At 68.0% G+C, this 109,798-nt stretch carries 120 protein-coding genes and 1 pseudogene (2 of these 121 running past the window's edge); 46 read left to right on the forward strand and 75 right to left on the reverse strand.

Annotated elements, in window-relative coordinates:
* Positions 1 to 445, reverse strand: the start of a protein-coding gene (locus tag ACXYX3_RS19460; protein WP_458608663.1) for a WS/DGAT domain-containing protein. The gene continues 797 nt to the left of window position 1, outside the view; the window shows 445 of its 1,242 coding nt (coding positions 1-445); the start codon lies at positions 443 to 445; its stop codon lies beyond the left edge, outside the window.
* A gap of 23 nt (positions 446 to 468) precedes the next feature.
* On the opposite strand from ACXYX3_RS19460, the gene ACXYX3_RS19465 reads away from it, so the two are divergent.
* A complete protein-coding gene (locus ACXYX3_RS19465) occupies positions 469 to 1,275 on the forward strand; it encodes an SDR family NAD(P)-dependent oxidoreductase (protein WP_458608664.1) in 807 nt (268 codons plus the stop codon).
* Here ACXYX3_RS19465 and ACXYX3_RS19470 read toward each other — a convergent pair whose 3' ends face one another.
* The 11 genes from ACXYX3_RS19470 to ACXYX3_RS19520 all read right to left on the reverse strand — a co-directional run bounded on the left by ACXYX3_RS19470 (position 1,276) and on the right by ACXYX3_RS19520 (position 12,780).
* Entirely contained in the window at positions 1,276 to 1,920 is a 645-nt protein-coding gene (locus tag ACXYX3_RS19470; RefSeq protein WP_458608665.1) for a hypothetical protein, read from the reverse strand. It abuts the gene before it with no gap.
* The gene (locus ACXYX3_RS19475; RefSeq protein ID WP_458608666.1) at positions 1,917 to 2,543 is read right to left on the reverse strand and encodes a tetratricopeptide repeat protein; all 627 of its coding nucleotides are present in this window, start codon (positions 2,541 to 2,543) and stop codon (positions 1,917 to 1,919) included. The genes ACXYX3_RS19470 and ACXYX3_RS19475 overlap by 4 nt, the downstream gene beginning before the upstream one ends.
* A complete protein-coding gene (locus tag ACXYX3_RS19480; protein ID WP_458608667.1) occupies positions 2,507 to 4,006 on the reverse strand; it encodes an MCE family protein in 1,500 nt (499 codons plus the stop codon). The genes ACXYX3_RS19475 and ACXYX3_RS19480 overlap by 37 nt, the downstream gene beginning before the upstream one ends.
* A gap of 1 nt (position 4,007) precedes the next feature.
* The gene (locus tag ACXYX3_RS19485; protein WP_458608668.1) at positions 4,008 to 5,156 is read right to left on the reverse strand and encodes a virulence factor Mce family protein; all 1,149 of its coding nucleotides are present in this window, start codon (positions 5,154 to 5,156) and stop codon (positions 4,008 to 4,010) included.
* Positions 5,153 to 6,499: a virulence factor Mce family protein gene (locus ACXYX3_RS19490; RefSeq protein ID WP_458612150.1), complete on the reverse strand. Its 1,347-nt coding sequence runs from the start codon at positions 6,497 to 6,499 to the stop codon at positions 5,153 to 5,155. The genes ACXYX3_RS19485 and ACXYX3_RS19490 overlap by 4 nt, the downstream gene beginning before the upstream one ends.
* Positions 6,500 to 6,504: 5 nt before the next feature.
* Positions 6,505 to 7,863, reverse strand: coding sequence for an MCE family protein (locus ACXYX3_RS19495; RefSeq protein ID WP_458608669.1), 1,359 nt, complete (start codon positions 7,861 to 7,863; stop codon positions 6,505 to 6,507).
* Positions 7,860 to 8,900 (reverse strand): virulence factor Mce family protein, encoded by a 1,041-nt coding sequence (locus ACXYX3_RS19500; protein WP_458608670.1) that lies wholly within the window; start codon positions 8,898 to 8,900, stop codon positions 7,860 to 7,862. The genes ACXYX3_RS19495 and ACXYX3_RS19500 overlap by 4 nt, the downstream gene beginning before the upstream one ends.
* A 52-nt stretch (positions 8,901 to 8,952) precedes the next feature.
* On the reverse strand, positions 8,953 to 10,401 hold the full coding sequence (locus tag ACXYX3_RS19505; protein WP_241207048.1) for an MCE family protein: 1,449 nt from the start codon (positions 10,399 to 10,401) through the stop codon (positions 8,953 to 8,955).
* Between the two features lies 1 nt (position 10,402).
* On the reverse strand, positions 10,403 to 11,257 hold the full coding sequence (locus ACXYX3_RS19510; RefSeq protein WP_241207047.1) for an ABC transporter permease: 855 nt from the start codon (positions 11,255 to 11,257) through the stop codon (positions 10,403 to 10,405).
* On the reverse strand, positions 11,254 to 12,021 hold the full coding sequence (locus ACXYX3_RS19515; RefSeq protein WP_221356585.1) for an MlaE family ABC transporter permease: 768 nt from the start codon (positions 12,019 to 12,021) through the stop codon (positions 11,254 to 11,256). Before ACXYX3_RS19515 ends, ACXYX3_RS19510 begins: the two co-directional genes overlap by 4 nt.
* A gap of 153 nt (positions 12,022 to 12,174) precedes the next feature.
* Entirely contained in the window at positions 12,175 to 12,780 is a 606-nt protein-coding gene (locus ACXYX3_RS19520; protein ID WP_458608671.1) for a TetR/AcrR family transcriptional regulator, read from the reverse strand.
* A gap of 105 nt (positions 12,781 to 12,885) precedes the next feature.
* Between ACXYX3_RS19520 and ACXYX3_RS19525 the strand changes: the two genes are divergently transcribed.
* Positions 12,886 to 13,752, forward strand: a complete 867-nt coding sequence (locus ACXYX3_RS19525; RefSeq protein ID WP_241207045.1) for an alpha/beta fold hydrolase — start codon at positions 12,886 to 12,888, stop codon at positions 13,750 to 13,752.
* 3 nt (positions 13,753 to 13,755) lie between these two features.
* Here the strand turns inward: ACXYX3_RS19525 and ACXYX3_RS19530 are convergent, their stop codons facing one another.
* Positions 13,756 to 14,694 carry a hypothetical protein gene (locus tag ACXYX3_RS19530; protein ID WP_458608672.1) on the reverse strand — a complete coding sequence of 313 codons (939 nt, stop codon included), beginning with the start codon at positions 14,692 to 14,694 and terminating at the stop codon, positions 13,756 to 13,758.
* Positions 14,695 to 14,728: 34 nt separating this feature from the next.
* Here ACXYX3_RS19530 and ACXYX3_RS19535 point away from each other — a divergent pair, with 34 nt between their 5' ends.
* Positions 14,729 to 15,505, forward strand: a complete 777-nt coding sequence (locus ACXYX3_RS19535; protein ID WP_458612151.1) for an adenylate/guanylate cyclase domain-containing protein — start codon at positions 14,729 to 14,731, stop codon at positions 15,503 to 15,505.
* Here ACXYX3_RS19535 and ACXYX3_RS19540 read toward each other — a convergent pair.
* Entirely contained in the window at positions 15,495 to 15,665 is a 171-nt protein-coding gene (locus ACXYX3_RS19540; RefSeq protein ID WP_221356581.1) for a hypothetical protein, read from the reverse strand. The two genes, ACXYX3_RS19535 and ACXYX3_RS19540, sit on opposite strands and share 11 nt — an antisense overlap.
* 42 nt (positions 15,666 to 15,707) lie before the next feature.
* On the opposite strand from ACXYX3_RS19540, the gene ACXYX3_RS19545 reads away from it, so the two are divergent.
* The 6 genes from ACXYX3_RS19545 (at position 15,708) to arr (ending at position 19,822) form a co-directional block, all read left to right on the forward strand.
* On the forward strand, positions 15,708 to 16,385 hold the full coding sequence (locus tag ACXYX3_RS19545; protein WP_458612152.1) for a guanylate cyclase: 678 nt from the start codon (positions 15,708 to 15,710) through the stop codon (positions 16,383 to 16,385).
* Positions 16,386 to 16,478: 93 nt separating this feature from the next.
* The gene (locus tag ACXYX3_RS19550; protein WP_458608673.1) at positions 16,479 to 17,075 is read left to right on the forward strand and encodes a hypothetical protein; all 597 of its coding nucleotides are present in this window, start codon (positions 16,479 to 16,481) and stop codon (positions 17,073 to 17,075) included.
* A gap of 10 nt (positions 17,076 to 17,085) precedes the next feature.
* Positions 17,086 to 18,006 (forward strand): Vgb family protein, encoded by a 921-nt coding sequence (locus ACXYX3_RS19555; protein WP_458608674.1) that lies wholly within the window; start codon positions 17,086 to 17,088, stop codon positions 18,004 to 18,006.
* 116 nt (positions 18,007 to 18,122) lie between these two features.
* A complete protein-coding gene (locus ACXYX3_RS19560) occupies positions 18,123 to 18,488 on the forward strand; it encodes a hypothetical protein (RefSeq protein ID WP_458608675.1) in 366 nt (121 codons plus the stop codon).
* A 303-nt stretch (positions 18,489 to 18,791) separates the two neighbouring features.
* A complete protein-coding gene (locus tag ACXYX3_RS19565) occupies positions 18,792 to 19,286 on the forward strand; it encodes a nitroreductase/quinone reductase family protein (RefSeq protein ID WP_241207039.1) in 495 nt (164 codons plus the stop codon).
* A gap of 107 nt (positions 19,287 to 19,393) precedes the next feature.
* Complete coding sequence (gene arr / locus ACXYX3_RS19570; RefSeq protein WP_458608676.1) at positions 19,394 to 19,822, forward strand: NAD(+)--rifampin ADP-ribosyltransferase; 429 nt, start codon at positions 19,394 to 19,396, stop codon at positions 19,820 to 19,822.
* Position 19,823: 1 nt separating this feature from the next.
* On the opposite strand, the gene ACXYX3_RS19575 is transcribed toward arr, so the two are convergent.
* The 4 genes from ACXYX3_RS19575 to ychF form a co-directional block, all read right to left on the reverse strand.
* Complete coding sequence (locus ACXYX3_RS19575; RefSeq protein ID WP_241207037.1) at positions 19,824 to 20,222, reverse strand: VOC family protein; 399 nt, start codon at positions 20,220 to 20,222, stop codon at positions 19,824 to 19,826.
* A 241-nt stretch (positions 20,223 to 20,463) separates the two neighbouring features.
* The gene (locus tag ACXYX3_RS19580; protein ID WP_458608677.1) at positions 20,464 to 21,381 is read right to left on the reverse strand and encodes an alpha/beta hydrolase; all 918 of its coding nucleotides are present in this window, start codon (positions 21,379 to 21,381) and stop codon (positions 20,464 to 20,466) included.
* Between the two features lie 64 nt (positions 21,382 to 21,445).
* The gene (locus ACXYX3_RS19585; RefSeq protein ID WP_458608678.1) at positions 21,446 to 21,844 is read right to left on the reverse strand and encodes an ester cyclase; all 399 of its coding nucleotides are present in this window, start codon (positions 21,842 to 21,844) and stop codon (positions 21,446 to 21,448) included.
* 11 nt (positions 21,845 to 21,855) lie between these two features.
* Positions 21,856 to 22,929, reverse strand: coding sequence for a redox-regulated ATPase YchF (gene ychF / locus ACXYX3_RS19590; protein WP_458608679.1), 1,074 nt, complete (start codon positions 22,927 to 22,929; stop codon positions 21,856 to 21,858).
* 82 nt (positions 22,930 to 23,011) lie between these two features.
* Between ychF and ACXYX3_RS19595 the strand changes: the two genes are divergently transcribed.
* The gene (locus ACXYX3_RS19595; protein ID WP_241207033.1) at positions 23,012 to 24,016 is read left to right on the forward strand and encodes a DUF6542 domain-containing protein; all 1,005 of its coding nucleotides are present in this window, start codon (positions 23,012 to 23,014) and stop codon (positions 24,014 to 24,016) included.
* On the opposite strand, the gene ACXYX3_RS19600 is transcribed toward ACXYX3_RS19595, so the two are convergent.
* Entirely contained in the window at positions 24,013 to 25,785 is a 1,773-nt protein-coding gene (locus ACXYX3_RS19600) for a penicillin-binding transpeptidase domain-containing protein (RefSeq protein WP_458608680.1), read from the reverse strand. The genes ACXYX3_RS19595 and ACXYX3_RS19600 overlap by 4 nt on opposite strands.
* 18 nt (positions 25,786 to 25,803) lie before the next feature.
* Positions 25,804 to 26,817, reverse strand: a complete 1,014-nt coding sequence (locus ACXYX3_RS19605; RefSeq protein WP_241207032.1) for a 4-hydroxy-3-methylbut-2-enyl diphosphate reductase — start codon at positions 26,815 to 26,817, stop codon at positions 25,804 to 25,806.
* Between the two features lie 52 nt (positions 26,818 to 26,869).
* Here ACXYX3_RS19605 and ACXYX3_RS19610 point away from each other — a divergent pair, with 52 nt between their 5' ends.
* The 4 genes from ACXYX3_RS19610 to ACXYX3_RS19625 all read left to right on the forward strand — a co-directional run bounded on the left by ACXYX3_RS19610 (position 26,870) and on the right by ACXYX3_RS19625 (position 30,073).
* Positions 26,870 to 27,445, forward strand: a complete 576-nt coding sequence (locus tag ACXYX3_RS19610) for a lipid droplet-associated protein (protein ID WP_241207031.1) — start codon at positions 26,870 to 26,872, stop codon at positions 27,443 to 27,445.
* Entirely contained in the window at positions 27,442 to 28,689 is a 1,248-nt protein-coding gene (gene xseA, locus ACXYX3_RS19615; protein WP_458608681.1) for an exodeoxyribonuclease VII large subunit, read from the forward strand. The genes ACXYX3_RS19610 and xseA overlap by 4 nt, the downstream gene beginning before the upstream one ends.
* On the forward strand, positions 28,686 to 28,898 hold the full coding sequence (locus tag ACXYX3_RS19620) for an exodeoxyribonuclease VII small subunit (RefSeq protein WP_241207029.1): 213 nt from the start codon (positions 28,686 to 28,688) through the stop codon (positions 28,896 to 28,898). Before xseA ends, ACXYX3_RS19620 begins: the two co-directional genes overlap by 4 nt.
* A gap of 62 nt (positions 28,899 to 28,960) precedes the next feature.
* On the forward strand, positions 28,961 to 30,073 hold the full coding sequence (locus ACXYX3_RS19625; protein ID WP_458608682.1) for a 3-beta-hydroxysteroid dehydrogenase: 1,113 nt from the start codon (positions 28,961 to 28,963) through the stop codon (positions 30,071 to 30,073).
* Positions 30,074 to 30,227: 154 nt separating this feature from the next.
* Here the strand turns inward: ACXYX3_RS19625 and ACXYX3_RS19630 are convergent, their stop codons facing one another.
* From ACXYX3_RS19630 to ACXYX3_RS19640, 3 genes are all read right to left on the reverse strand, one after another.
* Complete coding sequence (locus tag ACXYX3_RS19630; RefSeq protein ID WP_458608683.1) at positions 30,228 to 30,806, reverse strand: TetR/AcrR family transcriptional regulator; 579 nt, start codon at positions 30,804 to 30,806, stop codon at positions 30,228 to 30,230.
* A 115-nt stretch (positions 30,807 to 30,921) separates the two neighbouring features.
* Complete coding sequence (locus ACXYX3_RS19635) at positions 30,922 to 31,368, reverse strand: ester cyclase (protein ID WP_458608684.1); 447 nt, start codon at positions 31,366 to 31,368, stop codon at positions 30,922 to 30,924.
* Between the two features lie 125 nt (positions 31,369 to 31,493).
* The gene (locus ACXYX3_RS19640) at positions 31,494 to 32,045 is read right to left on the reverse strand and encodes a TetR/AcrR family transcriptional regulator (RefSeq protein ID WP_241207025.1); all 552 of its coding nucleotides are present in this window, start codon (positions 32,043 to 32,045) and stop codon (positions 31,494 to 31,496) included.
* Between the two features lie 447 nt (positions 32,046 to 32,492).
* Between ACXYX3_RS19640 and ACXYX3_RS19645 the strand changes: the two genes are divergently transcribed.
* From ACXYX3_RS19645 to ACXYX3_RS19655, 3 genes are read left to right on the forward strand one after another with little or no spacing between them, the layout of a single operon-like run.
* Complete coding sequence (locus ACXYX3_RS19645) at positions 32,493 to 34,037, forward strand: arylsulfatase (RefSeq protein ID WP_458608685.1); 1,545 nt, start codon at positions 32,493 to 32,495, stop codon at positions 34,035 to 34,037.
* A 1-nt stretch (position 34,038) separates the two neighbouring features.
* Positions 34,039 to 34,941 (forward strand): HAD family hydrolase, encoded by a 903-nt coding sequence (locus ACXYX3_RS19650; protein ID WP_458608686.1) that lies wholly within the window; start codon positions 34,039 to 34,041, stop codon positions 34,939 to 34,941.
* Positions 34,934 to 35,824 (forward strand): formylglycine-generating enzyme family protein, encoded by an 891-nt coding sequence (locus tag ACXYX3_RS19655; protein WP_458608687.1) that lies wholly within the window; start codon positions 34,934 to 34,936, stop codon positions 35,822 to 35,824. Before ACXYX3_RS19650 ends, ACXYX3_RS19655 begins: the two co-directional genes overlap by 8 nt.
* 10 nt (positions 35,825 to 35,834) lie before the next feature.
* Here ACXYX3_RS19655 and ACXYX3_RS19660 read toward each other — a convergent pair whose 3' ends face one another.
* Complete coding sequence (locus tag ACXYX3_RS19660) at positions 35,835 to 36,299, reverse strand: SRPBCC family protein (RefSeq protein ID WP_458608688.1); 465 nt, start codon at positions 36,297 to 36,299, stop codon at positions 35,835 to 35,837.
* 77 nt (positions 36,300 to 36,376) lie between these two features.
* Between ACXYX3_RS19660 and ACXYX3_RS19665 the strand changes: the two genes are divergently transcribed.
* The gene (locus ACXYX3_RS19665) at positions 36,377 to 37,555 is read left to right on the forward strand and encodes an AI-2E family transporter (RefSeq protein WP_241207020.1); all 1,179 of its coding nucleotides are present in this window, start codon (positions 36,377 to 36,379) and stop codon (positions 37,553 to 37,555) included.
* Here the strand turns inward: ACXYX3_RS19665 and ACXYX3_RS19670 are convergent.
* Positions 37,536 to 38,333 carry a dienelactone hydrolase family protein gene (locus ACXYX3_RS19670; RefSeq protein WP_458608689.1) on the reverse strand — a complete coding sequence of 266 codons (798 nt, stop codon included), beginning with the start codon at positions 38,331 to 38,333 and terminating at the stop codon, positions 37,536 to 37,538. The two genes, ACXYX3_RS19665 and ACXYX3_RS19670, sit on opposite strands and share 20 nt — an antisense overlap.
* A 26-nt stretch (positions 38,334 to 38,359) precedes the next feature.
* Positions 38,360 to 39,064: a DUF4245 domain-containing protein gene (locus ACXYX3_RS19675; protein ID WP_458608690.1), complete on the reverse strand. Its 705-nt coding sequence runs from the start codon at positions 39,062 to 39,064 to the stop codon at positions 38,360 to 38,362.
* 55 nt (positions 39,065 to 39,119) lie between these two features.
* Here ACXYX3_RS19675 and glpX point away from each other — a divergent pair, with 55 nt between their 5' ends.
* Both glpX and ACXYX3_RS19685 read left to right on the forward strand, forming a co-directional pair.
* Complete coding sequence (gene glpX, locus ACXYX3_RS19680) at positions 39,120 to 40,148, forward strand: class II fructose-bisphosphatase (protein ID WP_241207017.1); 1,029 nt, start codon at positions 39,120 to 39,122, stop codon at positions 40,146 to 40,148.
* Positions 40,149 to 40,194: 46 nt separating this feature from the next.
* Complete coding sequence (locus ACXYX3_RS19685) at positions 40,195 to 41,601, forward strand: class II fumarate hydratase (RefSeq protein WP_458608691.1); 1,407 nt, start codon at positions 40,195 to 40,197, stop codon at positions 41,599 to 41,601.
* Between the two features lie 111 nt (positions 41,602 to 41,712).
* On the opposite strand, the gene ACXYX3_RS19690 is transcribed toward ACXYX3_RS19685, so the two are convergent.
* The 5 genes from ACXYX3_RS19690 to ACXYX3_RS19710 all read right to left on the reverse strand — a co-directional run bounded on the left by ACXYX3_RS19690 (position 41,713) and on the right by ACXYX3_RS19710 (position 47,855).
* A complete protein-coding gene (locus ACXYX3_RS19690) occupies positions 41,713 to 42,594 on the reverse strand; it encodes a polysaccharide deacetylase family protein (protein ID WP_458608692.1) in 882 nt (293 codons plus the stop codon).
* A 62-nt stretch (positions 42,595 to 42,656) separates the two neighbouring features.
* Entirely contained in the window at positions 42,657 to 43,970 is a 1,314-nt protein-coding gene (locus ACXYX3_RS19695; RefSeq protein WP_458608693.1) for a PhoH family protein, read from the reverse strand.
* 212 nt (positions 43,971 to 44,182) lie between these two features.
* Positions 44,183 to 45,010 carry an acyl-ACP desaturase gene (locus ACXYX3_RS19700; protein ID WP_458608694.1) on the reverse strand — a complete coding sequence of 276 codons (828 nt, stop codon included), beginning with the start codon at positions 45,008 to 45,010 and terminating at the stop codon, positions 44,183 to 44,185.
* 64 nt (positions 45,011 to 45,074) lie between these two features.
* Complete coding sequence (locus ACXYX3_RS19705) at positions 45,075 to 46,538, reverse strand: glycine hydroxymethyltransferase (protein WP_458608695.1); 1,464 nt, start codon at positions 46,536 to 46,538, stop codon at positions 45,075 to 45,077.
* A 108-nt stretch (positions 46,539 to 46,646) separates the two neighbouring features.
* Complete coding sequence (locus tag ACXYX3_RS19710; RefSeq protein ID WP_458608697.1) at positions 46,647 to 47,855, reverse strand: DUF885 domain-containing protein; 1,209 nt, start codon at positions 47,853 to 47,855, stop codon at positions 46,647 to 46,649.
* A 30-nt stretch (positions 47,856 to 47,885) separates the two neighbouring features.
* On the opposite strand from ACXYX3_RS19710, the gene coaA reads away from it, so the two are divergent.
* Positions 47,886 to 48,824: a type I pantothenate kinase gene (gene coaA / locus ACXYX3_RS19715; RefSeq protein WP_241205780.1), complete on the forward strand. Its 939-nt coding sequence runs from the start codon at positions 47,886 to 47,888 to the stop codon at positions 48,822 to 48,824.
* On the opposite strand, the gene ACXYX3_RS19720 is transcribed toward coaA, so the two are convergent.
* The 4 genes from ACXYX3_RS19720 to ACXYX3_RS19735 form a co-directional block, all read right to left on the reverse strand.
* Positions 48,821 to 49,237 carry a hypothetical protein gene (locus ACXYX3_RS19720; RefSeq protein ID WP_458608698.1) on the reverse strand — a complete coding sequence of 139 codons (417 nt, stop codon included), beginning with the start codon at positions 49,235 to 49,237 and terminating at the stop codon, positions 48,821 to 48,823. The genes coaA and ACXYX3_RS19720 overlap by 4 nt on opposite strands.
* 92 nt (positions 49,238 to 49,329) lie before the next feature.
* Positions 49,330 to 49,743, reverse strand: a complete 414-nt coding sequence (locus ACXYX3_RS19725) for a hypothetical protein (RefSeq protein WP_458608699.1) — start codon at positions 49,741 to 49,743, stop codon at positions 49,330 to 49,332.
* Positions 49,744 to 49,812: 69 nt separating this feature from the next.
* Entirely contained in the window at positions 49,813 to 51,162 is a 1,350-nt protein-coding gene (locus ACXYX3_RS19730) for a hypothetical protein (RefSeq protein ID WP_458608700.1), read from the reverse strand.
* A 9-nt stretch (positions 51,163 to 51,171) separates the two neighbouring features.
* Entirely contained in the window at positions 51,172 to 51,963 is a 792-nt protein-coding gene (locus tag ACXYX3_RS19735) for a (2Z,6E)-farnesyl diphosphate synthase (protein WP_241205776.1), read from the reverse strand.
* Between the two features lie 55 nt (positions 51,964 to 52,018).
* Between ACXYX3_RS19735 and trhA the strand changes: the two genes are divergently transcribed.
* Entirely contained in the window at positions 52,019 to 52,756 is a 738-nt protein-coding gene (gene trhA / locus ACXYX3_RS19740) for a PAQR family membrane homeostasis protein TrhA (RefSeq protein ID WP_458608701.1), read from the forward strand.
* A 7-nt stretch (positions 52,757 to 52,763) separates the two neighbouring features.
* On the opposite strand, the gene ACXYX3_RS19745 is transcribed toward trhA, so the two are convergent.
* The 4 genes and pseudogenes from ACXYX3_RS19745 to mca all read right to left on the reverse strand — a co-directional run bounded on the left by ACXYX3_RS19745 (position 52,764) and on the right by mca (position 56,315).
* Positions 52,764 to 53,135 (reverse strand): nuclear transport factor 2 family protein, encoded by a 372-nt coding sequence (locus ACXYX3_RS19745; RefSeq protein ID WP_458608702.1) that lies wholly within the window; start codon positions 53,133 to 53,135, stop codon positions 52,764 to 52,766.
* An 11-nt stretch (positions 53,136 to 53,146) separates the two neighbouring features.
* Positions 53,147 to 55,163, reverse strand: a pseudogene (locus tag ACXYX3_RS19750) (thioredoxin domain-containing protein).
* Entirely contained in the window at positions 55,141 to 55,437 is a 297-nt protein-coding gene (locus ACXYX3_RS19755; protein ID WP_458608703.1) for a hypothetical protein, read from the reverse strand. Before ACXYX3_RS19755 ends, ACXYX3_RS19750 begins: the two are co-directional and overlap by 23 nt.
* 5 nt (positions 55,438 to 55,442) lie before the next feature.
* Positions 55,443 to 56,315 carry a mycothiol conjugate amidase Mca gene (gene mca, locus ACXYX3_RS19760; protein ID WP_458608704.1) on the reverse strand — a complete coding sequence of 291 codons (873 nt, stop codon included), beginning with the start codon at positions 56,313 to 56,315 and terminating at the stop codon, positions 55,443 to 55,445.
* A 116-nt stretch (positions 56,316 to 56,431) separates the two neighbouring features.
* Here mca and ACXYX3_RS19765 point away from each other — a divergent pair, with 116 nt between their 5' ends.
* From ACXYX3_RS19765 to ACXYX3_RS19775, 3 genes are all read left to right on the forward strand, one after another.
* A complete protein-coding gene (locus ACXYX3_RS19765; protein ID WP_458608705.1) occupies positions 56,432 to 56,854 on the forward strand; it encodes a DUF4307 domain-containing protein in 423 nt (140 codons plus the stop codon).
* Between the two features lie 271 nt (positions 56,855 to 57,125).
* Positions 57,126 to 57,620, forward strand: a complete 495-nt coding sequence (gene greA / locus ACXYX3_RS19770; RefSeq protein ID WP_241205769.1) for a transcription elongation factor GreA — start codon at positions 57,126 to 57,128, stop codon at positions 57,618 to 57,620.
* 5 nt (positions 57,621 to 57,625) lie between these two features.
* A complete protein-coding gene (locus tag ACXYX3_RS19775; RefSeq protein WP_458608706.1) occupies positions 57,626 to 58,297 on the forward strand; it encodes a GOLPH3/VPS74 family protein in 672 nt (223 codons plus the stop codon).
* Here ACXYX3_RS19775 and ACXYX3_RS19780 read toward each other — a convergent pair.
* The 4 genes from ACXYX3_RS19780 to ACXYX3_RS19795 all read right to left on the reverse strand — a co-directional run bounded on the left by ACXYX3_RS19780 (position 58,273) and on the right by ACXYX3_RS19795 (position 63,176).
* A complete protein-coding gene (locus ACXYX3_RS19780; RefSeq protein ID WP_241205767.1) occupies positions 58,273 to 59,466 on the reverse strand; it encodes a cystathionine gamma-synthase in 1,194 nt (397 codons plus the stop codon). The two genes, ACXYX3_RS19775 and ACXYX3_RS19780, sit on opposite strands and share 25 nt — an antisense overlap.
* A 109-nt stretch (positions 59,467 to 59,575) precedes the next feature.
* On the reverse strand, positions 59,576 to 60,271 hold the full coding sequence (locus tag ACXYX3_RS19785) for an RDD family protein (RefSeq protein WP_241205766.1): 696 nt from the start codon (positions 60,269 to 60,271) through the stop codon (positions 59,576 to 59,578).
* Positions 60,272 to 60,681: 410 nt separating this feature from the next.
* The gene (locus ACXYX3_RS19790; RefSeq protein ID WP_241205765.1) at positions 60,682 to 62,076 is read right to left on the reverse strand and encodes a cystathionine beta-synthase; all 1,395 of its coding nucleotides are present in this window, start codon (positions 62,074 to 62,076) and stop codon (positions 60,682 to 60,684) included.
* 29 nt (positions 62,077 to 62,105) lie between these two features.
* Positions 62,106 to 63,176, reverse strand: coding sequence for an alpha/beta hydrolase fold domain-containing protein (locus tag ACXYX3_RS19795; protein WP_458608707.1), 1,071 nt, complete (start codon positions 63,174 to 63,176; stop codon positions 62,106 to 62,108).
* A gap of 194 nt (positions 63,177 to 63,370) precedes the next feature.
* Here ACXYX3_RS19795 and ACXYX3_RS19800 point away from each other — a divergent pair, with 194 nt between their 5' ends.
* Together ACXYX3_RS19800 and ACXYX3_RS19805 are read left to right on the forward strand one after the other, a co-directional pair.
* Entirely contained in the window at positions 63,371 to 64,345 is a 975-nt protein-coding gene (locus ACXYX3_RS19800; protein WP_458608709.1) for an SGNH/GDSL hydrolase family protein, read from the forward strand.
* 38 nt (positions 64,346 to 64,383) lie between these two features.
* A complete protein-coding gene (locus ACXYX3_RS19805; RefSeq protein WP_458608710.1) occupies positions 64,384 to 65,601 on the forward strand; it encodes an acetyl-CoA C-acetyltransferase in 1,218 nt (405 codons plus the stop codon).
* 35 nt (positions 65,602 to 65,636) lie between these two features.
* Here ACXYX3_RS19805 and ACXYX3_RS19810 read toward each other — a convergent pair whose 3' ends face one another.
* Together ACXYX3_RS19810 and ACXYX3_RS19815 are read right to left on the reverse strand one after the other, a co-directional pair.
* Positions 65,637 to 66,506, reverse strand: coding sequence for a hypothetical protein (locus tag ACXYX3_RS19810; protein ID WP_458608712.1), 870 nt, complete (start codon positions 66,504 to 66,506; stop codon positions 65,637 to 65,639).
* A 171-nt stretch (positions 66,507 to 66,677) separates the two neighbouring features.
* Positions 66,678 to 67,532, reverse strand: coding sequence for a Bax inhibitor-1/YccA family protein (locus ACXYX3_RS19815; RefSeq protein ID WP_241205760.1), 855 nt, complete (start codon positions 67,530 to 67,532; stop codon positions 66,678 to 66,680).
* Between the two features lie 160 nt (positions 67,533 to 67,692).
* Between ACXYX3_RS19815 and ACXYX3_RS19820 the strand changes: the two genes are divergently transcribed.
* From ACXYX3_RS19820 to ACXYX3_RS19830, 3 genes are read left to right on the forward strand one after another with little or no spacing between them, the layout of a single operon-like run.
* Positions 67,693 to 68,739: an enoyl-CoA hydratase/isomerase family protein gene (locus tag ACXYX3_RS19820; RefSeq protein WP_458608713.1), complete on the forward strand. Its 1,047-nt coding sequence runs from the start codon at positions 67,693 to 67,695 to the stop codon at positions 68,737 to 68,739.
* Positions 68,736 to 69,512: an enoyl-CoA hydratase gene (locus ACXYX3_RS19825; protein ID WP_458608715.1), complete on the forward strand. Its 777-nt coding sequence runs from the start codon at positions 68,736 to 68,738 to the stop codon at positions 69,510 to 69,512. The genes ACXYX3_RS19820 and ACXYX3_RS19825 overlap by 4 nt, the downstream gene beginning before the upstream one ends.
* 22 nt (positions 69,513 to 69,534) lie before the next feature.
* A complete protein-coding gene (locus tag ACXYX3_RS19830; RefSeq protein WP_458608716.1) occupies positions 69,535 to 71,226 on the forward strand; it encodes an alpha/beta hydrolase in 1,692 nt (563 codons plus the stop codon).
* Here ACXYX3_RS19830 and ACXYX3_RS19835 read toward each other — a convergent pair whose 3' ends face one another.
* Positions 71,227 to 71,598 carry a rhodanese-like domain-containing protein gene (locus ACXYX3_RS19835; RefSeq protein ID WP_241205756.1) on the reverse strand — a complete coding sequence of 124 codons (372 nt, stop codon included), beginning with the start codon at positions 71,596 to 71,598 and terminating at the stop codon, positions 71,227 to 71,229.
* Positions 71,599 to 71,600: 2 nt separating this feature from the next.
* Complete coding sequence (locus tag ACXYX3_RS19840) at positions 71,601 to 72,119, reverse strand: cysteine dioxygenase (protein WP_458608717.1); 519 nt, start codon at positions 72,117 to 72,119, stop codon at positions 71,601 to 71,603.
* A gap of 176 nt (positions 72,120 to 72,295) precedes the next feature.
* Here ACXYX3_RS19840 and ACXYX3_RS19845 point away from each other — a divergent pair, with 176 nt between their 5' ends.
* Positions 72,296 to 72,739, forward strand: a complete 444-nt coding sequence (locus ACXYX3_RS19845) for a lipoprotein LpqV (protein WP_458608718.1) — start codon at positions 72,296 to 72,298, stop codon at positions 72,737 to 72,739.
* Between the two features lie 4 nt (positions 72,740 to 72,743).
* On the opposite strand, the gene ACXYX3_RS19850 is transcribed toward ACXYX3_RS19845, so the two are convergent.
* Positions 72,744 to 73,109, reverse strand: a complete 366-nt coding sequence (locus ACXYX3_RS19850; RefSeq protein ID WP_458608719.1) for a VOC family protein — start codon at positions 73,107 to 73,109, stop codon at positions 72,744 to 72,746.
* 51 nt (positions 73,110 to 73,160) lie between these two features.
* On the opposite strand from ACXYX3_RS19850, the gene ACXYX3_RS19855 reads away from it, so the two are divergent.
* Positions 73,161 to 74,132 carry a patatin-like phospholipase family protein gene (locus ACXYX3_RS19855; RefSeq protein WP_458608720.1) on the forward strand — a complete coding sequence of 324 codons (972 nt, stop codon included), beginning with the start codon at positions 73,161 to 73,163 and terminating at the stop codon, positions 74,130 to 74,132.
* On the opposite strand, the gene ACXYX3_RS19860 is transcribed toward ACXYX3_RS19855, so the two are convergent.
* The 3 genes from ACXYX3_RS19860 to ACXYX3_RS19870 are packed head-to-tail and all read right to left on the reverse strand — an operon-like array spanning position 74,121 to position 76,886.
* Positions 74,121 to 74,978, reverse strand: a complete 858-nt coding sequence (locus ACXYX3_RS19860; RefSeq protein WP_458608721.1) for a patatin-like phospholipase family protein — start codon at positions 74,976 to 74,978, stop codon at positions 74,121 to 74,123. The genes ACXYX3_RS19855 and ACXYX3_RS19860 overlap by 12 nt on opposite strands.
* Positions 74,979 to 74,987: 9 nt before the next feature.
* A complete protein-coding gene (locus ACXYX3_RS19865) occupies positions 74,988 to 75,839 on the reverse strand; it encodes a class II glutamine amidotransferase (RefSeq protein WP_458608722.1) in 852 nt (283 codons plus the stop codon).
* Positions 75,840 to 76,886, reverse strand: coding sequence for an NAD(P)H-dependent amine dehydrogenase family protein (locus tag ACXYX3_RS19870; protein WP_458608723.1), 1,047 nt, complete (start codon positions 76,884 to 76,886; stop codon positions 75,840 to 75,842).
* Positions 76,887 to 76,987: 101 nt separating this feature from the next.
* On the opposite strand from ACXYX3_RS19870, the gene ACXYX3_RS19875 reads away from it, so the two are divergent.
* Positions 76,988 to 78,175, forward strand: a complete 1,188-nt coding sequence (locus ACXYX3_RS19875) for a lipid-transfer protein (RefSeq protein WP_458608724.1) — start codon at positions 76,988 to 76,990, stop codon at positions 78,173 to 78,175.
* A gap of 133 nt (positions 78,176 to 78,308) precedes the next feature.
* Here ACXYX3_RS19875 and ACXYX3_RS19880 read toward each other — a convergent pair whose 3' ends face one another.
* Positions 78,309 to 79,691: a cation:dicarboxylate symporter family transporter gene (locus ACXYX3_RS19880; protein ID WP_241205747.1), complete on the reverse strand. Its 1,383-nt coding sequence runs from the start codon at positions 79,689 to 79,691 to the stop codon at positions 78,309 to 78,311.
* 106 nt (positions 79,692 to 79,797) lie between these two features.
* Here ACXYX3_RS19880 and ACXYX3_RS19885 point away from each other — a divergent pair, with 106 nt between their 5' ends.
* Both ACXYX3_RS19885 and ACXYX3_RS19890 read left to right on the forward strand, forming a co-directional pair.
* The gene (locus ACXYX3_RS19885) at positions 79,798 to 81,360 is read left to right on the forward strand and encodes a sensor histidine kinase (RefSeq protein ID WP_458608725.1); all 1,563 of its coding nucleotides are present in this window, start codon (positions 79,798 to 79,800) and stop codon (positions 81,358 to 81,360) included.
* Complete coding sequence (locus ACXYX3_RS19890) at positions 81,357 to 82,049, forward strand: response regulator (protein WP_241205733.1); 693 nt, start codon at positions 81,357 to 81,359, stop codon at positions 82,047 to 82,049. Before ACXYX3_RS19885 ends, ACXYX3_RS19890 begins: the two co-directional genes overlap by 4 nt.
* Positions 82,050 to 82,055: 6 nt before the next feature.
* Here ACXYX3_RS19890 and ACXYX3_RS19895 read toward each other — a convergent pair whose 3' ends face one another.
* The 4 genes from ACXYX3_RS19895 to ACXYX3_RS19910 all read right to left on the reverse strand — a co-directional run bounded on the left by ACXYX3_RS19895 (position 82,056) and on the right by ACXYX3_RS19910 (position 84,586).
* Positions 82,056 to 83,048 (reverse strand): YVTN family beta-propeller repeat protein, encoded by a 993-nt coding sequence (locus tag ACXYX3_RS19895; protein WP_458608726.1) that lies wholly within the window; start codon positions 83,046 to 83,048, stop codon positions 82,056 to 82,058.
* Positions 83,049 to 83,463: 415 nt separating this feature from the next.
* Complete coding sequence (locus tag ACXYX3_RS19900; protein ID WP_241205731.1) at positions 83,464 to 83,820, reverse strand: STAS domain-containing protein; 357 nt, start codon at positions 83,818 to 83,820, stop codon at positions 83,464 to 83,466.
* A gap of 75 nt (positions 83,821 to 83,895) precedes the next feature.
* Positions 83,896 to 84,138, reverse strand: a complete 243-nt coding sequence (mbp1, locus tag ACXYX3_RS19905) for a microaggregate-binding protein 1 (protein ID WP_241205730.1) — start codon at positions 84,136 to 84,138, stop codon at positions 83,896 to 83,898.
* A gap of 109 nt (positions 84,139 to 84,247) precedes the next feature.
* Positions 84,248 to 84,586, reverse strand: a complete 339-nt coding sequence (locus ACXYX3_RS19910; protein WP_458608727.1) for an STAS domain-containing protein — start codon at positions 84,584 to 84,586, stop codon at positions 84,248 to 84,250.
* A 311-nt stretch (positions 84,587 to 84,897) separates the two neighbouring features.
* Here ACXYX3_RS19910 and ACXYX3_RS19915 point away from each other — a divergent pair, with 311 nt between their 5' ends.
* The 5 genes from ACXYX3_RS19915 (at position 84,898) to ACXYX3_RS19935 (ending at position 88,279) form a co-directional block, all read left to right on the forward strand.
* Positions 84,898 to 86,049, forward strand: a complete 1,152-nt coding sequence (locus tag ACXYX3_RS19915) for a PP2C family protein-serine/threonine phosphatase (protein WP_458608728.1) — start codon at positions 84,898 to 84,900, stop codon at positions 86,047 to 86,049.
* The gene (locus ACXYX3_RS19920; RefSeq protein ID WP_458608729.1) at positions 86,037 to 87,047 is read left to right on the forward strand and encodes a cobalamin B12-binding domain-containing protein; all 1,011 of its coding nucleotides are present in this window, start codon (positions 86,037 to 86,039) and stop codon (positions 87,045 to 87,047) included. The genes ACXYX3_RS19915 and ACXYX3_RS19920 overlap by 13 nt, the downstream gene beginning before the upstream one ends.
* 73 nt (positions 87,048 to 87,120) lie before the next feature.
* On the forward strand, positions 87,121 to 87,477 hold the full coding sequence (locus tag ACXYX3_RS19925) for a hypothetical protein (RefSeq protein ID WP_458608730.1): 357 nt from the start codon (positions 87,121 to 87,123) through the stop codon (positions 87,475 to 87,477).
* A 157-nt stretch (positions 87,478 to 87,634) separates the two neighbouring features.
* Positions 87,635 to 87,934 carry a hypothetical protein gene (locus ACXYX3_RS19930; protein WP_458608731.1) on the forward strand — a complete coding sequence of 100 codons (300 nt, stop codon included), beginning with the start codon at positions 87,635 to 87,637 and terminating at the stop codon, positions 87,932 to 87,934.
* Between the two features lie 96 nt (positions 87,935 to 88,030).
* Positions 88,031 to 88,279 carry a hypothetical protein gene (locus tag ACXYX3_RS19935; RefSeq protein WP_241205725.1) on the forward strand — a complete coding sequence of 83 codons (249 nt, stop codon included), beginning with the start codon at positions 88,031 to 88,033 and terminating at the stop codon, positions 88,277 to 88,279.
* A gap of 2 nt (positions 88,280 to 88,281) precedes the next feature.
* On the opposite strand, the gene ACXYX3_RS19940 is transcribed toward ACXYX3_RS19935, so the two are convergent.
* Positions 88,282 to 89,010 carry a TMEM165/GDT1 family protein gene (locus tag ACXYX3_RS19940; protein ID WP_458608732.1) on the reverse strand — a complete coding sequence of 243 codons (729 nt, stop codon included), beginning with the start codon at positions 89,008 to 89,010 and terminating at the stop codon, positions 88,282 to 88,284.
* 305 nt (positions 89,011 to 89,315) lie between these two features.
* Positions 89,316 to 90,137 (reverse strand): GNAT family N-acetyltransferase, encoded by an 822-nt coding sequence (locus ACXYX3_RS19945; protein ID WP_458608733.1) that lies wholly within the window; start codon positions 90,135 to 90,137, stop codon positions 89,316 to 89,318.
* 68 nt (positions 90,138 to 90,205) lie between these two features.
* On the opposite strand from ACXYX3_RS19945, the gene ACXYX3_RS19950 reads away from it, so the two are divergent.
* Entirely contained in the window at positions 90,206 to 90,349 is a 144-nt protein-coding gene (locus tag ACXYX3_RS19950; RefSeq protein ID WP_241205722.1) for a hypothetical protein, read from the forward strand.
* Between the two features lie 9 nt (positions 90,350 to 90,358).
* On the opposite strand, the gene ACXYX3_RS19955 is transcribed toward ACXYX3_RS19950, so the two are convergent.
* The 11 genes from ACXYX3_RS19955 to ACXYX3_RS20005 form a co-directional block, all read right to left on the reverse strand.
* Positions 90,359 to 91,687, reverse strand: a complete 1,329-nt coding sequence (locus ACXYX3_RS19955) for a ClC family H(+)/Cl(-) exchange transporter (protein ID WP_458608734.1) — start codon at positions 91,685 to 91,687, stop codon at positions 90,359 to 90,361.
* A gap of 29 nt (positions 91,688 to 91,716) precedes the next feature.
* A complete protein-coding gene (locus ACXYX3_RS19960; protein WP_458608735.1) occupies positions 91,717 to 92,139 on the reverse strand; it encodes a nitroreductase family deazaflavin-dependent oxidoreductase in 423 nt (140 codons plus the stop codon).
* Positions 92,140 to 92,190: 51 nt separating this feature from the next.
* On the reverse strand, positions 92,191 to 92,961 hold the full coding sequence (locus tag ACXYX3_RS19965) for an amino acid ABC transporter ATP-binding protein (RefSeq protein WP_241205719.1): 771 nt from the start codon (positions 92,959 to 92,961) through the stop codon (positions 92,191 to 92,193).
* Between the two features lie 12 nt (positions 92,962 to 92,973).
* Positions 92,974 to 94,470 carry an amino acid ABC transporter substrate-binding protein/permease gene (locus tag ACXYX3_RS19970; RefSeq protein ID WP_458608736.1) on the reverse strand — a complete coding sequence of 499 codons (1,497 nt, stop codon included), beginning with the start codon at positions 94,468 to 94,470 and terminating at the stop codon, positions 92,974 to 92,976.
* Between the two features lie 197 nt (positions 94,471 to 94,667).
* On the reverse strand, positions 94,668 to 95,087 hold the full coding sequence (locus ACXYX3_RS19975) for a ChaB family protein (protein WP_241205717.1): 420 nt from the start codon (positions 95,085 to 95,087) through the stop codon (positions 94,668 to 94,670).
* A 49-nt stretch (positions 95,088 to 95,136) separates the two neighbouring features.
* A complete protein-coding gene (locus ACXYX3_RS19980) occupies positions 95,137 to 96,237 on the reverse strand; it encodes a M42 family metallopeptidase (protein ID WP_458608737.1) in 1,101 nt (366 codons plus the stop codon).
* Positions 96,230 to 96,946, reverse strand: coding sequence for a phosphatidylserine decarboxylase (locus ACXYX3_RS19985; protein WP_458608738.1), 717 nt, complete (start codon positions 96,944 to 96,946; stop codon positions 96,230 to 96,232). The genes ACXYX3_RS19980 and ACXYX3_RS19985 overlap by 8 nt, the downstream gene beginning before the upstream one ends.
* Positions 96,864 to 97,466 (reverse strand): hypothetical protein, encoded by a 603-nt coding sequence (locus ACXYX3_RS19990; RefSeq protein ID WP_458608739.1) that lies wholly within the window; start codon positions 97,464 to 97,466, stop codon positions 96,864 to 96,866. The genes ACXYX3_RS19985 and ACXYX3_RS19990 overlap by 83 nt, the downstream gene beginning before the upstream one ends.
* Positions 97,467 to 97,576: 110 nt before the next feature.
* Positions 97,577 to 98,038, reverse strand: a complete 462-nt coding sequence (locus ACXYX3_RS19995) for a nuclear transport factor 2 family protein (RefSeq protein ID WP_241205714.1) — start codon at positions 98,036 to 98,038, stop codon at positions 97,577 to 97,579.
* Positions 98,035 to 98,700 (reverse strand): cysteine hydrolase family protein, encoded by a 666-nt coding sequence (locus tag ACXYX3_RS20000; RefSeq protein ID WP_458608740.1) that lies wholly within the window; start codon positions 98,698 to 98,700, stop codon positions 98,035 to 98,037. The genes ACXYX3_RS19995 and ACXYX3_RS20000 overlap by 4 nt, the downstream gene beginning before the upstream one ends.
* Positions 98,697 to 99,572: an alpha/beta fold hydrolase gene (locus ACXYX3_RS20005; RefSeq protein ID WP_458608741.1), complete on the reverse strand. Its 876-nt coding sequence runs from the start codon at positions 99,570 to 99,572 to the stop codon at positions 98,697 to 98,699. Before ACXYX3_RS20005 ends, ACXYX3_RS20000 begins: the two co-directional genes overlap by 4 nt.
* Before the next feature lie 103 nt (positions 99,573 to 99,675).
* On the opposite strand from ACXYX3_RS20005, the gene ACXYX3_RS20010 reads away from it, so the two are divergent.
* A complete protein-coding gene (locus ACXYX3_RS20010) occupies positions 99,676 to 100,608 on the forward strand; it encodes a LysR family transcriptional regulator (protein WP_458608742.1) in 933 nt (310 codons plus the stop codon).
* A 4-nt stretch (positions 100,609 to 100,612) separates the two neighbouring features.
* Here the strand turns inward: ACXYX3_RS20010 and ACXYX3_RS20015 are convergent, their stop codons facing one another.
* Both ACXYX3_RS20015 and ACXYX3_RS20020 read right to left on the reverse strand, forming a co-directional pair.
* The gene (locus ACXYX3_RS20015) at positions 100,613 to 101,593 is read right to left on the reverse strand and encodes an MOSC domain-containing protein (RefSeq protein WP_458608743.1); all 981 of its coding nucleotides are present in this window, start codon (positions 101,591 to 101,593) and stop codon (positions 100,613 to 100,615) included.
* A complete protein-coding gene (locus ACXYX3_RS20020) occupies positions 101,590 to 102,537 on the reverse strand; it encodes an NAD(P)/FAD-dependent oxidoreductase (protein WP_458608744.1) in 948 nt (315 codons plus the stop codon). The genes ACXYX3_RS20015 and ACXYX3_RS20020 overlap by 4 nt, the downstream gene beginning before the upstream one ends.
* Positions 102,538 to 102,659: 122 nt before the next feature.
* On the opposite strand from ACXYX3_RS20020, the gene ACXYX3_RS20025 reads away from it, so the two are divergent.
* Together ACXYX3_RS20025 and ACXYX3_RS20030 are read left to right on the forward strand one after the other, a co-directional pair.
* Positions 102,660 to 103,220, forward strand: a complete 561-nt coding sequence (locus ACXYX3_RS20025) for a hypothetical protein (protein WP_458608745.1) — start codon at positions 102,660 to 102,662, stop codon at positions 103,218 to 103,220.
* 39 nt (positions 103,221 to 103,259) lie between these two features.
* Positions 103,260 to 103,457 carry a hypothetical protein gene (locus ACXYX3_RS20030; protein WP_458608746.1) on the forward strand — a complete coding sequence of 66 codons (198 nt, stop codon included), beginning with the start codon at positions 103,260 to 103,262 and terminating at the stop codon, positions 103,455 to 103,457.
* Here ACXYX3_RS20030 and ACXYX3_RS20035 read toward each other — a convergent pair.
* The 3 genes from ACXYX3_RS20035 to ACXYX3_RS20045 form a co-directional block, all read right to left on the reverse strand.
* Entirely contained in the window at positions 103,454 to 103,657 is a 204-nt protein-coding gene (locus tag ACXYX3_RS20035) for a hypothetical protein (protein WP_458612153.1), read from the reverse strand. The two genes, ACXYX3_RS20030 and ACXYX3_RS20035, sit on opposite strands and share 4 nt — an antisense overlap.
* Positions 103,658 to 103,736: 79 nt before the next feature.
* A complete protein-coding gene (locus ACXYX3_RS20040) occupies positions 103,737 to 106,583 on the reverse strand; it encodes an MMPL/RND family transporter (RefSeq protein ID WP_458608747.1) in 2,847 nt (948 codons plus the stop codon).
* Positions 106,580 to 107,014, reverse strand: a complete 435-nt coding sequence (locus ACXYX3_RS20045; protein WP_241205705.1) for an MmpS family transport accessory protein — start codon at positions 107,012 to 107,014, stop codon at positions 106,580 to 106,582. The genes ACXYX3_RS20040 and ACXYX3_RS20045 overlap by 4 nt, the downstream gene beginning before the upstream one ends.
* 179 nt (positions 107,015 to 107,193) lie before the next feature.
* Here ACXYX3_RS20045 and ACXYX3_RS20050 point away from each other — a divergent pair, with 179 nt between their 5' ends.
* On the forward strand, positions 107,194 to 107,775 hold the full coding sequence (locus tag ACXYX3_RS20050) for a TetR/AcrR family transcriptional regulator (protein WP_458608748.1): 582 nt from the start codon (positions 107,194 to 107,196) through the stop codon (positions 107,773 to 107,775).
* 269 nt (positions 107,776 to 108,044) lie between these two features.
* On the opposite strand, the gene ACXYX3_RS20055 is transcribed toward ACXYX3_RS20050, so the two are convergent.
* Positions 108,045 to 109,301 (reverse strand): HNH endonuclease signature motif containing protein, encoded by a 1,257-nt coding sequence (locus tag ACXYX3_RS20055; RefSeq protein ID WP_458608749.1) that lies wholly within the window; start codon positions 109,299 to 109,301, stop codon positions 108,045 to 108,047.
* 116 nt (positions 109,302 to 109,417) lie between these two features.
* On the opposite strand from ACXYX3_RS20055, the gene ACXYX3_RS20060 reads away from it, so the two are divergent.
* Positions 109,418 to 109,798, forward strand: the 5' end (the start) of a protein-coding gene (locus ACXYX3_RS20060; RefSeq protein WP_458608750.1) for an alpha/beta hydrolase. 1,503 nt of this gene lie beyond the right edge of the window; the window shows 381 of its 1,884 coding nt (coding positions 1-381); it begins with the start codon at positions 109,418 to 109,420; the stop codon falls past the right edge of the window.

Genomic DNA, 109,798 nt, shown 5'->3' on the forward strand with positions numbered 1-109,798 from the left:
ACCGGGCCGCCAGCCCCGAGGCCCGCGCCCCGTCCGCCAGCGCGTGCGAGATCTGCAGCACCGCAACCGATCCGACGTCGACTCGCGGAATTCCATCGACGCTGGGGAACACGTGCAGGCGCCACGGATGGACATGAGCGTCGACCTGATCGTGCCCCAGCGCGGCCACCGCCGCCAACACCTGCGGCCACGTCGTCGCGTCGCGCACCACGAACTGGTCGGTGGCCACGTCGCATGGCTCCCACACCGGATAGCGCCAGGGGCCTCGGTCACGGACCCGGACCGTCAGCGCAGCACAGCGGGCAGCGTTGTCGCGCACGGCAGCCACCGCGGCTACGGAGTCGACCGGCGCGCCGAAAGCGTAGAGCAGGAACTGGTCGTTCGGGGTCGCCGCCGACAGCCACAACATCTGTGCGTCGACCGCGGTGAGTCGACGCGCCGTCATGGTGCCAAGGCTAGGCTTGCGCCATGTCGCTGCTGCCACCCGTCTCGGAAACCGGAGCGGTACTGGTGACAGGCGCATCGTCGGGAATCGGCGAGCAGATCGCCCGCGAGTTCGCCGGGCGCGGCTACCCGGTGGTGCTGGTGGCCCGGCGCGCCGACAAACTGACCGCGCTGGCGCAGTCCCTCGACACCCGCGCCTACGTGCTTCCCGTCGACCTGGCCGATCCGGCTCAACGTGCCACGCTGCCCGATCAGGTGGCCGCACTCGGGGTGACGGTCGAGGTCCTCGTCAACAACGCAGGCATGTCGAACCTGGGACCGGTGGCACGGGTGAGCGTGTCCGACGAACTGCGACTGATCGAGCTCGACGTCGCGGCGGTGGTGGATCTGAGCGCCCGGTTCGTGCCCGCGATGGTGGCGCGCGGGCGTGGCGCGGTGCTCAACGTGGCCTCGGTCGGCGCGTTCGGACCGGTGCCGTTCCAGGCCTCCTACGGGGCGGCCAAGGCCTTCGTGCTGTCCTACACCGAAGCTCTGCGTGAGGAGTTGCGCGACAGCGGCGTGACCGCGGCCGTGGTGTGCCCCGGCCCCGTGCGCACCGAATTCGGTGCCACCGCAGGCATTCCGGATGAGGAAGCAGAGAAGATGTTGCCGCCGTTTCTGTGGGAGCAGGCCGATGCGGTGGCGCGCACCGCGATCGACGGCCTCGACCGGGGCCGCGGGGTGATCGTTCCCGGTGCGCCCAACCGAGCGGCCGCGCTGCTGTATCGCCATGCACCGCACCGGCTGCTGCTACCGCTGCTGGGCCGCAGCCACCCCGGCCGCAGGACGTGATCAGACCGGGTCGAACTCCGAGATCAGCCAGCGGGTCCCGACCTTCTCCAGGGTGACGCGCACGCTCGAGTTCGTGTCGGTCGGCGCGTCGTTGCCGACGGTCACCGTCTGATTGACGAAGACCAGCACGACGGCCTTCTCTGGCGTGGCCGACACCGACGCCGCGGCGGGGACGGTCGCGACGGCGGCGATCTGCTTCTGCTTGGCGCCCGGGATCACGACGTCGTTGGTCAGCGAGGTGTAGGAGTCGCGGAACTGGCCGGTGAGCAGATCGCGGGCGGCGCCGAGCTGCTGTTCGACCTTGTCCGGCGTGTAGGACAGCAACGCGACCGTGCCGTCCCGAGCCGCCTGCATCGACGTCGCCGCGGCGATCTCACCGTTGCGGACGCCGTTGTCCTGCCACTTCAGGTAGCCCGCGCCCAGGGCGAGGATCAGCGCCAGTGCAGGCAGCAGCGCGAAGGCGACCATCCGCGACCAGGGCGGCTGCCGCCGCGTCGTCGGGGCCGCAGCGCCGCCCTCGTCCTCGAGCGGCGGGGCCTCCTGCGCCGTCGACGTCTCGTCGACGGTCGCCTCGGTGGTCTCGGTGGTCTCGGCGGTCTCCTCGGTCGCTTCGGTGGTCACCTCGGCGTTCTTCTCCTCTGTCACGGCACGAACTCCACGTTGGACACCTTGGCCTCGTCGCCGATCTTCTCCACCGAGATACGCATCCGCCACGCGCGCGGCTGCTGTTCCGGCGCACCGGCATTCGACGTCTTGACGTTCACCGCGACCAGGACCCGTGCCTCGTCGTCGGTCGAGGACTCCAGACCCGCTTCGGCGATGGTGCCCTCGGATGTCGACTTGGCCTGCTTCACGACATCGGCGAACGCCTGCGCCCGCTGCTGGAAGTCGTCGTAGAAGGTCCCCGTCGCGGAGTCCAGGATGCGCTGCACGTCGGCGTCGGCCTCCTGCCAGTCGATCGTGGTCAGGTTCAACGCACCCTGACGGCCCACCTGCAAGAACACCTCGCGCGCCTGCTCGGCGCGCTGCGACTCCCAGGCGCGGTAACCCAGCCAGCCGGTCAGAATCGCCAGCGCCACGACGACGGCCGACCCCGCCACGACGGCGATCTTGACCGAAGACCATGGTTCACGCGCCGGCTGCGCGTCGAATGACTCCTCGTCGGTGCCATCGGGCCCATCGAGGTCGTCGGTGTCGGTCGGTTCGACGCTGGTGTCCGGCGCTGTCTCCGTCACTTCCCCCTCGGGGGGAGGAGCATCGTCTGCCATGTCTTCTCCTCTGCGGCACCGTTGGCCAGATTGGACTGTGTGTAGACACGTCCGTCCGGTCCGACGTACGTGCCGCTTGCCGGATCGTATTCGGCGGCCGCGATCGGCGGCGGCGCGGGTTGCGCCGGAGAAGCACCGGTAGGTGGGATGTCCGGCGGGATGTCGGGAACGGCCTGCCCGGACGCCGTCGCGTTGGGATCGCCCTTCCAGTTGTACCCGTCGTTGAGCGGCACGTAGACCTCGTCGCTCTCGCATTCTTGCCACGTCGGCGCGCGCTTGCCCGGCCTTTCGATGCAGGGCAGGTTGCGGGCACCGCGCACGTTGAACGGCGCGTCCTGCGGCACCCGGCAGTAGACGTTGCCCGGCGGCCGGTCGGGATAGTCCTCGAAGGTCGGCACGCGCCGCTGCTGCGCCGGCAGGAAGCCCGTGGTGCAGGGTGGCGGCAGCGCCTGCGGGGGCAGCGGGATCGGCGCCGGGAAGGCGGGGATCGCCAGGTTCAGGTTGAAGTTCAGCGCATCACCCATGTAGTCCTGCTTGGTGTTGCGCTTGTGCACGCCGACGGCCTGGGTGACCGCAGTGCCCTGCGGCAGCAGCACCAGCAGCTGTTCGAGACTGGGCTGATAGGTGACCAGCACCTCGCCCACGCTGGCGAGGTTGGCCAGCACGATCGGCAGCGTCGGCCGCAGCCGGTCGAACAGCGCCCGCACGTCTTCGGCGGCACCCGGGCCCTTGTCGAGGATGCCGTTGACCGCTTGGTCCTGCCGTTGCAGTTGACCGGTGACGGTCGCGAGGTTCGACGCCCAGGCCCGGATCGAGTCTGCGCTGTCGATCTGGCTGTCCAGCACCGGTTTCGACTGATCCACCACGGTGATCAGCGAGTCGAGGTTCTTGCGGGCGTCGATGGCCAGCGTCGAACTGCCGCTGACCAGACGCCGCAACTCCGGACCGAGACCGCCGACGGCGGTGTACGCCTCGTCGACCACGGTCTGCAGGTTCTCCTGCGGAATCGCCTCCAACCCTCGGTTGGTGGCGTCGAGGACGGTGTTGATGTCGGTCGGCACCGTGGTGCGGTCCTCGGGAATGACGTCGCCGTTGCGCAGCATCGGGCCGCCCGCGCTGCGCGGCAGCAGCTGGACGAACTGCTCGCCGACCGCGGAAACGCTGTGCACCTCGGCCTCGACGTCGGCGGGGATCGGGACGTCGGAGTTCAGCGACAACACCGCGGACACGCCGGTGTCGGTCAGCGCGATGCTCTTGACCTCGCCGACTTCGACGCCGCGGTAGGTGACGTTGCCGCGCGGGTACAGACCGCCGCTTTCGGCCAGCTTCATCGTGACCTGGTACTGCCCGATCCCGAAGAACGCAGGCAGCCGCATGTATCCGAAGACCATGATCGTCAAGGCGACCGTCGCGATGAGCGCGAAGATCGCCATCTGGATGAGAATCCGACGAGTCAGCCGCATGTCAACGCCCCTGGTCGAATCGGTACGGGGCGACGAGCGGATTGCCGGCGGTGCCGGGGCCCCCCGCGTTGCACGGGCTGGGGAACTGACCGATGGTGCGGCCCCATTGCAGCTCCAGCCATGTCAGGTCGCACTCCCACCGCGAACCGGTGAAGATGCCCTGATCGATGCGGCTCAGCGTCAGGTCGAGGACCAGGGTCAGGTTGGCGTAATCACCGCGAATCCAGTTGGTCAGCGTCTCTTTCGGGAACGGGAACGTGGGCAGGAAGCTGAGCGCGCGGGTCAGCGCCGGCCCGGCGTTGGCCAGCTGCTCCACCGTCGGGCCGAGGTCGCGCAGCTCGGCGACGAGCGCCTCCTTGGTCTGATTGACCGAATCGGCGGCCAGCGCGCTGAACCTGCCCAGCTGCGTCAGCGCCTCGGCGAGGTTCTTGCGCTGGTCCTTGAGCACCGCGAGAGCGTCCGGGATGGTCCTGAGTGCCTTATCCACGACCGGCTTCTGGTCGGCGAACTGCCCGACCAGGTTGTTCAGGCTGTCGGAGGCGTCGATGATGTCCTGCTTCTGGTCGTCCAGGTAACCGATCGCGAGGTCCAGTTGCTCGATCAGGCTGCGCAGGTCACCTTCACGCCCGGCGAACGCGACGCTCAACGCCTCGGTGATGTCCTGGATGTCGCCGATGCCGCCGCCGTTGAGCAGCATCGCCACCGCGGCCAGCGCCTGCTCGGTGGTCGGGAACGCCTTCGACGACGACAGGGGGATCAGCGAGCCCTGATGGAGCCGGCCGGCGGGCGCGACGTCGGTGGGCGGGGCGAGCTCGATGTGCTGGGAGCCCAGCAGGCTGGTCTGGCCGAGCGTGGCGGTGGCGTTGGCGGGGAGCACGACATTGCCGTTGAGTTCCATCGTGACCAGGGCATGCCAGCCCTGGCGCTCGATCTTGCGGACGTGACCGACGTTGACATCGGCGACGCGGACGCGGGAGTTCGGCTCGATGGCGTTGACGTCGGGCATCTGCGCCTCGATGGTGAACGCCCCCGGCCCGGTGCCTTCGACGCCGGGCAGCGGAAGTGAGTTCAGGCCACGCCAATCCGAGCAGCCCGACAGCAGTCCGACCCCGACGGCCGCCACCGCCACGGCACGCACGGCGGGCCTCACGGCGTCGCTCCCGGGGGCACCATCATGCCCTGCAGGCCGGCGGCCGGGTCGGGCGTGGTGGGGATCGCTTCGGCGGGCAGCAGCGGACCCATCGACGGCGGCAGCGGCGCGCCCTCGCCGGGTCCGGGTCCCGGGCCCGGCGACGGCGCCGAAGCAGGTGCCGGTGCCGAGGGGCCTTGCGGCGGAATGTAATCGGGCCGCAGCCAGTCCTCGCTGTAGGTCAGTTCGTTGGGCCGGGTGCTGGCGCCGACGAAGACGTTCTGCGCGACCGGTAGGAAGTTGTACTGGCGGTTCTTGACGATGGGCGCCAGGTACTGGACGCACAGCTTGGCCGATTCCTCGGCGCCGAGGCGGGAGGCCGCCTGGATGGCGCCGCACAGGAACGAGATCGGATCGGAGAAGTTGTTGATCATCGGGACGCTGCTGACCGCGCCCTGGGCCGGCTGCCAGATGTTCACGTAGTTCTGCAGCGTGTTGGGGCCCACGTGCAGGAACTGTTTGAGATCACCGAGGCTGTCGGTGAGCGCCTGGGTGACCCCGGCGAGTTTGTCGGAGGTGGTGCCCAGCGATTCGCGGTTCTCGGCCACGAAAGTCTGGACCTCGCCGACGACGGTGTCGAGGTCGCGGACCGCGTTGGCCACCTCGTCGGGGTCGTCGGCCAGCAGTCCGGTCACGCTCGCGAGGTTCTGGTTGAGCTGGCGCATGACATCGGTGCTGTCCTGCAGCGCCGACACCAGGATGGCGAGGTTCTTGACGGTGGAGAACACGTTGGTGCTCTTGTCTCCCAGCGCCGAGATGGCTTGCGACAGTTTGATGACGGCGTCGCGGATGTCGGCGCCCTGGCCCCGCAGGTTGTCCGCGGTGGTGTTGATCGCCGAGCCCAGCGGGCTCACACCGCCGGGCTCGGTCGGCTGCAGGCTCTCGGCCAGCTTCGCCAGTTGTTCGCGGACCTGGTCCCACTCCACCGGCACCGCGGTGCGTTCCCGCGGGATCACCGCGTCATCGCGCAGGACAGGCCCGTCGGTGTAGGGCGGTGTGAGCTGGATGCTGCGGGCCGTCACCAGCGTCGGCGACAGTATCGCCGCCTTGACGTCGGCCGGCACCTTGTACTTGCTGTCGTACCAGAAGCTGACCTTGACCGACTCGGGCTGCGGCTCGATCGATTCGATCCTGCCGACGGGCACCCCGACGATGCTGACGTAGTCGCCGGCGTAGATGCCGTTGGTGTTCTCGAAGTAGGCCACCGCGTGGGTGCGGTCGACCCGGTCGGTGGTGCGCAGCAGCACGACGACACCGCCGGCGAGGATCACCACCAGCGCGGCGATGAGGAAGGACCGCGGCATGCGCGTCACTGGCCTCCTCCGTCCGTGGGTGCGGCGGGCGGGACCTCGCCCGGCGCGGGCACGTACTGCGGCAGCGGCGTGGGTCCGGGGACCGACTGCAGGTTCGGCGGCGCCTCGGCCGGCGGGCCGGGCGGCGGACCGCCGGGCGGCGGCGCCGGCAGCGGCTCCCGGTAGGGGTAGCAGCCGGTGGGTCCGGGCAGGGGCAGGCCGGGCGGTCCGCAGCCTTGGTCGCCGGGGTTGCCGGTGATGGCGTCCGGGATGGTCAGGCGCGGTTCACCACCCTGGCCGGTCCGCGGGTAGGGCACCGGGAGCGCGGGCGTGCCCGGCTGACCGACCTGCGGATCGGTGCGCTCCGACGGCAGCAGCACGTTCGGGTCCAAGCCCAGGTCGGAGAACGCGGCGTCGACGAACGGTTGCACGAACTGACCCGGCAGCAGGTTGGCCACATAGGTTTTGAAGAACGGGCCCGACGACACCGACTCACCCAGCGACATCGAGTACTGCTGGAGCAGGTGTAGCGACTTCTGCAGTCGCTCCTTGCGGTTGTCGATCATCGTCAGCACGCCGTTGAGCTTGTCCAGCGACGGTTTGAGGATCGCGCGGTTGTCGTTGATGAAGCCGAGCAGCTGCTCACTCAGCGTCGAGATGCTGCCGGAGATCTGATCCAGCGCCGCGCTCTGGGTGCGTAGTTCGGCCAGCAGCGCGTTGCTGTTGTTGACCAGGCCGACGATCTGATCGCTGCGCTGCGCCAGCACCGTCGTCGCTTTGTCCGCGTTCCCGAGGAGGTTGCGCAACTGGGCGTCGCGTTCGTCGAGGGTCTGGGAGAACCGGGCGACGCCGTCGATGGCCACACGCAGCTGCGGTGGGGTGTCGGCGAACGTGGCGGACAGTACCCGCAGGGACTCGGACAGTTGGTCGGTGTTCAGGCCGCTGATCGTCGACGCCAGGTCGCCGAGCGCGTCGGGCAGCTGGTACGGGGAGGTGGTGCGCTCCAAGGGAATCGGGCTGTCGAGCCGGCCGTCGCCGCGGGAGGTGACCTCGAGCAGTTTGGTGCCGAGGAGTCCCTTGGTCTTGATCGCCGCCTCGGTGCGGTCCCCGAGCCGGATGTTCTTGTCGACGGTGAACGCGATGCGTGCGCGCGACTGGTCCAGATCGATCGCGGTGACGGTGCCGACCTTGAAGCCCGACACCAACACGTCCTGGCCGGTGGTCAGCCCGCCGGCGTCGGCGAAGAAGGCCGAGTACTCGTTGCCGTGGAAGAACGGCAATTTGGTGTAGTTCAGCGAGCCCAGAACCACGCCGATGGTCACCAGGAGCCCGACCGAGCCGATGATCAACTGATTGCGTTCACTGAACGATTTCACCTCGGCGCGCACCTCCCCGTGGACTGGCCGGCCACCTTGACGTACACGGGTTGGCCGCCCTTGCCGTTGAGCTTGAGCACGATGTCGCAGAGGTAGAAGCTGAAGAAGTCACCGTAGATGCCCTGCCGTGCCAGCGCCTGATAGGCGTCGGGCAGCGTGTTGAGCAGATTGTCGAAGTACTCGTTGTCGGCCACGACGATGCCTGCGGCACGGTCGGTTTCGCGCACGGTCTTGCTGAACGGCTCCCGGGACTGCGCCAGGAGGTCGGCGATGCTCGACGCCGCCGCGTTCGTGTAGGCCAACCCGGTGGTGATGTCCTGTCGGCGATCTTTGAGTGTTTCCACCAGTCCGGACAACCCGTCGACCGCCTTGGCGAACTGGTCGCTCTGATCCCCCAGCGACCCGAGCACCACGTCGAGGTTCGTGATCACCTGCCCGATCAGCTGATCCCGGTCGGCCAGGGTGGACGTCAGTGCGGCAGTCTGACCCAGGAACGAGTTGATGGTGCCGCCCTGGCCCTGCAGCGCCGAGATCAGTTGCCCGGACAGCGCATTCACCTGTTCGGGATCGAGCGCCCGGAACAGCGGCCGGAAACCGCCGATCAAGGCGTCGAGGTCGAGCGCCGGAGCCGTGCGGGCCATCGGGATCGTGTCACCCGGTTTGAGCGTCGCGGTGCTCCCGGCGCCTTCCTGCAGGGACAGGAAGCGTCCGCCGATCAGGTCGTCGTACCGGATCACCGCGCGGCTGCCCTCGGTGAGCACGACCGAATCGTCGGCCGTGAATTCCACGATCGCGGTCGTGTCAGGTTCGATGGCGACCTTGTCGACGCGTCCGACCTCCACTCCGGCGATGCGGACGAAGTCACCCTCCTCGAGCCCGCTGACGTTGATGAACTCCGCACGGTAGGTGTGCGTCTTCTCACCGAAGCGCATCTGGCCGAAGACCGCGAACAACCCGAACACACCCAGCAGGCATACGGCCAGGAACACGGCAAGACGCCATGCGTCATGCCGGATCCTCGTCGTCAGGCCTGCCATGGCGGTACACCTCTTCGTGTCGGTTCGTTGGTGGTCGGCGTCTCGATGGTGATCATGGTGACGGGGCGGCCTCACGCGGCAGCGGCACCGGCGGCAGCGGGGTGGGTTGCATCTGCGCAGGATTCGCGACGATGAACGGTTCGGACCCGGGCGTGGGTCCCGGTTCCCGCGGCGCACCCGGCGGTGGGGCCGGCGGCAGTCCCGGCCACAGCGGGCTGCCGTCAGGGGCGTACAGATCCGCACCGTAGGCGGGTGCGCCGGGATACGGGACGGGTCCGATGGCCGGTCCACCGAACAGGTTGCGGATGCTCGGCGGTTCGGGCACGGCGCGGGTGGTCGGCAGATAGTTGGCATAGCCCGGGAACCCGATCCCGGGGTTGGGCCGCCAGTCGATCCCGGTACCGAAGCCGGTGTTGGTCACCAGGTTTCGCACCGGCCAGTTCTTGGCGACGTCGGGCAGCGAGCCGCAGGAGGGTTTGCCGCCCGGGCCGCCCTTGGCGCCGATGATCGGAAGATTGTCCGGGTAGTGGTACGGATCGTCGCCCAGGGACAGGCCTACGTCGAGAATCAGGCTGCGGCCGTTACCGCCCGGTGCCTCGTACCCGCCGGTGTCGAGCAGCGTCTTGGCGCCCGTGAGCAGGCAGGTGTATTCCGGGCTGTATTTGAAGAGCAGGTCGGTGGTGGGCCGCAGCACGTTGATGGCCTTGACCAGGTTGGCCTGGTTGGGCGCCAGGAGACTGATGCCGCTGTTGGACAGCCCGATCGTGGACATCAGCAGCGTGTCGAGCTGCGTGGCACGGTTGGCGATCGTCGTGCTGGTGGTGCTGAGCGCGTCGAGCGTGGTCACGATGTCACCCGCCGCGGCGCCGTAGGTGTCGTTGAACCGGCGCAACGTGCGCCAGTCCTCGGCGATCGTCTCGTTACGCGGATTCAGTTGCAGCAGAACCTCGTTGGCGGCGGTGGTGGCTTCGCCGATCTGCGGGCCCAGCCCGCGCACCCCGTCGGCGAGGGCGGACAACGTGCTGTTGAGCTTCGCCACGTCGACCCGGTCGATGATCGCGACGACGTTCTGGAAGACGGTGTTGGCCTCGACGGTGACGTTGCGTGACCGGATCACCTGGCCGGCCTCCAGCTTTCCCTGCGGGTCACTGGGGTAGATCAGGTCGACGTACTTGGCGCCGAACACCGTGGTGGCCCGGATCTGCGCCTCGACGTTGCCGGGGATGAACCCGATCTTGTCCTTGTCGATCTCGAGCTGCAGCGCCACCGGCTCACTGCCGCCCTCGATCGCCGAGACGCGGCCGACCTGCACCCCGCGCAGCTTGACCTTCGAGTTGGTCTCCATCACCAGCCCGGCGCGGTCCGATGTGACCGTGACCGTCTCGTGGGAGGTGAAGGTGCCGAAGAACAACGAATACGTCAGCCAGAGAACGACGGCCACCACCACGAGCAGGATCAGCGTGTACCACGCCGGATGCAGGCCCTCGTCGTGTGAATCCATGTCAGCCCGCCAGATTGAAGTTGCCGGACTGGCCGTAGACGGCGAGCGAGAGGAGGACCAACACCGATGCCGACACGATCAGCGACGTCCGCACCGCCCGCCCGACGGCCTCCCCCACCCCGGCCGGTCCGCCCCGCGCGGTGTAGCCGTAGTAGGTGTGCACGAGCATGATGATCACCGACAACACGATGCACTGGCCGAATGACCACATCAGGTCGGTGGGGTTGAGGAAAGTCTTGAAGTAGTGGTCGTAGACGCCGGTGGACTGGCCGTAGATCACGGTGGTGCCGAATCGTGCCGCCCAGAACGCCATCAGCACGCCCACGCAGTACAGCGGGATCACGACGAGCAATCCTGCGATCACCCTGCTCGAGGCGAGGAAGGCGATGCTGCGGATGCCCATCACCTCCAGCGCGTCGATCTCCTCGTTGATGCGCATCGCGCCCAGCTGGGCGGTGGCGCCGGCGCCGATGGTGGCCGACAGCGCGATCGCGGTGGTGGCGGGCGCGATGAGGCGGACGTTGAAGTATGCCGAGACGAAACCTGTCAGCGCCTCGACCCCGATGGTGGAGAAGTCGCTGTAGCCCTGCACCGCCACCAGCGCGCCGGTGGTCACCGTCAGGAAGCCGACGATCGCCACGGTGCCGCCGATGACGATGAGAGCTCCTGCGCCCAGGCCCATCGCGGCGATGATGCGGATGAGTTCGACGCTGTAGTGAGTGAAGACGTACCCGACCGAGCGCAGGGTGCGACCGTAGAACTTGGTCTGCGTACCGATGTCGTTCCACGGTCCGGCCACGCTGCGGAACCGGGCCTTGAGCCACGGGAACTGGGAATGGGGCCGCGAGACGGTCATGCGGTGATCTTGATCGCTACAGCCGTCGCGACGATGTTGATCGCGAACAGCGCCATGAAAGTGAACACGACGGTCTCGTTGACGGCGTTGCCGACCCCGGCGGGGCCCCCACGCACGGAAATGCCTTTGTAGCAGGCGATCAGACCGGCGGAGAGTCCGAACAGCGCCGCCTTGGTCAGCGCGATGATCACGTCGGTGGTGCCGATGAGCAGTGTCAGGCCCGCGGCGAATGCGCCGGGCGAGACATGCTGGATGTAGACGACGAAGAAGTATGCGCCCGAGAGGCCGACGAGGATCACCGTCGCCGACAGCGCCAGCGAGACGACCATCGCGGCCAGCACGCGGGGAACCACAAGGGCCTGAATGGGATTGATACCCATCACCCGTAGCGCGTCGAGTTCCTCACGAATGGTGCGTGCCCCCAGGTCGGCGCACATCGCGGTGGCGCCTGCGCCGGCGACCACCAGAACCGTGACGATCGGCCCGATCTGGCGCACCGTGCCCAATGCGGCACCGGTTCCGGAGAAGTCCGCCGCACCGATCTCGGTCAGCAGGATCGTCGTGATGAACGTCAGCAGCACGGTGTAGGGGATGGTGAGCAGCAGCGTCGGCAGGATCGACACCCGCGCGACAAACCATGACTGGGCGATGAACTCGCGCCAGGCGAACGGTGGCTGGAACAGCGCGACGAACGTGTCGAGGGCCATCGAGAAGAACCCGCCGAACGCGCGTACGGGCTTGCCGATGACGTCGGAAGCGACCATTCAACCGGTCCTTCCTCGCAAACAGTTCACCGCCACAGCCTCCGACTGACCAACCCCCGGTGTGTGGGTGACGGTACATCTGTGAGGACGCTGGGAGACCGTATATCACCAAAATGTGGTGCGCCAACACGAGTCCGCCACCGGCGGCCGTGCTCACTCACGGGGCACCGCGCCGACGGCGCGCAGCGCGAAGTCGAGGAGCCGGGACTCGGCCAGCTTGACCGCCTGCACGTCCTGCGGCGCGACGCTTGACAGCACCCGGCTCACCAACGCGCTGATCGCGACCGCGTCGTGGTCGGGGTCGGTCAGCGGGAAGGCTCCGGTGGCACGCCCGCGACGCAGGATCTGGGCCAGAGAGCCCTCTCTGATGGCGTGCGACCGCTCCCGCAGCTCCCGGTACCCGACCGCGGACCGGACCTCCTCGGAGTCGATGACCGCCATCTGCCTTCGCCGGCGTGGGTCCACCAGGAGATCGAAGATCTCTCCGATCCACGCTGCCAACTGGTCGGCGGGGCTGCCGGTTCCTGCGGCGGCCACCCGGTCCACCCGGGCCGCGATCTCGTCGGCGCCCTGCTGCAACAGGGCGAGGAAGAGATCGTCCTTCGACCGGAAATGGCGGTAGAAGGCCCGGCTGGAGAGGCCGGCGGAATGCAGGATCGCCGACATCGTGACCGGCTCTCGGTGCGGATCGGACAGGCAGTGGTGGGCGGCCTCGATGATGCACCGCCGTTCGTCGTCGGAGCCCGCCTCAATTTGCACAAGCGAAAATATTAGGGAACGTGGTCTGTCGGGACCCGAGATCGGCGCAATCGGTGTGCTGGGTAACCTCAGCTGGCGGGGACCGGCGAGAGGACGCGGTGGACGATGACCAGCAGCGATGCGACGATCGCGACCTTCATCGGCGCTGACGGCCTGAGATTGGTCGCCGACGAGTGGAACCGGCCGCCGGTCACCGGCGACGCTGACAGCGAGCGTCCGTCGGTGCTGATGCTGCACGGCGGTGGGCAGAACCGCTGGTCCTGGAAGAACACCGGACAGATCCTGGCCTCCCGCGGGCTGCACGTGGTGGCGCTGGACAGCCGCGGCCACGGCGACAGCGACCGCTCCCCGGATGCCCGCTACAGCGTCGACGCGCTGTCCGCCGACACCGTGGCCGTGCTGGACCAGATCGGGCGGCCGACGGTACTGATCGGCGCGAGCATGGGCGGCCTGACCGGAATCCAGGCCGCACGGGACGCCGGACCGCAGCGGGTCACCGGTCTGGTGCTCGTCGACGTGGTGCCGCGCTACGAGAAGGACGGTAGCGCCCGCATCCGCGACTTCATGTTCAGCCATGTGCACGGGTTCGACTCCCTCTCCGACGCGGCCGACGCGGTCGCCGCCTATCTGCCGCACCGGACCCGTCCGCAGAACCCCGAGGGGCTGAAGAAGAACCTCCGGCACCGCAACGGACGCTGGTACTGGCACTGGGATCCGGCGTTTCTCACTGCGCCGCATGACGATCCGTTCCTGCGGGTCGAGCAGCTCGAGCAGGCCGCCGTCGAGCTGACGATCCCCATCCTGTTGATCCGCGGCAAGCTGTCCGACGTGGTCAGCGAGGAGGCCGTCGCCGATTTCCTGCAGAAGGTGCCCGGCGCCGAGTTCGTCGAACTCTCCGGCGCGGGGCACACCGCTGCCGGCGACGACAACGACGCCTTCACCGACGCCGTGGTCTCGTTCGTGCTGCGCTGACTCTCACACCAGCAGCGGCACACCCGCCACCCGGTCGGCGCCAAGCATCTCGAACATCGCTGCAGAACTGGTCAATTCGGTCCGCGGAACCGAGATGCCGGCCACCTGGAGTCGACACGTGGCCAGCGCGGAGTTGTAGCAGTACTTCTCGGCGCCACCGGTGTCGGTGTAGGTCAGGCCGATCACGTCACGTGTGGCGGCGGCGATCTCCCCTTCGATCGTCTGCTCGCCCACTCGCGCCCCGAAGCTCCACGTGAACGGCTCATAGCGGCCGTGAGTCTGCAGGCTGCCCACTACCGTGCGCACAGCGAACTCCATGCCGGCGTGGCGCAGCACGAAGAGGGTGACGGCGGGCAGGAGCACCGGACCCACCGCGGCCCGCGCCGTGACGATCTCGAGGGTGGTGCCGGGCGAGTCGTCGAACGCGCACACCTGCCCGTATGCGTAGGCAGCGGTGTGCCGGCTGCCCCAATTGTGGTTGACGCTGCCCACCCACCCGTCGACCTCGACGGTCAGACCGTCGATCTCGAGTCGCCCGTCCACCTGCGCCCGGGGATGCCGCACGAGAGTCTTGGCCGGCGGAAACCGCGCCTGATAGGCCCGGTCGGAGAGCACCCGCACCGCGGGTTCCCCGCCGGGCCGGACCGTCAGATCCCAGCGCGCGCGCCCCGGAACACCACCGACGGCGGCCGTGTCGGTGAGACTGTTCGGCCCGATCCGCGCGGTCCACGGGTCATCCGCGAAGACAGCGCTGTCGATCGGAAACGACTCTCGATGAGCCCGATGTCCGGCGGGGTCGAACACCATCACCCACACATCGGCGCTCGCTGCACCTGTCGACGCCCGCAGCAGCGTCTCCCGCAGCCAGATCGCGCGGGCGCCGTCCCCGCTGGTGGCGCGCAGCCAGCGACTCTCGTAACAGGGGGCCTGCGAGCAGTTCACGCTCCCAGCATCCAATACTGGACCGGTGACCGGGATGCAGATCCTCGCGCTGGCCCTCGCCGTCGTCGCCGTGGGCGAGGCGGTCGGCATCGCGGTGCTGTGGCGGCGGGTGCGGGCCGCTGAAGCCGAAGCAGACGAATTGCGGGGCCGTCTCGACACCCGGCAATTGCTGGTCTCGGGCGGCACCCGGGCCGTCAAAACGGTGTGGCAGACGGCGAACATCCTGCGCCGCGACGGGCTCGGCGCGGCGGTGCGCTCTTCCATCGAGGACCTCGCGGACTGGGCCGAAGTGGAACGACCCGACCTCGCCCGCCTGTCCCGCAACGGACGACTCGCGATCATGTTCTCCGACATCGAGGAGTCGACCGCGCTCAACGAACGCATCGGCGACCGGGCCTTCGTGCGGTTGATCGGCAGACACGACCGTGCCGTGCGCCGCCACGTGGAGCACCACGACGGCCACGTGGTGAAGAGCCAGGGCGACGGGTTCATGGTCGCGTTCGCCCGTCCCGAACAGGCGGTTCGCTGCGCCGTGGACATTCAAGACGCACTGTCCAAGCGGCGCAACGGTATTCGGGTACGCATCGGTATCCACACGGGGAAGTCCGTGCTACGCGGCGACGACGTGTTCGGTCGTAACGTGGCGATGGCGGCGCGGGTCGCCGCGCAGGCCGACGGTGGTCAGATACTGGTCAGTTCGGCGGTGCGCGACGCGCTCGACGACTGCGACGACCTGGTCATCGAGGCGAGCCACGAGACCGAGTTGAAAGGGTTTTCCGGCACCCACACGCTGTACGAGGTCACGGCGTGACGTCGGGTTGTCCCGCCTGCGCCAGGCGCTGATGCAGCCGGGCGCGAATATCGTCGGGGGTGTAGGAGTTTCGCCGTCGCTGGTCGCGAGCGACCAGCACACCACCGGCGACCACACCGGCCGCCCCGGCCAGCCCGACCCACTTCCAGAGTCCCCGCATACCGGTCAGTCTGCCTAAGCTGCGGACATGTTTCCAAGCACGGTGTCCCTGGAGCGCGCACTCGAGGAGACGCGCACCGGCGACATCTGGTTGTTCGACGGCCAGTCAGGCCCCGACCGGGCGATCCAGTCGATGACCAACAGTCCCGTCAATCACGTCGGGATGACCGTGGCGCTCGACGATCTGCCGCCGCTGATCTGGCATGCAGAGCTCGGTGACAAGCTCCTCGACCTGTGGACGGGCACGCACCATCGCGGGGTGCAACTCAACGATCTGCGGGCAGCGGTGCATCGCTGGACGACCGCCTACGGTCAGCGCTGCTGGCTGCGTCAGCTCACGCCGCACGCCGACCGGGCGCAAGAGGACCGCATGCTCACCGTGATCGCCCGCATGGACGGCACCCCGTTTCCCTCGACGGCGCGCCTCACGGGGCGCTGGCTCCGCGGGCGGGTTCCCACCGTCAGCGACTTCACCCGTGGAATCCCGTTGTTGCACAGCGCCGTTCGCCGAGCGGCCGAAACGCGCAAGGCGCAGCGCGCGCAGATGGGTTTGGAGACCGCCTACTGCGCGGAGACGGTGGCGATCACGTATGAGGAGATGGGCCTACTCGTCACCGAGAAACATGCGAACTGGTTCGATCCGGGATCGTTCTGGAGCGGCGACGTTCTACCGCTCGCCGACGGGTACCGACTCGGTGACGAGATCGCGGTTCTGCCCTGAACACGTCGGTGAAACGCCGGAGCGGCTACGGGCGTGCGCGCGCCTGCGGTGCTTTGCTGTTCGCAGGCACCGCGAGACAAGGGAGTGTCAGGCATGACCGTCACCACCCAGCCGTCCCACGACGCTGACGACGCGCCGCGCGCACGCTCGCGCGGTCGGGCAGTGTCCATCGTCGTCGCCTCACTCGGCACGCTCGCGATCGTCGTCGCGCTTCTGCTCACTTCCCGCGCCCCGTCCACGCTGGAGGTGCACTCCATACCGGCGCAGTCGGATACGAGCTCGGCGCGGCTGGCCGCACCCATCGCGCCTGCACCGGCGCCCCAGCCCCTGCCCTCGCCGGTGGCACCGGTGGCACCGGCGGCGCCGGCCGCGCCCGCGACGATGCCGATGGACAGTCAGGGTTTCGTCGACTCGGCGGCCCGGTGCGACTCCGACCAACGCGCCGTCGCCGTCGCCCGCACCGAACGCGCAGCCGTCGCGGTCTGCCGCGAGGGGAACAGATATCTCTACCGCGGCGTGCGACTGCGTGACGGGGCGTCACTGCGCCTCGACGACGTCCGGCTGATTCCGGCCGGGTTCGAAGCACGCAACGACACCACCACCTACCGGCTGACCGACACCGAACTCGTCGTCATCGAGGGTGAGGCACTGCAGAGCCGGGACCGCGTCGTCGAATACCGGGCCGGCTGACCCGATCGGCATGTCCCCGATCACCGCCGTGCACCACCCGGGGCTCAACGCACCTTCGGGCATCATCGCCGCCCACGGCGAGGTCTGGTTCACCAACATCGGCGACGACCGGGTCGGTCGCGTGCGCGACGGGCAGGTCGAGCTGTTCGGCGCCGAGCCGGGCGTCATCCGCTTCCCCGCCAACATCTTCCCGGCCGCCGACGGCCGTGTGTGGTTCACCAGCCTCGGCTCCGACGCGCTGGTGGCCATCGACCCCCGCAGCTCCGATCCGGCACAAACGATCACGCCCTATCCCCTGCCGGCGGGCAGTCGCCCGGTGGCGCTGAAGTCAGCCCCCGACGGTCGGCTGTGGTTCTCACTGCGCGGCATCGACGCCATCGGTTCGGTCGATCCGTGCGCGGACGACCCCGCGGCGACGGTGCGCCTCGTCACCGGCAACGGCATCGCGGCCCCGGCTGCGCTGTTCGTGACGACCGAGGGACAGCCGTGGTGGGTCAATGCGAGATCGCTGGGCACCTGCGACCCGCGCAGCGAGAACGTGACAACGGTCGCACCGCTTCCGGCGACACCGCGGGCGTGGACGCAGGGTGACGACGGCACACTGTGGTTGACCACCCGCGGGCCGGCCGGCCTGATCTCGTTCGAACCGATGAACCCCATCGGCACCATGCGCCTCTTCACCCACGGTGAGCTCATCGAGCCGGACGGAATCTGCACCGGGACAGATGGCCGGCTGTGGCTCGTGGACACCGCCGCGGACCGCATCGCGAGCGTCGCACCGGACCGGGCCTCGGATCCCCGCGCCTGGTCGTTCCTCGGTTCGCCGGACATCCGCGGACCGTTCGACATCAAGCCGGGACCCGACCCACATGTGTTGTGGTTCACAAACAAGGCGGGAAACAGCCTTGGCCTGCTCGACGCTGAACCCTGACGGAACGTCGGAACTCGTTGCGGCCGCGCGCCGGTTTACTCAACGAATTCTGTGGCTACGCTAAGAAATCGATCGGGGGGTCGTTGCGTTCCTGACAGCGACTCTGAGGAGGGTTCATGCAGTTCAAGAAGATCGCCGCCGGTGCTGTGGCGGCTGCAGCGCTCAGTTCGGCCGCATTCGGCATCGGAGCTGGAGTTGCCCAGGCGAAGCCGGGCCACGGTCACGACGACATCTGGCTCCCGGGCGACCCGCCGGGCCACAACCCGTTCGGCCCGCCGGGGCTGGTGGCCAAGGGTCCGGGTCCGCTCGCCGGCCCGCCCGGACACTGGGGCGATCCCGTGCGTGTCGGCCTTCCGCCGGTGTGGCGGCCCGCCAATTGGATCGACCTCGGTATCCGCGACCCTCAGCCACTGGTGTGGAATCCCGGCAGCAACTCGTGGGGTATCTGGTGGAACGGACTGTTCATCGGCTACGCGGCCTGATTTCTCAGCCGTAGCCCCGCTGTGACCTGACTGCGATCGCGGTCGGGAAAGCTGAACACCGTGGCCGCCGTTGTCGTGTTGTCGATGATGGCGGCCACGGGTCTGTTGGGCTTCTACCTGGGCCGCCGCGCGGCATCGCCGCGGCCGAGCTGGCGCCAGCGCACACGGCGTCCTGCGCTCGCCCTTCAGGCCGTCTCCCTTGTCACGCTGGTGGCCGTCAGCCAGTTGCAGCGCAGCGTACGGGGGCGAGTCACGCCCCGGCGCGGTCGAGTGCCGTCACGGCGCTGAGGTAGCTTTCCCGGTATGCCGCTTCGCTACGTCGACCCGCACCGCAAGCGGGGGCGCTCCTACCAGCGCGGGGTGCGGTTCGGACGCTCTCCGGTCGGCCAGTTCTTCGCCCGCCATGTCGCGCGGCGCACCGATCCCTACCTGTTCCGTCTGACCGGCGGGCGGGTGAACATGGGGCCCATCATCAATGCTCCGCTGGTCTCCACCGGGGCGAAATCCGGTCAGCGGCGGCAGACGCAGCTCACGTACTTCCACGACGGTTCCGACGTCATCCTGGTCGCCTCCAACTACGGGAAGCGGCGCCATCCGTCCTGGTATTTCAACCTGACGGCGCATCCGGACTGCGAGTTCGGCGACGAGCCGTTCACCGCGACCGAGGTCACCGACCCGGACGAATACGCCCGGCTGTTCGCGTTGGCCGAGAAGGTGTACGCGGGCTACGACGACTACCGGGAGCGGACTGCCGACAGTGGACGACAGATCCCGATCATGAGGCTCACCCCGCGCTGAATCACGCGTTCCCTTCTCAGACTGTCGCACGGCAGGGGGCTTGCCGCAAGACCCCTGTGATGGCGCAGACTGCTCCGAACCGGATCACCCCGCGAACGGAGACTGCGATGCCTGAATCACCCAAACCCTTTGTGCCACACGACTCTGGCGCGCTTCTCCACGGCACGAAGGCCGACCTCGCCGTGGGCGATCTGCTGGTGCCGGGTCGATCGATGAATCATGACCCCAACCGACGGGCGAACCACATCTACGTGACCCGCACGCTGGACGCGGCGACGTGGGGGGCGGAGTTGGCTGCCGGTGACGGCAGGGGCCGCATTTACGTCGTCGAGCCGACAGGCCCCCTCGAGGACGACCCCAACGTGACCGACAAGCGCATGCCGGGCAATCCGACGCTGTCCTACCGCACCCGCGAACCGGTGCGCGTCATCGGCGAGATCATCGACTGGGTCGGGCATTCGGCCGATCAAGTCCAGAGCATGCTCGATGGGCTGGCCGACTTGAAGGCCCGCGGGCTGGACGTGGTGTACGACTGACTCACACCCCGAACTTGGCGCGTGCGTCGTCCGTCACCGGCGTGAACAGGTTCACCAGGTTGTCGTCCGGGTCGCGGAACAGCAGCGCCCTGTTGCCCCACGGCATCGTCGTCGGTTCGGTCACCACATCGTCCAGTTGTTCTCGGAGACGGGCATATTCGGCATCGACGTCGGCCACGAGGAACTCGATGATCGCGCTGCGGTTGGCCGCAGGCTCGGCAGAGCCTTCACCGAACAACGGCACGGTCTTGTCACTGCCGATCGCCAGCGTGCCGACCGGTGTGGGGATCTCGGCGAACAGTTCGTTGCCCCAGATCGCCGATGCGGTGGTGACCAGCTCATAGAACGAGACGAGGCGCGGCACGTCAGCGGTGATGAGACGAATGGACAGGAGCTTCACAGAGGGTGACGGTAGACCGGGCCACCGACACCGTCGCTGCCACGTGCGCGCGTTTCTCGCGATCGAGGAGGCGGCTCACGACCCGGCCTGCGGATCCGGTCGGTTCGCCAAGTGGTGAGCCAGCCCCGCGAGCGCGCGCTGCGCGACCGACATGATGCCCATCAACCAGCTGGATCGGGCGGTGTCGCCCGTCACGTCGCCGGCGAATCACACGTAGTCGTCGCGCCGTGGCGATGCCGGGTCATACCCCGATCCGGATGCGGTCTCGAAGCCATCCTTCGATTCCGGCCCCAGCCGCACGTGCCATCGAGGTCGCGTGCGCTGTGAACGCATGCGGCGATGCGGGATACACCCGCAGATCGACTTCGACGCCCGCCGCCAGGAGTCGCGCCGCCATGGCGAAATTGTCCTCCAGCAGCACGTCCTCCGCGCCGATGACGATCAGGAACGGCGGAAGCCTCTTGAGATTCGCGAAGACAGGCGAGATGTCGGGCACCGTTCGATCCGGCGCATCACCTGCGAATGCCCTGATGAAGTACTCATCAGCGATCAGACGACCGGCCGGTGTGTGCGCGGAGAGATCGTAGGTGCCGCATTGCACCACAGCGGCGCGGAATGCGTGAACCCCGCGATCGCGGAGGCGCACGAGCACCGCCGCCACGAGTGTGGCCCCCGCGGAGAGTCCCGTCATGGCGAGCCGCGTCGTCCCGAACCGCGCTTCGGCGTTCTCCGCCAGCCACATCGCGGCGGTCTCGCAATCGTCTGGTGCTGCAGGCCAGGGATGTTCAGGTGCCAGCCGATAGTCGACGCTGACCACCGCAACTCCCAAAGCGTCGACGAGACGGCGATTCCGAATGTCACTGGCCGCGGCCGAGCCGAGATAGAAGCCGCCGGCGTGGACCTCCAGCAGCACGCCCGCGGCAGCCCGATTCACCGGAGTGTGAATTCGGACGGGCACGCGTCGCCCACCGGCGCTCACGGTCTCGACGGCGGGGGTGGGTTCACTTTCGACCGACATCGGCACCGCGGCGCGGACGGCATGAAGCTCGTCGAACGTCGCCGGACCGCGCCCGGGCGGCCGGCGAGCGTAGAACGCACGAGACTCGTCGACCAATGCGAGCAGGCTCGGATCGATGAAGGACGACAACTGCAAGCGCATACGGTCAGCCTAGGAACTGTTTTCGCTGCCCAGGATGAAGCACGTCACCAACTCGCCGTGAGCGCTACTGCTCTCGAGCGATCTGCCCGCGGACGGCTTCCTTGTCGATCACCGACCACACCTCGGCTATCCGACCGTTGTCGAACCTGTAGAAGGCGTGCTCGGCGAACGACACTCGCCCACCCGAGGGTTCGAAACCCAAGAAGACGTCGCGTGGGGTGCACTGGAAGAACAGCCGGCAGGACACGACCTGACCGTCGGCGGTCAAGATCTCCGGCACGAACTGCAGGTCCGGCGCCGCTCGGGTGTCACTGTCCAACATCGCGCGATAGCCGCTGAGCCCTAGCCGAATCCCGTTGTGCACAACGGCCTCCGAGACGAATCGTCCGAGTTCGTCCCACCGTCGCGCGTTCAAGCACCCCAGGTAGGCACGGTATGTCGTGAGCAAGTCGCCCTCAGCCATCACATCACTTCTCACACGTTGAAGCGGAACTCCACCACGTCGCCGTCGGCCATCACGTAATCCTTGCCCTCCATGCGGACCTTGCCCGCGGCCTTCGCCGCGGCCATCGAACCGGCGGCCACCAGATCGTCGAAGGACACGATCTCTGCCTTGATGAAGCCTTTCTCGAAGTCGGAGTGGATCACCCCGGCCGCCTTCGGCGCGGTGTCGCCTTGATGAATCGTCCACGCGCGCGCCTCTTTCGGCCCCGCGGTCAGGTAGGTCTGCAATTTCAGGGTGTGAAACCCGGCGCGCGCCAACGCATCCAGGCCGCGCTCGGTCTGGCCGATCGACTCGAGCAGCTCGGTGGCCGACTCCTCGTCGAGCTCCTGCAGTTCCGCCTCGATCTTGGCGTCGAGGAACACCGCGTCCGCCGGAGCCACCAGCTCACGCAGCTCCGCCACGCGTGCGGCGTCGGTCAGCACCGACTCGTCGGCGTTGAACACGTACAAGAAGGGCTTCGACGTCATCAGGTTCAGCTCGCGCAGCAGCGACACGTCGGCACCGGCGGCGAACAGCGTCGTGCCGCCGTTGAGCACTTCTTGGGCAGCCAGCGCCGCCTCGTGCACCGGCCGCCGATCCTTGTTCGTGCGCGCTTCCTTCTCCAGCCGCGGCAGTGCGCGCTCCAACGTCTGCATGTCGGCCAGGATCAACTCGGTCTCAATGATCTCGATGTCGGACTTCGGGTCGACGCGACCGTCGACGTGTACGACGTCGTCGTCGGCGAACACGCGGACCACCTGGCAGATTGCGTCGCTCTCCCGGATGTTGGCCAAGAATTTGTTGCCCAGTCCCGCGCCCTCGGAGGCGCCCTTGACGATGCCGGCGATGTCGACGAACGTCACCGGCGCCGGCACGGTCTTCTCCGAACCGAACATCTCGGCGAGCTTGTCCAGACGGGGGTCCGGAAGCGCCACCACACCCTCGTTCGGTTCGATCGTCGCGAACGGATAGTTGGCGGCAAGCACGTCGTTGCGCGTCAGCGCGTTGAACAAGGTCGATTTGCCCACGTTCGGCAGTCCGACGATTCCCAGATTCAAGCCCACGGAGTCCACAGTCTGCCAGATGTCACCGCCACGCAGGCGTCCGCTGGCGGCGTGCGGTCACCCCAGCCGGTACGGTCGACGTGTGTCAGGACAAAGTGCGCGCGCGGCGATACCAGCCGACCTCCGCTCCGCGCACCCCGGTATCGCGGGAGTGCCCTGGTGGGGCGCCATTCTGATCGCCGTGGCCGCCTGCACGGCCGGCTTCGCCATCGACGCTGGCTCCGGCGGTGGCGCGTTGACGACCGTGTTCTCGGTGCTCTACGTCATGGGCTGTCTCACAGCGGTGCTGGCCGTCCGCCGTCAGGGCCTGTTCACCGCCGTCATCCAGCCGCCGCTGCTGCTGTTCGTCACGGTGCCGGGCGCCTACTTCCTGATGCACTCCAGTGAGATCAAGGGCATCAAGGACCTCCTGATCAACTGCGGTTACCCGCTCATCGAACGTTTCCCGCTGATGTTCTTCACCTCTGCGGCCGTTCTCGTCGTCGGGATCGCGCGCCGCTACCTCGGCGCCGCACCGAACGGCCACAGCAGCTCGGTGTCGGCCAAGCTGTCCGGCTTCGTCACCCGAGGCACCGGGACCGACGACGCCGAGCCCGCGGACAAGAAGCCGAAGGAGCCCCGCCGGCGCCACACCGCGGCCAAGCGCACCGAGCGGCCGAGAGACGCCGCGAAGGCTCGTGCGCGCGCCGAACGGCCCACCAGGCGTGCCGCCCCGTCGCGTTCACGGCACGCCCGGCCCCCGGCGCCCACCGAGATCATCGAACCGGTCGTCGATCTCGACCGGCCGCGCCGCCGCCGCCCCCGCCCGGACGAGGTGCCCCCGGCCGAACCGAGGCGTCGGCCCCGCCCGTCGTCGACGCGCGAATCGCGCATGCCGCCCGGCGAGCGCCTCGGCGGCTACGACCGCCCGACCCGACGGCCGCGCTATGACGACTACGAGCCACGTGAGAGCAGCACCCACCACCCGGTGTCCCGGGTGCGGTACCGCGGCAGCGACTCCGATACTCATGCCGACGACCAGGAGTACCGGCCGCGGCGGCGGCCGTCCCGCGACGTCGGGGCCGATCGCTGGGAGTACGACATCTAGGACATCGTGGTCCGGAGGAACCGGCCCGCGGCGTCGACCGCAGGTGTCGAGGATTCTGCGTCGCTGACGAACACCGCGAGCGCGAGGTCGTCGTGGATGCCGACGAACCACCCGTGCGCACGTTGCACCCCGTCGGCACCGACGTACTCGGCGGTGCCCGTCTTGCCGAGCATGCCGGGGATGTCCTGCAGCTGGGTGGCGGTGCCCCCGCTGATGGTCTCGGCCATCATGGCCTTGACCTGCTCGTCGACGCCGGCGGGCAGTGGTTGCGGGATGCGGTCGGCGGTGGCCGGTTGACCGGCGACGATGCTCGGCATCGGCACCGAGCCCCGCGCCAGCGTCGCGGCGACCAGGGCCATCCCGAACGGCGACGCGGTGACCTCGCCCTGGCCGATGCCCTCCTCGACACGCAGCGCCGAGGTGTCGGCGACCGGTACCGAACCCGTCACGGTGGTCATCCCGGGCGCGGTGAAGTCGATACCCAGGCCCAGTTGTGCGGCCGCGTCGGTGAGCGCATCGGGCGGCAGGTTCACCGCGAGGCGACCCATCGTGGTGTTGCACGACTTGGCGAACGCGGTGTGCAGCGGCACCTCGCCGAGATCGAATTCGTCGTCGTTGGGGATCTGCCTGCCCTCGATGTTCTCGGTGCCCGGGCAGCCGACGACGCTGTCAGGAGTGACCTGGCCGGCCTGCAACGCGGCCGACACGGTGACGGTCTTGAACGTGGACCCGGGCGGATACAAACCGGTGAGCGCGATCGGGCCCTGGGCGTCGGCGGGAGCGTTCTGTGCGACGGCGAGCAGACTGCCGGTCGACGGTTGGATCGCGACCAGTGCAGCGGGTGTCGGCAGCGGTGCCAGCGCGTCTTCTGCCGCGCGCTGCATCCCGATATCCACGGTGGCGGAAATGTCGCCGACGGGTTTGGCGTCCTGCCCGCCGACGCGCTGCGCGCCCGCCGCGGTCTGGGCCGTCACCGCCCAGCCGTCCGCGGCATCCATGCGCTGCTGCCAGAGGTCCGAGAGCCCCGACAGCGTGGGTGAGGTCAGCGTGCGATCGGTCGCGAGCAGCCGGGTCTGCGGCCGCAGCGTGACGTTCGGCAGCGCGGTCAGCTGCGCCTCGATGGGCGCCAGATCCTCCTCGCGCAACGTGATCGCGGTGACGGGCTTGCCGCCGGCGAGCTCACCGGCCAGCGATTCTGGGGTGATCGTCGGCGCGATCGGATTGAGCAGTGCGGCAACGGCATTGACGTCCGCTCCGGGCGCGAGATCGATCAGCGTGACGACGTGCTGGGTGAGCAGTTCGGCGCCGGTGCGGTCGAGGACGCGAGCGGCGGGTTGCGGGACGAGCGTGCTGAACGACAGCGGCCCCTTGTCCAGACCGGGCGCGACCGTGGTGGCATCCCACTGGATCTTCCAGTCGTCGCCCGCGCTCGCGGCCCGGCCGTCGGCGCTGTATTTCCACTCGATCTTCTTGTCCGGGCCGAACTTCCACGTCGTGTCGAGCGTGAAGGTGCCTGCACCGTCGTCCTCGGCCGTCTGGGCGACACCGACGTGGACGTCCTTGCCCAGGCTCGCGAACAGGGCGTCCAGCGTCGTGGTGGCCGCAGCCTGGTCGGTGGTCAGCGCGGCTGCTGCGGCGGCGTCACCCCGGCTGAGGGCATCGGCGAACGCCGTGACGGTGGACCGGAGCCGGTCTTCAGCGCTGCTGCAACCCGCCAGCAGGAGCAGGACGACGAACAGGACAGCCAATGATCTCCCGCGCACACCCACGGGTGCCGAACGTACCCGCTACGCGCGCGCCGGCCGGATCTCTCGGGGCAGAGCGAACACGAGTGTCTCGTTCGCGGTGGTCACCGGCTGCACGGTCCCGAAGCCGTGTTCGGCCAGCCTGTCGAGCACGCCGCGCACGAGGATCTCGGGCACCGACGCACCGGACGTCACGCCCACCGTCGTCACCCCGTCCAGCCACGCCGGGTCGATGTCCTCGGCGTAGTCGACCAGGTGCGCGGCCGCTGCACCGGCGCCCAGGGCGACCTCGACCAGGCGCACCGAGTTCGACGAGTTCTTCGACCCGACGACGATGACGAGGTCGCACTCAGGGGCCATCGCCTTGACGGCGACCTGGCGGTTCTGGGTGGCGTAGCAGATGTCGTCGCTGGGCGGGTCCTGCAGCGTCGGGAACTTCTCGCGCAGCCGACGCACGGTCTCCATGGTCTCGTCGACCGACAGGGTCGTCTGGGAGAGCCAGACCACCTTGTCGGGGTCGCGGACGGTGACGCCCTCGACCGCATCGGGGTTGTCGACGACCTGGACGTGGTCGGGGGCCTCTCCGGCGGTGCCGACGACCTCCTCGTGGCCGACATGGCCGACGAGCAGGATGTCGTAGTCATCGCGGGCGAACCGCTTGGCCTCGTTGTGCACCTTGGTGACCAGCGGGCACGTGGCGTCGATGGTCTGCAGTTTCCGGGCCTTCGCCTCCTCGTGCACCGTGGGCGCGACGCCGTGGGCGGAGAACACCACGATGGCGCCTTCGGGCACCTCGTCGGTCTGCTCGACGAACACCGCGCCGGCTTTTGCCAGCGTGTCGACGACATAGCGGTTGTGCACGATCTCGTGCCGGACGTAGACCGGTGCGCCGTGCTTCTCAAGGGCGCGCTCGACGGTCTCGACCGCGCGGTCCACGCCGGCGCAGTAGCCGCGCGGCTCGGCCAGCAGGACCCGCTTGCCCGCGTCGTCGCCCGCAGCGGTGCCCAGCGCGGATCGGCTGGCGCCAGGAATCCCCATGTTGACAGTCGACGGCATGAGTCCAGGGTACTGATCGGCTCCCCGCGCTGCCCAGCCGTAGGCTGTCGCCATGGCAACTGCACCGTACGGGGTCCGTCTGCTGGTGGGTGCAGCGGTGACCGCGATCGAGGAAACCCGCAAGCTCCCGCAGACCATCCTGATGTACCCGATGACGATCGCGAGTCAGATCGCCCAGATCGTGATGAAGGTGCAGCAGGACGTCGCAGTTCTGGTGATCAAGGGCGACGAGACGCTCGACACGATGTTCCCGCCCAAGGACGAGCAGCCCGAGTGGGCGACCTTCGACGAGGACATTCCGGCCGCCGAGGAGTCGGACGCCGATGTGGTCACGTTGCCGGTGCGCGACGGCGAACGACTCACCGAGGGTCGCTTCGCGCTGTTCAGCGAGGAACCGGAGACCCCGAACACCACGGCACCTGCCTCGTCAGCGTCGTCGACCGACGCACCGGAGATCGTCACCGAGATCGACTATCAGAATCTGACGCTGGCTCAGCTGCGCGCGCGCCTGACCTCGCTGCGGATCACGGACCTGGAAGCGCTGCTCGCCTATGAGGAGACGACGAAGGCGCGCGCCCCGTTCCAGACCCTGCTGGCCAACAGGATCACGCGCGCGTCGGCGAAGTGACCAGTCCCGGGCAGTCACCGGAGAACCCCTTTCCCGTCCGCGGTGTCGCGATCCGCGTCGCGGGCTGGATCGACAAGCTCGGCGCGGTCTGGGTCGAGGGACAGATCGCCCAGCTGACGCTGCGACCGAACTCGAACACCGCGTTCATCACGCTGCGGGACCCCGCCGCCGACATGTCGCTGTCGCTGACCTGCCCGCGAGACCTGGTCACCAACGCGCCGGTGAAGATGACCGACGGCACTCAGGTGATCGTCTACGGCAAGCCGAATTTCTACACCGGCCGCGGGACGTTCTCGCTGCGGGTCAGTGAGATCCGTGCCGTCGGGATCGGCGAGCTGCTGGCCCGCATCGATCGGCTGCGGCGCTTGCTCGACGCTGAGGGCCTGTTCGACGCCCGGCTGAAGCGGCCGATCCCGTTCCTGCCGGGCACGATCGGCTTGATCACCGGCCGGGCGTCGGCGGCCGAGCACGACATCATGGCCGTTGCCTCGGCTCGGTGGCCGGCGGTGTGCTTCGAGGTGCGCAACACCGTGGTGCAAGGCCCCAACGCGGTGCCCCAGATCGTGGAAGCGCTGCGCGCGCTCGACGCACACCCCGAGGTCGACGTGATCGTGCTCGCCCGCGGGGGTGGCAGCGTGGAGGACCTGCTGCCCTTCTCCGACGAGACGCTGTGCCGCGAGATCGCCAAGTGCACGACGCCGGTGGTGAGCGCCATCGGTCACGAGCCCGACAATCCGCTGTGCGATCTCGTGGCCGATCTGCGCGCCGCGACGCCGACCGATGCGGCCAAGCGCATCGTGCCCGACACGACGGCCGAGCTGGCGTTGGTGGCCGATCTGCGCCGGCGCAGCGCACGGGCACTGCGGAACTGGGTCAATCGCGAACAGCACACGGTGACCCAACTGCGTAGCCGTCCCGTGCTGGCCCGGCCGCTGGATGCCATCGCCGCCCGCGCCGACGAGATCCACCGGGCGCGCCGAGCGGGCCGGCGCGACATCGCCCGGCTGCTCGACATCGAATCCGACCGGATCGGTCACCTGTCGGCACGGCTGAGCACACTGGGTCCGGCAGCCACGCTGGCGCGAGGCTACGCCGTGGTCCAGGCTGTCCCGGCGAGCGGCGCACCGCACGTGCTGCAGTCGGCGGCCGACGCTCCGGCGGGCACACGGTTGCGCGTGCGGGTGGCCGACGGCGCGGTGACGGCGATCAGCGAGGGCGAGGGTGGGGCGGAGGACCTGTTATGAAGCCTATTAGCAAACTCGGCTACGAGGAGGCGCGCGACGAGCTGATCGAGGTCGTGCAGCAGCTCGAGCATGGGGGTCTCGATCTCGATGCGTCGCTGAAACTGTGGGAACGGGGCGAAGCGCTGGCGAAATGCTGCGAGGAGCACTTAGCTGGCGCACGCAAGAGAGTGGCCGACGCGTTGGCCGCGAGCGAGGATTCCGGCGAGTGACCGCGGGACCGCACTGCGGTCCATGCTAGAAAATTGGAACACGTTTCAGTTACCCTGCCCCCATGGGTGATGCATCGTTGACGACCGAGCTGGGCCGGGTCCTGGTCACCGGCGGCTCCGGCTTCGTGGGGGCCAACCTGGTGAGCGAACTGCTCGACCGCGGACTTCGGGTGCGCAGCTTCGACCGGGTGCCCTCTTCCCTGCCTAAGCACCCACAGCTCGAGGTCCTCGAGGGCGACATCACCGACACCGCCGACGTCGCCCGCGCGGTCGAGGGCATCGACACGGTGTTCCACACCGCGGCGATCATCGATCTGACGGGCGGCGGGGCGGTGAGCGAGCAGTTTCGGCAGCGCAGCTTCGCGGTCAACGTCACCGGCACGCAGAACCTGGTGCGCGCGGCTCAACAAGCCGGCACCCAGCGCTTCGTCTACACCGCGTCCAACAGCGTGGTGATGGGCGGCCAGCGCATCTCCGGCGGCGACGAGACGCTGCCCTACACCGCGCGGTTCAACGACCTCTACACCGAGACCAAGGTGACGGCAGAGAAGTTCGTGCTGGCCGCCAACGGAGACCACGGCATGCTCACGTGCTCGATCCGGCCCAGCGGCATCTGGGGCCGCGGCGATCAGACGATGTTCCGTCGCGTCTTCGAAAGCGTGCTGGCCGGCCACGTGAAGGTCCTGGTCGGGAGCAAGAACGTCAAGCTGGACAACTCCTACATCGTCAACCTGGTGCACGGCTTCATCCTCGCCGCCGAGCACCTGGTCCCCGGCGGCACCGCACCCGGACAGGCGTACTTCATCAATGACGGCGAACCGATCAACATGTTCGAGTTCTCCCGACCGGTCGTCGAGGCGTGCGGTCAGCCGTACCCCCGGCTGCGCGTGCCGGGCCGTCTCGTGTGGTTCGCGATGACGGTGTGGCAGTTCCTGCATTTCCGCTTCGGCGCACCCAAGCCGCTGCTGGAACCGCTTGCGGTGGAACGGCTTTACCTCGACAACTACTTCTCGATCGACAAGGCGCAGCGCGATCTGGGCTATCAGCCGCTTTTCACCACCGAGGAGGCGCTGCAGCAATGTCTCCCCTACTACGTCGAACTGTTCGAACGAATGAAGGCCGCCGCCGGCGAGCCGCTGGTGCACGCCGCGGCGCCGGTGACGCCCAAGGGCTGAGACGCCAGGGCCCGCGTTCGAATCACGATGCCGCGCTGGTGGTTTGCGTGATACGTAGCGATTGACATCCAACCATTCGAGCGCCCGACGCGCACCTGGTCGGCCAACAGAGAGTGCGGCTGTTGTGCCGCCCGCAGCAGTTAATTATCGTTCGCTACATAACAGAGGTTTGCGCCGCCACGGCCAATTGAGCTGACCAACCGTGACGAGCGACATCCGCAACGGCCCTCAGCTGGCGACGGTTGGCGCCGTCACGCGCGAAAGCGGACAGGCCGGTCAACACCGCAACGATGTAGTTGGCCAACGCGCGCGGGTCCGACCCCTGCGGCAGGTCGCCCTCCCTCAACGCCTTTCGAAGCCGAACCGCAATGGTGTCACGGCACTGCGCACGCTGCGGCGCGCACGCCACGTCAGAGAGAACCATGCATCCCCGGGGGTTGCCGGGTCGGCAATACTCGGTGACCGCGAGATCCATCATCACATCGATGACCTCGTTCACCGTTGCCGCCGTCACCGCTCGCCGGGCAACGGCGTTGGGACCAGACTCGTAACATTCGACCGCATCGCTGAACAGGCGCCTCTTGTCGCCGAATGCGGCGTAAAGGCTTGGCGGCGAGATGCCCATGGCTTCGGTGAGTTGACTGATCGTCGTCTGATGGAAACCTTGCTCCCAGAACAACCGCATGGCCTTGTTCAACGCGTCATCGCGATCGAACTCTCTGGGTCGGGCCATACCACCGATCGTATTCCCCGAAACTGCGACGGCTGTTTCCACGGCGGCATCGCGTCGGATCGACCGCGACGATGACCCGAAGTCACACATCGCCGACCCGGTCGGCCGATCCGGATCAGCTGCTACGGAGTTGACGCAAGAGCTCCGTGGTGTCCGAGAGATCCCACACGGCAACGAATTTTGACTCCATCACCTGGTAGACGGTGAACTCGGTGATGCTGACCCGGCGGCCGGTGGCCGGCACATCCATGAACGTGCCGCGATGGGTGCCGGTGACGGTGAAGTGCAGCGCGATGGTGTCTGCACCCGTCCACACGTGGCGTATCGCCCAGCGCCAGTCCGGAAACGCGGCAAACAGGGGCGGAAACTGGGCGGATACCACGTCGGGGGGCATTGGTGCGTCGTTGACGGTGATGTCGGGGTGGTAGAACTCGGCCATCGCGGGCACGTCGTGTTCATTGCATGCCCGCAGGTACCGCCCGTAAAGCGACTCGAGGTCTTCACGTGCGGTCATGGTTGCCCTTTCCCAGGGTCCTGCCGGCGCGCTGGCGTCGGCCGGCATCGATTGAAGTTGAATGCTCACCATAGATCTGTCCGACCGACCCGCTGCGTCTCCACCACGATCCGCTGGGGGCCGCGTCGTCCGCCGAACGAGGTCGCGCTGCACGGTCGTCACCAAGCAGCCGGCTAGCCTCCGTCCGGGCCAGGCCATGCCCGCCGTGCGGTATCGGCGACGGCCTGGAGCTGTTGGCGGCTCACCCCGTCGCGCGCGCTGTTCGACAATCCCCGCAGGACGGTGTCGATGAAGTCGGCCAGAGCCTCGACGTCGACGCTCGGACCGAGGTCACCGCTGCGTTGCCCGCGGCGGAGCCGCTCGACGATAGCGGCCCGGCCGGCGGCGCGGCGCTCGATCAGTATGGGATCGGAGATGACGAAACACCCACTCGGCCGGTCGGGTCGGGTGTAGAGGTCCACCGCTCGATCAAGGATCGCGTCGAACACCTCGCGTGCCGTGGGGGCCTCGAGCGCTGGAGGAACCACCGCGGTCTGCTCGTAGAGTTCCACGCACGCCTCGTGCAGGGTGCGTTTGTCGCCGAAGGAGTTGTACAGGCTCGGTGGGGAGATCCCCATGACGCGCGTCAGGTCGCTGATCGACGTCGCGGCGTATCCCCGCTCCCAGAACAACAGCATCGCGGCGTGCAGGGCCTGCGCGCGGTCGAACTTGGCGGGCCGTCCCATGTGCGCAGCATAAAGTCGCGCGCACCACGGTCGCCAACGTCGAGCGGCCGTGGCTCGCTGTGGCAGACCTGCCTTCGGTGCTGGGTAGGCCAACGACGATCGCGCAGCCGCGCTTCACGCCCCGGTTCGACCCCGAACTCCGCGAAGCGATCCGTTGATGCCTGGTGCAGCACCGCCATGGATCGCAGCGGGATGTTGAGCCGGCTTGCCGTGGGTCGTGTAGCCGAATGTCGTTGCGGACAAACCACATCGGTTTCGCCGCGTCCGGCGCCGGTGTGGATGTCAGCAATGACGTCATGGACGACTGAACGACGGGCATCGTCGTTGGCAACCTCACGGTCAGAGAACACGAAACAGCGCACCCCGATCACCCGCCGGGACCGTGGTCCGGTGTCTAGGCTCGAACGCACGACATGTCAGACGATGAGGCCGGAAGCGGGGCACGCCATGCCGAACGGGAAGCCGAACATTCTCGTGATCTGGGGCGACGACATCGGGATCACGAATCTGAGTTGTTACAGCGATGGCCTCATGGGCTATCGCACCCCCAACATCGACCGGATCGCCGCTGAAGGCATGCGCTTCACCGATTCCTACGGCGAGCAGAGCTGCACCGCGGGCCGCTCGTCGTTCATCACCGGTCAGAGCGTGTACCGGACGGGTCTGTCCAAAGTGGGCATGCCCGGTGTCGACGTCGGCATGTCACCCGAGGACCCGACCATCGCGACCGTGCTCAAGCCGCTGGGCTACGCCACCGGTCAGTTCGGCAAGAACCATCTCGGCGACCTGAACAAATACCTGCCGACCGCGCACGGGTTCGACGAATTCTTCGGCAACCTCTACCACCTCAACGCCGAGGAGGAGCCCGAGCACCCGGACTACCCCACCGAGAAGGAAGCGCCCCGGCTACGCAAAGCCATGCTGCCGCGCGGAGTGATCCGAGCGTGGGCCACCGATGAGGTGTCCGACGAGGTGGACGAGCGGTTCGGCCCGCTGGGCAAGCAGCGCGTCGAGGACACCGGCCCGCTGACCAAGAAGCGGATGGAGACCATCGACGACGAAACCACCGCTGCGGCAATCGACTTCATCACGCGTCAGCACGAAGCCGACACCCCGTTCTTCGTCTGGATGAACACCACCCACATGCACTTCCGGACCCACACCAAGCCCGAGAGCCTCGGGCAGGCCGGCCGGTGGCAGTCTCCGTACCACGACACGATGGTCGACCACGACAAGCACGTCGGGCTGCTGCTGGACTGCCTCGACGAGCTGGGCATCGCCGAGGACACCATCGTCGTCTACTCCACCGACAACGGGCCGCATGCCAACACCTGGCCAGACGGGGCGACCACTCCGTTCCGCAGCGAGAAGAACACCGGGTGGGAGGGCGCATTCCGGGTTCCCGAGATGGTGCGCTGGCCCGGCAGGATCCCCGCGGGCGTGGTGTCCAACGAGATCATCCAGCACCACGACTGGTTGCCGACCCTCGCAGCGGCCGCCGGGACCCCCGACATCGTGGACAAGCTCAAGGCGGGCCACACGATCGACGACAAGACCTACCGCGTCCACATCGACGGTTACAACCTGCTGCCCTACCTGACCGGCGAGGTCGAGGAGAGTCCTCGCCGCGGCCTGATCTACTTCTCCGACGACTGCGACGTCCTGGGAATTCGCATCGACAACTGGAAAATCGTGTTCATGGAGCAGCGCTGCGAAGGCACGCTGCAGATCTGGTTCGAACCCTTCACCGAGTTGCGGGCGCCCAAGATCTTCAACCTGCGCACGGATCCGTTCGAGCACGCCGATGTCACCTCGAACACCTACTGGGACTGGTTCCTCGACCACGACTACATCGCGTTCATGGCCAACGCGGTGGTCATGGATTTCCTGGAGACCTTCAAGGATTTCCCGCCCCGGCGCGAACCGGCCTCCTTCACGGTGACCAACGCCGTGCAGAAGCTCGCCCACTTTCTCGAATCCGTGGGCGGCTGAGTTGGCGGTTCTGGACTCCTGGCACGACGGTCCCACGAAGACGTCGATCATCGAGTTCGTCGACCGCGCGGTACGCGACGTCGCACCCGAGGAGCGGATCGCGGTGTTCGACAACGACGGAACGCTGTGGTGTGAGAAGCCGGCGTACGTCCAGCTCGACTTCCTGGTCCGGCGGCTGGCCGAGCAGGCCGCGGCCGACCCGGCGCTGGCCGACGATCCGCCGTATCGGGCTGCTGCGTCTGGCGACCTCTCCTGGTTCGGCGACGCCGTCACCCGTCATTACACCGGTGACGACTCCGCGATGAAAGTCCTTGCGAGAGCCATTCTCTCGGCCTACGCCGGGCTGACCGTCGAAGAGCACGCCGAGCGCGTTGCGGCCTTCTTCGCTGAAGCGGTCCATCCCACCCTCGGCCGCCCGTACACCTCCTGCGGCTATGCACCGATGGTGGACTTGCTGCGCTACCTGGAGCACAACGGATTCACCAACTACATCGCCTCCGGGGGTGGCCGGGACTTCATGCGGCCGGTGACCACACAGATGTACGGCATCCCGCCCGAGCGGGTCATCGGCAGCTCGGTGGGCCTCGACTTCGCCGACGGCCATCTGAAGACGACGTCGACGCCCGAGTTCCTCGACGACGGGCCGGTGAAGCCGGTGCGCATCTGGGGCCGGGTGGGTCGACGCCCGATCATGGCTGCAGGCAACTCGAACGGCGACATCGCGATGCTCCAGTACGCCACCGCCGGATCCGGGCCCTCCCTGGCGTTGCTGCTGCGCCACGACGATGGGGAACGGGAGTTCGACTACCTCGTCGGCGCCGAGAAATCGCTGGAATCGGCGGCTACCCACGGTTGGCTGGTGGCAAGCATGCGCAATGACTGGGCGACCGTGTTCAGTGACTGACGGCCTGGTGTGGATCCCGCATCAGACCACGATGGTGGGGTCAGACGAGCATTATCCCGAGGAGGCTCCCGCGCGGGAGGTCCTCGTCGAGGGCTTCTGGATGCAGCAGCATGCCGTCACCAACGCGCAGTTCGCGGAATTCGTCGCAGCAACGGGCTATGTCACGGTGGCCGAGCGTCCGCTGAACCCCGCCGATTACCCCGGCGCGCCGCGGGAGAATCTGCAGCCGGGGTCGATGGTGTTCCAGCGCACCGTCGGACCCGTCGATCTTCGTCACCTGAGCCAGTGGTGGACATGGACACCGGGCGCCTGCTGGAACCACCCGCGCGGGCCCCGCTCGTCCCTACGTACCAAAGACGAGCACCCCGTCGTGCACATCGCCTTCGAGGATGCGCAGGCCTACGCCGACTGGGCCGGCCTGGCGCTGCCGACCGAGTCCGAGTGGGAGGCGGCGGCGCGCGGCGGGCTGGCGCGTGCCACCTACACGTGGGGCGACGAGCAGGAGCGCCGGGGTCAGCGGCTGGCCAACTACTGGCACGGTGAGTTCCCGTACCTACCCGACACGGGGTACGGACAGACCACCCGGGTGGGATCGTTCCCGCCGAACGGCTACGGGCTCTACGACATGGCCGGCAACGTCTGGGAGTGGACCGTCGACTGGTACGGCGCCACCCGCGACGCTCAACCCTGTTGCGCTGCCGACACCTACGACCCGCGCCAGCCCGGCGTCGCGGTGCCCCGCCGGGTGATCAAAGGCGGCTCTTTTCTGTGCGCCGACAGCTACTGCATGCGCTACCGGCCCGCCGCGCGGCGTCCACAGGCCGTGGACACGGGCATGAGCCACATCGGTTTTCGCTGTGTCCGACGTGAAGGAGAAACATGACTGGTAGACCTCAGCCGCGTTCGGCCGTCTCCTTGATCGCCGCCAGGGTGGCCGGGATACCCGTGCGGGCCGCCTCGCTGCGCTTGGCGATCTCTTCGTCGGCGGCGTCACCGAAGCGTTCCTTGAAGCCCTCGAGCCCGGCCGGCAGGAACTGCCAGTGCTCGGTGAGCCGGGTGCCGTCACCGTCGGGCTCGAACGAGTACCCCCACCGCACCCAGCCGTTGTTGACCTCCCAGGCGAATTCGCGGCCGGGGTCGGCCGCCACCACCTGGCTGCGCGTCTCCCATGTCCGTTCAGGCAGAACGTTGCGGCCCGTGAACCACGCCCCGACGCGGGGGCCGTCGCCGTCGTCCCACCAGCAGGCCTTGCAGATCGGGCTCCACGACCCCATGTTCGTCACGTCGGACACCAGGGCGTAGAGCTGATCGGGTGGCACCGCCACCGAGATGGACTCAGATCTCTGCAGTTCGGTCACGATCGTGAGTCTGCCAGCCGGCAATCCGACGGCGCTATCGCGTTTCCGGCGCCCCGGTGACTGGTAGAACGGTCACCGTGAACGTCACCGGCCCCGCTGGCTTCACCCTCACCCAGAAGCGCGCGCTGGCCGTCGCGACGGTGACCGCCCTCGGGTTCGGCGCGTACTTCCTGCGCACCTACCTGCTGCTGATCGCGGTGGCGGCCGTGTTGGCTTTCCTGTTCGGCCCGCTGTACCGGCGGCTGCGGGCCAGGATGAACACCGGGTTGTCGGCGACGGTGACGCTGCTGGCTGCGATCGCCACGGTGCTGATCCCGTTGTCCGGGGTGATCGCGCTGGCCGTCCTGCAGATCAACGAGTTGGTGACCAGCATCGGCCGGTGGGCCGAACAGACCGACTTCACCGCGCTGGCGCAGCGCCTGCTCGATTCCGCGAACGAGGTGCTGGCTCGCCTACCTTTCGTGAACGTCACGCTGACGCAGGACTCGGTGCGGGAGGCCGCCACCCGTGTCGGGCAGGGCGCGGGCCAGCTCGCGCTCGACTTCGCGCGCGACTCGGTGGGCGGCATCGCGGCGACGGTCACCGCCGTCGTGATCTTCCTGTACGTGTTCCTCGCGCTGCTCACCAACGGCGGCAAGGTGGTCGATCTGTTCCGCGACCTCAACCCGCTCGGCCGGGAAGTGTCCGACATCTACCTGGCCAAGATCGGTGCGATGGTGTCCGCGACGGTCAAGGGCCAGTTCATCATCGCGGTGTGCCAGGGGGTGGCGGGGGCGGTCTCGATCTACGTGGCCGGGCTGCACGACGGGTTCTTCATGTTCCTGATCTTCTTGACCGCCCTGTCGTTCATCCCCTTGGGCAGCGGCATCGTCACGATCCCGCTGGGCATCGGACTGGCGATCTTCGGCAACGTGGCCGGCGGCGTGTTCATCGTGGTGTTCCACATCGTGGTGACCACGAGCATCGACAACCTGCTGCGCCCGTTCCTGGTGCCCAGGAGTGCTCACCTGCATCCTGCGCTGATGCTGCTCGCGGTGTTCGCCGGGCTGAAGATGTTCGGGTTCTGGGGCATCGTGCTCGGACCGGTGCTGATGATCGTCATCGTCACCACGATCAGCGTCTACCTCGCGGTGGACAAAGGCGCGCCGCTGGATTCGGTCGCGGGCACCCGTGGCGATCCGGCCGATGACGACAGGCAACCGCCCTGGTGGCGGCGCCTGCTGCCGACACGTGCGCTCAGGTCAGGCGGGCCTTGAGGAATTCGACGACCCGTTTGCGCGCTTCGTAGGCCGGCTGCCCGTCGACCTCGCGCACCTGATCGGTGAGCACCGAGTGCGCCATGCGGCCGAACCCGTCGGGGTTGCCCTTCTTCGAGTTGATCTCGATGCACTCGAAGGCGTCGCCGAGGCGGCTCTTCAACGTGGCGAAGCGCTCCCCGGGCGACATCGCGTCCTCGCTGAACCGCAAGCCCATCACGCACAAGCCTTCGGTCCGGGCCCGCTGCTCGATGGTCGCCATCTCCGACTCGGACACGCCGGGATCGAGTTTGTGCTTGAGCGTCAACGGAAGCGGCACGGACGGCTGGCTCATCACCGGGGCCAGCACGCTGTCGTCGACAGCTGCCGCCAGCGCGAAGCCGCCGGTGAAGCACTGTCCGATCACGCCCACGCCCTTGCCGGGCGTCTTCTCGTTCAGGTCGCGGGCCAGCGCCCGCAGATAGTGTGCGACCGGCCGGTCGGCGTTCGTCGCCAGTGCCGCGAACTCCTTGGCGACACAGCCTTTCAGCAGCACCGGCACGGCGCTGGGGCGCAGCGCCGGCGCACCGGGAGTACCGAACAGCGACGGGGCGGCCACCGTGAAACCGTTGTCCACCAGATGGTTACCGAGGGCGAGCACGCCGGGGTGCAGGCCGGGCATCTCCGGGATCAGTACGACGCCAGGTCCCTCGCCCTTGCGGTACACGTCGTGGGTGTAGCCGGCTGCGGTGAACGGCTCGGCGACCCACCCGGACAGGTCTGCGACAGGAAAGGTCATAACGTCTCCGTGGGTCAGGTCGTCGGTCAAGTCACGGTCAGCGGCTGTTGCGACTGCGTCGCAGCGGCCAGCGTACGGTACTCGTCGGTACCTGCGGCCCCGCGCAGCGCGAGTTGAGCAGGTCCCGACGGACCGCGGAGCTGGGCGGTCCACACCGGCTCGGCGGCCCGGCCGTCCTGCTCGCCACCCCGGTAGACGACCCACCGCACGCCGTCGACATCCTCGGTACCCGTGGGCACCAGGTCAGGGCCGAACGAGGCGATCAGCTTGTCCTCGTCGGCGTTGCTCTGCGTGAGGCTCAGGTACATGCCGCTCGGGGTCAGATAACCGATGGTCGACGCCACCGCACGCAGTTGCTGACCGGTCTGCGGGTCGGTGCGGCCGCCCTCGATGCCCTTGCGGCTGCCCGAGTTGGCCTGCCAGTCGCGCGGCAGCTGGGGCATCCGGATCGGGATCTTCAACGCGTCCGCATCAGCCTGCAGCGCGGCGCGCGCGTCGTAGTCGGGGGGCGGGCCCTGGCCGGGGCCCGTCGGCGCGAACGAACACCTGCCGAGCACGCCCGCCAGCACGACGCAGGCGATGATCAACGGACCGATCGACCAGAACATGTCGCGGCCGTCCTGCAGGAGACGGGACTTGGCAGGCTTGGCGATGGGCACCGCGTACCCGGCCGCGGGGGGCTCGGCGCCCTCACTGACTGCGGGCTGACCGGGGTCGGGCGGCGTGGTCATGTCAGCCAGTATCCCAGCTCCCGATCGGTGGCCCGCTAATGGGACAATCTCGCCCATGACGGAATCGAGGCGGGAAGCCCCCGACCGCAACCTGGCCCTGGAACTCGTGCGAGTCACCGAGGCCGGCGCGATGGCGGCGGGTCGCTGGGTCGGTCGCGGTGACAAAGAGGGTGGCGACGGTGCCGCCGTCGACGCGATGCGCGAGTTGGTGAACTCGGTGTCGATGCGTGGCGTGGTCGTCATCGGCGAGGGCGAGAAGGACAACGCCCCGATGCTCTACAACGGCGAAGAGGTCGGCAACGGCGACGGGCCGGAGTGCGACTTCGCCGTCGATCCCGTCGACGGCACCACGCTGATGAGCAAGGGCATGCCCAATGCGATCTCGGTGCTGGCCGTGGCCGAACGCGGCGCGATGTTCGATCCGTCGGCGGTGTTCTACATGCACAAGATCGCCGTCGGGCCGGACGCCGCCGACGTCATCGACATCACCGCGCCGATCGCCGAGAACATCAAGCGCGTCGCGCAGGTCAAGAAGTCCAGCGTGCGCGACCTGACGGTGTGCATCCTGGATCGTCCCCGCCACCAGCAGCTGATGGACGACGTGCGCGAGGCGGGCGCGCGTATCCGGCTGATCTCCGACGGCGACGTCGCCGGCGCGATTGCTGCGTGCCGGCCCGGGTCGGGCACCGACATGCTCGTCGGTATCGGCGGCACCCCCGAGGGCATCATCGCCGCGGCCGCCATCCGCTGCATGGGCGGCGCGATCCAGGCGAAGTTGGCGCCCAAGGACGACGAGGAACGGCAGAAGGCCGTCGACCGCGGCTACGACCTGGACCGGGTGCTCACGACCGAGGACCTGGTGTCCGGCGAGAACGTCTTCTTCTGCGCGACCGGCGTCACCGACGGCGATCTCCTCAAGGGAGTGCAGTACTACAGCGGCGGCTGCACCACGCAGTCGATCGTGATGCGGTCGAAGTCCGGCACGGTCCGGATGATCGAGGCCTACCACCGCCTGTCCAAACTGAACGAATACTCGGCGGTCGACTTCACCGGAGACACCTCGGCCGCCCATCCCCTGCCCTGACCCACCCATCACCGACCCATCCAGACATCAGACGAACAGGAAGCGAATGAGCGACAACGAGGTCGAATACCGCATCGAGCACGACACGATGGGCGAGGTCAAGGTGCCCAAGAACGCGCTGTGGCGGGCCCAGACCCAGCGTGCGGTGGAGAACTTCCCGATTTCGTTCCGACCGTTGGAGCGCACCCAGATTCGCGCTCTCGGACTGCTCAAGGGCGCCTGCGCGCAGGTCAACAAGGACCTCGGCCTGCTCGACGGGGAAAAGGCCGACGCGATCATCGCCGCCGCGGCCGAGATCGCCGACGGACAGCACGACGACCAGTTCCCGATCGACGTGTTCCAGACCGGCTCCGGCACGAGCTCGAACATGAACACCAACGAGGTCATCGCGTCGATCGCAGCCGCGGCCGGTGTCACCGTGCATCCCAACGACGACGTCAACATGTCGCAGAGCTCCAACGACACCTTCCCCACCGCGACCCACATCGCGGCCACCGAAGCCGCTGTGCGCCACCTCATCCCGGCGCTCGAGGTGCTACACGAGTCGCTGGCCGGCAAGGCCCGGCAGTGGCGGACCACGGTCAAGTCCGGCCGCACCCACCTGATGGACGCGGTCCCGGTCACGCTTGGCCAGGAGTTCGGTGGCTACGCCCGCCAGATCGAGGCCGGCATCGAGCGGGTCAAGGCGACGCTGCCCCGCCTCGGTGAGCTGGCGATCGGCGGCACCGCCGTCGGCACCGGTCTCAACGCCCCCGACGGGTTCGGGGAGAAGGTTGTTCAGGTGCTGGTCGACCAGACGGGCATCGCCGAATTGCGGCCTGCCGTCGACCATTTCGAGGCGCAGGCGGCCCGCGACGGGCTGGTCGAGGCGTCGGGCGCGCTGAAGACCATCGCCGTGTCACTGACCAAGATCGCAAATGACATCCGGTGGATGGGTTCGGGCCCGCTGACCGGCCTCGGCGAGATCCAGCTGCCCGATCTGCAGCCCGGCAGCTCCATCATGCCCGGGAAGGTCAATCCCGTTCTGCCCGAGGCGGTCACGCAGGTGGCCGCGCAGGTCATCGGCAACGACGCCGCCGTCACCGTCGGGGGCCTCTCCGGCGCCTTCGAGCTGAACGTCTACATCCCGATGATGGCCCGCAACGTCCTCGAGTCGTTCACGCTGCTGTCGAACGTGTCGAAGCTGTTCGCCGAGAAGTGCATCGACGGCCTGATCGCCCACGAAGAACACCTGCGCGAGCAGGCGGAGTCGTCCCCGTCGATCGTGACGCCGCTGAACTCGGCGATCGGCTACGAGGAGGCCGCCAAGGTGGCCAAGCAGGCGCTGGCGGAGAAGAAGACGATCCGCCAGACCGTCATCGACCGCGGCCTGATCGGGGACAAGCTCTCCGAAGAGGAACTCGACCGGCGTCTCGACGTTCTGAAGATGGCCAAGGTTCGCGACGGCGAGTAGGGCTATCTTCTCCCGCGTGGGGCCCCCACGAAGTAGGGGACAGACGCGAACTCGAGCTTTTTCGCGGCGTGTCCGCTCGAGTTCATGTCTTCTCGCCGGGCCTACCCGGGCCTAGGCGCCGTTGGTGGGGCCGCCCGAGTTCTGGCCCGGGATGTCGGTGATCGGAAAATTCGGCATCGGGGCGGGCGACGGCGTCGCCGGCAACGCCGGGATCTGGTCGGGCGGTAGGTCGACGAGCCCGTTGACCGGTGGGCCGTTCTCGCGGCTGCCGTAGACGGTGCCGGGCTGACGCGGCCCGAGCATCCGGCTGACCGTCACCATGTGATAGTCGTTGGCTTTGAGCACGGGGAGGAACTGCTCGACGAGGTCCACGGTCGAGGAGTAGGTGTCGTGCAGCAGCACAACCGAATTCGGCTGGATCTGACTCATCAGCAGCGCCCGGGTGGCGGCCGTGTTGCTGTCGTTGGCCCAGTCGAACGGGATGACGTCCCAGTTGATGTCGGCCAGACCTTGCCGGCCGGCTTCGGCGAGCACCGCGTCGTCGACCAGGCCGCCCGCGGTACGCGACAACGTCGGCCGCTGCCCCGTCGCGGCCACGATCGCGTCGATGCCCTTGCTGAACTGTGCGGCGATGTCCTGCGGCGGAATCGTCGTCATGTTCGGGTGTTCCCAGGTGTGCGTGCCGATCTCCATGCCGGCGTCCGCGATGCGTTTGGCGCCGGCGGGGTTGGCCGCGACCTTGTTGCCGATCAAGAAGAAGGTGGCCTCGGCGTTGTTGGCGCGCAGGATCGACAGCAACCGGTCGGTGAAGGGCGTCGGCCCGTCGTCGAATGTCAGGGCCACGCATTTGACCTGGGCGCAGTCCACGTCGTCGGCGTTGGCGGGGCGCACGTGCCCGGTCAGGTGGCCGATCACCAGGACGGCCACCGCGGCGGCGGTGCCGAACACGGTCCGGCCATAACGCCAGGTCACGCTGTCGGGACGCCTTCGCACGTCGGGCAGCCTACCGCGTGAGTCTGGCACGCCGCCCAACGCGGCGTGCCAGATTCACCGCGTCACGGCAGGGCGCCGGGGCTGATCTCCTCGAGCATCTCGGTGACGAGCGCCGCGATCGGCGAGCGCTCGCTGCGCAGCAGCGTGATGTGGGCGAACAGCGGGTGTCCCTTGAGCTTCTCGATCACCGCGGCGACACCGTCGTGCCGGCCGACCCGCAGGTTGTCGCGCTGGGCGACGTCGTGGGTGAGTACGACCCGCGACCCGCTGCCCAGCCGTGACAGCACCGTGAGCAGCACATTGCGCTCGAGCGACTGTGCCTCGTCGACGATCACGAACGAGTCGTGCAGCGACCGCCCACGGATGTGGGTCAGGGGCAACACCTCGAGCATGCCTCGGGAGAGCACCTCGTCGAGCACCGCCGGGGACGCCAACCCCTCGAGGGTGTCGAAGACGGCCTGCGCCCAGGGCCCCATCTTGTCGCTCTCGCTGCCGGGCAGGTAGCCCAGATCCTGGCCACCGACGGCGTACAGCGGACGGAACACCACGACCTTGCGCTGGGTGCGCCGTTCGAGCACGGCTTCCAGACCGGCGCACAACGCCAGCGCGGACTTGCCGGTGCCTGCCTTGCCGCCGAGCGACACGATGCCGACGGACTCGTCGAGCAGCAGATCCAGGGCCACGCGTTGTTCGGCCGACCTTCCCCGGAGGCCGAACACTTCGCGATCCCCGCGAACCAGCTGAACCCGCTTGTCCGCGTTCACCCGGCCCAATGCGTGAGAGTTGCTGCCCAGCAGGCGAACTCCGGTGTGACACGGCAGATCTCGGGCCGCCTCGAGGTCGATCTCCCCGTCGGCGAACAGTGCGTCGACATCCTCGGAGGCAACGTCGAGTTCGGTCATCCCGGTCCAGCCGGATGTCACGACGTCCTGGGCGTGGTACTCGTCGGCCAGCAGGCCCACCGCGCCGGCCTTGACCCGCAGCGGGATGTCCTTGCTGACGAGGGTGACCTGCTTGCCCTCGGCGGCCAGATTGGCGGCGACGGTCAGGATCCTGGTGTCGTTGCTCTCGGTGCGAAAGCCCGACGGCAGCACGGTGGGATCGCTGTGGTTGAGCTCGACGTGCAGCGTACCGCCTTGTGTACCAACGGGAATCGGCTGATCGAGCCGTCCGTGTTCCAGGCGTAGATCATCTAGCATCCGCAGCGCCTGGCGGGCGAACCAACCCAGTTCGTGGTGATGGCGTTTGGCCTCGAGTTCGCTGATCACCACCAGCGGAACCACGACCTCGTGCTCGGCGAACCTCGTGATGGCCCAGGGGTCGGACAGCAGGACGGAGGTGTCGAGAACGTAGGTCCGGACGGGAGAATCGATCACGTAGCGCTCCTCGAGGCTGCGCGAGTTCGCGGAGCCCCGACGCGAACATCTCGGTGGACGCGGGCGCGGCCGAAAGGACCGGGGCCGGTCCTCTCGTCGAAACGATTCGGACCGCCCGGATAGCAGAGCATGTCGCTAGCCATCGGAAACGACGCTACTCCCGCCCGGGCATCCGCGCCGCGCAGGCGCGCCGTGCCGAAACGGCTGCCCCGTTACGAGCTGATGAACTCCGCGAGACGCGGCTCGTCGGCCAGACCCCACGCCGTGATCGAGTCGGCGACGACCTGCCGCAGCGTGGTCCGGTCGAAGATGCCGGCGTCGGCGACCGTGGCCACCTTGTCGGCGTAGGCGTCGATGTCGCCGCCGACGACATCGAGAGCCGCGGCCCGCGTCGCGATCGCGTCGACGGTCTCGTCGCGCATGGAGGTCAGGCAGTGGGCCACCAGGTTGGAGAAGAACTCGGCATGCCGTTCCTCGTCGCGCGCGATCTTCTCGATCAGGCCCCGCAGCACCGGCTCCTCGGTCTGCGCTGCCAGATTGCGGCAGAACACCGCATGGGCGCGCTCCCACATCGCCATGAAGGCCAGCGTCTCGATCTGGCTGTAGCTGTCGGCGCGATAGCCCTTCATCACGTGCTCGACGCGCACGTCCTCGTTGGCCGACGGGTCGACCTCGCGGGTGACGACGAGGTAGTTGCGCAGCGCGACGGCGTGCAGGTGCTCCTCGGCGGTCCAGCGGCCGAGCCAGCGGCCCCACTTGTCCTCGAGGATGAAGTGCTCGACCAGCTCGCGGTGGTAGCCGGCGAGGTTGTCCTTGGTGATGAGCAGGATCTCGACGGCGTCGGTGACCTTTTTGGGCAGCGTGACGTCCGAGGGCTCCCAATCGCGGCCGCCGAGGAACGCGAAGTTCTCGCCCTGGTCGAAGGGCACATAGTCGTGAGCGAACCAGGCGTCTTCGGTGTCGAGGTGACGCCTCAGCTGCTCCTCGACGACGGGCTCGAGCTCGAGGGTCAGCGCGTTAGCGACAGGTTTCTGTGCCATGCGGTTACAGTAACCCAATTCTGTGGGAATCGTAAAATTCCCCGGCCGTGTCGCGGGCCTGTGTCTAGAGGGTCAGACCCGGGTAGAGCGGGTTCGCGTCCAGCAGCTCCGCGGCGGCCGCGCGCACCCGGTCCGCGGTGCCGTCGGCCAGCGTGTACTTGGCCTTGGAGGGGCCATTCGGCCCCGCGGCTGGCGTGGTGTTGGACAGCACCTCGACGACCAGCTCGGCCACCCGGTCGAACTCGTCGGCGCCGAACCCGCGCGTGGTCAGCGCGGGCGTGCCGAACCGGATGCCGCTGGTGTACCAGGCGCCGTTGGGGTCGGCCGGGATCGCGTTGCGGTTGGTGACGATGCCGGAGTTCAGCAGCGCCGACTCGGCCTGCCGGCCGGTCAGCCCGAACGACGTCACGTCGAGCAGCACCAGGTGGTTGTCGGTGCCGCCGGTGACCAGCGAGGCGTCGCGCTTGACGAAGCCGTCGGCGAGTGACTGTGCGTTGTCCGCGACGGCCTGGGCGTAGATGCGGAACTCGGGCTGGCGGGCCTCGGCGAGCGCCACGGCCTTGGCGGCCATCACGTGCGAGAGCGGGCCGCCGAGGACCATCGGGCAGCCCTTGTCGACCGCCGGCGCGTACTCCTCGGTGGCCAACACCAGGCCGCCACGCGGCCCGCGCAGCGACTTGTGCGTCGTCGTCGTCACCACGTGCGCGTGCGGCACGGGATCCTCGTCACCGGTGAACACCTTGCCCGCCACCAGACCGGCGAAGTGGGCCATGTCCACCATGAACGTCGCGCCCACTTCGTCGGCGATCTCGCGCATCTTGGCGAAATTCACCCGGCGCGGGTAGGCCGAGTAGCCGGCCACCAGGATCAGCGGCTTGAACTCGCGCACCGCGGCGGCGACGGCGTCGTAGTCGATGAACCCCGTCTCGGGGTTGGTGCCGTACTGGCGCTGGTGGAACATCTTGCCCGAGATGTTGGGCCGGAACCCGTGGGTGAGGTGCCCGCCAGTGTCCAGCGACATCCCCATCAGCTTCTGGTTGCCCAGCTTGGCGCGCAGCGCCTCCCAGTCGGCCTCGGACAGGTCGTTGATGTGCTTGGCGCCGAACTCCGCCAGGCCCGGCGTCTCGACGCGGGTGGCCAGGATCGCCCAGTAGGCCACCAGGTTCGCGTCGATGCCCGAGTGCGGCTGGGCATAGGCGTAGGGCGCCCCGAACAACTCACGGGCGTGCTCGGCGGCCAGCGCCTCGACGGTGTCGACGTTCTGGCATGCCGCGTAGAACCGGTGCCCGACGGTGCCCTCGGCGTACTTGTCGGAGAACCACGTCCCCATCGTCAGCAGCACCGCCGGCGAGGCGTAGTTCTCGCTGGCGATCAGCTTCAGCGAATGCCGTTGATCGTCAAGCTCTTTGCGGGTGGCCTCGGCGATGCGCGGCTCCACACTCTCGATCACCCGCAGCGCGGCGCGGTAGGCCTCGCTGGCGGTGTCGGCGTATTCGATGCCCTGACCCGTGGCGGAGGTGGCAGTCATGCCGTCGAGCCTAGTCCGCGACGGGTCCTGCCGAGAAACTCGTCGAGTGTGCGACGCGATACGCCTGACCCGGCGTGTCGCGGATGACACCGCACACCCGGCGACTGGTCAGGCGGCTCGCAGCGACGACGGGATCAGTGGCTCGTCGAGCAGGGTGGTGAACCGCTGGGTCAGCGTGACACCGTCGGGCCGGTCGTCGAGCCATCCCCGCAGCAGGCGGTACCCCTCGACGTAGGTCGACGTGTAGGCCCGCCACAGCGGCGACGACAGGAACCGCAGCATCTGGCGGGCACGCTCGTCGTCGACCAGAAGCCAGCGCTTCAGGAACGCCACGACGTCGTCGACGTCGCGGTGCTCGTCGTGCAGCATCAGCGCGGCGTCCTGGCGGACGTCGGCCAGCGCGGCCGTCGCCTCCGAGATCGTCTCGGCCCGCGCGCCGTCGAACCGCAGACCCAGATCGGCGTAGATCTCGGCGGCCCAACTCCCCCAGCCCGGCCCGACGGCCGCGTACAGCGCGAGGTCGGCGAGACCCTCGGCCATCAGGCACTGCGGCGTGTTGACCAGGAAGATCGTCTGCTCCGCCTGGCCCTTGCCCGCGACCAGCCCGGCCTCTTTGCGGCAGTGCTCGGTGTGGTGGCCCGGATAGGACTCGTGAGCGACCAGGCGAGGCAGGTTCGCCATCTGCTGCTTGAGGTCGGCGTTGACGGCGACGGTGGAGCGGTAGTCGCCGAGGTAGTAGTTGAAGCCCGACCACGGCTTGTCGGTCACCACCTCGTAGGTGATGGTCTCGCGCTCCGGCAGCGGGAACGTCGCACGCACGCGGTCACGCAGGGCGCTGGAGAACGCGTGGATGGCCTCCTCGAGGCGCGCGGGCGGAATCTCCTCGGCCGCACGGTGGGCGGCGATCCGGTCGGCCAGCGGACCGGTGCCGCCGAGTGCGTCGTCGAGCTCGGCGTGCGCCTCGCGGTAGCGCTCCGGATCACCCTTGCCGATGCGCACGTCGAAGTACGCCTCGACCTCGTCGACGAACCCCACCTTCTCCCCCGCGAAGGTGCGCGCGGCGCACTCGAGGGCGCGCAGATGCGCGCCGACGAACGCGGCACGATCGTCGTCGAGACCTGCGGGCAGTTCGCCCAGCAACCGCCGCGCATCGCGCGCGAGGTCGGCGGGATCGGGTGCCGGCTCGTCGGCCACCGCGCGGCGCAACGCGGGGTCGCCGGTGAACGAGTCGACATAGCCGTCTTCGATGCGGTCGAAGCGCAGCCCCAACATCAGGTAGTCGCGCACCAGGGACTCAGAACCAGTACCGGCGTCCATGGCCACCACGCTAACTGCAAGACTGTGCCCATGGCTCGGCTGAGCGAACCCAGCCCCTACGTGGAGTTCGACCGACGTCAGTGGCGGGCACTGCGGATGTCGACGCCGCTGAAGCTGACCGAGGACGAATTGGTCAGGTTGCGGGGCATCGGCGAGAAAATCGACCTGCTGGAGGTCGAAGAGGTCTATCTCCCGCTGGCGCGGTTGATCCACCTGCAGGTGGCGGCGCGCCAGGCGCTGTTCGCCACCACCGCCGACTTCCTCGGGGAACCCCAGCAGAATCCGGACCGGCCGGTGCCGTTCGTCATCGGGGTGGCCGGCAGCGTGGCGGTGGGCAAGTCGACCACCGCGCGCGTGCTGCAGGCGCTACTCGCCCGCTGGGAACATCACCCGCGGGTGGATCTGGTCACCACCGACGGCTTCCTCTACCCCAACGCCGAGCTCTCCCGTCGAAACCTGATGCATCGCAAAGGTTTTCCCGAGTCCTACGACCGGCGGGCGCTGATGCGGTTCGTCACCGCGGTCAAATCGGGCGCCGACGCGGCCTGCGCTCCGGTGTACTCGCATCTGCTCTACGACATCGTGCCGAGCGAGAAGCAGATCATCGCGCACCCGGACATCCTCATTCTGGAGGGTCTCAACGTCCTGCAGACCGGACCCGCCCTGATGGTGTCGGACCTCTTCGACTTCTCGGTCTACGTCGACGCCCGCATCGAAGACATCGAGGAGTGGTACATCTCGCGATTCCTGTCGATGCGGGCCGGCGCATTCGCCGACCCGGCCTCGCACTTCCACCACTACTCCACGCTGACCGACGAGCAGGCCGTGTTCGCCGCCCGCGACATCTGGCATTCGATCAACCGGCCCAACCTGATCGACAACATCCTGCCGACCCGGCCACGCGCCACGCTGGTGTTGCGCAAGGACTCCGACCACTCCATCAACCGTCTGCGCCTGCGCAAGCTCTAACGGCGAGCGGAGATCCGACGCACGCCCTGGAACTGCAGTTCGGCCATCGCCAGCGTGTAGACACCCGTCCCGAGGACCAGCGCCACCCCGGTGGCGGTCAGCGGCCACACCCCGGCCAGCACGACGATCACGGTGGCCACGCTGAACAGCAGATTCCCGACGGCCAGGACCACGCCGGCGGCACGAATGCGCGGCCGTGACGCGAACACCAGCACCGCGAGAGCGAACACGACGAACGACGCACCCGTCACGTACTCGATCGTGGGTGTCGTCCCGGATATCCGGGCGACTGTGGGAGCGAGCGCCAGCAGCGCGACTCCGGTGAGGCCGCTGCAGACGGCGTCGGCGCGCATCGCGAAGCGCAGCAGCGAGTCGCTGGACGTGCCCAGTCGGGACGAGATGGTTGCGGTCATGGTGTGTTTCCTTTCTCCGGTGTGGTCGACCGGTACCGGAGCCGACGCCGTAACCTCTTCCGACGGCGGCTCCGGTCCCAGCCATGAGAGGGTCACGCCAGGTGGCGCACCCCGAGGAACTGCAGCCGCGACAGACCGATCGTGGCGGCGGTGAACGTCAGCACGAGCGCGGTCCCGGTGCCTGTCAGCGCCGGCGCGCCGGTCACCACAGCGGCGATCACCGCGGCCACGAACAGCGCGTTGCCCGTCAAGACCGCCATGCCCACCCGCCGGATGCTCGCCAGCCGTGCCGCGCTGTAGAGCAGAGCGCAGTAGGCGACCAGCGCGGCGCCGGCGAGCCATCCGACCGTCGCGCTCACCCCGGCCAGCCGGCCCAGCGGATCGGCGGCCATCGCGACGAACAGACCGAACCCGCCGCACAGCGTGGCGTCGGCGCGTAGAGCGACGCGCAGCAGCTGGTCGTCGCGGCGGGTGGGCCGGGTGACGCGGTGACTGATGGCGGTCATGGCACCCACGGTGCGCAGATGCCGGTGCCAGATCGACACCGAACGCTGCCAACTACTGCCAGCCGCAGGTCAGCGCACGTCGACCAGGCTGCTCTTGAGGTCGGCGGCGATGACGCGCGCGGCGGCGTTCTGCCAGTTGTGCAGCGAACGCTGCGGTACCTCGGTGGCCAACCACTGCCACGCCCGGCGCGCCACCGGGTCAAGCCCGGCGGCGGTCGCGTTCTGCGCGTAGGCGCGGACACCGACGACGTAGGGGAAGTACAGCGCGTTGTAGTGCCGCCACGCCTCGGTGGTGCCGAAGTCGTTGCCGTCGCGCGGCTTGAGCCCGGCGATGCGCTCGGCCAGCAGGGCGCGCAACTCGTTGGCGCGTTCCAGCGGCCGGTCAGGCGCCCCGCGCCGGGCGAGGCGCTCGTCGATGACCGGCAGCGCGGTCAACGGGCTGGCGACGAGCTTGGACAGATCCGCGTAATGGCCGAGCGCGCGGCGGGTGACCCGCCCGAACGTCTCGTCGTCCATGTCGTCGAGCGGATTGGCGGCTCGGCGCGGCAGTGCGGCCTCGGTGCTGCGCAGGGCGGCACGTTCGGCACTGAGCGCCGGGTTCCGCGAGAACGCCAGCCGGTCGAGCAGCCCGGCCAGCGGATCGGCCAGCACGTTGACCGTGATCGCGATCGCGAGACTGGTGAACAGCAGCACGACCAGAGTGACGCCGGGCCCGGACACCAGCACTCCGAGCAGCACCTGGCCGCCGAACAACACCGCCACCGCCGCGGTGCCCAGCGCCGAGCGCAGCATGTCCTTGCGCAGCGCCTGGCCCTCGTCGAACGCGTCGCCGAGCGCGACCGCGACGCCGAGCAGCGCCACGTCGCAGCCGGTCGAGGCGAGCGCCAGCCAACTCGGCACCAGGCCCAGCGGGATGACCAGGATCGCGTTGCCGAGCGCGAAGAACAGCGTGGCGACGACAATGAACCCGACGACGGGCCGGGGCTGGTGACGGCGCAGGATCGCGGCCAGCAGCGCGCCGAGAGCCGGGACGGAGACCGCGGCGAACAGCACCCAGTGACCGGATCGCAGCGGCCCCTCGACGTCACCGGCCATCGCCGCACCGGTCACGGCGACCACGGCGGCAGCGGCGACCAGCGCGGCCTCGCGGCCCCGGCCGCGGGTGCAGTCGCGCGGCCGCGACATCTCCAGCAGCACAGCGAACCAGGCCACCCCGGGCACCGCGACGAGATACACCTCGATCCGGCCGAGAGCGTCGACGTCCGCGCCTGTGCGCACCGCGTCGAGTGCGACCACGGCGGCGAAACCGGTCAGACCGACCGCGGCGAGCACCAGCATGGGTTTGCGGGGATCGCGGGCCAGCAGGTAGAGGCCCAGCCACCAGCTCAGCGCGAACACCGCAGCGGACAGGCCGAGCATCACGCGCTCCTAGCGGCCGTAGCGTCGGTGCCGGGCGCTGTAGTCGCGCAGCGCCCGCAGGAAGTCGACACGGCGGAACTCCGGCCAATACGCCTCGGTGAACCACATCTCCGAATAGGCGCTCTGCCACAGCAGGAACCCCGAGAGCCGTTGCTCCCCCGAGGTCCGGATCACCAGATCGGGGTCGGGTTGGCCTGAGGTGTACAGGTTCTCGGAGATCGCTTCGGCGGTCACGGCCTCGATGAGGCGGTCACCGGTGGCGCCGTTGGCCAGTTCCTTGCTCAGCAGCGCGCGCACCGCGTCGACGATCTCCTGCCGGCCGCCGTAGCCGACGGCGACGTTGACATGGAATCTGCCGCTGTTGCCGTCGGTCGATTGCACCGCTTCACGCAACCGGCGGGCGGGTTCCTGGCCGATCAGCTCGAGATCGCCGACGGTGCGCACACTCCACTGATTGGCGGGCGCGCAGATCTCTTCGACGACGTCGGTGATGATGTCGATCAGCGCGGCCAGTTCGTCGGCGTCGCGCTGCAGGTTCTCGGTGGACAGCAGATAGACCGTGGCCATCTCGATGCCGGCGTCGGCGCACCAGCGCAACATCTCCGCGATCCGCTCGGCACCGGCGCGGTAGCCGTAGGCGACGTCGTCGTGACCGAGTTCACGGGCCCAGCGGCGGTTCCCGTCGCACAGCACCGCGATGTGGCGCGGGAGCTCGGATTTCTGCCGGGACAACCCTTGGCGCAGCCGCATCTCGTAGAGCCGGTAGGCCGGTTCCTTGAGCCGCCGCGGAATGAGGTCCACGATGGTCCAGACTACTGTGGCCGGTGGATTGTCCACGTCAGTCAGCGGAGGTGAAATGCCGACATCTCTGGAGCCTTGGTACACCGCCGACACCCCGGGAGAGCCCGAGGATCTGCCTGAGGCCGTCGCAGGAGGCGTCGCCCAGTTCCTGGGCAAGCCGCGGCTCCGGGGATGGATTCACGTCTACTCGGCGGTGATCGCCGTCATCTGCGGCGCCACGCTGGTGGCGGTGTCGTGGTCAGTGCAGTCGACACAGGCCGGCCTGGCGACGCTGGTCTACACGCTGACGATCGTCGCGATGTTCACCGTCAGCGGGACCTACCACCGGGTGAACTGGACCTCGAAGACCGCGCGAACCTGGATGAAGCGTGCCGACCATTCGATGATCTTCGTGTTCATCGCCGGCAGCTACACGCCGTTCGCGGTGCTCGCGCTGCCCACCGACAGCGGCCGGGTGCTCCTGTGGATCGTCTGGGGCGGTGCGCTCGCTGGGGTGCTGCTCAAGATGTTCTGGCCGTCGGCGCCGCGGTGGGTGGGTACCCCGCTGTACATCCTGTTGGGCTGGGTGGCGGCGTGGTTCATCGGGCCGATCCTGCAGGGCGCCGGGGTGGCTGCGGTGGTGCTGCTGATCGTCGGCGGCGCGCTCTACAGCATCGGTGGCGTGCTGTATGCGCTGAAATGGCCGAACCCGTGGCCGACGACGTTCGGCCATCACGAGTTCTTCCACGCCTGCACGGCGGTCGCGGCGGTCTGCCACTACATCGCGATGTGGTTCGCCGTCTTCTCCGGCTGACACACCCCTACAGCGCGGTGATGTTCTCCTGGCCCCAGTAGGCCTTCATCGAGGTGATCAATCCGTCGCCGTCGAACGTCATCACCTCGATCGGCTCGATGCGCATCGCCCCGCCGACGTTGATCGCGAACACGAATGCGGCCTCGTGCCCGCCCGCCCGGAACATCAACAGCTCCGTGGTGATGTCGTGGTCGCCTTCCATGCCCTTGTAGAACCCGGCGATCGCCCGCCGTCCGATGTGCACCTCGCCGCCGCCCACCGGATCTTCCAGCGTCGCGTCCTCGGCGTAGAGCGCGGCGACGTTCTCAGCGTTGCCTGCGCCGACCGTGTCGAGGTAGCGCTGAACGAAACCTTGCAAGACCTCGGGCGCGAAGCTCATGAGCGGCAACGCTACACGGGCGGCCTCAGCGCGGCAGCGAGATCGTCCGCTGTACGGACGGGCAGATCACACACCCGTCCGCGGCACACGTACGCCGCGTCCTCGGGGCCGTCGATGCCATCCACCCGCGGCCGGTCACGCAGCAGTTCCGACGCACCGGTGGGCCCGACGACGACGATCGCCCCGCCGGGCGCCAAGCCGCGCGCGGCGCTCAGCAGATCCGAGGTCGCCGGATCGTCGCACGCCACCGCGATCTGGATCGGGCCGCGCACCGCGGCTTCGGCGACCGCCAGCCAGTGCCCAGCCGAACGGGGCGCACGCACCAACAGCGGGACGGCGGCCGAGACCGTGGCCGCGAAGGCCTCTGCGTAGCGGCTCGCCCAATCCGTCGGGGCGAGGTGGGCCGCCAGCATGAGCGCCTCCGCCATGGAGGCGGCTCCCGACGGCGCGGCTCCGTCGAACGGGTCGGCGGGGCGCATCAGCAGCGGCTCGGCATCGTCGGCGACGTCGTAGAAGCGGCCCGGACGGTCGGGATCGGCGAAGTGCTCCAGCGCGAGGTCGAGCAGCTCGATGGCAGTGTCGAGCCAGCGCCGCTCGCCGCGCACCTGGTGCAGTGTGAGCAGACCGGTGGCCACCGCAGCGTGGTCCTCGAGGATCGCCGCGCCGGCCCCTACGACGCCGCCGAGGCTGGTGCGGCGCAGCCGCCCATCGCGTAGGTGCAAATCCAGCAGCGCCGCCGCGCACGCAGCCGCCGCGTCGACGAACTCGGGGTCGGCCAGCGCAACGCCGGCCTCGCACAGTGCCGTGATCGCCAGGCCGTTCCACGCGGTGACGACCTTGTCGTCGCGTTCCGGTTGCGGACGCGCCGCGCGCACGGCGCGCAGCGTCGCCCGCACGGCATCGAGCCGCGCCGCGTCCGAGGGGTCCGCGCGCAGCTGCAGCACCGATGCGCCGCCCTCGAAGGTGCCGGCCTCGGTCACTCCGAAAACCGTTGCGGCCCAATCAGCGTCATCACCCAGCGCGTCGCGCAACTGCGCGGGGGTCCACACATAGGTCGATCCCTCGCGTCCCGCGGCGTCGGCGTCCAGCGAGGAGACGAACAGCTGATGGTCGCGCAGGTCGTCGAGCAAGAACCTGGCGGTCTGGCGAGTCACTCTGCGCGCCAAGGGGTCACCGGTCAGCCGCGCCCAGTGCGCATAGACCCGCAGCAGGAGGGCGTTGTCGTAGAGCATCTTCTCGAAATGCGGCACCACCCACGCCTCGTCGACGCTGTAGCGGGCGAATCCACCGGCCAGCTGATCGACGAGGCCGCCGCGGGCCATCGCCTCGCATGTTCGGGCCGCTGCCGCCAACGCCGAGCTCGCGCCAGTGCGTTCGTGATGGCGCAGCAACCCTTCCAGCAGGGCCGACGGCGGGAACTTCGGGGCTGCGCCGAATCCGCCGTACACCGTGTCCTCGTCGGCCAGCACCGCCTCGACCGCACTGTCGCACAACGCAGCCGTCACCGGGCCACCTCCCGGCAGGCCCTCGGACATCGACTGCAGTTCGCCGGCGATGTGCTCCGACGCCTGCTCCACCTCGGCGCGGCGGGTCCGCCAGGTCTCCTCGACTGCCGAGAGCAGTTGCAGGAACGTCGCTTTCGGGTAGTAGGTGCCGCAGAAGAACGGCCGGCCGCCGGGGGTGAGGAAGCAGGTCATCGGCCAGCCACCCTGCCCGGTCAGCGCGACCGTGGCGGCCATGTAGACCGCGTCGAGGTCGGGACGCTCCTCGCGGTCCACCTTGATGCAGACGAAACCGGCGTTGGCCACCGCGGCCACGTCGGGATCGGCGAACGATTCGTGGGCCATCACGTGGCACCAGTGGCACGCGGCGTATCCGATGGACAGCAGGATGGGCACATCGCGGGCCGCGGCCTCGGCAAGCGCCCTCCGCACCCCACTGTTGCCAGTGCACCGGGTTGTCGGCGTGCTGGCGCAGATAGGGGCTCAGCGCGGCCCCGAGGGTGTTACGTCCCGGCGTCGGGCTCACGACGCGCCGTGGGATCCGCCGGGTTGCCCGCCGCCAGGTCGGGATCGGCGTCGGGCGCGCCGGTGCCCGTGCCGTCGGCGGCCGTGGCGGTATCGGTGTCGAACGAGGCCGGCACCTTCTTCAGGTGCCGATTCATCGACCATACGAGTCCGAAAACGGCGATCAGCAGCAGCACGATCACGATGAGTCCGAACGGGCTCGCTTTCCCGAAGTCGGGTCCGCTCTGCTGCGGGGGGTTCTGGGCCAGGATGTCGACGGCCAGGGCGGTCACCATGACATTCAGCTCCGCTCCTCGATACCGGTGAACAGGTCGGTCTCGGGCAGCGACACCGGGACGCGGGAGCGGGCCAACTCGAACTCCTCGGTCGGCCACAGCCGCTGCTGCCACTCCATCGGGGTGGTGAAGAAGAAGCTCTTCGGGTCGATCTGGGTGGCGTGCGCGAGCAGCGCCTCGTCGCGCTGGGCGAAGTACTTCGCGCATTCGATGCGCGTGGTGACGCGTTTGGCCAGCAGGTCCTCGTCCGGATCCCAGCTTTCCAGCCACTTCGCGAACGGACCCTCCTGGCCGTTCTTGGCGAACTCGTCCTGCAACACCTGCATGCGCTGCCGGAGGAAACCGTGGTTGTAGTAGAGCTTGTGCGTCGCCCATGGCTCGCCGGCGTCGGGATAGAGGAGGTGGTCGGCGGCCGCCTCGTAGGCCGCCACGGACACCTTGTGGCACATGATGTGGTCGGGGTGCGGGTAGCCCCCGTTCTCGTCGTAGGTGGTCATGACGTGCGGCTTGAAATCGCGGATCACCCGCACGAGCGCCTCGGTGGGCACTTCGAGCGGTTCCAGCGCGAAGCATCCCTCGGGCAGCGGGGGCAGGGGGTCACCCTCGGGCAGGCCGGAGTCGACGAAGCCGAGCCAGTGATGCTCGACGCCGAGGATCGCGGCCGCCTTGGCCATCTCTTCGCGGCGTATCTCAGCCATCCGGCCGTGCACCTCGGGCCGATCCATCGCCGGGTTCAGGATGTCGCCGCGCTCACCACCGGTCAGCGTCACCACCATCACCCGCACGCCCTCGTCGACGTAGCGGGCCATCGTCGCGGCGCCCTTGCTCGACTCGTCGTCGGGGTGCGCGTGCACGGCCATCAACCGCAGTTCGCTCAACGGATTCCTCTTAGCTGCTCACCTGCATGGACACTCACGGTCGGGTTCAACAACACCGACACGTCCTATAGTTCCAGTCCAGTACACGTATCCGAACGACGGGCATGCAAAACGAGATGATCGACCGCCCCGCGCAGCGCTACGGCGCCCCGCAGCGCAGTCGGCGTACCCGTCGCCGGCTCGTCATCGGCCTGTTCGTCGCGGTGGTCGTGCTCGGCGTCGCGATCGCCGCGGTGGCCTTCAATCGGCTGGGCTCGCCCGAGGTCAAGGGCGAACTGGGCGGTTACCGCGTCGTCGACGACCACACGGTCGAGGTGACGGCCAGCATCACCCGCGACGACCCGTCTGCGCCGGTGGTGTGCATCGTGCGGGCCCGGTCCTACGACGGTGACGAAGTGGGTCGCCGGGAACTGCTGGTGGCACCGTCGAGCGCGGAGACCGTGCAGGTCAGGACGACGGTGACGACGTCTCGGCCGGCGGTGGTCGGCGACGTCTACGGGTGCGGCACCGACGTGCCGCCGTACCTGGTCAGCGGGTAGGCCGGCGCCTGTCGAGGCGTTCGTCGGGCACTGCGCAACCAACCGCGGACTGCGAAAACGTGAAAAGCGGATTGCCGCCCGGTGCTATGCTCGTCGAGTACACGGTTCCTGCTGGGGCCGTGTATTGCTGCATTTGAGCGCCGTTACGACGACGGTGGATGCGGCAATACACGCTGATAAACGCTTGCGACCTCAGCACCGCCCCGGCACCGTGCCCGAGAACTTTTCACGCGAGAAGCGCTGAAAGCGACGACGACAGGAGCGCGCCGACATGACTGACACCCAGGTCACCTGGCTGACCGAAGAGGCGTTCGACCGACTGAAGGCCGAACTCGACCAGCTGATCGCCAACCGCCCCGTCATCGCGGCCGAGATCAACGACCGCCGCGAAGAGGGCGACCTGCGAGAGAACGGCGGCTACCACGCCGCTCGCGAGGAGCAGGGCCAGCAGGAGGCCCGGATCCGCCAGCTGCAGGAGCTCCTCAACAGCGCCAAGGTGGGCGAGGCACCGAAGCAGTCCGGTGTCGCGCTGCCCGGTTCGGTGGTCAAGGTCTACTACGACGACGACGAGAGCGACACCGAGACGTTCCTGATCGCCACCCGTCAGGAGGGCGTCACCGACGGCAAGCTCGAGGTGTACTCGCCGAACTCACCGCTGGGCGGCGCTCTGCTCGACGCCAAGGTGGGCGAGACGCGGACCTACACGGTGCCCAACGGCAACACGGTGAAGGTCACACTCGTCTCCGCGGAGCCCTATCACGGCTGACCGGCGTGGCGCAGATCGCTGAAGAGCTGTTTCTGCTGCTGGTCGACAACGCATCCGGCGAACCCGGTCTGGACGACACTCGTCGTGGTCATGCGCTCGCGGCGGCCACCCTGCTCGACATGGCGTACGGCTGCCGCGTGCGGCCCGCCGTCGACGGTGAACCGGTGGCGCCGGGGCGCCTGGTCGTGCTCGACGCGACCGGCCCGGTCGATCCGCTGACGGTGTCTGCGCTGGACTATCTGCGCAAAGCCCCGCGGCGTCCCGGCCAGCCGATCAAGGTGCTGAGCCGGTCGGTGGAACGCGAGCTGGTCGAGCACCTCGAACGAACGGGCCAGATCCGGCATGTCACGGTGCGCTCCGGCGCTCTGAGACGTCGTACGCACACGCCGCCGACCGACCGCCGTCGGGTCGGGCCTGCGCGCGACGCGCTGCTGGCTGCGCTGTTCGAGCGCAGACCGCCGACCGCGGCGACCGCAGCAATCATCACGGTGCTGCACGCCGCCGACGGACTCGGGGCGCTTCTCAGTCTCAACGACCGCGGCTGGCGCTGGGTGCACGCGCGCGCCGGCGAGATCGCCGGCGGCAGTTGGCTGGACGAATCCCCGACGGGACTGGCCGAGGTCAACCTGGCCGTCACCGCGTCGGCCGTGCGTCAGGCGCTGGCGGAGCTGACCTGAGCGAGCGCCTGCTCGACGTCGCCGAGCAGGTCGGCCATGTCCTCGATGCCGACCGACAGGCGCACCAGATCGTCGGGCACTTCGAGCTGAGATCCCGCGGTCGAGGCATGCGTCATCGCTCCCGGGTACTCGATCAGCGACTCCACCCCGCCGAGCGACTCGGCCAGGATGAAGATGTCGGTACGCGCGCAGAAGTCACGCGCGGCCTGCGGTCCGCCCTTCAGGCGCACCGACACCATGCCGCCGAACCCGCTCATCTGCCGCGCTGCGACGTCGTGGTGGGCGTGGTCGGGCAGTCCCGGGTAGAGCACGGTCGACACGGCGGGATGCTCGGCGAGGAATTCGGCGATGGCGGCGGCGTTCTCGCTGTGCCGCTGCATGCGCAGCGGCAGGGTCTTGAGGCCGCGGATGGTCAGGTACGCGTCGAACGGGCCCGGCACGGCGCCGGCACCGTTCTGTAGGAACGCGAACGCCTCGTCGAGGGCCTCGTCGTCGGTGACCAGCGCGCCGCCGACGACGTCGGAATGCCCGCCGATGTACTTGGTCGTCGAGTGCAACACGATGTCGGCGCCGAGCAGCATCGGCTGTTGCAGTGCCGGCGAGGCGAAGGTGTTGTCCACCAACACCTTCGCGTCACGCTCCGCGGCCAGCGACGCGATGCCGGCGATGTCGGCGATCGACAGCAGCGGATTGGTCGGCGTCTCCACCCAGATCAGCTTGGTGCGATCGGTCAGGGCTGCCCGCACGGCGTCGAGGTCACCGAGGGCCACCGCGGTGTAGCTGATCCCCCACTGCGTGAACACCTTGTCGATCAGCCGGAAGGTGCCGCCATAGGCGTCGTCGGGGATCACGAGGTGATCCCCCGGCCGCAGAACGGCGCGCAGCGCGCAGTCGGTCGCGGCCATGCCGGAACTGAACGCGCGCGCAAATGTCGCGGACTCGACCGCGGCCAGCGCCGACTCCAGGGCCGCGCGGGTGGGGTTGCCGGTCCGCGCGTACTCGTACCCGCCGCGCAGACCGCCGACCCCGTCCTGGGCGAACGTCGAGCTGGCGTAGATGGGCGTGTTGACCACCCCGGTGGCGGGGTCGGGCCGGAAGCCGGCGTGAATGGCCTTGGTGGCCGGTCCCAAAGCCCGGAAGTGCTCGGATGCGCTGCGCTGCTCGCTCATGCTGCCACGGTAGCGCTGCGGACCGCCGCGTCGTCCACCCGGCACCTGGAGGACATGATCGCCGCCGGCGCCGGCGTCCACACGCCGGCGCCGACGCCGATCTGCGTGCTCAGTAGTGGTGCGTCGGCTGCTGCCCGTGCTGACCCTGCGGCGTCAGTGGGACACAGACGGTGGTCATGATCTTGTCGGCGAGGGTTTGCCGTTTGGCGTCCCACAGCGGGAACAGGTAGCCGATGTAGCAGATGATCGCGTCCACGATGTGTGCGATCTGACGGACCACAGACAACCCGAAACCGATTGGCTGGAAAGTCTTTTCGCTGACCACCTTGAACTTCATCACCGACTTGCCGATGCTCGAGCCCGTCGTGCCCTGCCGGTACCCGTAGTTCCACACCACGAAGGCGATCGACAGCACCGAGGCCAGGATGCTCACCGTCGTCCCGAGCGCGGAAGGCTCTGAGGTGCAGGCGAACCCACCGTTGATGTCCTCGCAGTTGTTGTCACCGGTGAGGATCGCGATGCCCTGCCCGAGGCCCGCGATGATGAACACCGGGATGTAGTCGATGAACCACGCGGCAACACGCGTCAGCCATGACGTGTAGGCCTCCTTGGGCAGCGCGGGCGCCGCCTGCGGGTACGTGGCCTGCTGCTGCGGCGGGAACCCGCCGGGCGGGTAATTGCCCTGCGGCGGCGGAGGATAGCCGCCGGGCGGTGGCGGCGGTGGGTAGCCACCCTGGGGGTCGGGCTGGCCGCCAGGGGGCGGATATCCACCAGGGGGCGGGTAACCGCCGGGGTTGTCGGTCATCGAGATTTCCTCCTCGGGTCGATTGGGTGGTGCGACATGGTTGAGTACAGGTTCGTGGGTGTTGCCGACGAGGGTCTGGCGCTTCTCGACTCACCGGCATGCCGAATCCCGCAGCCGGACTGCTCGTTCGGCCGACGAGCGCCGGGCGGCTCGCCGGCCCGGAACTGAGCGAGCTCGGGTCGAACCCCGACGCCGGTCGTCTCAGGGGTGCCGAGCGGGGGCGACTTCCGGAGCGCCGCAATCGATCCCGCACTCGGCGGCGCGGACAGATCGCCGACCCTCGGCGGGGACAGCCGCGACCCCGGCGGTTGATCGCTCATAATGCCTTCCAGTCTGTTTCTTAGCTGGTAGCAAGCGAGATCACCATACCTGAGAGACGGCTGGGAGCAGCGGTTTTACCTGGTGTGCGATCAGCGGCGCGAGCTCGAGTCGGACAGGTAGCCCAAGAGGTCGTGCCGGGTCAGCACACCGACCGGCTTGCCCTCTTCGACCACCATCACCGCATCGCATTCGCGCAGCGTCTTGGCCGCGGTGCTCACCAGTTCGCCGGCACCGATCAGCGGTAGCGCGGGGCTCATGTGCTGGCTGACGGCATCGGCGAGCTTGGCGCGCCCCTCGAACACCGCCGACAGCAGTTCGCGTTCGGAGACGCTGCCGGCCACCTCGCCCGCCATCACCGGGGGCTCGGCGCCGACCACCGGCATCTGGGACACGCCGTACTCCCGCAGGATCCCGATGGCGTCGCGGACGGTCTCGGCGGGATGGGTGTGCACCAGGTCGGGCAGCGCGCCCGACTTGCCGCGCAGCACGTCACCGACGGTGGATTCGGCGACGGTGCCGTCGAGCCTGCTGCGCAGGAAACCGTAGGAGGACATCCAGCCGTCGTCGAAGATCTTCGACAGGTAGCCGCGGCCGCCGTCGGGCAGCAGGACCACCACGAGGGCGTCGGGACCTTCGCGTTCGGCCACCTGGATGGCCGCATGGGCGGCCATCCCGCAGGACCCGCCGACCAGCAACGCCTCCTCGCGCGCCAGTCGTCGCGTCATGTCGAACGAGTCGGCGTCGGACACGGCGATGATCTCGTCGGGCACCGCCGGGTCGTAGGCCGACGGCCAGAAGTCCTCGCCGACACCCTCGACCAGGTACGGCCGCCCGGTGCCGCCCGAGTACACCGAGCCTTCCGGATCGACGCCGACGACCTTGACCCGACCCTCGGAGACCTCTTTGAGGTAGCGACCCGCGCCGGTGATCGTGCCGCCGGTGCCCACGCCGGCCACGAAGTGGGTGATCTTTCCGTCGGTGTCGGCCCAGATCTCCGGGCCGGTCGACTCGTAGTGGCTCTCGGGTCCCATCGGATTGGAGTACTGGTCGGGCTTCCATGCGCCCTCGATCTCGGTCACCAGACGGTTGGAGACGCTGTAGTAGCTGTCGGGATCGTCGGGCGCGACAGCGGTCGGGCACACCACGACCTCGGCGCCGTAGGCCCGCAGCACGTTCTGCTTGTCCTCGCTGACCTTGTCGGGGCAGACGAAGATGCATTTGTAGCCGCGCTGCTGGGCCACCAACGCCAAGCCAACGCCGGTGTTACCCGACGTCGGCTCCACGATGGTGCCGCCCGGCTTGAGCTGCCCACTGGCCTCGGCGGCGTCGATCATCTTGACTGCGATGCGGTCCTTGGAACTGCCGCCCGGATTGAGGTACTCGATTTTCGCCGCCACCGTGCCCGAACCCGGCGGCACCACCGAGTTCAGCTGCACCAGAGGGGTGTTGCCGATGAGCTCACTGACGTGCCGGGCGATGCGCATGCGTCCATCGTCTCAGGCCCGTCAGGCGACTACCAGGTGGCCTCTCGGATGTACTCGCCGATCTGCTTGATCGACCGGCTGGCCTCGGGCACCGCGGGCGAGCCGAGCTGGAAGACGTGCATCTGGCCGGGCCAGATACGGACCTCCACCGGCACGCCGGACGCGGCGAGCAGACGCGCTGCCTTCCGGGCGTCGCTGAGCAGGACCTCGGAGCCGGAGACGTGGATCAACGTGCGCGGAAGGCCGGGTTCGATGTGGTCGAGAGGTTCGAAGATCGCCTCGGGTTCGCCGTTGACGATCCGCTTCTCACCGGCCTTTTCGATCAACTCGATCAGCGCATGAAATGCCTTGGGCGGGAACATCGCATCGCTGCGGATGTTGGGATGTTCGGCGCGTCCCTCGTTGTCGATCTCGAACAGCGGCGACATCGTGACGATGGCCGCGGGCGTCTCGGAGCCGTAGCCTTCGGCGCCTTCGATCTGCAGCCGCTCGGCCAGGGAGAGTGCCAGGTAGCCGCCGGCGGAGTCCCCGGCGAGAACGATCTGATCCGGCTCGTAACCGGTCTCCCGCAGCCAGCGGTAGGCGTCGAAGCAATCGTCGAGAGCGGTGCCCACCGAGTGCTTCGGGATCATCCGGTAATTGACCACGAGGACCGGCGCATCGGCGTACCGGGACAGCGCGGTCACCAGGCGGCCATGGGTGTGCACGCCGCAGGTGAGGAAGGCACCGCCGTGCATGTAGAGGACGACGCTGCGCTTACCGTCGGCGGGCAGGACGCCCGCTGCGCGCACCAGCTGGGCCGTGCAGTGCGGCAGCGCGATCGTCGCGCGCACGGTTCCGGGAACCGGGCGGATGACGCGGGCCGCGAAGTCCACCAGACCCCAGGGCCACGGCAGCTTGGGGGCGTAGCTGCCAACGGACAGGAACGGCTTGATCGTGGCCATCGCAGCCAGGCCCATGAGACGTCCGGCGATGCTCGGGCCGTCCTCGACGACCTCTACCGGCGCCCCGTCACTGACCGGGAAACGGCGCGGTTTGTGGCCCCGACCTGGCCTGACACCCAGGTGGGCAGTACTGGGGACCTTGCTCGGTGCCGTCATCGCCACCACTTCCTACGCCGTTGTAGTACCGGGATAAGCCAAGATACTCAGACAACCTCGTTACTTAGCTTGGCACTTGTAACCATTATCACAATCGTTTAAACGCGATTGATACCGGAGTTGATACCGCACTGTGACCGCGGATTCCGTATGCCACTCGGTTATCCGGCGAAGGCCCACCTAAACTCGCATCCGTGGGCTCCAGCCACCGTGCTCCTCACGTCCGCCGGTCGACCGTCGCGCTGGCGGCAGTCGCGACGCTCGCATCCACCGGGTCGTTCTACGTCGGGGCTCGCAATCTGCTGACCGGTCAGGCCGACCAGGCCCGCCGCGTCATCCCGAAATCCTGGGACATCCCGCCGCGCGCCGACGGCGTCTATTTACCTGAGGGCGGACCCGTCACGCGCTGGTACCGCGGCGTGCCCTTCGACCTGCACCTGATGATCTTCGGCGACTCGACGGCCACCGGCTACGGCTGCCGGACCGCCGACGAGGTGCCCGGCGTGCTGTTGGCCCGCGGCCTGGCCAAGGAGTCGGGCAAGCGCATCCGGCTCAGCACCAAGGCGATCGTCGGCGCCACCTCCAAGGGCCTCTCGGGCCAGATCGACGCGATGTTCGTCGCCGGTCCGCCACCGGACGCGGCGGTGATCATGATCGGCGCCAACGACATCACCGCGCCCAACGGAGTGGGGCCCTCGGCGCGGCGACTCGGCCGCGCCGTGCAGCGTCTGCGCAGCAGCGGCGCGGTCGTCGTCGTCGGCACCTGCCCGGACTTCGGGGTGATCAAGGCGATTCCGCAACCTCTGCGCTGGGTGGCGCGCAGCCGCGGTCTGCGGCTGGCGCGGGCGCAGGCCGGTGAGGTGCGCTCCGCCGGCGGCGTGCCCGTGCCGTTCTCCGATCTGCTGGCACCGCACTTCTACAAGGCGCCGGATGAGCTGTTCTCGCCGGACATGTTCCATCCGTCGGCGGCCGGTTACGCGTTGGCCGCCCAGCAGTTACTGCCTGCGCTGTGTGCCGCGCTCGGTGAGTTCGTGGGCACCGAACCGGCCGAAGCCGCACTGGAATCGCGTTCGGGTGAGGGATCGCTGCTGTCGCGGATCGGCAATTTGGGCCGGCTGTGGCGCCGCTCGACCGGGGTGCCCGCGCCCATCGTCGTGGCTGCGGGCTAGGTTCACAGATAGTTCTCGCTGTCTACCGAGGAGTCGTCATGCCCGAAGCCGTCATCGTCGCCACCGCCCGCTCCCCCATCGGTCGGGCCAACAAAGGCTCGCTGGTGTCCATGCGGCCAGACGACCTCGCCGCGCAGATGGTCAAGGCGGTGCTCGACAAGGTGCCGGCACTGGACCCCCGCGACATCGACGACCTGATGATGGGCTGCGGCCAGCCCGGCGGTGAAGCGGGTTTCAACATCGGCCGCGCCGTGGCGGTGCAGCTGGGTTACGACTTCCTGCCGGGCACCACGGTCAACCGGTACTGCTCGTCGTCGTTGCAGACCACGCGGATGGCGTTCCACGCGATCAAGGCCGGCGAGGGTGACGCGTTCATCTCCGCCGGCGTGGAGACGGTGTCGCGCTTCCTCAAGGGCACCTCCGACGGCTGGCCGGACTCGAAGAACGAGCTGTACGCCGACGCGATGGCCCGCACCGATCAAGCCGCCGCCGGCGCCACCGAATGGCACGATCCGCGCGAGGACGGCTTGCTGCCCGACGTGTACATCGCGATGGGCCAGACGGCGGAGAACGTCGTGCTGCACACCGGAATCAGCCGCGAGGACCAGGACCACTGGGGCGTGCGGTCGCAGAACCGCGCCGAAGAAGCGATCAAGAGTGGCTTCTTTGAGCGCGAGATCTCGCCCGTCACGCTGCCCGACGGCACCGTCGTCACCACCGACGACGGCCCCCGCGCCGGCACCACCTATGAGGCCGTGAGCCAGCTCAAGCCGGTGTTCCGCCCCAACGGCACGATCACCGCGGGTAATGCGTGCCCGCTGAACGACGGCGCGGCCGCGGTGGTGATCATGAGCGACACGAAGGCCAAGGAGGTGGGGCTGACGCCGCTGGCGCGCATCGTGTCGACCGGGGTGTCGGGTCTGTCGCCGGAGATCATGGGCCTGGGTCCGATCGAGGCCGTGCGCAAGGCGCTGGGCAACGCGAAGATGTCGATCTCCGACATCGACCTGTACGAGATCAACGAGGCGTTCGCGGTGCAGGTGCTGGGGTCGGCCCGCGAGCTCGGCATGGACGAGGACAAGCTCAACGTGTCCGGTGGCGCGATCGCGCTCGGGCATCCGTTCGGTATGACCGGTGCACGGATCACGGCCACGCTGCTGAACAACCTCGCCACCCACGACAAGACCTTCGGCATCGAGACGATGTGCGTGGGCGGCGGGCAGGGCATGGCGATGGTCGTGGAGCGCCTCTCCTAGTCTCTTCGCGTCGAGACTGCGGGGAGATCGCGTCATCAGCTGATATTGCGATCTCCCCGCAGTCTCGCGGCCCATGCGCGGGCGATCCAGGCCCGAATGTCGAATTCCCGGTCGCTTTTGATGACGCGGATGACCAGCCAGTCGAGCTCGCGCAAGTCCTCGGAACGGCGGATGTCCCTGGCGTATTGCGAGTCGTCGACGCGATGTTGTTCACCGTCGTACTCGACGGCGATCGTCACGTCGGGCCAACCCATGTCGAGGTAGTACTTTCGTCGGCCGTCCGGGCTGCGGACCGGGATCTGCGTGTGCGGCCGCGGATACCCGGCGCTGATGATCAGGAGGCGCAACCACGTCTCCTTCGGTGACGCCGATCCCGCGTCGTAGAGGTCCATCACCTTTTCCAGTTGCCGCAAACCTCGGGCGCCACGGTGCTGGCGAGCGCGAGCGAGGACCTCGTCAGCACGAAGGCCGGTCGCATGCCCCAGAGCGTCCACCCGCGCGACCGCGTCGCCGAGCCGGCCGCGACGCGCGAGGTCGTACGCGGTCCTCGCGATCGTCGTCAGTCGCATACCGTGGTGGACAGTGAACTCGTCGGGAAGCAGACGGGCGTCCATCGTGCGCAGGCCCGGCGGGCGTCGCGCGTTCGACCAGACGAGTTCGATCGGGAGCGTGGCATCGATCCACTTCGCGCCGTGCAGACCCGCCGCGGTCAATCCCGCGATCACTCCTTCGCGATGCGACCACAGCCACGCTGCTCTGGCCCGGTGCTCAAGACTGGCCTCCGCATCGATCGGGACGTACACATCGGGAAACAAGGCTCGATAGGTCGAGCGCAGGTGATGCTTCTTGACGCGACCATCGGCGATCGCTTCGCTCCCCACAAATGGCCAGCTCGGTGACGACATAGCGACACCGTCACACGTTCGGTCGCGCAATCAACGCTGAGACTGCGCGGAGATCGCGATCTGTGGATCAGGCGCGATCTGTGAGCAGTCTCGGCGCACGGAGGCACGCACCTCCCACAGCACAGAAAAAGGGCGCCCACCTGTCGGTGAGCGCCCTTTCTCGGGCAGGTACTAGTCGCTGTTGAAGTAGCTGAGCAGGCGCAGGATCTCGATGTAGAGCCACACCAGCGTCACGGTCAGGCCCAGCGCGATACCCCAGGCCGCCTTCTCCGGTGCGCCGGCGCGGATCATCTGGTCAGCCGCGTCGAAGTCGATCAGGAAGCTGAACGCCGCCAGACCGATGCAGATGAGCGAGAAGATGATCGCGATCGGGCCACCGCTGCGCAGGCCGAGGCCCTCGCCGCCGCCCACACCGAACAGCGCGAGCACGAAGTTGCCGAGCATCAATGCCAGCACACCGAAGAGGCCGGCCACGATGAAGCGGGTGAACTTCGGCGTCACACGGATGGCGCCGGTCTTGTAGACGACCAGCATTCCGGCGAACACGCCCAGGGTGCCGAGCACCGCCTGGCTGATCAGGGCGCCGGCGCTGACGCCGGAGACCATCAGGTTGGCGACGACGAACGAGAACGCACCGAGGAACAGGCCCTCCAGCGCCGCGTACGTCAGCACGATGGCGGGATTGTCCTGCTTGCGACCGAAGGTCGCGATCAGCACGAGGACGAGGCCGCCGAGTGCGCCGACCAGAGTGAACGGCATCGCCAGCGCGACGTTCTGGGCCACCAGGAAGTACGACACCACCGCGACCGCCGACAGCACTGCCAGCGTCATGCCGGTCTTGGTGACGACGTCGTCGATGGTCAGCGGACGGGAAACCCCCGTCTGACGCTGATCGGGATAGGCGGCATAGGGATCGGCGTGTACTGCTTGCGCACCGTAGCCGGTGGCTCCGGTACCGAATTGCGCGTATCCGCCCTGCTGCCCCTTGGGCAGCGTGCGAAATACCGGGTTGCTGCTTTCGCGCACCGTCGGTTCCTTTCCTGATGTCGTTATTCGGCCTCTGCCGAACATCGGTTCAACGATCGACACGTCGGGACGGTTCCCGACGATCGGATCTGTTCCCAGCCTTCTCACAGGAACCTTACCCGGCGCTCCCCGAACAGGGGCGATGATCTAGATTGCTGGCGTGGACGAAAACGAGGATCTCCTAGTAACTGTGCACAGGCACGTGGGGCACCTCACCCTCAACCGCCCCAAGGCGATCAACTCGCTGACCCACCCGATGGTCACCGAGATCGCCGCCGCCCTGACGGCATGGGAACACGACGACGACGTCCGCGCTGTCGTCGTCGCCGGCGCCGGCGACCGCGGTCTGTGCGCGGGCGGCGACATCGTCGCGATCTACCACAGCGCGAAGGCCGGCGGCGCCGAGGCCCGCCAGTTCTGGCACGACGAATACCTGCTCAATGCCTACATCGGTCGCTACCCGAAACCGTATGTCGCGCTGATGAACGGCATCACGATGGGCGGCGGCGTGGGCATCAGCGCGCACGGCGACGTCCGCGTGGTCACCGAGACCACGAAGATGGCCATGCCGGAGGTAGGCATCGGCTTCGTGCCCGACGTCGGAGGCACCCAGATCCTCGCCCACGCGCCCGGCTTGCTCGGCCTGCACGCCGCGCTGACCGGCGCCCCGTTCGGCGGGGCCGACGCGATCGCGATGGGCTTCGCCGACCACTACGTCCCGCACGCGGATCTCGCGCAGTTCGTCCAGGCGATCGAGACCGACGGCGTGGACCACGCGGTGAGCGCCTTCGCCCAGGAACCGCCACCCAGTGAGCTGATGGCGCAGCGGGAGTGGATCGATCGCTGCTATGCGGGCCGGTCGGTCGCCGACATCGTCGACGCCCTGCGCACGGAAGGACACCCCGCAGCCACCGAGGCCGCCGAGCTGATCAGCTCCCGCTCGCCCATCGCGGTGTCGGTGGCCCTCGAGGCCGTGCGCCGCGCGCAACCACTGGCGACCCTGGAAGACGTTCTGCGCCTGGAGTTCCGGACGTCCTGCGCAGCGCTGCAATCGGCAGATCTCGTCGAGGGAATCAGAGCGCAGATCATCGACAAGGACCGCAACCCCCAGTGGAGCCCACCGACGCTGGCGGCCGTCACCGCCGCCGACGTCGACGCCTACTTCCAGCCCGCAGATCCCGACCTGACCTTCCAGGAGCAGCCATGACCGACTACGAGACCATCCTCGTCACCCGTGAGGGCCGCGTCGCCACGATCACGCTGAACCGGCCGAAGGCGCTCAACGCGCTCAACAGTCAGGTGATGAACGACGTGACCGCTGCCGCAGCCGAATTGGACGCAGATCCCGGCATCGGCGCGATCGTGCTCACCGGCAACGAGAAGGCGTTCGCCGCCGGTGCGGACATCAAAGAGATGGCGAATCTGACGTTCGCCGAGGTGTTTTCGTCGGACTTCTTCGCCGCGTGGGGCAAGTTCGCGGCAACCCGCACGCCGACGATCGCCGCCGTCGCCGGATACGCGCTCGGCGGCGGCTGCGAACTGGCGATGATGTGCGACGTCCTCATCGCCGCGGACACCGCGAAGTTCGGCCAGCCCGAGATCAAACTGGGCGTTCTGCCGGGCATGGGTGGTTCGCAGCGGTTGACCCGTGCCATCGGGAAGGCCAAGGCGATGGATCTGATCCTGACCGGGCGCACCATGGACGCCGAGGAAGCCGAACGCGCCGGACTCGTGTCGCGCGTGGTCCCGGCCGATGCCCTGCTCGAGGAAGCCGCCGCCACCGCGGCGACGATCGCCGGTATGTCGCGCTCCGCCGCGCGGATGGCCAAGGAGGCGGTGAACCGGGCCTTCGAGTCCACGTTGGCCGAGGGTCTGCTCTACGAACGCCGACTGTTCCACTCGGCGTTCGCCACCGACGACCAGACCGAGGGCATGGCCGCATTCACCGAGAAGCGTTCGCCGAACTTCTCCCACCGCTGACAGTCGTCGCTAACATGCCTTCGTGACCGCCACCGCCGCGCCGCCGACGGCCGAGCCGCCCGCCCGGGCAGCCCGGAAAGCGTGGTGGGTGCGCCACTACACGTTCACCGGAACGGCGGTCGGCCTCGTGTTCCTGTGGTTGTCGCTGACGCCATCGCTGCTGCCTCGTGGCCCGCTGTTCCAGGGCCTGGTCAGCGGGGGCGCCGGCGCCTTCGGATATGCGATCGGCGTGTTCTCTGTGTGGCTCGTGCGCTACATGCGGTCCAAGGATTCCAGCCCGCCGGCACCGCGCCGCGCCTGGTTGATTCTCGTCGCGGTGGGTGCGATCGGCATGGTCCTGGCGATCATCTGGTTCCACGAATGGCAGGACAACGTCCGCGATCTGATGGGCGTGCCGCGGCTGACGTTCGGGGATTACCCTCTGGCCGCCGCCATCTCGGTGGTCACGCTGTTCGCGTTCGTCGAGATCGGGCAGCTGATCCGCCGGCTGGTGCGTTTCCTGGTGCGCCAGCTCGATCGTGTTGCGCCGCCCCGGGTTTCGGCCGTCATCGTGGTGACGTTGCTGCTGGCGCTGACGATCGCGCTGCTCAACGGCATCGTCGTGCGGTTCGCGATGAGCACGATCAACAGCACGTTCGCCGCGGTCAACGACGAGACCGACCCCGACAACCCGGCTCCCGAGACGCCGCTGCGCTCGGGCGGTCCCGGGTCGCTGGTCAGCTGGGAGTCGCTCGGCCACCAAGGCCGGATGTTCGTCGGTGGCGGGCCGTCGGTGGACGAGCTGAGCGCGTTCAACGCCCGGCCGGCGGTCGAACCGATCCGCGCCTATGCCGGCTTGAACTCGGCGGACGGCATCAAGGCCACGGCCGCGCTGGCCGCGCGCGAATTGCAGCGCACCGGCGGCCTCGACCGGGCGGTGGTGGCGGTGGCCACGACGACGGGCACGGGCTGGATCAACGAGGCCGAGGCCACTGCCCTGGAGTACATGTACAACGGCGACTCCGCGATCGTGTCGATGCAATACTCCTTCCTGCCGAGCTGGCTGTCGTTCCTCGTCGACAAGGAGAACGCACGGCAGGCGGGGCAGGCGCTGTTCGAGGCTGTCGACGAGCTGGTCCGCGCGATGCCCGAGGCGCAGCGACCCAAGCTCGTGGTGTTCGGCGAGAGCCTCGGCTCCTTCGGCGGGGAGGCGCCGTTCCTGGCGTTGAACAATCTGATCGCCCGCACCGACGGCGCACTGTTCAGCGGTCCGACGTTCAACAACACGATCTGGAACGACCTGACCACCAATCGCGATCCCGGCTCCCCGCAATGGCTTCCGATCTACGACAAGGGCGAGAACGTGCGCTTCGTCGCGGAGCCGCGCGATCTCCAGCGGCCGCACGACCCGTGGGGGCAGCCGCGCGTCGTCTACCTACAGCACGCCTCGGACCCGATCGCGTGGTGGAACCCGGATCTGCTGTTCGCCAAACCGGATTGGCTGCGGGAGCCGCGCGGGTACGACGTCTCCCCCGACATGGAGTGGATTCCGGTCGTGACGTTCCTGCAGGTGTCGGCCGACATGGCGGTGGCGGTCGATGTCCCCGACGGGCACGGGCACGTGTACGTGCGCAACGTCGCCGACGCGTGGGCGTCGATCCTGTTGCCGCCCGGCTGGTCTGCGGAGAAGACGCAGGAGTTGCGACCGCTGCTGCGCAGCGACGAGAACAGCTAGTCAGTAGACCAGCACGCCCTTGAGTGCGTGGTAGCCGCCGATCACGTCGGTGGCGCGGTGCAGACCGATGTCCTGCAGGGCCGCCGCGGCCAGGCTGGAGGTGTAGCCCTCCGAGCACAGCACCACCCATTCGACGTCGTCGTCGACGGCCTGCGGAATCCGGGCGTCGCTGGTGGGGTCCAGCCGCCACTCGAGCACGTTGCGCTCGATGATCAGCGCGGTGGGCACCTCGCCCTCGACGGCCCGCTGGGCGGCAGGCCGGATGTCGACCAGGATGGCTCCGCGTCGCAGCGCGGCGGGCAGGTCGTCGGCGGTCAGGCGGTTGATCTTCGTGCGGGCGTTCTCCAGCACGACGTCGATGCGGCTTCCCATGATCATTTACCTTCCGGCTGATGGGTGAGTTCGGTCCGCTTGCGGCGCAGGGTGTTCCGTTCGGACACGTCGTAGTAGGACATCGCGGTGAGCGGCGGCGAGTACGCGTGCACGCTCAACGTCGGGGTGATGCTCGGCGTGGCAAGGCTGACACTCTCGCGCGCCCACACCACATCGTGCACCCAGCCGAGCGGGAACGCCGCCTGGTCACCGGCCTCGAGCCGGCGATGTCGCAGTTGCCGCCCATCCCAACGTGTTTCGCGCAGCGCACCGGACAGCACCGTGAGCGCTCCGAGGGAGCCACCGTGGTCGTGCAGCTCGGTGGCGTGGTCGGGCACCCAGCTGATCAGCCAGACGTCGAGCTCGTCGTCTCCGTGCAGCCGGGTGTACCAGCGCTCGGTCGTGGGCGGTCCGCCGACTGGCAGGACGTCGTCGAAACGGCCGCCGAGGACGTCGGCAGCGTAGCGGTCGGTGGCGTGCAGCAAATCGGCTGGACGCAGGCGGGTAGGCGCGAGAAGCATGGGAAGACTCCAGAGGGAACGGACGAATGGGGGGTCGGGCGTCAGGCCCGACAACACTCCCGAGACATTCCGTTGCGCACGCTCCCACTGTGGCACGAGACCGTGCGCTGCGCCAGGGCCGGACGTTAATCTCACCGTGAATCTGAGACTGCGCACGTCACGGCTACATTGGCGGGATGGTCCCCTTCGCCGTCCGGGTCGCTCTGCTCGCAGCGACGGGGCTGCTGGCGCTGACCGGCTGCTCGTCGTCGCCCACCCAGCGCGAGCCCACGACCCAAACGCCGTCTCCGTCGACCCAGGCGAGTGCGGCCCCGACGACCACCGAATCGCTGGCCCCCGATGCCGTCTCGGTGTCACCGGGTGGGGTGACGACCAAGATGGGCGCACCCGCGGAATCCACCGAGGACGACTATTTCCAGAACTGCCGTGCGGCACGCACCTACATGGACACCCACGGCGGTGACCCGAAGGCGCAGATCGAGCCGTACCTGAAGATGCTGCAGAACGCTCCGACGGTGGGGTCGGGCGAGTTCGACAAGAGCTGGGCGCAGCTGTCGGCGGGCCAGCAGTCCGCCGTGATCGTCGCGGTCGAATCCGCGGCCGACGCGCTGTGCGGCTAGCGATTCAGTCGTTCCAGACCAGGCAGAAGGTGTGACCGGCGGGGTCGCGGTACACCCGGAACTGGTCCTCGTCGGCGTCCTGCACCCATGTCGCACCCAGCCCGAGCACCTCCGTCTGGGCGGCCTCGACCTGATCCTCTGCGATCATGACGTCGAAGTGGATCTGCTGGGAGGCTCGGGGGTCCGGGAACTGCGGCGGCTGATGTTCGGGCGACAGCTGGAATGCCAGCCGGCGGCCGTCGGGGCCGGTGACCACCACCCAGTCCGGGTCCTCTTGGGTGATGTCGCCGCCGAGAACCTCGGCCCAGAAACGCGCCAGGCGGAGCGGGTCGGGGCAATCGACGACGACTGAACGCAGTGTTCCGATCATGAGGGACAGGGTTGCCCGTCGCGGCGGGCTCATGCAAGCGAGAATGGGCGGATGCGGTTCGCATTGGCGTTGGGCAGCGGAGGCGCCCGCGGGTACGCCCACATCGGCGTCATCAACGAACTCCATGAGCGCGGTCACCAGATCGTCGGCATCGCGGGGTCGTCGATGGGTGCCCTGGTGGGCGGGCTGGAGGCGGCAGGCAGGCTCGATCAGTACACGACCTGGGCCGGGTCGCTGACCCAGCGTGCGGTGTTGCGCCTGCTCGATCCGTCGATCACGTCGGCCGGGGTGCTGCGGGCCGAGAAGATCCTGGACGCGGTCCGGGAGATCCTCGGCGAGGTGACGATCGAGACCCTGCCGATTCCCTACACCTCGGTGGCCACCGATCTGATCACCGGCAAGTCGGTGTGGATGCAGCGCGGTCCGGTCGACGACGCGATCCGCGCGTCGATCGCGATCCCCGGTGTCATCACGCCGCACGTGCTCGACGGCCGGCTGCTGGCCGACGGCGGCATCCTCGATCCGCTGCCGATGGCCCCGATCGCCGCCGTCGCCGCCGATGTCACGATCGCGGTGAGTCTGTCCGGTGACGATCCCGAAGCGCACCGCCACGACCGGGAACCCCGGCAGGCCACCGGGGACTGGCTCAACCGGATGTGGCGCAGCTCGTCGTCGCTGCTCGACTCCAAGGCCGCGCGCTCGCTGTTGGACACACCGACGGGGCGCGCGGTGCTGGGCCGGTTCGTCGTGGGTGACGACGAGCCCGTGGACGCTCCGGCCGGGCCCGTCGTGCCGCGGCTGGGCGGCTTCGAGGTGATGAACCGCGTCATCGACATCGCGCAGGCGGCGCTGGCCCGGCACACCCTGGCCGCCTATCCGCCGGACCTGTTGATCGAGGTGCCGCGCACGGTGTGCCGAAGCCTGGACTTCCACCGCGCCAACGAGGTGATCGACATCGGCCAGGAGCTGGCCAGTGCCGCACTCGACACGCTCGAAGCCGCCGTGCCGGCGTCAGACGCCTAGGAACGCAGCGATACGGGCCGCCTCACGACGGCCCTGGGCGCGGCCGGCCTGCGCCGAGGGAGCTCGGCAGGCCGGGTCGAGCGGGTTGGGGCCGAACGCCTCCAGTGCGTCGGCGTCAGCGAAGACGGCCACCGTGGTGCCGGCGAAGTCGGCGATCTCCTGGGCCGTGCCGGCCCCCCACGGCGACGGCGCATCGCGCGCGGACGGGACGAGGACGATGGCGGTGTCGCAGTCGGAGACGGCGGACATGTTCACCGAGCTGCCGACGCCGCCGTCCATGTAGCGCCGTCCGGCGACGGTGACCGGCGGCCACGCGCCGGGCACCGCACAGCTGGCCGCCACCGCGTCGACCAGCTCGATTCCAGAGCCGCGGTCGAACACGACGAGTTCGCCTGTCGCAACGTCGATTCCGGTGATCCTCAGATCGCGCGCGGGCCAGGCGTGCAACGGCAACCGGTGGGCGATCACCTCGCGGCGCACCGCTTCGTCGACGGTCTCGGTGGCCGCGGCGACGGCGCCGATCTTCTGCAGCTTCTGCTCCTTGGTGGCGCCCGGGGTCGTCACGGCGTCCAGGAACAGCGCGGTGATGCCGTCGACGGAGACTCCGGGATGGATCTCGTTCGAGGTATCCGACAGTTGCCGGGCGAACAGCTGCTCGAGCGACATGTCGCTGGACAGCTGCGCGGCGACCGTCGACCCCGCCGACGTCCCCAGCAGCACGTCGGAGGCGAGCAGCGCCGCCGCGGCGGCGGGCACCTCCTCGCCGATGCCACGCAGAATGCCCGTCTCCCAAGCTATTCCGGCCAGCCCGCCGCCGGCGAGCACGAGGGCACGGCGCATCGTCACCCTCCTGTTCTACCGGACGCTCTGGCTCGCCGCCGCCACGGGGTTCAGATCGGAGACGCTCAAGAGGTTCGACGGCGGCTCGAGCACATCGGTGAGCGACGTGAGCGCCAACCCGGGTCCGACGTGCAGCAGTTCACCGTTGCCGAGAGGTCGCCAGGCGGGATCGTCGTCCATCCGTTCGGTGGCGAACACCACCGACGGTCCGCCGACGGTGCGGGCGTTGATCCTGCTGCTCCGCATCTCGAAGCGGGAATGGTCGGCGGGTGTGCGACGGTCGAGCACGTACAGGTCATGAGTGTCCGGATAGCGCAGCGCCCACATCTCTGTCGCGGTGCACAGCAGGATGTTGATCGCGTACACGCCCACATGAGCGCCGAGCCAGCGCACGGCGTCGATGATTCCTGCGGTGACGTCTCCGTGGCGGGCCCGGACCGTGCCGGTGATGAGTGCGAACACCCGTTCCGAATCCGTCTGTCCCACAACGAGGTCAGCGGTGCCGAGTTCGACCAGTCGGGCGTCGAGCGCGTCGAGGCCGGTGACGACGCCGTTGTGGGCGAACAGTCGACCGTCCTGGACGAAGGGATGGGTGTTGGTGGGGCCGGGCTCGCCGGTGGAGGCGTAGCGCACGTGGGCCAGCACCGTCGTCGCGACGATGTCCCGGGCCTCCCGGGCGAAGGCCGCGTCCTGCCATGCGGCAAGGGGTTGTTTGTCCACGACTGGTTGACCGGCTCCGTCGTAGTACCCCAGCCCGGTGCCGTCGGGGTTGCGGCGACTTTGCTCGGCCAGGCTGTCGGGTGCGTCGAGCAGCCAGAACGTCACCGGAGCGGCGGTGCCGGCGTGCATTCCGAACAGGCGGCACATCTAGAGGTGCGGTGCCGCCTTGCCGCTGATCAGCGGCAGGTCCAGATAGGTGGCGATGCCCGGTGGCGCGGCACAGACCGCGGGCACCGAGTTCACGCAGTGCGCAGCGGTGCCGACAACGCCGTATTCGGGCCCTTGCCCGCCGACCTCGGACTGGAACCCCGTCACCGACACCGTGAAGTCGGGGTTGCCGCGCACTTCCATCTCGTAGCGTTGCCCGGCAGGCCCGAAGGACCAGGCGGGGTCGAGGTGCTCCTCCCCCATCAGCCAGTTCACCGTCACCCGGACCACGGGTTCACCGTCGACCAGGGCTTCCCAGTGGAATTTGCGCCCCGCCACCTGCCCGGGCTCGATCGGCCCCATCGGCGAGTCGATGGTCGCGGTCGCCACGGCGATCTCCTGCGTGGCACGCACCCGCGGATCGGCGTGAAAGCCCAACTGGTCCACACACATTCGTACGGCTTGGATGAAGCCGGCGTCGAGCATTTTCTGCATGGGTCCGGTCAGCGCTTTGTCCGGGGTCTCCCCGAAACCCATCACGTGGCGCAGCACATCGGGGGCCTCGTAGGTGCGCAGATCGGAGAACTCCTCGGCACGCACGAAGGTCACGCCGGTCGACATCGCCGAGAGCATCAGCGGGAACTTCTCGCTGATGCCGCCGGGTGCGATGCCGGTGCCGTGCAGGGTCGCGTTCCCGGCCAGCGCGGCCTCGCGCACCGATGCGCCGCTGCGCTCGCTGGGATACAGCCAGCCGACCGGGGTGACGACGTTCTTGCCCGAGCGCAGCAGCGCGATCACCTCGTCGGGGTTGGCGATCAGCGGGGCGTAGATGACGGCGTCGGCGTCGAGCGCGAGGATCTCGTCGATGCTGTCGGTGGCCGTGACGCCCAGCGGGGCCGCACCGATGAGGTCGCCGACGTCGCGCCCGGCCTTGGCGGCCGAGTGCACCCAGCAGCCGGCGAGTTCCAGCTCGGGGTGCTCGAGTACGCCTTTGATCGCGGCGACGCCGACACCGCCGGTCGCCCATTGCACGACGCGCAGCGCCATCCCGCCTCCTCCAACTGTGCCGACATAGAACTGGAACGTGTTCTACTCAGATGTACACCAGCGCCCGGCAGGCCGGTCGCGAATGGCGAAGGGATCAGCTCATGAAGCGAGTGTTCGTGGCCGGGGTCGGGATGACGAAGTTCGAGAAGCCCGGCCGTAGGGAGGGCTGGGACTACCCCGACATGGCCCGCGAATCGGGCACCAAGGCGCTCGAGGACGCCGGCATCGATTACTCCGAGGTCGAGCAGGGCTACGTCGGATACTGCTCCGGCGATTCGACGTCGGGTCAGCGGGCGCTCTACGAACTCGGAATGACGGGCATCCCGATCGTCAACGTCAACAACAACTGCTCGACCGGGTCGACGGCGCTGTACCTGGGCGCCCAGGCGATCCGCGGCGGACTCGCCGACTGCGTGCTGGCGCTGGGCTTCGAGAAGATGCAGCCGGGCTCGCTCGGCGGCGGCGCCGAGGACCGGGAGTCGCCGATGAAACGACACATTCTGGCGCTCAACGACATCGACGCGATGCAGTTCCCGGTGGCGCCGTGGATGTTCGGGGCGGCGGGCCGGGAGCACATGAAGAAGTACGGGACCACCGCCGAGCATTTCGCCAAGATCGGCTTCAAGAACCACAAGCACTCGGTGAACAATCCGTACGCGCAGTTCCAGGACGAGTACAGCCTGGAGGACATCCTGGCCGCGAAGATGATCTCCGACCCGCTGACCAAGCTGCAGTGCTCACCGACCTCGGACGGGTCGGCGGCCGTGGTGCTGGCCAGTGAGGAGTTCGTGGACCGGCACGGCCTGGCAGACCGGGCGGTGGAAATCGTCGGGCAGGCGATGACCACGGATTTCGCGTCGACATTCGACGGCAGCGCCGCCAACATCATCGGCTACGACATGAACGTCCACGCAGCACAGAAGGTGTACGACCAGTCCGGCCTCGGCCCGCAGGACTTCCAGGTGATCGAGCTGCACGACTGCTTCTCGGCCAACGAGCTGCTGCTCTACGAAGCCCTCGGGCTGTGCGGGCCGGGTGAGGCGCCGAAGCTGATCGACGACGAGGACACCACCTACGGCGGACGCTGGGTGGTCAACCCCTCGGGTGGCTTGATCTCGAAGGGCCATCCCCTCGGCGCGACCGGCCTGGCCCAGTGCAGCGAGCTGACGTGGCAACTGCGTGGTGACGCGGACAAGCGGCAGGTCGACGGTGTGACGGCTGCGCTGCAGCACAACATCGGGCTCGGCGGCGCCGCGGTCGTGACGGCCTACCAGCGCGCCGACCGCTGAGGTTTCTTCCGGCGACCAGACGCGAACTCGAGTGACACGCCGCGCGACATGCTCGAGTTCGCGTCTTCTCGCGCAAAGAGCGCAACGAAAAGACCCGGCCGGGAAGCACCGACCGGGTCTTTCCTCTCGCGTCCTACACCGCGGCAGGGACCTTCTCCTGTTGCGGCTCCTGAACGCGTGAGCCGTGTCCGTCGTCGACCATTGTCAGCTCGTCGAACGGATCGCGCCCGGCGAGCACGTCGTCGACCTTGGCCCTGTCGATCGTGTGGGTCCACGACCCGACCAGCAGCGTGGCCACCGCGTTGCCGGAGAAGTTCGTCAGCGCACGCGCCTCGGACATGAACCGGTCGATGCCGACGATCAGGCCGACGCCGTCCAGCAGGTCGGGGCGGTGGGCCTGCAGGCCGCCGGCCAGCGTCGCGAGCCCCGCGCCCGTCACACCGGCCGCACCCTTGGAGGCGACGATCATGAACACCAGCAGGCCGATCTGCTCGGGGATCGACAGCGGGTCGCCCAGCGCCCCGGCGATGAACAGCGACGCCATGGTCAGGTAGATCGCTGTGCCGTCGAGATTGAACGAGTAGCCGGTGGGCACGACCACGCCGACGGTCGAGCGGTCCACACCGATGTGCTCCATCTTGGCGATGAGGCGGGGCAGGGCCGACTCCGACGATGAGGTCGACACGATCAGCAGGTACTCGCGGGCGAGGTAGCGCACCAGCTTGAAGATCGAGATCCCGGAGACCACGCGCAGCAAGGAGCCGAGGATGCCGAAGACGAAGATCGCGCAGGTGATGTAGAAGCCCAGCATCAGGGTCAGCAGCTGCCCCACCGCGGACCAGCCGGTCTGGCCGACGACGTTGGCGATCGCGCCGAACGCACCGATCGGTGCCAGCCACAGGATCATGCTCAGGACCTTGAACACCAGCTTCTGCAGATGCTCGACACCACGCAGGATGGGCTCACCCGTGCTGCCCAGCGCCTGCAGCGCGAATCCAACGAGCAGCGCGATGAACAGCGCCTGCAGCACGCTGCCTTCGGTGAGCGCCGAGAACATCGACGTGGGGATGATGCCCTGCACGAAGTCCATCAGTCCGCCGGCCTCGTGCGCCTTGTCGGCGAGTTCGGCGCCCTTGGCCGCCGTGGTCGAGCTGACGTTCAGGCCGGCGCCGGGGTGCAGCAGGTTGCCGACGACCAGACCGATCGCCAACGCGAACGTCGACATCGCCAGGAAGTACACGAATGCGAGCCCGCCGACCTTGCCGACGGTCGCGGCCCTGCGCACCGATCCGATGCCCAGCACGATCGTGCAGAAGATGACCGGCGCGATCATCATCTTGATCAGCGCGACGAACATCGTGCCGAGCACGCCGAGGCTCTTGCCCACCTCGGGGGTGACGATCCCGACGCCGACACCGGCGATCACCGCGACGATGACCGCGATGTAGAGCCAGTGGGTGCGGTCGCGCCGCTTCGGCGCGTCCGGTGTGGGGGGCCGGTCGACGGTGGTGGTCATGTGCTTCCTCCGAACTCGGGTGACGATGTGGTCTGAAAAGATGGTCAGTCAGCGCGTGAGCCAGGTCACGTTTTAGTTCATTTCGTTCAGAAGGGTGTGCGCGACGATGCGACGGATCCGGGCGGCCTGGCCGCGCTCGCTGGCCGGCCAGGCGATCGCGCTGCAGATCCTGGTGATCGCGCTGATCGTCGCTGCGGGCAGCGTGCTCGCGCTGATCGACGCCCGGCAGGACGGCGACGCCGCGGCGCGCGACCAGGTCGTCGGGATCGCCACCTCGCTGGCCGATGCACCGTCGACCGCAGCGGCCATCGAGTCGGGTCGCGCCACCGAGATCCTGCAACCGATGACCGAGCTGGTGCGCACCCACACCGACATCGCGTTCATCACGATCATGGCGCCCGACCGCACGCGGTTCACCCACACCGATCCGTCCCAGATCGGCGGCGCCTACATCGGCACCATCGAGCCCGCGCTGCGCGGTGAGACGTTCACCGAGACCTACACCGGCACGCTCGGCCCGTCGGTCCGCGCCGTGGCGCCGGTGCGCGATGCGTCGGGCCGGATCGTCGGCCTGGTGGCGGCAGGCATCCTTCAGAAGAGCCTGGCCGAGCGGTGGCGGTCGCAGTGGCCGGTGATCGCGGCGGTGGGCGTCGGCGCGCTGGCGGTGTCGCTGGGCGGGGTCTGGGGGATCCGGCGCCGCCTGCTGCGTCAGACCCGCGGTCTGCGGCCCGATGAGCTGCGGGTGATGTACGACCACCACGACGCGATCCTGCACTCGGTGTCCGAGGGCCTCATCGTGCTGGACCGCGACGGCGTGGCAGTGGTCAACGACGAGGCGCGCCGGCTGCTGTCGCTGCCGGCGGGCGATGTCCGCCGTGACGATCTCCCGGAGTTCCTGCAGTCCTTCGCGCCCGGTGCCCGCGACGAGGTCCATGTCACCGATGAGCGCGTGCTCGTGGTCAACCGGTCGCCGGTGCCCTCGGCAGGTCGTTCGTCGGAGGTGGTGACGATCCGCGACCGCACCGAATTGCAGGGTGCGCTGGGCGAATTGAACTCTTTGAAGGTCCTGACCGATTCGCTGCGCGCGCAGGCACATGAGGCGGCCAACACGCTGCACACGATCGTGACGATGGTGGAGATGGGTCGCTCCGATGACGCGGTCCGATTCGCGACTGCTGAGTTGGAGCTGTCCCAGCATCTCGTCGATCGCCTGTCGAGCGCGGTGGCAGAACCGGCGCTGGTGGCGCTGCTGCTGGGGAAGACCGCCCAGGCCGACGAGCGCGGAATCGAGCTGACGATCACCGAGGACACCCATCTGCCGGCCGGCGACGGACATCTGCTCAGCGGTTCGGAGATGGTGACGGTGCTGGGCAACCTGATCGACAACGCGATGGACGCCTGCGACAAGTCCGATCCGTGGGTGGAGGTCACGGTCAATCAGAGTGACGACCGGCTGCTGATCCGGGTGGCCGACAGCGGAGAAGGCATGGATGCCAAGACCTTTGACAAGGCGATGCAGCGCGGCTACTCGACCAAGACGGGCAGCGACGCCGAGCAGCACGGTCTCGGGCTGGCGCTGGTGGCACAGGTGGTCAAGCGCCACGGTGGTTCGTTGTGCGCCGACGTGACGTACGGGTCGGTGGTCACGGTCGAGGTCAGCGCGCCATGATCCGGGTGCTCATCGTGGAGGACGAACCGTTGATCGCCGAGGCGCATCATGCGTATCTCGGACGCCTGCAGGACTTCTCGGTGGCAGCGGTGGCGCACACGGCCCGTGACGCGATGCGGGCCGCATCGGAGGCGGCAGCCGATGGCACCCCGATCGACCTCGTGCTGCTGGACATCGGACTCCCCGACGCGAACGGCATCGCACTGGCTTCAGCGCTGTCGGGGCTGCGGCCCGCCCCCGACATCATCACGATCACCTCGGAACGCGACCTGGAGATGGTGCGCGCGGCGGTCGGCCACGGCGCTCTGGCCTACCTGCTCAAACCGTTCACGTTCGCCGCGTTCCGCGACCGGCTCGAGCGGTATGCCCGGTACCGCCAGGCCTTGCCGGCCGGCACCGACGCCGCCAGCCAGGCCGAGGTCGACCGCGCGCTGGCCGAACTGCGGATCGGGCCCGACCGGACGGCCGCACCGAAGGGCATCGCGCCCGGCACCAACGACGAGATCGCCCGTGCCGTCCGCGATTCCGGCGACGCAGGCGTCACCGCGGACACCGTCGCCAAGCAGATCGGGGTGTCCCGGGTGACGGCGTGGCGCTACCTCGAGCGGCTCGCCGAGGAGGGCACGGTGCGCCGCGAAACCGACTACGGCAAAGCGGGCCGCCCGAAAACCCGGTATCAGTGGCGCTGAGGCGCCCTAGACAGCGACAGGCTGACGGGTGCGCGGCGCGGTGAGAGCGAACGGCTCCGTCGCGAGGAACTGCGAGTAGAGCATGCCGACCGTCGACTCGACTGCGTGCACGGCCAGTCCCCCGGCGTAGTCCGCCAGGAACAGTTCGCCGCCGTCGGCGCTGTGCGCCACGCATGACGGCCGCGCCGGCGCCGAGAGCGAGTCGGCGATTTCGAGTTGCATCGTGCACACGACGTGCACGCGGTCGTAGTCGACGACGTAGACGCGCGCCTCATCGCGACTCAGTGACAGCTGGGTGGGGGCTCCACCGACGGTGATCGTGGCAGTGATGCGGGCGGTCGCCAGGTCGATGACATGGACGGCGCCGCCGACTTCGCGATCGGAGGTCAGCGCATAGACCGTGTCGCCCGCGCAGGCCAGATCGCGCAGCGGCGAGCCGACCGGCACGACACGCCGCACCCGTGCGGTTTCGGCGTCGACGATGACCAGCTGGCTTCCCCGATCGTCGGTCACGGCGACCATCAGACGCCTACCGCGCGGATCGAGTGCCAGCGCATCGACGTTGGCTGCCGGGCCCCGCCCGATGTCGATGGTGCCGGCACGCTCCGCGGTCACGTCGATGACCGTCACCTCGACGCGGTCGCCGCCTGCTCGACCGGCGTAGAGCCGCTTGCCGTCGGGCCCGACGGCGAGCGCGGTGATTCCGGAAGAGACCGGGAACGTCGCCGTGACAGCGGCGGTCTCCACGTCGATGACGACGACGGTGTCCTGCTGGGCGGAGGTGACGCTGAGGTAGGCGCGGTCGTCGCTGACCACGACCCCGGTCGGCTCACCACCGAGGGACACGACGGCACGCTGCTCGAGCGTGTGGGGGTCGAGCAGAGTGACGGTGTCGTCGGCAGGATTTGCGACGGCGACGACGTGCGGTCCGGCGGCGATGTCGCCGATGGGTCCGCGGCCCACGGTCAACCGCCGCACGTCATCGGCGGCACTGTTCACAACTGCCCCATCGGGCCCATCGATCTCTCCGGCCGCAGCAGTGTGCATTCGTGTCGATTTCCACAGGGGCATCGCAAATCTCTCCGTAGGTAGGTCACCTCCCCCGGGACAATGTCTCCCGGGTCCGATGAGGTCCGTCGGCAGCCCTTCCGGGCGCGGTCTCGATCGAGTCTAGTGACGGAAAACGGAGGTCAGAGGTGCCAAAGGTCACTTGAGGGGAGCGGTGCGGATCGGATTTCTCAACGTCCGCTTAGACTTCTCTTCGTTACCAGATCGTTATCTTGGGGCGACGACGAGCAAACACGCGGTGAACAGCGCGAAACCATTGGTCCGCACCGGCTGTTACCGCCTGTGACGAAATCGTTCCGCTCAGGTTTCTTAGAGTCCGGGGAACGAAGTGAGTGTCAGATCACACTCATGCGAGGCCGACGCCGCGCAAGATCGGAACGTCCGCGCGGGGAATCAGTTGCTCGGGGTCGCACAACTGCAGCACCCGGGTGACCGCTGGGCTCCCGACCACACACCATCGGACGTCCTCGCGGGAAAAATATGCACTGATGGCGTACAGCGCTGAGGCCCCGTCGAAAGCCATGAACGACACGGCGGTCAGATCGACGACCACCGCGCGAGAAGCGCCCGCCGCCTCGCGGATCGCGTGCGCGAACCGCTTGGCATTGGCGGCGTCGACCTCGCCGGAGACGGCGACGGTCGCCTCCTTCGCCCGGCCACGACCGCGCGTCCGAGTCGCAACAGACAGATCTGTCGAAGCCACGAAAAAGCTCCGACAGTCTGATGACCTGCTCCGAATGGACGTGACGGTCATGACACGGACATCACTGCTTCATGATTACGACTGCTCGGCGGCCTTCTGGCGGGCCTCGTTGGCCTTGGCTTCGCCACGCGCCTTCTCGGCCTCGGCCTCTTTCTGGGCCACCTCCCGTTGGGCGTCGGCCTTGTCCTGCTGGGCCTCACCCTCTTGCTTCAGATCATCGCGACCGGTCACGATGCCGGCGACCTCTTTGGCTTTGCCTTTGACGCCTTCGACGACGCCCTTGACGGCTTCTTCAGGACCGGAATTGTTGTCACCCACGGGAGCGCTCCCTCTGCAGTGTCGTGCCCGGACGGATCATTTCCGCTCCGGGGAGCGGCCGGGCCGCTCAGCGAAGCGTCTGTTCCCTGGCCCCTGGGATACGAAACATCTAACCAGCGAAGTCGCTCAGCGCGACGTCCAATGACGAGAACAGTTCGATGTAATCGGCCAGGCCCATGATCGTCAACGGGCGGCTCGTCGCGGGACCGTCGGCGACCACCGCGAACCGGGTGCCCTCGTCGAGCTGCTTACGCGTGGTCATCAGCACTTCCATGCCCGCAGTGCCGAGGAAGTCCACCTCGCTCAGGTCGAGGATCAGACCCCCGGGACGGCGATCGGCCGCCGCACTCATCACGTCCTGGAGCTGGGGCGCGGACAGCATGTCGACAGCACCAGACGCCGCGATCACGACGACGCCGTCGACCTGGTGTTCGCTGAATTGCTGCACGCGCGATGCCTCTTCTCTCTTCGTCTTGCAGGGGGCGATGATGTCACGAGGCTGCAGTCTGAACCTGCTCGACGCGGTGTCGGGTTCCGACAACCGGGTACAGGCTAGCGGAGTGCGGGAACCGGCGCGTGGACCGGTTGGGCCGACCGGCCCGCACACCTTCCGGCGACGACTACCGTAGAGCAGGCCTGACGTTGCCACATGCGCCGGGCACAGATTGCACTGGGAGGTGCTCCGTTCGCACGCGCACACAACTGGCTGAGGAGGTCGAGCTCGGCCTCGCCGGCTCGTTGCACCCCAGGCGCGCGGCGATGCGGCTCCTCACGCTGCTCAAACCCGAGCTCGCCGATTGGGCCATGCTGGCGCTGCCGGACGCCCGCAGCGGCGGGCTCGTGCTGCAGGGCGGCGACTCGGTGGGGTTCACCGCGACGATCTCACAGGCCGTGATCGCGGGCAGCCGCCTGGACAGGGTGCTGCGCACCGGGAACACCGACGCGACCACCGATCTCGGCGATTCCTCGGTTGCTGAACTTCTGCCCCACCCCGCTCTCCGGGCGGAGGTCGCGACGCTGGGCGTCAGGCATCTTCTGGCCGTCGGCCTCAACGCGCGCGGCGCCACCCTGGGGGCGCTGCTGCTCGCCCGTCGTGGATCGTTCGACGCCGATGACATCGCATTCGCAGGCCATCTCGCCGCGCGAGCCACGATCGCGCTCGACTCTGCCCGGCTCTACGAGGAACGCACGCACATCGCGGCCGTGCTCAGCAGCGCCCTTCGGCCGCCGTCGCTGCCGGACGTCGATCATCTGCACCTGGCGGCGCGCTATCGTCCGGCCGCCGAGCACATCGACATCGGCGGCGACTTCTACGACGTGCTCGGCACGGACCGGGACTGGCTGATCGCGCTCGGCGACGCCAGCGGTAAGGGCGTCGAGGCAGCCGCCCTGACCGGGCGTACCCGGCAGAGCATCCGCACCGCCGCCTACTTCGATCGCCGTCCCGCGATGCTGCTGCGCGCGTTGAACAGCGTGCTGTACGAGACGCGGCCCGAGCAGTTCGTCACGATGCTCTGCGCCGGAGTGCACATCGCCGAGTCGGGGTCACACGTCGACGTGGAGTTGGCCACCGCCGGCCACCAGGCACCGTTGGTGGTGCGCCGCGACGGCCACGTGGAGCAGCTCGAGGTGTTCGGCACCGCCTGCGGGATGATCCCCGACGTCGAGTACCGCACGATCGAGCTGCGCCTGGAGCGCGGCGACACGATGTTGATGTTCACCGACGGCGTCGACGAGGCGCACGGCGCGCAGGGCATGTTCGGCGTGGATCGGTTGGCCGGTCTGCTGCCCGCGTACGCGGGCACCTCCCCCGACGTGTTGTGCGAGGCGGTCGAACAGCAGGTCGTCGAATACGTCGACGGACGCCCCCACGACGACATCGCACTGCTGGCGGTGACGTGTCCGGGCTGAGCGGGCCGGAGCGGATGCGGGCGTATCGCGAGGCGGTGGCCACGCGTGATGCCGCGACGGTGCAGTCGATGATCCAGCGCATGCTCGTCGACGGGCTGGACCCGGTGACGGTGTTGACCGACGTGATCGCAGCTGTGCAGCGCGACAACGGGGAGCGCTGGCAGCGCGGGGAGTGGACCATCGCCGAGGAGCACGCGGCGACGGCGATGGCGGTGGCCGCGACCAAGGCAGTGGGCCGTCACGTGCGTGCGGTGGCGCCGACGCGCGGCCGGGTGCTGGTCGCGTGTGCCGAGCGGGAATGGCACGCGCTGCCCGCGATGATCATCGACTGCACTCTGCGCAGCGCCGGGTGGGACAGCATCCTGATGGGTGCGGCCACGTCGCCCGTGCGGCTGAACCAGTATCTGCAGGACCACGGACCCGAGGCGGTGGCCGTCAGCTGTTCGGTGCTGGGTTCCCTTCCGGCGACGCGGCGGTTCATCGAGGCCAGTACGGCTGCAGGAGTGCCCATCGTGGTGGGCGGTCCGGCGTTCGGTATCGACGACGTGCGCGCCAAAGCGCTCGGCGCGACGGCGTGGGCGGCCGATGCGCACGGGGCGCTGGCCGCGGTCGCGAACCTGCCGCCAGTGGTTCCCCCGGTCTCGCCGCTGCCGCCGCAGGCGGCAGCCGAGCAGGCGGACCTCGAGCACGACCACCGCTCGATCGTGGACGGTCTCGCCGCATCCTGGACCGTGACGGCGAGCGGTCGCCTGGACGCCGCCGACAAGGCGATGGCCACCGATGCGCTCAATCAGCTCTTGCATGCAGTCTCGGCCGTGCTGCTCACCGGCGACAGCCGACCGATCCCCGAGACGGTGGCCTGGATCGCCGACGTGGTCACCACGCGCGGATTCGCGGCCACCGTCGTCGACGAACTGGCGGTCGCGACGTCGGCCGCCCTGGGCGGCTATCCGTTGTCGCGCGCCATCTTCGACACTCACGTCGCCGACGGCAGTTGAGCCGCAAGAGTCTGTGCGCGCATTCTTTTTTCGGCAACAGTGAACCATCCGGTCGCGGCCACCGTGTCACAGGTTGACACGCCACAGCGACATCACAGGGAGTTCCCACCATGGCCAAGACAAAGCATTCATCACCGCCGCCCTCATCGCCACGGGGGCGATTCCGGTGATGGCCGCCACAGCCCAGGCGGCCCCGAACTCGAGCGGCGGCTCCGGCGGCAACGCCGTGGCAACCATCAACCAGCTCAAAGCCTCCGGCGCCGAGGTCCGGATCAACCGTGTCGGCAGCGCTCCACTCGACGAATGCGAGGTGACCAACGTGAACACCTTCTCGCGGCCGGCGCAGATCATCCCGATCGACGATGACGACATCACCGTGTTCACCAGATTCCCGAAGCCCAAGGTGACGGTCACGCTGAACTGCTCGTGACGGGGTTGGGTGAATCATCTTGTCGCCGTGCGGTGTCCGATTCGTGACCGGATCCAAAGCCGGCGCCCAGGTGAGGCACATTGCTCACCCATTCCGCGGCCCTAGCGTCGTCGCTCGTATGGCAACCGCCATGCGTGACACGACGAACGGACGACGTATGACACTCCCCCGCATTCTGGGCGCCACGGCGATCGCCGGCGCCATCACCCTCACCGGGCTCACCTCCGGGGTCGCGGGCACCGCCGCCGCCCAACCAGGCGGCCCCTGCGGCGCCCCCGGTGCGCCCGCATGCCAACCGGCACCGCAGCCGAATGCCGACTGGCAGCATCGCGGGATCGACCAGGCTCGGCGGGACCACCAACCGTTCCAGTACAACGGTCAGCAGGTCCATCCGCTGCCCGCCGGCAATGGCGACGGCTGGGGATTCTGGTTCCTGGGCCGCTGGATTCGGCTCTGACGTCGCAGCGCGCGGGCGGTGCTCCGGGAGACCGGACCGCACCGCTCGCGCGCGCCTCCCGCGAAACCCTCGACCCTGACTTTAGCCTTGGGGGCCGTGACCACCTTGCTGGAACCGTCGCTGGCGGACCTGGATTTCGAGCCCGACATCCTCTGCACCTGCCGGCGCTTCTGCGGCCCGCTGGCGCACCCGGCGCAGTGGTGGGTCACGCTGTCGTGCGGATGCCCCTACCCCATGTGTCGACGCGCTCTTCGAATTGCCAACGTGCGGTTGAACGTTCGACCTCTGACCTGCCGGATGTGCGAGACGGAGCAGATCGCGATCCGGTCGGTCGCACCGATCTGAGATCAGTCGCGGGAGGCCTGCAGGGAAGAGGGCTCTGCGGGCAGCTGCGGGGCGGGCCGCAGAACGGCCGGGCGCATGCGCTCAGGCAGGGCACGCAGCATCAATCCCACGGCAGCGACACCGGCGACCGCGATTCCGACGCTGACCGTGGCCGGCAGGGCGGGACGCAGGTTGTCGATCACCATGAAGATGCCGAACACTCCGAACAGCGCCGCGGCGACCACCTGGATGAGCCGTTCTGGCAGATGCTTGCCGGCGACCGCTCCGACCAGGATGGCCAGTGCGTCGGCGGCGACCATGCCGATCGTGGAGCCGATCCACACGCCGAGCCAGTTGTTGTCGGCGGCCAGCGTGATCGTGGCGAGCATGGTCTTGTCGCCCAGCTCGGCCAGCATGAAAGCCGAGGTGACCACGAAGAAAGCGGGGGCGGTGGCGCGCTGGGCCCGTGACGCCTCCTGGTCGGTGAGCGAGTCGCCACGCAGCGTCCAGACACCGAAGACCACGAACATCGCACCCGCGATGAGGCCGAGCAGGTGCGTGGGGAGTGCGGCGCCGAGGTAGTGCCCGATGGCGACGGACAGGACGTGCACGGCCGTGGTGGCTGCGAGGATGGCGGACAGCACGATCCACCACCGGTATCGCAGGGCGAACATCATCGCCATCAGCTGGCTCTTGTCACCGAGTTCAGCCACGAAGATCACGGCGAAACTCAGCAGCAGGGCGGCGATCACCGACAACTCCTCTACTCGTGACTGCCGGCCAGATGGGAACACCCTCCGGCCGGCAATCGACATACGATGCACGACCGAAGGTCTCGCCCACCGGATCACAGGTCCGGTTCAGATGACCGGGCGGATACGCAGGCGATCAGCCAGTATGTCGACCATCCGATTGGGGGCTACTCCCCTTCACTTCGGGTAAGGCTACCCTCCGCCTCGATGGCATGCAACTTCTCGGTGTCGAAAAAGATTGGCGCACAATAAGTTTGAATACTCGACCACGATTGTTCGGGAACCCGTATCCAGAAGTGACGCCACTAGCATTCCGCGTCTCTTACGAGCATCGCCCGGGTGAACAGCAGATGAAAACCCAAGCGCTGCACGTTCTTCTGCGATAGCGATCCCGGCGCCGTCGTCACCACCGCGATGTCACATCCGGCGTCCGACGCGATGTGGAGACGGTGGGCCAGCAGGGCGGCCTGGACTCCTCGCCGCCGGTACCCAGGTGCGGTCGCCGCGCCCGTCAGCTGCGCCACGCCGTCCGCGGTCCGCATGCTCGCTGCACCCGCCACAGCGCCGTCGAGTCCTGCAAGGTAGCGGATGGCGCCCGCCTGGTGCATGTCGTTCGCCGCGTCGACGATGACGTCGCGGGGGAATTCCTCGTGGCTGGGCACACCATCGCCGTCCGGGTGGGCGAATCCGTCGACGAGCACGTCGAGCCACGCCACGCTCTCCCCGGCGCCGGCCGGCCACACCTCCGGGTGGCCGACGTACTGGACCGTGAGCGGCAGGGCGCACCCGAGCACGTTCTCGAACCCGACGAGCCGATAGCCGCGGTCACTCAGGAGCGGCCCGACCCCGGGATCGGCGAGGGTGCACAGTTCCACCGCGACGGCCGCCCCGTGGCCCGCGAAGGTCTGTTCGATCGCGTCGAGCACGCCGGCATCGGGCACGCCGTCGAAGCCCAGGCCCACCACCTTGTTCATCGGCGAGTCCGCGTCGGCGTAGCAGGCGAGGCCGCCGACGACGGGCATGACGATCCCGGGCGCACCACGACGGGCGGCCGCCCGGGTCGCCGCCCCGATGAGATCGGCCTCGGCATGTTCGATGCGCTGCGCAAGGGCGGTCCCACAGAACATGGGCCCACACTATGGCGTCAGGGTGCCGGTGTGTTTGGACGCCGGGCGAACGGAGAATCCTCACCGTCGTGACCGACCACAGCACACCCGAGGACGCGAGCGAAGCCACCGACGAACAGCGCGACCTGCAGGACAAGCTCGACCATCAGGACGACGACGCGGATGCACCTGCCGGGTGGCAGACCCGAGACCAGATCCCCGACGAGAACTGAGCTGCCGGCCTAGTCGGCGGAATCGTCCCGGCGGTCGTCCCTGACCTCCTCGTCTATCGGCCCGCGTTCGGGCACCATCCGGTCCCGCAGACTGTCGTAGATCGGTGCGGAACCGGTGAGCTGCGCCGCGATCACCGCCGCTGCAGTGGCCGCCAGCATCGGCACGGTGACCGACGTGGTGGCCGTCATCTCGATGACAATCACCATCCCCGTGACCGGTGCGCGCACTGTCGCGGAGAAGAAGGCGGCCATCCCGACGATCGCCATCGGGATGATCAGCGGAGTCAGATCGTGTGGCCACACCGCGCCGGCGATGGCGACGAACCCCATGCCCCACAACGCCCCGATGGCGAGCAGCGGCGCGAAGAGCCCTCCAGGCAACGCGGCCGAATAGCTCAGCGGCCCGGCGATGAATCGCACCGCCAGGTAGCCGACGATGACGGCCGGCACCAGGTTGTGGCCGCTGAGGATGAGCTGGGTGACGGTCTGCCCGTCGCCGACCGACAGTGGCAGCACCACGGCAGCCAACCCGATGAATGCACCGATGATGGGGGCTTTCACCGTGTTGGGGATGCGCGCCAGCGCCGCGACGTGGTCGAGGAACCACAGCACGACCACGTTGTAGGCGGCCCCGAGGAGTCCGGTGAGCACGCCGAAGAGAAGGAACAGCGGTAGCCAACCCAGGGCCGGAGCGGCCACCGGCTCCACGGCGAAATCGGGATGATTGCCCAGGATCAGGCGGGTACATCCGACCGCGGTCGCCGACGCCAGGGTGGTGGCCAGCACCAGCTGCATCCGGAAGGACTTGCTGACCTCTTCCACGGCGAACAGCACGCCGGCGATCGGCGCGTTGAACGCCACGGCCAGACCCGCGCCGCCGACCGCGGTCTGCATCAGGCGCACGTCGGCGTCACCCAGCCGTGCCTGCCTGGCTGCTTGTGCGCCCACCGCGGCGCCCATGTGAACGGTCGGCCCTTCCCGCCCGAGTACCAGGCCCGATCCGAGGGCCAGCACCCCACCGACGAACTTCGCGACGAGCAGCCCGATCAGCGGCGGGCGCGCATGGCCGTGGTACACGGCTTCGACGTGCTGGATGCCGCTGCCCGCGGCCAGGGGCTGGCGGCGCACGATCAACGCAGCCAGCCACGCTCCGAGCGCTGCCGCGGCGATCGGGATCAGCCAACCCGGACCGGGCAGATGGTGCGCCCACGCGATCAGGTCGAGGCGGAGCCCTTCAGCATGTTGCAGACACCAGCGGAAGGCGCCGCCGACCAGACCGATGACGATGCCGGCGAGCGTGGCGGTGGCCGCGAGGACAAGGGATCCCCGCGTGGTCACCGGCGGCTACTCGACTCTGCTACTCGACGCTACTCGACGATGAAGACCGGGATCCGGCGGTCGGTCTTGGTCTGGTATTCGGCGTAGGGCGGGTACGCGTCGACCGCCAGCGACCACCAGTGCTCCCGCTCCTCGCCGGAGAGTTCACGCGCGGTCATCTCGCGGATCTCGGTGCCGTCCTGCACCGTCACAGCCGGGTTGGCCTTGACGTTGTGGTACCACGACGGGTGTGCGGGGTCGCCGCCTTTGGACGCGACCATCGCGTACTTGCCGTTCTCCTCGACCCGCATCAGCGGCACGTAGCGCTTCTGACCGGACTTCGCGCCCGTCGTCGTGAACAGCACCACGGGCCGGTCCATGATCTGGACACCCTCGGTGGTGCCCTGCTCGAGAATTTGTTTGGTCTGGTCGCGGACCCAGTCGGTGGGGCTCAGCTCCGGTTGCTCAGTCATGCCACCAGTCAACACCACCGAGGTGGCGATATTCCGGTGACTGGCCAGATGTCACAGCACCTTCGACAGGAAATCCTGCAGCCGTGGGTGTTTGGGATGGTCGAACACCTGAGCGGGGGTGTCGTCTTCGACGATGTTGCCGTCGGCCATGAAGATCACCCGCGAGGCGACCTCGCGCGCGAAGCCCATCTCGTGGGTCACGACGACCATGGTCATCCCCTCGGCGGCCAGCGTGCGCAGCACCTCGAGCACGTCGCCGACCATCTCGGGGTCCAGCGCGCTGGTGGCTTCGTCGAACAGCATGATCGACGGGTTCATCGCCAGCGCGCGGGCGATCGCCACGCGCTGCTTCTGACCGCCCGACAGCGTCGCCGGTTTCACATGCGCCTTCTCGGCCAGGCCCACCTGTCCGAGCAGTTCCATCGCGCGCTTCTCGGCGGCCGCCTTGTCCATCTTCTTGGTCAACAGCGGGGCCAGCGTGACGTTGTCGATCACCGTCATGTGCGGGAACAGGTTGAAGTGCTGGAACACCATGCCGATGCGCTGGCGCACCTTGTCGAGGTCGATCTTCTTGTCGGTCAGGTCGAACTCGTCGATGACGACCGTGCCGTCGGTGATGTCCTCGAGCTTGTTCAGGCACCGCAGGAACGTCGACTTGCCCGAGCCGGACGGCCCGATCACGCAGACGACCTCGCCCTCCTTGACGGTGGTGGTGATGCCGTCGAGCACCACCAGGTCACCGAACGACTTCTTCAGGTTGTCGATGCGGATCTTCACCGCACCCTTGGATTCGGTCGCGCTGTCCGGTGCGAGCTGGTTCATTTCACGATGCCCCTATCTGACAAGTCGGCGTTCCAGTCGGTCCGACAGTTTGGTGAGCGCCATGATGACGATGAAGTAGATGACGCCGATGATCAGCCACATGTTGAACGACTGGTAGTTGCCGGCGATGATGATCCGGCCCGTCTGGGTGAGTTCGGCGATGCCGATCACCGACAGGATCGACGTGTCCTTCAGCGTGATGACGAATTGATTGATGTAGGACGGGATCATGGTGCGGATGGCCTGCGGCAGGATCACTTTGCGCATGGTCGGCAGGTAGCCGATACCCAGGCTGCGCGCCGCCTCCATCTGCCCCTTGTCCACGGATTGGATACCGCCGCGCACGATCTCGGTCATGTAGGCGCCCGCGTTCAGCGAAAGCGTGATGATGCCCGCCGTGAGCGCCGACATCTGGAAGCCCAACGCCGACGGGATGCCGAAGTAGATGAAGAACGCCTGCACCAGCAGCGGTGTGCCGCGGAAGATGTCGACGAACGTGGTGCCGATGGCGCGCAGCCAGATGGCCCGCGACACCCGGAACAACCCGAAGATCACACCGAGGATCAGCGCGAAGAAGATGGAGACGACCGTCAGGACGATCGTCATCTTGAGACCCTCGAGCAGCAGCGGGAAGGTGCTCTTGATCAACCCGAAGATCGAATTGTCCGCTGTGCTGGCCTCTTCGCCCAGGTAGGCGCTGACGATCTTGTCGTACTCGCCGGATGCCTTGAGATTCTTCAGCCCCTCGTTGAACTTCGCGAGCAGCTCGGCGTTCTGGCCCTTGTTGACCGCGAAGCCGTACCCCGTCGGGTCCTCCTTCGGGGTGACGGTCTTGAAGCCGTTGCCCTGCGCGATGCCGTAGAGCAGCACGGGGTAGTCCTCGAACACCGCGTCCGAGTTGCCCGTCCGCACCTCGTCGAACATCGAGGACGAGTCGGCGAAGGAGACCACCTCGAAGCCGTACTTGTCCTTGATCGAGTTGGCGAAATCCGAGCCCTGGGTGCCGTTCTTGACCGCGACCCGCTTCCCGCGCAGGTCGTCATAGGACTTGATGTCGTTGTTCGACTTCAGTACCGCCATCTGGATGCCGGACTCGAAGTACGGGTCCGAGAAGTCGAACACCTGCTTGCGTTCGTCGGTGATCGACATACCCGCGATGACGCCGTCGACCTGATTGGCCTGCACCGCCTGCAGCGCAGCGTCGAAACCGAGAGGTTTGATGTCGACCGTGAACCCTTGATCCTTGGCGATCGCCCGGATCAGGTCCATGTCGATACCGACGAAATTGCCCTGCTTGTCCTGGAATTCGAACGGCGCGAAGGTGGTGTCGGTGGCGATGGTGTACGTCTGGCCCTGCGCCCTGGCCTCTGGGAGGGTCTGCGGAACCGTCAGTGCCGAGCCGATGCCGAGCACGAGCAAGAGCGCGGTCACATAGACGAAGCGGCCGCGGATCCGGGGCAACCATCCCGTCGTAATCGCAGCGTCGAATCCCGACGAACCGGCGTGCATGCTGGTCCCTCCCTTTCGATCATGACACGGGAAAGACTCAAACTAGCCTGATTGACCGCACACTGCCCGTTTTTGGGGGCCCACTTTGGGGCGCGACTTCGGGGCGCTCGTGTTCGGAGCGGACGATCACATATCGGACACGGGCAGCAACTGATGCTCAGCCGCAAGCATCGCACGGTGATCGCGACGTGATGCGGCTAGCGGCTGCGGGCGCTCTCGCGGCGGTTGGCCTTCTTGATCGCCGAAACCAGTTCGTCTTTTTTCATCGTCGAACGGCGGGGGATGTCGAGTTTGCGCGCCACCTCGACCAGGTGTTTCTTGGACGCGTTCGCATCGACGCCTTCGGCGCTGCGGCCCTTTGGTTTCGGGCCGCCGCTGCGGGCGCGGGAATCGGACGGACCCTTCTTGTCCTTCTTCTCCCAGTGGTCGCCCACCTTCTCGAACTTGTGTTTCAGTGCGCTGTAGGCGACGCGGTGCGCACGTTCTCCGTCGCCGTATTCCTCGGCGGCGGCGTCGTGTGCCTTGGCGAAGGTGCGCTGGGCTTTCTTACCCGACTTCTTCAGCGTGCTCGGCAACTCGCTCTTCTTCGGCTTGCCGTTCTTCTTGGTCATGGGCATGTGGTCGACCTACCCGCTGAGTGGCCGGCTGAATCAGGCGGTCGGCGGTTCAGGCTTTCTCACCGAGGAACCGCACGAGCACGCTGGCCATGTCCGCGGTCGCGGTCCGCGGGATCACCTCGTAGCCGTGCGTGCTCAGCGTCGGCACGCACAACAGACCGGCCCGGGGCGAGAGGCCCGAGGCCTTGGCGTGCGAGGCGTCCGACTCGAACGCGCCGAGGACCGCGGCTTGCGGCGAGAGCCCGAGTTCGGTGGCGATGTCGATCAGGCGATCAGCGACGTCTTTGTCGTAGACGCAGCGGGTGTCGCTGTAGGCGATGATCGGGCCGCCGGTGACCGTCGTGTCGTATTCGGCCTCCGTCGGCCCCACCTCCAGCGCCACCGTGAGATCACCTGGCAGCGTGCGGCACGCGTACGACGCCCCCACCCCGCCGATCTCCTCATTGGTGGTGAACACGAAATACACGTCGTTGGCGGGCCGTTGCGACTGTTCCCGCAGCACCTGCGCGGTGTGCAGCAGCGCGGTCACCGAGGCTCGGTCGTCCATGAAGTAAGAGCCCAGGTACGCTCCGACGTCGACGAGCGTGCGCTTGCTGCGTTCGATGCACACCCGGGTGCCGGGATGCACGCCCGCTGCGTTGAGTTCCTGCCGGGTGCAGCCGGTGAAGACGTAGACATGCAGCCAATCCATGGACTCGCCGCCTTTGTCGGGTTTGGTCTGCCAGATCCGCAGGCTCTCCTTCGTGGTGTGCTCGGAACCCAACGACAGCACGCCGGTCAGGGTCGCCCGATCGCCGAGGATTGCGACCGGCCCGAGCCCGAAGTTGGCCGGATACATCACCCCGGCGGGCGTCACGTGCAGAATGCCGTCGTCGTCGACCCGTTTGACGATCATGGACAGCTCGTCCATGTGCGCGACGATTCTGGTGGCGCGCTCATCGTCGTACGAGCCCTCGCGGGCGGTGTCCGTGTCGCTGCCGCGCACGAGGCCGACGAGGTTGCCTGCCTTGTCGACCCAGCTTTCGTCGACGTGTGGCTCGAGTTCCCGGCGGCAGATCTCGCGGACCGCGTCTTCCTGCCCGCCCGGGCCGTAGGCCCACAGGAGCTCCTGCAACAGGTCTCGGTGCAACGTCTCTTTCACCTCACCCATCGCTGCGGTGCCTCCCGCCGCGCCCGTCGACGCGCGCCACCACAGACCCGACCCGGCGCGGTTCGGAATCGGTGTCGACCGTGGGTTCGATGCCCTCCTGGAACAAGATGATGATGTCCGACCCGCCGAACTGGAAGTAGCCGAACTCCTCCCCCTTGGTCACCTGGGTTCCCACCACGGTGCTCAGCGTCACCGACGCGACATTCGACATCCCCACGGGAACGACGCCGACCAGGCCCAGGTCGCCATGCCCGGATCGCGAGGTGTCCAGTATCAGTACGCCGCGGGTCTGGAAGAACTCGTAGCCGCTGCCGGTGCTGTCGCGGGCCTGCAGTGCGTGATCCTCGAGGTCCACCTGCATGTACACCTGGCCTTGGATCACGAAGGATTCCTCGACCGTGCCGGACACCGGGACGTGATAGCGGTGGTATGCCGAGGGCGGCAGCATGTAGTGCACGAAGGTGCCGTTGGCGAACGCGTTCGCGTAGCGGCTCCCGTCCAGCAGCTGAGCGATGTTCCCGTATCGGTGAGTGCCCTTGATCGTGGTCGCGGGGATTTCCGAGTCGGCGCTGATGTCGTAGTAGTGCTGGAATGAGCAGTCGGCCGGCGAAGTGACGACGCGGTTGTCACCGGGCGCGGCGATCGGGCGCAGCCCGGGGTTGAGCTCGCGGGCGAAGAACTGGTTGAACGTACGCCAGCCGCTGGGCATGTTTCGGCCGACCGTTGATCAACGATTCCTCGATCGTGTACTCCGGTGCGTCCTGGAGAAAGGACTGCAGGATCTCGTCGTCGAAGGATTCCGGGGTGTCGAGGAAGCTTCCCCACGTCCGTGCGAATGTGGTGAGCCAGGAGCGAAACTCGCTGGAGCGCTCCGCGATTGCCTGATCATCGCCGTCGCCGACGTTCTGGTCGACCAGCCAGAAGAAGTGGGCCAGCCTGTCACTGACCTCCTTGGCGTAGCGCTGGTGGGGCGCGGTGGTCTTCCACGCCGGCGCATCGGTTTGCCGGGGAATCCACCGGATGAACCTGGACAGATAGTCGTCGTACTCGCCCAGCGTCGTCGGCCAGTCCAAGGCGCGGTAGAGGTCGGCGTTCAGAGATTCCTGCGCACGCCGCGACGCCTGCTGCAGAGATTTCTCCAGCAGTTCTCTCAGGCCGTGCCCGCGGTCGAGGGTGTCGTGCAATTGCTTGATGATGGCGTCCGGATCGGCACCGTTTTCTCCGCTCACCTGATTGGCTTTTCCCGCCGCCGGTTCACGGCAAACACGACTACCTGTGAATCACCTGGACGTCTAATCGCATGCGCATGCGCATGTATCTGCCCATGGGCGAAACATCCTCACTGCAGCGGGATCTCGTGACCGTGTTCGGCCTCCGGCCGCGGCCCGAAGTAGCGGCGCGCCGACTCGTCGATCGGCACGTCGTTGATGCTCGCCTCACGCCGGCGCATCAGACCGCGCTCGTCGAACTCCCACAGTTCATTGCCGTAGCTGCGCCACCACTGACCTGAGGCGTCGCGGCACTCGTACTGAAACCGCACGCCGATCCGGTTGTGGCGAAAGCCCCACAGGCTCTTACGCAGCGCGTAGTCGAGCTCACGCTCCCATTTGGCGGTGAGGAACTCCACGATCTGCGCCCGCCCGGTGACGAACTGGTCGCGGTTGCGCCACACGCTGTCCTCGGTATAGGCGAGGCTGACCCGGTGCGGGTCGCAGGTGTTCCATGCGTCTTCGGCGGCCTGCACTTTCTGCAGCGCGGTGGTCAGGTCGAACGGTGGAAACGGGGGCCGGGATTCCGTCATGATCGAGTACCTTCCTTCGTCATCGCGCTGACCGCGTCGTTCGTGGTCATGACCTCGTGGGCGAGGAACGCGTAATTGACCAGAGCCGCCTGATAGCCGTCACCGAACACCGGGTGCCGCGGACCCGCGGTGGCATCGCTGACCACGACGACCTCGAAACCCTGCTCCAGGAGGTCGCGCAGATGGGATTCGACGCAGATGTTGGCGAGCATCCCGCACAGCACCACCGTGCCGATCCGGCGCTTGCGCAGCTGCAGGACCAGGTCGTTGGTCTGCGGTCCCCACACCTTGTGGGGGCTGGCCACGACGGTGCCGTCGTGATCGATGAGCGGAGCGAGTTCGGGCAGCCAGTCCGCGCCGGAGCCGCGGAACCCGTCGAGGGTCAGCTGCCCGCGGCGGGCGAAGGTGTCCGTGCGCAGTTCGTCGGTTTCCAGCGGCCCGTTGAACAGCCAGCAGTGGTCGGTGGGAAAGAAGTAGTGCGGTGAGACGAACACCCCGTACCCGTTGCCGTGAGCCGCGCTGAGCAACTCAACGAGATGCTCGACGGTCCGGTTCTCGGTGACGCTGTCGCGCAACACCTCCCAGTTCTTCCCCGTCGGGCTGAGAACGTCGTTCTGCGGGTCGATCACGACCACCGCGGTGTCGGCCGGCGTGCGGATCACCGCGTCACCTTCCGGCCGAGGAAGTCCCGCATGTAGTCGGCGATCTCGTCGCCGTGGGTCTCCAGCGCGAAGTGGCCGGTGTCGAGCAGGTGGTACTCGCCGTCGGGCAGGTCACGCTTGAAGGCCTCGGCGCCTTCGGCGCCGAAGATCTGGTCGTTGCGCCCCCACGTCACCAGCAGCGGCGGTTGATGGGTGCGGAAGTACTCCTGGAACCCCGGGTAGCCGTCGAGGTTGAATTGGTAATCCCAGAACAGTTGCAGCTGGATCGCGTCGTTGCCTTTGCGGTCCAGACCGGCCTGGTCGAGCTGCCAGGCCTCCGGGGCGATCCGGTCCAGCCGGTCGGCGGGTACGCCGTGGGTGTACTGCCACCGCGTGGTGTCGGCGGTGAAGTACTCGCGTACCGAATCCTCGTTCGCGCCGCGGTCTTTCGCGTGCGCGAAGAGACGGTCCCAGAACGGGGTGAAGCCCTCGAGATAGGCGTTGCCGCTCTGGCTGATGATCGCGGTGATGCGGTCGGGCCGGGCGTGGGCGATACGCAGGCCGATCGGGGCGCCGTAGTCGTGGATGTAGATGGCGAAGCGATCGAGGCCGAGATGCGCGATCAGTCCCTCGGTGATCTCGGTGAGCCGATCGAAGCTGTAGGTGAACTGATTGACCGAGGGCATCGCCGACTGCCCGAAGCCCACGTGATCGGGCGCGACCAGATGATAGTCGTCGGCCAGCGCGGCGATCAGGTTGCGGAACATGTGCGAGCTGGACGGAAAGCCGTGCAGCAGAAGCACTGTGGGCCGGTTGGGATCGCCGGCCTCCCGGTAGAAGACGTCGAGCCCGTCGATGGTCGCGGTGTGGTAGCGCGTGATGTTTTCGGACACGCGTTCAGCCTGCGCGGTCCGCCATGCGGCGAACAAGGGCCGATCTGGAATCGCATTCATCGGGCCGGCTGATCAATCGCGTCATGGGCCTTAGGATCGTCGGGTGGAACTGCGCCAGCTGGAGGCGTTCGTCGCGGTGGCGCGAGAGCTGCACTTCGGCCGCGCCGCCGAATGTCTCCACATCTCTCAGCCCACGTTGAGTGAGCTGATTCGCCGTCTCGAACGGGAAGTGGGCACCTCACTGCTGACCAGGACGACGCGCCGAGTGGCCCTCACGCAGGCGGGCGCCGAGTTGTTCGGGCGTGCGGTGAGCATTCTCGACGATGTCGAAGGCGCAGCGGCCGCGGTGCGCCGGCTCGCCGACGGTGACACCGGGACGGTGCGGCTGGGCATCACGCCGCCTGCGGCACCGCTGCTGACCCCCCATCTGGCGCATGCGCTCGGCCGAGCAGCACCTGAAGTCGAGCTCTCGGTGCGCCGGATGTGGCTTCCCGATCTGCAACAGGCCATCGCAGAGGGCGCGCTCGATGTCGCGATCACCTGCGGACCGGTCACCAACCCGCCCGGCATCTTGAGCGAGGTGTTCTGCGCCGAGCCGGTGGTGGTGGCGCTTCGTGAGAGCCATCGCCTCGCGCACCGTCCGTCGATCGACCTCGCCCACTTGTCCGGCGAGACCCTGGGTGCGCACAGCGAGGCGTTGTTCCCCGCGTGGTCGCTGGCCTTGCAGAAGATCCTCGACGACGCCGAAACAGCGCCTCCTTCGGTCGAATTGACCGAGATCGATCTGTCGGCGCACCGCTGGCCCGAACAACGTGAGGTGGACTGGACACTGACCACGGCCGCCGTCGCAGGCGCTACACCCGGGGTGAGGCTCGTACCGCTGGAACCGCCTCGGTTCATTCCCTACACGCTGCAGTGGTGCCCGATCCGCGCGACGACCGCAGCGGTGGGCCGGTTCGTGCATCTCGCGTTGTCGGTCGATGTCCCGCCGGGCTGGGTGAGTCAGCCCGACCACCTGCGGCACCCGGGCCGGTGATCCGTCACTTCGCGAAGCGCAGCACCGTGGCTTCGACCAGCTTCTGCAACCCCCGGCTGGCCGACTTGCCGACCGCGGTGGCCGTCCTCTCGACCACGTTCGGTGGCGGCGGCAGATAGACGGTCGCCTCGTCGGCGACGCGCACGGTGCCCGCGGTGGCGACGTCGGCGTAGATGCCGAGGAAACGGTTCGTCTTCTGGGCCAGCTGCCGGGTCACCGACAGGTCCTTGTCCAGGCCCGGCTGCGGCCGCGTCCCGACCACGCACCGGATCGTCGGGTTGGTCACCGACAGCACGACGGTGCCCACGTGAATCTCGCCGCCGACCCAGGCGGATTCAGGGAACGGGTCGGGACTGTCGACATCGACGAGCACGTTGGGCCGAAACCGCCGCACGTCGTACGGGGTGCCGTCGACCGAGAGGCTGCGCAGACTCGCGGTACTTAGCACATGGACCGGGCTGAGGTCGACGAACGTCCCCGGAGGTGTGGAATAGCGCGCCAACGTCACCATCTGGCGGGTGGTGAAGACCGAGGTGTCAGGCAACTCGTCGGTGTCGTCGAGACCGAAATCTCTGCGGACCTGATCGGCGGCGAAGTTGCCGAGCGAGGTCTGCAGCGACATGCGATGGGCGCTGGTGTCGTTCGGTGACGGGAGTGCGGTGAGACGCACTTCTCGGCCGACGAGCTTGCTCAGGGTGGCGTGCACGGTCGGGTCGTCGCTGGAGATCTCCCGGCCGTCGGGTAACGAGATCACCACGGGGGGAACGCGTCCGGGTCCCGCGTCGGGCCCGGGCTCGTCGACGTAGCGCGCCGAGCACTGCAGCAGGGCGGGGATTCGGCGGGCCGACGCGGTGACCCCCTTCTCGACGTCGCGGACTGCCCACAGCCGGTCGGCATGTACGCCGCGCTCGTCGATGCGCAGCTCGTTCACCGGCGTTCCACCCATCGACTTCACCGGAAAGCGCCAGAGCTCAATGACGTTCATGCCTTCCCTTCCATGAGATGAGCCGCCATCGCGGCACCGAGACGCTGCCCCGACAAGAATGCCGCTTCGACACGTGGGGCGCCCGACGGACACCAGGAGTCACCGCACAACCCGACCGGCCGGCCGGTGGTGTCGAGGTGGAACGCGGCCTCACCGTGGGTGTCCGCCGGTTTGGCGAACGTCCACCGATGCACGTGGGTCCACTCCGGCTCGTCCGCGATGCCGAGAAGCCGGCGCATCGCGGCCACCACAGGCGCCACGGCCTGCTCGGGACTCTCGAGGTGCCGCTGCGCCCGCTCGGCGGTGGTGTGCGCGACGAGCACCGCGGCGCCGTCGCCGCGGCGCGATCCGTCGTCGGCGAGGAACGACAGGTCCGGATCGTCGTTGACGAAGGCGGCGTCGACCGGCGGCCAGCTGCGCTGCGGCCAGCCGGCCGCGACCGCGATCACCGGGTCGTAGGGAACCCAGCCCCCGGGCGGAGCGGTGGTGAGCCGGGCAGCTTGCGGATCGGGCATCGCCAACACGACGCCGTCGTGGGTCAGCTCGTCGAGGGACTCGACCGGGGTCTGGAAACGAACATCGCCGGGCAGCAGGTCGTCGACGAGTGAGCGCAGACCCTGGTCGGCGGCGAAGCGCAGGGGGCCGGAGGTGCTGTCGCGGCTGCCGGGCGACAGGACGGCGAAGGTGTCGGTCCAGGGGCGGGTCAGCCCGCGGCGTGTCCACTCGTCGACGACGGCGTCGAACGCCGGCTCCTTGACCGTGAAGTACGCGGCCCCCAGGTCGACGCGTCGCCCCTGTACGGTCGGCGACGCCATCCGGCCGCCGGGACCGCGACCACGCTCGGAGATCTCGACGGTGATCCCCCGCTCACGCAGCGCCTGCGCGCACGCCGCCCCGGCGAGCCCCGCACCGAGCACGGCGACGCGTGGCGGCATCTCGGTCATCTGGCCACGGTAGCCCGACGATCTCCCCGAGACTCGAGTACCTCACTACGCAGGTGTCTGCGCCGCGGCGGGCGTTGGCTGAACCCAGCGGCCCACAGTGGGCCGGGAAGGCAGGAGCAGCCATGACACACATCATCACCACCCGGTTTGCGCGGAGCGCCGACATCGAGGTCACCGACACCCTCAGCGACGAGATGGTGCACAACGACTTCGCGGTCGGGCACGACATCAGCAATCTGCTCGGCATCGAGCACCACCCTGAGCGCAGCGCCACCAGCAAGACGATCAAGATGCGCGACCGCGACATCCTCGCCACCGCCGACACCGTGCTCGCGTCGTTGAGCGGGATGTCCACCACGGTGACGAAGATGACCGATCCCCACGATGGCGCCCAATGGTTGTTCATCGCGTTCACCTATCGGGTGACCTCACGCGGCTGGCGGACCGGCCACGGCTCCGGGGCCGGCGAGACGCTGGGTGTGACGCACGGGCTGTACTTCCTCAACCGCGACAGCGGCCCGATTTTCTCGTGGGGTTTTCCGTATCAGGACTTCACCACCGAGTGCGGGTGGGAGAACCACATGGGTTACTACATCATCCGCGACCGCGACCATGTGTCGTGGTTCAGTGATTGGCGACGGGTGTCGTGGCGTTTGGGCAGCGGATACTTCTACCCCTGCTGACCGGTTTTCCGACGGTGCACTGCGGGCATACCGGGGCGCATGGGCAACAGATCTCGGCTGGTGTGGCCGATCGCGGCAGCAGCGGCGTCCGCAGTGGGCGGCGTGGTGTGGTCGGCGCGGCGCCGGTCGGCGGGCGGTCGCCACGAGATGCCTGATCTGCCGGGGGCACACGAGGACGGCACCGTGCACGTCACGCCCGACGGTCAGGTCACTGCCGATCCGGGCGGCACCACCTAGGACTCGCAACCGATTCCGTTGCCGTCCCGGTCGAGGTCGTAGATGTCGGTGCCGACGACGGTCACCGGACCCTGCACATAGGCCGGGCCGTTGCCGCTCCCGCCTGCGCAGTCGACGTCGCTCGCGATCGGCACGCAGGCACCTGAATAGTTCGAATCGCAGTCCGCGGCCAGTGCGACAGGCGTGGGTGCCCACGTCATCAGACCGACGCATGCCACCACAGCTGCAATCCATGTGCTCACAGCGGCGAACGCTAATCGGTGATGTCACATCACAGGCTCAGAACGCGTCTGGTGTTCGCGTTTCGGCTACCGGCACCCGGCGCAAGGGCCGTGGCCGGACATTCTGCGGCCACCAGAACCAGCGACCCATCAGCGCCGCGATGGACGGTGTCATGAACGACCGGATGATCAGGGTGTCGACGAGAAGCCCGAGCCCGATCGTCGTGCCCACCTGAGCCATCACCTTCAGGTCGCTGATCGCGAACGACATCATGGTGAAGGCGAACACCAAGCCGGCCGAGGTCACCACGCTGCCGCTGCCCGCGATGGCGCGGATGATCCCGGTGTTCAGTCCTGCGTCGCGTTCTTCCTTGAATCGCGACACCAGGAGCAGGTTGTAGTCCGATCCCACGGCCAACAGGATGATCACCGACATCGCCAGCACCAGCCAGTGTAGTTCGAGCCCGATGATGTGCTGCCACAACAGAACCGCCAGGCCGAAGGAGGCGGCCAGGGACAGCACCACCGTGCCGACGATGACCAGCGCCGCGATCGCCGACCGGGTGATGATCAGCATGATGATGAAGATCAGGCAGATCGCCGAGATCGCTGCGATGACGAGGTCGTAGTTCGAGCCGTCCCGCATGTCCTTGTACGTGGCCGCGGTGCCGCCCAGGTAGATCTTGGAGGTCTCCAACGGGGTGCCCTTGATGGCCTCGAACGCCGCGTTCTTGATCTTGTCGATATGCGAAATACCCTCTGGCGTCGCCGGATCCCCCTGATGGGAGATGATGAAGCGAACCGCCTTGCCATCGGGTGAGACGAACTGTTTGAGGCCGCGCTTGAAATCGGGGTTGTCGAACACCTCGGGCGGTAGGTAGAACGAATCGTCGATCTTGGACTGATTGAAGGCCCGGCCGATCGCGGCGGGGTCGGACTGTTGCCGGTCCTGCAGGTCCTGTTGATCCTTCTGCGTCGCGTAGTTCGTCATGATCTGATCGCGGTTGCGTTCCTGGCTGGCGATCTGGGGCGGGATCAGCGCCAACAGCTTGGGCTGCAGTGCGTTGATCTTGTCGAGGCTGATCGTGGTCTCGGCGAGCAGACCGGAGAGTTGATCGATGCCGTCCAGTGCGTCGAACAGCGAGCGCAGGGCGTAGCAGACCGGGATGTCGTAGCAGTGCGGTTCCCAGTAGAAGTAGTTCCGGATGGGCCGGAAGAAGTCGTCGAAGTTGGCGATCTTGTCGCGCAGATCGTTGGTGACCGCGACGGTCTGCTTCAGTACGTCGGTCTGCTCTTGCTGGGCGTTGGCGCTTTCCTTCTGCAGCTCCAATTGTCGACGCAGGACGTCGATCTGGTTGTTGATGTCGGCCGCCTGCCGGAGCAGATCGGCGGTGCGGGCTTCGGCGTAGGACTGCGTCAGCTTCTGGTTCACCCCCTGCTGGCCCACGATGTAGGGAATCGAGGAACCCTCGATCGGTGTTCCGAGAGGGCGCGTGATCGTCTGCACTCGTGCGATTCCCGGCAGATGGAAGACCTCCTTGGCCACCCGGTCGACGATGAGCATGTCGGTCGGGTTGCGCAGGTCGTGATCGGCCACCAGCATCAGCACCTCGGGATTGAGCCGGGCCTGTGGAAAGTGTTTGGCCGCAACCTGATAACCGACATTCGCCTCGACGCTGGACGGTAGGTACTTCTTGTCGTCGTAGCTCGTGGTGTAGGAGGGCAGGGCAAGCAGACCGACCAGCGTCACCGCCAGGGACGCCACCAAAATCGGCCCCGGCCAGCGCACCACCGCGGTCCCGATGCGGCGCCATCCCCGGGTCCGCTGGCTGCGCTTGGGCTCGAGCAGGCCGAACCGCGTGGCGACGGTGATGAGTGCCGGCGCCAGGGTCAGCGCCGCCACGGTGACGACGAACATGCCGATCGCCAGGGGGATGCCGAGGGTCTGAAAGTAGGGCAGCCGAGTGAAGTGCAGGCACAGCGTCGCTCCGGCGATCGTCAGGCCTGACCCCAGGATCACGTGCGCGGTGCCGTGATACATCACGTAGAAGGCGCTCTCCCGGTCGTCGCCGGCGGCGCGCGCCTCGTGATATCGCCCGACCAGGAAGATCGCGTAATCGGTGGCCGCGGCGATGGCCAAGAGCGTCAACAGATTCACCGCGAACGTGGACAGCTCGATGATGTGGTGATAGCCGAGAAATGCCACCACACCGCGCGCCACGGCGAGTTCGAGCACGACGGTCACGAGCACCGTCAGCACCGTGACGATGGAGCGGTAGACCAGCAGCAGCATCGTGATGATGACGACGAACGTCAGTGCCGTCACCAGCTGCAGGCTCTCGTCGCCTGCGTGCTGCTGGTCGGAGAGCAGCGGCCCGGCGCCCGTGACGTACACCCGGAGCCCCGGGGGCGGCGGGTGCGCGGCCACGATGTCGCGCACCGCCTCGACGGATTCGTTGGCAAGAGACTCGCCCTGGTTGCCCGCGAGGTAGAGCTGGACATACGACGACAGATTGTCCGCGGACTGCGAGCCCGACGAGGTGAGCGGATCACCCCAGAGGTCCTGGATGTGCTGGATGTGCTTGGTGTCCTGGCGTAGAGCGGCGACCAGCCCGTCGTAGTACTTGTGCGCCTCGTCGCCGAGCGGCGTGTCGCTCTCCAGCACGATCATCGCCGAGCTGTTGGAGGTGTACTCCCCGAACAGCTTTCCGACGAGCTGAGTGGCTTGCAGCGACGGCGCATCGTTGGGTGTGAGCGAGGTGGTGTTGGCCGCACCCACCGCTTCGAGCTGGGGGACGACGACGTTGAGGAGCGCGGTCAGCGCCAGCCAACCCAGCAGGACGGGAACGCAGAAGAGGCGGAGGAAGCGGGGAATCCGGGCGTGGCCGGTCTGCGGCGCGCTCACAGGGATTTCACCAAGCAGGAGGTCTGAGCATTCACTCCGTCGTAGGTCTGTTGATCCCGCACCTCGTTGTCGACCAGGATCTTGCAGCTGATCGTGGCACCGTCGCCCTGCGCGATGATCGTGGCGGCGGCAGACGGTTTGGTGGTCTGCAACGTGATCGACCAGGGCAGCGGAGCGTCGTCGACTCGGTGCGGGTTGGCGTCCAGATCCAGATAGTTGATGGTCGCCATCGCGCCCGGCACTCCGCTGATCTCGTAGGTGACGACTTTGGGGTTGAACGGTTCGGCGTCCTGGGCCAGACCTGCACCGGGCCTGGTGATCTCGTTGTTCGAACCGAAGAAGCCGTGCATCCGGTACACCACCGTCGCTCCGACGGCGACCACCGCCACGATGACGAGCGGTATCCACGCCCGTTTCAAGACCCCGACCATGCACGCCCCTTATGCGCCACGCGACACCACGTGTGCCGGCTAAGCAAACATAGATGGGCTGCATAATTTGAGCAAGCCGATCGGCTAGCTTGCTCTATCCGATCGTTTAGCCCGAAACCGGCTCGTCGCGGAAGTGCGACGTTAAGGTGGAGTCGATCTCACAGGAAGGGCGAAGGTTGATGGCGCGACCGACGGCCCCACGCGGCTTGGCGCGGCAGCGGGTGCTCGACGCGGCTCTGGCGTTGTTCGCCGAACACGGCGTGCACGGGACCTCGCTGCAGATGATCGCCGACCGCATCGGGGTGAGCAAAGCAGCGGTCTACTACCAGTTCCGCTCGAAAGAAGACATCGCCCTCGAAGTGTTGCGGCCCTCGATCGACGACATGGCGCGGGTCATCCGCATCGCCGAGGTACTTCCCGACATGCAGCGCCGTCGCGAAGTGTTGGTCAGCGGCCTCATCGAGATGGTCGTCAGGCACCGTCAGCTGTCGGTCCTGTTCTACGGTGATCCCGGTATCGACCAATTGGTGCGCGACGAACCGGAATTCAGGATCGTGACCGACCGCCTGCAGGAACTGCTCGAGGGACCGCAGCCATGCGTCGCCGACCGGATCGCCCTCCGAGTGTTCCTCTCCGGGGTCTGCCGGGTGGCCGCCGACCCCGACATGTCCGACATCGATGACGGTGACCTGCAGACGACTCTGGTCGAGCTCTCCGCCCGCCTCCTTGCGCCAACCGCGATTGTCGCGCCCGTCTCCTGATCTGGGTCGTCGGAGCGTAACCGCTGCGTGACGATGTTTTACCAGCTCAACACATGCGATGGCGATACTCGATGACGATCTGTTGAAGCTCATCGGCTACCAGGAAGATGCTTAGGCGATGGGGTATTTCAGGGATTTCGAGGATCCGCTGCGTGCCATCCGCGGTGACGCCATCGACTACGGTTTCGACGGACGCCGCCTCAACAGCGCGGCGAACGACGCGGTCACCGACTCGCTCACGCCCAGCGAGTTACGACGCGCCATCGCCCCTAATTCGTCGAAGGCGGTCGGGGTTCGTAGGGCTGGTACCACCACCACTGAGCGCGTTCCCCGGTCGGACCGAAACACGGCGCGACGTCTGGGGGCGGCTGTGTCGGGGTGCGGGCCAGTGAGGCTGAGGTCAGGGCGCGGCCGGCAACGTCGGTGACCACGAGTTGGTCGGCGGGGCCGGTGATCGTGATCAGGCCTCGGTGGTGAGCCCGATGGTGATACGGACACACCAGCGCGAGATTCCACATCTCCGTGGGTCCGCCGTCCTCCCAGTGCACCAGATGATGGGCGTGCAGCGCGCGGGTGGCCCCGCACCCGGGCACCACACAGCAGCGATCGCGATGCTCCAGCGCACGGCGCAACCGCCGGTTCACCGTACGGGTGGATCGGCCCGCCCCGATCACCTGACCATCGCGGTGAAACCACACCTCGCAGGTGGCATCACAGGTCAGATAACGGCGGTCACCGTCGGGCAGAACAGGTCCCAGGTGCAAAGCCGCGATCTTCTCGGAGACGTCCACATGCACGACGACGGTGGTGCGCTGCCCGTGCGGGCGGGCGGCCGCCTCGGCGTCCCACCCGGCGTTGACCAGCCGCAGAAACGCCGCCGCAGTGTTCGGCATCGGGGCCCGCCCGTCAGGGTCGGCGTCCTTCCATTCGGTGACCAGCGCGTCACGATGTGACCCCAGCGCCGCTTCGAAGGCTGCGTTCTCGGGATGGGGCAGCGCGATGTGCCAGTACGTGTACTGCTCATCGCTGGACGAGCTGATCGACGGCTGTGGCCCTGGATCGAGCACGGGCTCGCCGTCGGGTTCACCGTCCTCGTCGGGCTCCTGCTCGGGCGCGGGCTTCGGTTGCATCTTCAATGCGGTCCGCAACTGAGTCACCGTCGCACACTGCGCCAACGTGGCGAAGTGCTCGTCAGAGCCCGGGAGACCGTGCTGGGCGATCACCCCGACCTGGTCGACGGAGAACCGCCCCTGCGCCAAACCCTCGATACAGGAGGGGAATTCGTCATATCGCTGGGCGATCGTGGCGATGGTCTGCGCCCGCGACGGAGACACCCCCGCCTTCCACGCCGCCAACCCTGCCGTCGATTTCGCTCCCGCGGCAGCCCACATCTGATCGCGGTCGATCTCCGCGAAGATCTCGACGATCCGCCCGTCGATCGCGTTGCGCTGCCCGGTCAGTTCTGCCAGCTCGTCGAAGAGCACCGACAACCGCTCATCGATGGCCAGGGAACTGCACGGGAACATGACCCCACACAACCACAGGGCACCGACAAGTCGGCGCGGCCGATAGGCGCAGCCGTCAGGCGCGCCGACCGACACCTGCGATGTGACACCATCGACTCAGCGAGGAGCGGAGGGTCATGCCGGTATCGATCTCGGTGGTCAGGGGGACACAGCCGGGCAAGCTCGTCGATGCCGCCGCCGAGCTGGGTCGCGAATACACCGAGGTCCAGACCCTCATCACCGGCGAGCGGGAGACTCTGTCCCATCTGCAGGACCACTGGAAAGGCGCGGCCGCCGACGCCGCCATCGCGCGTGGCCTCAAGGACATCGCGATCCAGGAGCGGACCGCGATGCGCCTGCAGCAGCTGCAATCTGCGCTGCAGAACGCGGGCCTGCAGATGGGCGCGCTGCGTGACGCGCTGCTGAACCTGGTGTCCTCGCTGGAGAAGATGGGTTTCGCGGTGGCCGACGACGGTACGGTGACCCCGCACCAATGGCTGATCGGACGGTTCCTGGAC

It is taken from the genome of Mycobacterium sp. Panama NTM2, assembly GCF_054355555.1.

Bases quoted from the DNA above. Each gene is read 5' to 3' on its own strand.
- ACXYX3_RS19490 (WP_458612150.1), bottom strand. From the start codon at position 6,499: ATGCCGCGGTCCTTCCTCATCGCCGCGCTGGTGGTGATCCTCGCCGGC.
- ACXYX3_RS19685 (WP_458608691.1), top strand. From the start codon at position 40,195: ATGAGCGACAACGAGGTCGAATACCGCATCGAGCACGACACGATGGGC.
- ACXYX3_RS19535 (WP_458612151.1), top strand. From the start codon at position 14,729: ATGCAGATCCTCGCGCTGGCCCTCGCCGTCGTCGCCGTGGGCGAGGCG.
- ACXYX3_RS19985 (WP_458608738.1), bottom strand. From the start codon at position 96,946: ATGCCCAGCGGCTGGCGTACGTTCAACCAGTTCTTCGCCCGCGAGCTC.
- ACXYX3_RS19995 (WP_241205714.1), bottom strand. From the start codon at position 98,038: ATGACGGAATCCCGGCCCCCGTTTCCACCGTTCGACCTGACCACCGCG.
- ACXYX3_RS19585 (WP_458608678.1), bottom strand. From the start codon at position 21,844: ATGGCTGAGGGCGACTTGCTCACGACATACCGTGCCTACCTGGGGTGC.
- ACXYX3_RS19645 (WP_458608685.1), top strand. From the start codon at position 32,493: ATGCCGAACGGGAAGCCGAACATTCTCGTGATCTGGGGCGACGACATC.
- ACXYX3_RS19785 (WP_241205766.1), bottom strand. From the start codon at position 60,271: ATGACCGACAACCCCGGCGGTTACCCGCCCCCTGGTGGATATCCGCCC.
- ACXYX3_RS19890 (WP_241205733.1), top strand. From the start codon at position 81,357: ATGATCCGGGTGCTCATCGTGGAGGACGAACCGTTGATCGCCGAGGCG.
- ACXYX3_RS19700 (WP_458608694.1), bottom strand. From the start codon at position 45,010: ATGGCACAGAAACCTGTCGCTAACGCGCTGACCCTCGAGCTCGAGCCC.
- ACXYX3_RS19840 (WP_458608717.1), bottom strand. From the start codon at position 72,119: ATGCTTCTCGCGCCTACCCGCCTGCGTCCAGCCGATTTGCTGCACGCC.
- ACXYX3_RS19755 (WP_458608703.1), bottom strand. From the start codon at position 55,437: ATGGTGACCGCCCTGGCCGTCGACATCCTGGCCCAGAACCCCCCGCAG.
- ACXYX3_RS20030 (WP_458608746.1), top strand. From the start codon at position 103,260: ATGGGCAACAGATCTCGGCTGGTGTGGCCGATCGCGGCAGCAGCGGCG.
- ACXYX3_RS19810 (WP_458608712.1), bottom strand. From the start codon at position 66,506: ATGTCGTCACCGAGCTGGCCATTTGTGGGGAGCGAAGCGATCGCCGAT.
- ACXYX3_RS19960 (WP_458608735.1), bottom strand. From the start codon at position 92,139: ATGACTGAGCAACCGGAGCTGAGCCCCACCGACTGGGTCCGCGACCAG.
- ACXYX3_RS19555 (WP_458608674.1), top strand. From the start codon at position 17,086: ATGTCCCCGATCACCGCCGTGCACCACCCGGGGCTCAACGCACCTTCG.
- ACXYX3_RS19505 (WP_241207048.1), bottom strand. From the start codon at position 10,401: ATGGATTCACACGACGAGGGCCTGCATCCGGCGTGGTACACGCTGATC.
- ACXYX3_RS19465 (WP_458608664.1), top strand. From the start codon at position 469: ATGTCGCTGCTGCCACCCGTCTCGGAAACCGGAGCGGTACTGGTGACA.
- ACXYX3_RS19540 (WP_221356581.1), bottom strand. From the start codon at position 15,665: ATGCGGGGACTCTGGAAGTGGGTCGGGCTGGCCGGGGCGGCCGGTGTG.
- ACXYX3_RS19705 (WP_458608695.1), bottom strand. From the start codon at position 46,538: ATGACTGCCACCTCCGCCACGGGTCAGGGCATCGAATACGCCGACACC.
- ACXYX3_RS19885 (WP_458608725.1), top strand. From the start codon at position 79,798: ATGCGACGGATCCGGGCGGCCTGGCCGCGCTCGCTGGCCGGCCAGGCG.
- ACXYX3_RS19845 (WP_458608718.1), top strand. From the start codon at position 72,296: ATGGTCCCCTTCGCCGTCCGGGTCGCTCTGCTCGCAGCGACGGGGCTG.
- ACXYX3_RS19780 (WP_241205767.1), bottom strand. From the start codon at position 59,466: ATGAGCGAGCAGCGCAGCGCATCCGAGCACTTCCGGGCTTTGGGACCG.
- ACXYX3_RS19980 (WP_458608737.1), bottom strand. From the start codon at position 96,237: ATGGGTGAGGTGAAAGAGACGTTGCACCGAGACCTGTTGCAGGAGCTC.
- ACXYX3_RS19515 (WP_221356585.1), bottom strand. From the start codon at position 12,021: ATGGTCGCTTCCGACGTCATCGGCAAGCCCGTACGCGCGTTCGGCGGG.
- ACXYX3_RS19725 (WP_458608699.1), bottom strand. From the start codon at position 49,743: ATGACCGCCATCAGTCACCGCGTCACCCGGCCCACCCGCCGCGACGAC.
- ACXYX3_RS19610 (WP_241207031.1), top strand. From the start codon at position 26,870: ATGGCAACTGCACCGTACGGGGTCCGTCTGCTGGTGGGTGCAGCGGTG.
- ACXYX3_RS19675 (WP_458608690.1), bottom strand. From the start codon at position 39,064: ATGACCACGCCGCCCGACCCCGGTCAGCCCGCAGTCAGTGAGGGCGCC.
- trhA (WP_458608701.1), top strand. From the start codon at position 52,019: ATGCCGACATCTCTGGAGCCTTGGTACACCGCCGACACCCCGGGAGAG.
- greA (WP_241205769.1), top strand. From the start codon at position 57,126: ATGACTGACACCCAGGTCACCTGGCTGACCGAAGAGGCGTTCGACCGA.
- ACXYX3_RS19945 (WP_458608733.1), bottom strand. From the start codon at position 90,137: ATGTTCTGTGGGACCGCCCTTGCGCAGCGCATCGAACATGCCGAGGCC.
- ACXYX3_RS19560 (WP_458608675.1), top strand. From the start codon at position 18,123: ATGCAGTTCAAGAAGATCGCCGCCGGTGCTGTGGCGGCTGCAGCGCTC.
- ACXYX3_RS19720 (WP_458608698.1), bottom strand. From the start codon at position 49,237: ATGACCGCAACCATCTCGTCCCGACTGGGCACGTCCAGCGACTCGCTG.
- ACXYX3_RS20050 (WP_458608748.1), top strand. From the start codon at position 107,194: ATGGCGCGACCGACGGCCCCACGCGGCTTGGCGCGGCAGCGGGTGCTC.
- ACXYX3_RS19550 (WP_458608673.1), top strand. From the start codon at position 16,479: ATGACCGTCACCACCCAGCCGTCCCACGACGCTGACGACGCGCCGCGC.
- ACXYX3_RS19805 (WP_458608710.1), top strand. From the start codon at position 64,384: ATGCCCGAAGCCGTCATCGTCGCCACCGCCCGCTCCCCCATCGGTCGG.
- ACXYX3_RS19475 (WP_458608666.1), bottom strand. From the start codon at position 2,543: ATGGCAGACGATGCTCCTCCCCCCGAGGGGGAAGTGACGGAGACAGCG.
- ACXYX3_RS20045 (WP_241205705.1), bottom strand. From the start codon at position 107,014: ATGGTCGGGGTCTTGAAACGGGCGTGGATACCGCTCGTCATCGTGGCG.
- ACXYX3_RS19635 (WP_458608684.1), bottom strand. From the start codon at position 31,368: ATGCCGGCCGACGCCAGCGCGCCGGCAGGACCCTGGGAAAGGGCAACC.
- ACXYX3_RS19965 (WP_241205719.1), bottom strand. From the start codon at position 92,961: ATGAACCAGCTCGCACCGGACAGCGCGACCGAATCCAAGGGTGCGGTG.
- ACXYX3_RS19605 (WP_241207032.1), bottom strand. From the start codon at position 26,817: ATGCCGTCGACTGTCAACATGGGGATTCCTGGCGCCAGCCGATCCGCG.
- ACXYX3_RS19625 (WP_458608682.1), top strand. From the start codon at position 28,961: ATGGGTGATGCATCGTTGACGACCGAGCTGGGCCGGGTCCTGGTCACC.
- ACXYX3_RS19730 (WP_458608700.1), bottom strand. From the start codon at position 51,162: ATGCTCGGCCTGTCCGCTGCGGTGTTCGCGCTGAGCTGGTGGCTGGGC.
- ACXYX3_RS19765 (WP_458608705.1), top strand. From the start codon at position 56,432: ATGATCGACCGCCCCGCGCAGCGCTACGGCGCCCCGCAGCGCAGTCGG.
- ACXYX3_RS19835 (WP_241205756.1), bottom strand. From the start codon at position 71,598: ATGGGAAGCCGCATCGACGTCGTGCTGGAGAACGCCCGCACGAAGATC.
- ACXYX3_RS20015 (WP_458608743.1), bottom strand. From the start codon at position 101,593: ATGAACGTCATTGAGCTCTGGCGCTTTCCGGTGAAGTCGATGGGTGGA.
- ACXYX3_RS19930 (WP_458608731.1), top strand. From the start codon at position 87,635: ATGACACTCCCCCGCATTCTGGGCGCCACGGCGATCGCCGGCGCCATC.
- ACXYX3_RS19795 (WP_458608707.1), bottom strand. From the start codon at position 63,176: ATGACGGCACCGAGCAAGGTCCCCAGTACTGCCCACCTGGGTGTCAGG.
- ACXYX3_RS20055 (WP_458608749.1), bottom strand. From the start codon at position 109,301: ATGTTCCCGTGCAGTTCCCTGGCCATCGATGAGCGGTTGTCGGTGCTC.
- ACXYX3_RS19630 (WP_458608683.1), bottom strand. From the start codon at position 30,806: ATGGCCCGACCCAGAGAGTTCGATCGCGATGACGCGTTGAACAAGGCC.
- ACXYX3_RS19525 (WP_241207045.1), top strand. From the start codon at position 12,886: ATGACCAGCAGCGATGCGACGATCGCGACCTTCATCGGCGCTGACGGC.
- ACXYX3_RS19855 (WP_458608720.1), top strand. From the start codon at position 73,161: ATGCGGTTCGCATTGGCGTTGGGCAGCGGAGGCGCCCGCGGGTACGCC.
- ACXYX3_RS19640 (WP_241207025.1), bottom strand. From the start codon at position 32,045: ATGGGACGGCCCGCCAAGTTCGACCGCGCGCAGGCCCTGCACGCCGCG.
- ACXYX3_RS19745 (WP_458608702.1), bottom strand. From the start codon at position 53,135: ATGAGCTTCGCGCCCGAGGTCTTGCAAGGTTTCGTTCAGCGCTACCTC.
- ACXYX3_RS19880 (WP_241205747.1), bottom strand. From the start codon at position 79,691: ATGACCACCACCGTCGACCGGCCCCCCACACCGGACGCGCCGAAGCGG.
- ACXYX3_RS19825 (WP_458608715.1), top strand. From the start codon at position 68,736: ATGACCGACTACGAGACCATCCTCGTCACCCGTGAGGGCCGCGTCGCC.
- ACXYX3_RS19670 (WP_458608689.1), bottom strand. From the start codon at position 38,333: ATGACCTTTCCTGTCGCAGACCTGTCCGGGTGGGTCGCCGAGCCGTTC.
- ACXYX3_RS19870 (WP_458608723.1), bottom strand. From the start codon at position 76,886: ATGGCGCTGCGCGTCGTGCAATGGGCGACCGGCGGTGTCGGCGTCGCC.
- ACXYX3_RS19865 (WP_458608722.1), bottom strand. From the start codon at position 75,839: ATGTGCCGCCTGTTCGGAATGCACGCCGGCACCGCCGCTCCGGTGACG.
- ACXYX3_RS20025 (WP_458608745.1), top strand. From the start codon at position 102,660: ATGACACACATCATCACCACCCGGTTTGCGCGGAGCGCCGACATCGAG.
- ACXYX3_RS19850 (WP_458608719.1), bottom strand. From the start codon at position 73,109: ATGATCGGAACACTGCGTTCAGTCGTCGTCGATTGCCCCGACCCGCTC.
- ACXYX3_RS19480 (WP_458608667.1), bottom strand. From the start codon at position 4,006: ATGCGGCTGACTCGTCGGATTCTCATCCAGATGGCGATCTTCGCGCTC.
- ACXYX3_RS20035 (WP_458612153.1), bottom strand. From the start codon at position 103,657: ATGACGTGGGCACCCACGCCTGTCGCACTGGCCGCGGACTGCGATTCG.
- arr (WP_458608676.1), top strand. From the start codon at position 19,394: ATGCCTGAATCACCCAAACCCTTTGTGCCACACGACTCTGGCGCGCTT.
- ACXYX3_RS19500 (WP_458608670.1), bottom strand. From the start codon at position 8,900: ATGGCAGGCCTGACGACGAGGATCCGGCATGACGCATGGCGTCTTGCC.
- ACXYX3_RS19875 (WP_458608724.1), top strand. From the start codon at position 76,988: ATGAAGCGAGTGTTCGTGGCCGGGGTCGGGATGACGAAGTTCGAGAAG.
- ACXYX3_RS19915 (WP_458608728.1), top strand. From the start codon at position 84,898: ATGCGGCTCCTCACGCTGCTCAAACCCGAGCTCGCCGATTGGGCCATG.
- ACXYX3_RS19580 (WP_458608677.1), bottom strand. From the start codon at position 21,381: ATGCGCTTGCAGTTGTCGTCCTTCATCGATCCGAGCCTGCTCGCATTG.
- glpX (WP_241207017.1), top strand. From the start codon at position 39,120: ATGACGGAATCGAGGCGGGAAGCCCCCGACCGCAACCTGGCCCTGGAA.
- ACXYX3_RS19565 (WP_241207039.1), top strand. From the start codon at position 18,792: ATGCCGCTTCGCTACGTCGACCCGCACCGCAAGCGGGGGCGCTCCTAC.
- ACXYX3_RS19975 (WP_241205717.1), bottom strand. From the start codon at position 95,087: ATGCCCATGACCAAGAAGAACGGCAAGCCGAAGAAGAGCGAGTTGCCG.
- ACXYX3_RS19510 (WP_241207047.1), bottom strand. From the start codon at position 11,257: ATGACCGTCTCGCGGCCCCATTCCCAGTTCCCGTGGCTCAAGGCCCGG.
- ACXYX3_RS20020 (WP_458608744.1), bottom strand. From the start codon at position 102,537: ATGACCGAGATGCCGCCACGCGTCGCCGTGCTCGGTGCGGGGCTCGCC.
- ACXYX3_RS19970 (WP_458608736.1), bottom strand. From the start codon at position 94,470: ATGCACGCCGGTTCGTCGGGATTCGACGCTGCGATTACGACGGGATGG.
- ACXYX3_RS19620 (WP_241207029.1), top strand. From the start codon at position 28,686: ATGAAGCCTATTAGCAAACTCGGCTACGAGGAGGCGCGCGACGAGCTG.
- ACXYX3_RS19790 (WP_241205765.1), bottom strand. From the start codon at position 62,076: ATGCGCATCGCCCGGCACGTCAGTGAGCTCATCGGCAACACCCCTCTG.
- ACXYX3_RS19710 (WP_458608697.1), bottom strand. From the start codon at position 47,855: ATGGACGCCGGTACTGGTTCTGAGTCCCTGGTGCGCGACTACCTGATG.
- coaA (WP_241205780.1), top strand. From the start codon at position 47,886: ATGGCTCGGCTGAGCGAACCCAGCCCCTACGTGGAGTTCGACCGACGT.